The organism is Streptomyces sp. NPDC039465, assembly GCF_055639315.1.
In genome coordinates this window covers 168723-280249 of the sequence record NZ_JBVKAP010000008.1, presented here as the reverse complement: position 1 = coordinate 280249, position 111527 = coordinate 168723, and the positions used below count along the sequence as shown (strand labels likewise).

The window sequence follows — 111527 nt, the reverse complement described above, 5'->3', positions numbered from 1 at the left end:
CACGGCGTGGTACCAGACGCTCGCCCCCGCGGCCATCGTCACGTCACCGAGGACGACGGACGTGGGTGCGGTGAACGCGTCCGGGTCGATCTTCGGTTGCTTGCCGCCCACCCCACCGACCAACGCACGCTCTGCCATCGCTCTGCTCCTTCGAGGATTGTCACCGCTTCGTCGCGCCGTACGAACGGTAAGCGACGGACCTGGCCGCCGGGATCCGGGGGTGGGGTGAACATCACAGCTCACCGCAGTGATCGCGCCAGGCGCCGCGGACTACCGTGTGCGGGTGCCCAAGAACAGAAACACGTTCTCGTCTCTGACCGCCTGGCGGCGCCGCGCCGTGGCCCGTGCCGTCCAGGGCACGTGGCGCTGGGCTCAGCAGGCGGGCGCCGTCACCGCCGAGCAGCCGGGGCGGCTGCGGTTTCGCCGGCTGGGGTCGGGCACGCGGCTCGCCTTCCCTCAGGGCACCGTCTTCGGTGAGCAGTGGATCGAGGTGGGGGACCACTGCATCGTCGCAGAGCAGGTGACGCTCACCGCCGGGATGATGCCGGATCTCGACCTCGGCCCGGATCCCGTGCTGACGCTCGGCAACGGCGTGGTGCTGGGCCGGGGCAGCCATGTCATCGCGGACGCGCGCGTGACCATCGGCAACGACTGCTTCTTCGGTCCGTACGTCTATGTGACGTCGACGAACCACAGTTATGACGACCCGGATGAGCCGGTGGGCCGGCAGTGGCCGCGTTCGGCGCCGGTGGAGATAGGGCCGGGCTGCTGGATCGGCACCAACGCCGTGATCCTGCCCGGCGCCCGGCTCGGCCGGAACGTGGTCGTGGCGGCGGGCGCCGTCGTACGGGGAGAGGTGCCCGACCACGCGGTCGTGGCGGGTGCCCCCGCGCGCGTGGTGCGCCGCTGGGACCGGGAGCGGGGCTGGCAGCCGCCGTTGCGTACGCCCGCTCCCGTGCCGATACCGGACGGGATCACCCCCGGGCAGCTCGCGGCGCTCGCCGAACTGGAGACCCAGGAAGGCTGATCAGCCGGAGGCGAGCAGCACCGTGCCGACCAGTGCGAGCCCCGCGCCCGCGGCCTGGAGGGTGCGCAGCTTCTCCTTGAGCACCCCGCGCGCGGCCAGGGCCGTGACGACCGGGTAGAGGTTGGCGAGGACGGCGGCGACGGTGACGGGGCCGATCTGGGCGGCGATGGAGTACGTGCCGTTGGCGGCGACGTCCGCGAGGCCGACGAAGGCCAGTGCGGGGAGCGCGGCCCAGACGGCCCGCATGCCGCCCTCCTGGGGGAGGGCGGGGGCGCCGCGGCGGACGGAGACGTACAGCGTGGCGCCGCCCACGACGACGTTGGTGACGCGCTGGACGAACAGGGCGAGGAAGAGGCCGGTCAGTGTCGTGGAGGCCTCGGCGATGAGGGCGAGGACGGCGCCGAACCCGAAGGCCGCGACGAGGGTCATGACGATCGCCTGGCGCTGTACGGGCGCGCCGCGCAGTTCCGGTCCGCCGGCGAGGACGATGCCGACGATCGCGACGGCGATGCCGCCGTACTGGAGCAGGCCCGGCCGCTCGCCCAGGAGCAGGCCGACGGAGACCGGTACGAGCACGCCGACGGAGCCGAGCGGGGCGACCACGCCCATCGGGCCGAGCGCGAGTGCCTTGTAGAAGCAGAGCATCGCGGCCGGGCCGACCGCGCCCGCCGCCACCGCGTACCAGAGCTGGGGTCCGGCTTCGCTCCAGCCACCGGTGGCGATCACGAGGGCGCCGAGGACCACGACGGCGATGGTCTGGGAGGCGACGACGACGGTCAGTGCGGGCATACGGCGTGTCAGCAGTCCGCCGCCGAAGTCGGCCAGCCCCCACAGGAGGCTGGTGGCGAGGGCGAACAGTGCTGTCATGGGATGCCTCGCAGTACAGTGCGGTGGACGGTGGAGTGCACCACACCGTAGTGCAGTATCCTAAACTCTGTCATCCAAAATATTGGACGGAATGTGTCGGATCTCGACCAGCTCACCCAGTCGCTCGCCCGCAACCTCAAACGGTGGCGCAACGAACGCGGCTTCACCCTGGACGCGCTCGCCGCCCGCGCCGGCGTCAGCCGCGGCATGATCATCCAGATCGAGCAGGCCCGTACCAACCCCAGCGTCGGCACCACCGTGAAGCTCGCCGACGCGCTCGGCGTCTCGATCACCACGCTGCTCGACCACGAGCAGGGGCCGCAGGTCAAGCTCGTCCCCGCCGACCAGGCCGTCCGTATGTGGTCCACCCCGGCCGGCAGCCACACCACCCTCCTCGCCGGCACCGACGCCCGCGGCCCGCTGGAGCTGTGGTCGTGGCGGCTGATGCCGGGCGAGGCCAGCGCCTCTGACCCGCACCCCGAGGGCACCATGGAACTCCTCCATGTCACCGCCGGGATCCTGACGCTCGACATCGACGGCGAGGAACACCAGGTCCCGGCCGGCAGCTCCGCGGTCTTCGAGGCCAACGTCCCCCACGCCTACCGCAACAAGGGCACCGAGACCGTCGAGATGACCATGGCGGTCTCCGTCCCGCCCGCCCGCTGAGACGGGGCCGCCCGCCCATCTCGGCGGCTGTTAGCGTGCCGCCATGCGTGCACCCATCGGCTCCTTCGACGACGCCCGCCCCGCCCCCGACTGCCTGGACCTGCTCACCGCGCCCGTCGCCACCGCCGTCCGCGGTCGGCAGGGCACCGTCCCGGCCGACCAACTCCTTTACGTGGACACCGACCCGGCCATCGCCGACACCGCCGTCTTCGCCGAGCACCACGGCAGGGAACTGCTCGACACGTCGGCCAACTGCGTCGTCGTCGCGGCCAAGCGGGCCGGTGAGACGACGCTGGCAGCCTGCGTCGTCCTGTCCAGGGCGCGGGTGGACGTCAACGGCGTCGTGCGCAGACAACTCGGCGCCCGCAAGGTCAGCTTCGCCTCCATGGACACGGCCACCGGCGAGACCGGGATGGAGTACGGCGGGATCACCCCCGTCGGACTGCCCGCCGACTGGCCGCTCCTCGTGGACGCGGCCGTCGTCGACACCGAATGGGTCCTCATCGGCAGCGGCCGCCGCCGGGGCAAGCTCATCGTGCCCGGCAAGCTCTTCGCCGAGCTGCCCGGCGCGGTCGTCCTCGACGGCCTCGGGATCGGCTGAGGCCGCCGGGGACGCGGGCGCGGGCGGGCCGAGCGGCTAAGGCCGGTCGGCGGCCGCGCCCGTCACGGTCGTCAACTCCCGCTCGGTGAGCGGCGGGGTGTCCAGCGGCGGCCTCCTGGGCCCGCGCAGCACCCCGAGGACGATGTCCGGCTTCACCAGCGAGGTCACCGGGGCGGACAAGGTGATGACGTCGAAGAACGCCTTGGTGATCCGCGGACGCCCGGTGGCCGTGAGCAGCAGCCGGTCCACGTAGTGACGCAGCGCCTTGGCGGCGATGCCGGGCTGCTTGCCGACGGCGCCCGGATAGAGGATGTCCTGTCCGGTGGCCAGGTCCCAGGCCGTGGCGACCGGCCGTGCCACCGCCCGCTGCACGCGCTGCGCCAGGCCCGGAGCCGCCGGACCGTGGACGGAGACGTTCTCCCGCAGCGCCACCGCGCCCTGCGCGGCCACCGAAAGACCGTGCCCGTACACGGGGTTGTACGTGGCGACGGCGTCGCCGAGCGCCACGAACCCCTCCGGCCACTCCCGTACCTTCTCGAAGAACCGGCGGCGGTTGACCGTGCTGCGGGAGACCGCCACATCGGTCAGCGGCTCGGCGTGCGCGATCAGTTCGCCCACCACGGGGTGACGGACGGACCGGGCGAAGGCCTCGAACTCGTCGACGGCGCCGCTCGGCTGGCCGCCCCGGGTGCCCGAGAGCGTGACCTGCCAGCGGCGCCCCTCGATCGGCACGATCGTCGTCGTCCGCCCCGGCCGCGGCTCACGCGCGTCCGACTGCACATTGACCACGGGATAGTCCTCGGCGCCCTCGGGGGCACGGAAGATCCGGCTCGCGTACACCAGCCCGGAGTCGACCTCCTCCTCGTGCACCCGCGGCACCCCGAGCGCGGCGAGCCAGGCCGGCGCCCGCGACCCCCGGCCCGAGGCGTCCACCACGAGATCCGCTTCCAGGACCCGCTCGGCCCCCTCGGCGTCACGGACCCGTACGCCGGTGACGCGCGTGGAATCGCCCTCCAGGCAGAGCAGTTCGGTGCGCTCCAGGACGGTCACGCCGGGCAGCGCCACGACCTCCTCGCGGACCACCCAGTCCAGCAGATCGCGACTACAGGCGATCATGAACTGCATCTCGGGCCAGCGCCGGATCCAGCCCTGTGCCTGCATCGACACCAGACCGGTCGGCAGCGGGACGCGGCGCGCTCCGGCGGCCAGCCAGCGGTCGGTCACCCCGGGCAGCAGGTCCTCGATCGCCCGGGCCCCGCCCGACCACAGGACATGGACGTGCCGGGCCTGGGGGAGGCCCTTGCGCGGCTCCGGACCGGCGGGCAGTACATCACGCTCGACGACAGTGATCGTGTCGGCGCGGTCGCGCAGCGCCGCGACGGCCAGCATGCCCGCCATGCCGCCGCCGATGACGACGGCATGCCGCCGGTCCGCCCCGTGGCGGGGCGTCGCCCGCCGCGGTTGGTGCGTCCGGCGCGCTCTATCGGGTTCGCTCATGGAATTGGCTCTCCTGCCTGGCCGCGAGCCCTCGGGCTGCCGCGACAACGGGTGACTGACGCATGGCGAGGGACATCCGCACCAGATCGCGTGGGCCCTCGGACGGCTCGAACGCGGACGCCGATCCCTCGGCCGAGCATATGATCTTGCCTTCCGGGTCCGCCGCCCGGGCCCGTACCGCGGCCGTCACCATCGCCGCGTCCGCCTCCGCCTGTGCCTGCGCCGGATCGGATCCGGCCCGTAGCGCGGCCTCGTAGGCATCGTCCCGTACCCGTGCGTCGAAGTACGGATAGAGGATCAGCATCCCGTCGTGGATGTCGGACTCCCGCTGGGTGACCCGCAGTTCACCCGACGACCACCAGAACAGCCGCACCCCGCGCGCGTGCGGCGGCGCGACCGCCGCCAGCTCGTCCCACAGCGGCTCCAGACGACGGTAGGTCACCCGTGCGGACCACGCGTCCGCCATCCGCTGGCAGGCCAGTGGCAGACAGAACCCCACCGCGCTGACCTGCGCCCCGGCCGAGGCGAGGACCGGGGCGACGGAGCTGCTCAGCTCGTCCCAGTCGTGCCCCGCCCAACGGGCGAACACCGCCGAGAACTTGGTCACCAGATAGGCGATGTTGAACAGGTAGCCGATCACGATGATCACCAGGCCGGTCCGCAGCCAGCCACGGACCCGCAGCGACCACCGCCAGCACAGGATCGTCATCGCGAACCCCGCCACCGTGAGCGCCGCGAGGTAGAGCAGGATCATCTCGCGGATGTACGGCGTGGAGCAGTAGTACGTGTCGAGGTCCCGCAGCCGCTCCACGGGCGCGTCCCCGAGGGCGAACAGCACCCACAGCGCCACGATCACCACGCTGTACCCGGCGATCCAGCGGCGGGAGATCCGCCGGGTCACCTCCGGCGGGCCGCCGCGCCAGTTGACGATGAGCACCAGACAGGACGCGGAGAACGCGCTCAGCAGCGCGTACACCAGCGGCGCCGAGAAGTTGGGGATTCCCGTCAGCCGGTTGACCTCATGGATCGTGGGCGGCGCGGCGAAGAAGAACACCATTCCGGCGAGCGCGAGCAGCGCGCACACCGACCGCAGCAGCGGATCGCGCCAGGCACGGGTCAGCGCGGGCAGCTTGAAGCCCAGCGCGATCGCCATGACGGCGGCCGGAGCGTAGTAGACCGTACCGTCCATCCCTCAGCCCCGGGGCCCTCGATATCCCAGGGACGCCTCGATCCGGCCGGCCAGTCCGTTCTCCCGTGCGGGGCCGCGCAGCGTCGACCCGGTCAGCCAGGCGCGGCACTTGCTCGCCAGCATCAGACCGAAGCTCTCCGCCTCGTTCTCCTCGGCCTGGTCGAACTGCGTACGCGCCGCGACCTGCCGTACCGCAGCCGTGAGATCGGCGTCGTCCGAGAGGACCCGGGAGGCGACCGCCGCTCCCTCGACGTGGTGACTGCAGTGACCCGCGTTCATATGCCATAACTCATGGCCCAGGATGACCAGTTGGTGGTCGGGCGCGGTGCGCTCCTCGATCACCACGAGATCCTGGTCGGCCATGTCGAGCCACAGGCCGCTGGCGGTCGCCGGCGGAAAGGCGGCCATGCGGTACTGGACCGGACGGCCCCGGCGCCTGCTCATGCCGTCGCACAGCGCCTGGTAGAGATCGGACGGCGCGGCCGGCGCCGCAAGAGTGAGCCCCGCGACCAGTTCGTCGCGCAGCCGCCGCATTTCCTTGCCCCTGCCCACAGTTCTCCCCCGGCTCACGACTCGGGCCGCTTGACGCTCTCCAGGAGCATGTCCAGCCACTCCGTCACCTTGTCCCGGTGCTGGTCGGTGGGCAGTTGCGCGGCCCGCCAGGCGATGCCACGCACGCCGTGGTCCTGCAGCAGCCGCTCCAGCCGGTCCGTCTCCCGGCCGGCCTCGCCGGGCAGCGCCGGGGCCTTCGCGCGGTCGAGTTCGGTGAGCCGCTGGAGGAGTTCCTGCTCGGTCCGCTGGAGGGCGCCCGCCAGCGCCTCGGGATCCTCGGCCGTCAGGAAGCCGGCATGGACCCGGAAGAAGCGCTGGATGGCGTCGCAGTGCTCCATGGTGGGGCGCCGGTCACCGTTGATGAGGGCCCCGGCCTGCTGCCGCGACATGCCCGCCCCGTCGGCTATCTCCTGCTGGGTGTAGCGGCGGCCGTTGGGCTTGAGCCGGGTCCGGCGCAGCAGATCGAAGCGCTGCAGGAAGCGTGTCTGAAGGTCCGGTTCCCCGGCCGGCCGGCCCGCCAGCAGCGCCCGTACGACGTCCGCGGGCACGCCCGACGCCTCGGAGAGGCGGGCGATGTCGAAGACCTCGGCCGTGGGGGCGGAGAGTTTGCCGGCCAGTTCGGTGACACGGGCGACGGTCGCGGCGAGGCGGTCCGTCGCGGTCGGGGCCGACACCGGGAAGCCGTCCGTCACCACTAGCTCTCCTCGTGTCCTGCGCAGCGGGCTCTCCGGAGGCTAACGCCCGACAGCGGCTACCGGCCAGACCTTGCCACAGCTGTGGCATTTTCCGCCGTTCAATGAGCGGTGAACGGCTGGAAATGCCACAATAGTTGACGCGCTTGCAGTGCGCGTAGCACCATCGCCACGCGGTGTGAGCGTGGCGAAAGCGTGCCACCGCGCGGCCGCCGAAGCACGAAGGAAGAGGGTCGGGAAGGGTGACATCTGCATGACGCGAGATGCGGCGGCCGGACGTCCGGCCCGCACCCGGCCGGCCCATCTGACGCTGGCCACGGGGCCCGGCTCCGGGCACCGGAGCGACCGCGCACGGGACGCCAAGGGCCCGCGCGACGACGAATACCTCCGCGACTACGGCGCCTTGATGGACGCCGTCACCCATCCCTCCGTTCTCTTCGACCATCGATGGGACGTCGTCCTCACCAACCCGGCCTACGACGCCCTCTTCCGTGGCATCGGCCCGCACCCCACCGCCATGCCCGGCGACAACGTCCTGCGCTTCGTCCTCTTCCACCCCGACGCGGACACCGTCCTGCCCGAGCGGGAGACCTCCTGGTGCCTGCCGATGCTGGCGCAGTTCGCCACGCAGGTCGAGACCCACGGGCAGGACCGCGGACTGCAGGCCATCCGGCGCGACATCGCCGACGACCCGATCATGGACGCCGCCTACCAGCAGGGCCTGCCGCACTGGATCGAGGCCGTGGGCCCCGAGACCGTCTCCCGGGACGGGGCCGTACGACCGCTGCGCCACCCCGACCCGCGCTGGGGCCGGACGCACTGCCGGGTCGTCGACGAGACCTCCCACACCCTGCGTGACATGGGGTACACCCGGATGACGCTGGTGCTGCGCCGCTCGGGCGCGGGCGCCACCGCCGACGGCGACCGGCGCCACGATCGGCGGCCCGACCGGCGCTCCGGGGGCGCGACGATCACTCAGCTGCGGGCCGCCCCGTACCGGTAACCGGTACGGAGCCGAGCCCTCCTGCCCCACGGCCCGCCCCGGCCTCAGCCGAGCCGCGGGATCTCGATCGCGGGGCAGCGGTCCATGACCATGTCGACACCGGCCTCACGCGTGCGCGCGTACGCCTCCTCGTCGATCACGCCCAGCTGGAACCAGACGGCCTTCGCGCCGATCGCGACGGCCTCGTCGGCGACGGCTCCGGCCAGGTGGCTGTTGACGAAGACGTCCACCACGTCCACCGGGAAGGGGATGTCGGCGAGGGACGCGTACCCCTGCTCGCCGTGGACCGTCTCGGCCTTCGGGTGCACCGGCACGATCCGCTTGCCGTAGCGCTGCAGCACCGCCGCCACGCCGTAGGCGGCGCGGGAGCGGTTCGAGGAGAGGCCCACCACGGCCCAGGTGTCCCCGCCGCGGGTGAGGATCTTGCGGACGGTCTCGTCGGTGCCGGCGGTCATGTCCGCCGCGGTGTCCGCCGTGGTGTCCGCCGCCGTGTCCCTCGTCACGTCCCTCTCGATGGCCACGCCGTACCTCCCGCTGCTCGTCAGTCCGTTCGCCCATGCCAACGAACGCCCGCACCGGAGGATTCCCGCCCCGGCCGGCCTGCTGCGTAGGGTGGCGGGATGCAGGAGCAGTACCGGACCATCGCCCGCGCGGGCGTGCACGAGAGCGAGATCAACCGATCCCGCTTCATCTGCGCGCTCGCGCCCGTCGCCACCGAACACGAGGCGCAGGACTTCGTCGCCCGCGTGCGCAAGGAGCACCCGACGGCCACGCACAACTGCTACGCGTACGTCGTCGGGGCCGACGCCGCCGTGCAGAAGGCCAGCGACGACGGCGAGCCGGGCGGTACCGCGGGCGTCCCCATGCTCCAGATGCTGATGCGGCGAGAAGTCCGTTATGTCGCGGCTGTCGTCACCCGCTACTACGGCGGCGTCAAGCTCGGCGCCGGCGGGCTCATCAGGGCCTACGGCGGAGTCGTCGGCGAAGCCCTCGACGAGCTCGGCACCCTCACCCGCCACCGCTACCGGCTCGCCACCGTCACCGTCGACCACCAGCGCGCCGGAAAGCTGGAGAACGACCTGCGGGCGACCGGCCGCTCCGTGCGCGAGGTCCGCTACGCGGACGGAGTGACCATCGAGATCGGCCTGCCCGACGCCGACGTCGACGCCTTCCGGGCCTGGCTGGCGGATGCGACGGCGGGCACCGCCGGGCTCGAACTCGGCGGCGAGGCGTACGGGGATGGCTGAGGCGGGGATGGCTCGGCCCGGGGTGCCTGGGCCCGGGATGCCGGAGGCCGGGAGGCCTGGGCCTGAGGTGCCTGGGCCTGAGGTGCCGGAGCGTGGGGCCCGGCGGCGGGTCCGCGCGGCGGCGGTCACGAAGAACGCCGAAGCCGCCCGGGATGTCACACCCCGCCACTACCCTCAGGGATCATGAGATTCCTGCACACGTCGGACTGGCACCTGGGACGGTCGTTCCACCGGGTCGGCCTGCTCGACGCCCAGCGCGCGTTCCTCGACCACCTGGTGGCGACGGTGCGTGAGCGCGACGTGGACGCGGTGCTGGTGGCAGGCGACGTCTACGACCGGGCCGTGCCCCCGCTGCCCGCCGTGGAACTCTTCGACACGGCGCTGCACCGGCTCGCCGACGCCGGCGTACCCACCGTGATGATCTCCGGAAACCACGACTCCGCACGCCGGCTCGGCGTCGGCGCCCGGCTCATCGAGCGGGCCGGCATCCATCTGCGCACCGACCCCGCCGGCGCCGGCACCCCCGTCCTGCTCACCGACGCCCACGGCGAGGTGGCCTGCTACGGCCTGCCCTACCTGGAACCCACCCTCGTACGGGAGGAGTTCGGCGCCCCCAAGGCCGGACACGAGGCCGTCCTCGGCGCCGCCATGGACCGGGTCCGCGCCGACCTCGCCACCCGCGCGCCGGGCACCCGCTCCGTCGTCCTCGCCCACGCCTTCGTCGCGGGCGGCGAACCGAGCGACAGCGAACGCGACATCACCGTCGGCGGCGTCGCCGCCGTCCCCGCGGGCATCTTCGACGGCGTCGACTACGTCGCCCTCGGGCATCTGCACGGCTGCCAGACCGTGAGCGAGCGCGTGCGCTACTCCGGCTCCCCGCTCGCCTACTCCTTCTCCGAGACCACCCACCGCAAGACCATGTGGCTCGTCGACCTCGACGCCGACGGAACGGTCACGGCGGAGCGGATCGACTGTCCGGTGCCCCGGCCGCTCGCCCGCATCCGCGGCCACCTCGCGGACCTGCTCGCCGACCCCGCGCTCGTACGCCACGAGGACGCCTGGGTGGAGGCGACCCTCACCGACGCCGTACGGCCCGTCGAGCCCATGGCCCGCCTCACCGCCCGCTTCCCGCACACCCTCAGCCTCGTCTTCGAACCCGAGCGCACCACCGAGGACCCCGAGGCCTCCTACGCGCAGCGGCTGCGCGACCGCACCGACCAGCAGGTCGCGGAGGACTTCGTGGCCCATGTACGGGGCGGGGCGGGCCCCGACGACGCCGAGCGGGCCGTGCTGCGGGCCGCCTTCGACGACGTACGGGTGGACGCGGCCGAGCGCGAGGTGACGGCCGGATGAGGCTCCACCGCCTGAGCGTCACCGGCTTCGGCCCCTTCGGCACCACCCAGGAGATCGATTTCGACGCGCTCTCCTCCGCCGGGCTCTTCCTCCTCCACGGCCCCACCGGAGCCGGGAAGACCTCCGTCCTCGACGCCGTCTGCTACGCCCTGTACGGCGCGGTGCCCGGCGCCCGCCAGACCCCCGGCACGTCCCTGCGCAGCGACCACACCCCCACCGGTACGCCCACCGAGGTCGTCCTCGAACTGACCGTGGGTGAGCGGCGCCTGGAGATCACCCGGCGGCCGGCCCAGCCACGCCCCAAGAAGAAGGGCACCGGCTTCACCACCGAGAAGGCCCAGAGCTGGCTGCGCGAGTACGACGCCCCGAGCGCCGCGTGGAAGCCGCTCAGCCGCTCCCACCAGGAGATCGGCGAGGAGATCACCCAGCTCATGGGGATGAGCCGGGAGCAGTTCTGCCAGGTGGTGCTCCTGCCGCAGGGCGACTTCGCGCGGTTCCTGCGGGCCGACGCGGAGGCCCGCGGCAAGCTCCTCGGACGCCTCTTCGACACCCGGCGGTTCGCCGCCGTCGAGGAGCGCCTCGCCGAGCTGCGGCGCGCGGCGGAGCAGCGGGTCAAGGACGGCGACGAACGGCTCCTCGCCCTCGCGCACCGCATGGCGCAGGCGGCGGCCCCCACGGCCGCCGCCGGCGTCGAGGAGCGGCCCGGTGAGCCGGGTCTCGCCGACGCCGTCCTGCGATGGGCGGCGCTCGCCCGCTCCGACGCACGCGAAGCCCTCGACATCGCCGGGTCGGCACTGACCGCGGCGGAGCACCGCCAGACCGCCGCGCGGCACGCGCTGGACGCCGAGCGGGAGCTCGCCGCGCTCCAGCAGCGGCACGCCGACGCCCGGCGCCGCGCCGACGAACTGGAGCGGCGGCGGGCCGAACGCGACGGCTGGCAGGCCCGCCTCGACCGCTCCCGCAAGGCCGAACGCGTCGCCCCCGCGCTCGCCCTGCGCGACGAGGCCGTCCGCGCCCACGACACGGCGAGCGCCGCCCACGCCCGTATCCGGGCCGCGCTGCCGCCCGGCCTCGCCGACGCGGGCGCCGAACAGCTCTCCGCGCGCGAAAGCCGCCTCCGGCAGGACCTCGGCGCCCTCGACGCCGCCCGCCGGGACGAGGTGCGCCACGCCAGGATCACCGCTGAGCGGGCGGACCTGGAACGCCAGGCCCAGGCCGACGAGGAGACCCTCCAGGAGGCGGCCGGCTGGCTGGCCCACTGGGACGCCACCCGCGGCGCCCTCCAGCAGCGCATCGCCGACGCCCAGGAGGCCGCGACCCGCGCCGAGCACCTCGCCGGCCGCCTCGAACCAGCCCGCCGCCGCCTCTCCGCCGCCCGCCGCCGCGACGCCCTCGCGGCGGACGTACGAGCCGCCGAATCCGACCTGACCGCCGCCCGCGAACGCGCCCTCGACGCGCACGAGGCCTGGCTCGACCTCAAGTCCCGCCGCCTGCGCGGCATCGCGGCGGAACTCGCCGCGGGGCTGGTCTCCGGCGAGTCCTGCGCCGTCTGCGGCTCCCAGGACCACCCGGCCCCCGCCCGCGCCGACGCCGACCATGTCGACAAGGCGACGGAGGACGCGGCCTACGAGACCCACACCCGCGCCTCCGCCGCGAAATCGACCGCCGCAGCCACCCTCGCGGCGGCCCGCGAGGCCCTCGGCGCGGCGCGAGCGGAAGTGAGGGCGGGCCTGGACGCGCCGACGGGCGGTGCGGTGACCGCCGCCGCGGGTGCGGCGGCCGACGCCGGCGACCTGGGCGCGTCGGCGCAGGGCTCCCCGACCGGAGCCGGGGGCGACCCGGTCGCGGAGGACGAGCCCACCGTCGGGGCGCTCGCGGAGGCCGTGGCTCAGCTTGAGGCGGCGCATGGAGTCGCGCGGGCCGCCGCCGGGGGGAGGCACGAAGCCGAGCAGGAGCTCGCGCGGGCCGAGAGGGAGTACGAGGAGCGGATCGAGGCACGGCAGCAGGCCGAGCTGCGGGTGTCCGCGCGGACCTCGCGGTGGGAGACGCTCGACCAGGAGCAGGCCTCCCTGGAACAGGAGTTGGCCAAGGCCCGGGGCGAGGCCGAAAGCGTCGCCGAGCGGGCCGCGCTGCTCGAGGAGGAGATCGCGCGGCTCGACGGCGCCGCCGAGGCCGTACGGGCCGTCGAGGCCACGGCGCTGCGGCTCAAGGAGGCCGACGACCGGCTCGCCGACGCCGCCTTCCGGGCCGGGTTCGACACGCCAGCCGACGCCGCGGCCGCGCTGCTCGACGACGCCGGACACCGCGACCTCCAGCACCGGCTCGACGCCTTCCAGGCGGAGGCCGCAGCCGTCGCCGACCGGCTCGCCGAGCCGGAGACCCGGGCCGCTGCCGAGCGCCCGCCCGCCACGCCGGACACCACGCAGGCCGTCCTCGCCGAGGCGGAGCGGGCGGTGCGGGACGCGGACGCCGCGCTGGGGTCCGTACGCGAGCGGTGCGCCGCGCTCGCTCGGCTCTCCCGGCAGGCGGAGGACGAGGTCCGCGCCCTCGGCCCGCTGCGGGAGGAGTACGACCGCGTCGCCCGGCTCGCCGCCCTGACGGCCGGCACCTCCGCCGAGAACGAGCGCCGGATGCGCCTGGAGTCGTACGTCCTCGCCGCCCGCCTGGAGCAGGTCGCGGCGGCCGCCACCGCCCGTCTGCGGCGTATGTCCGCGGGCCGCTACACCCTCGTCCACTCCGACGCCCGCACCGGCGGCAAGCGCGCCGGCCTCGGGCTGCATGTCGTCGACGCCTGGACGGGTGTCGAGCGGGACACCGCGACCCTCTCCGGCGGGGAGACCTTCTTCGCCTCGCTCGCGCTGGCCCTCGGCCTCGCCGACGTCGTCACCGACGAGGCGGGCGGCGTGCGCCTGGACACCCTCTTCATCGACGAGGGCTTCGGCAGCCTGGACGACCAGACGCTCGACGAGGTCCTCGACGTCCTGGACTCCCTCCGGGAACGGGACCGCAGCGTCGGCATCGTCAGCCACGTACCCGATCTGCGCCGCCGGATCCCCGCGCAGCTGGAGGTGGTGAAGGAACGGCACGGTTCGACGGTCCGGCTCCGTTCCTCACCGGTCGGCGGCTGACCGCGTAAGGCCCTTAGGGCCCGTATTGGGGAGGCGTCAGCGGCCGATGGGGCGGCGCGGCAGCGGCGACGAGTAGACGACGCTCGTCGTCACCGACCCGAGCGTGCCGATCTTCCCGGAGATCTCCTCCAGGTGCTTCATCGACCGCGTCGCGACCTTGATCACGAAGCAGTCGTCGCCGGTCACGTGGTGCGCCTCCAGCACCTCGGGTGTCGTGTCGAGCAGATCGTGGAACGGCTTGTAGTTGCCGTTCGGATAACGCAGGCGTACGAATGCCAGGATCGGCAGGCCCAGCCGCTCCTGGTCGACCACAGCGGTGTACCCGGAGATCACCCCGGTCTCCTCCAGCCGCCGTACCCGCTCGGTGACGGCGCTGGCCGACATGGACACCGTCCGCGCGAGCTCGGCGAAGCTGGCCCTGCCCTGCTGCTGGAGGGCCTCGAGGATCCGCCAGTCCGTGGCGTCGGGTGTATATCCGCTCATGAGGGAGAGATAGCAGGCCGGTCCGCGGATGATCAAGGGAGGTCCGGGGACCGGACCTACGGGGCCCGGTGGCTCACCGGTCGGCTCGCGGCGCCGAGCAGCGCGCCCAGCAGCGCGGTCCGCGGCGGGGCCGGGTCGACGCCCGCAGGCAGCCCGCTGACCTGCCCGTCGCCCACCTCGACGACGCGCCAGCGACCGTCCTCGTGCAGGGCGAGATCGGTGGTGACGAACCGGCAGCCGAGGACGCGCACGGCCGCGGCTACCTCGCCGAGCGCGGGGGAGGGGAGGTGGCCGGGGGTGTCGGGGTGCGCGGTCACGAGGACCGGTTCGCCGTCCACCCACCACACGCGCGCCTCGCCGCCCGCGACGAACCGTTCGTACTCCCGTACCACCAGCCCACCGGCGAGCGTGTCCTCCTGGAGCTCCAGGAAACGGCGCGCCACCGCCGCGAACCGGGCCCGGTCCTCTGCCCGGGGCACGTAACAGGCCTCGTCCCACTCGTGCTTGCGGGACTTCACATAGTCCTTGACGATCACCGGTCCGGCTCCGAGCCGGGCCGCCAGGGCGGCCAGCTCCTCGTCGGACACGGCCGCTCCGGCCGTCAGGGGCAGCCAGACGCTGCGCGGGGTGAGCCGCTCGAACACGCCGTACCAGCCGGGCAGTTCATGCGCCCGCCGGTACGCCGCGCCGCTGCTGAGCAGCGCGCACCCGTGCGTGGCGAGCGCCCGCTCGGCCTGCTCGTACCATACGGAGTCGACCATCCAGCCCCGGTACCAGTACGGCCCCGAGTCCCGGGGCACGCGCGCGAGGGCGCCGTCCAGGTCCCCGGCGGCCAGGGCGTCATGGTCCACGAGTGCGACGGTCCCGCCCGCGGCACGGACGGCCGCCGCCTCGTCCCGGAAGACGGGATCGGCCCGGACCGCGCGCAGCGGATCCGCCGGGAACAGGACCCCGACCCCGACCGCGACGGACCGGCCCGCCACGGCCGCGGATCCGTCCGTCACGCCCCGAGCCGTCGCCGCAACATCCCTCACAGCCGCGAGAGTTCGTCGACCAGGTCGTCCAGACCCAGCGGGCCCTGCGACAGGGCCGCCATGTGCCACGCCTTGGCGTCGAAGGCGTCGCCGTGGGCGGCCTTGGCGTTCTCCCGGCCGAGCAGCCAGGCCCGCTCGCCCAGTTTGTAGCCGATGGCCTGCGCCGGCATCGAGAGGTAGCGGGTCATCTCGCTCTCCACGAAGGCCGGCGGGCGGCTGCTGTGCCGCTGGAAGAACTCCTGTGCCAGCTCGGGCGTCCACCGCTCGCCCGGGTGGAACGGCGAGTCCGCCGGAATCTCCAGCTCCAGATGCATGCCGATGTCGACGATGACCCGGCAGGCCCGCATCATCTGTCCGTCGAGGTAGCCCAGGCGCCGCTCCGCGTCCGGCAGGAAGCCCAGTTCGTCCATGAGCCGCTCCGCGTAGAGCGCCCAGCCCTCCGCGTTGGCGGAGACGCCGCCGATGGTCGCCTGGTAGCGGGAGAGTTGGTCGGCGACGTGCACCCACTGCGCGATCTGGAGGTGGTGGCCCGGCACACCTTCGTGGTACCAGGTCGACACCAGGTCGTAGACGGGGAACCGGGTCTCGCCGTCGACCGGCAGCCAGGTCCGGCCGGGGCGGGAGAAATCCTCGGACGGGCCGGTGTAGTACGGCGCGGCCGCGCCGCCGGGCGGGGCGATCCGGGACTCCACCTTCCGTACCCGCTCGGCGAGTTCGAAGTGGGTGCCGTCGAGCGCCTCGATCGCCTCGTCCATCAGGTTCTGCAGCCAGACGCGGACCTCTTCGACGCCCTCGATGTGGGTGCCGTGCACATCGAGGTGGGCGAGCGCCTCCCAGGGGCCCGCGCCCGGCAGGATCTTCTCGGCCTCGGTCTTCATCTCGCCCAGCAGCCGGTGGTATTCGGACCAGCCGTACGCGTACGCCTCGTCGAGGTCGAAGTCGGTGCCGTTGAAATACCGCGTCCAACGCTGGTACCGCTCGCGGCCCACCGTGTCCGGGGCGTCCTTGACCGCCGGCGCGTACACGTCCCGCATCCAGTCCCGCAGCTCCGCCACGGCCCGGGTCGCGCCACGGGCCGCCGTGTCCAGCTCGACCCGCAGCTCGGCGGGGCCGCCCGCGGCGAACTCCTCGAACCAGCCGCGCCCCGTCGTCCCCTCCCCGCCCGCCCACTCCGTGAGCTGGCCGATGAAGGTGGCCGTGGCGCGCGGGCCGCCGAGCAGCTTGCGCTCCAGGCCGAGGGCGAGGGAGGCGCGGTAGCCCTCCAGCGCGGCGGGGACCGCGCGCAGCCGCTCGGCGACGGCCGCCCAGTCCTCGTCCGTTTCCGTCGGCATCACGGTGAACACGATCCGGACACTGTGCGCGGGGGAGCGCATGTTGCTCACCGCGCACAGCGCCTCGTCGGCCTCGTGCACGGCCAGTTCCGCCATGAGGCGCTCACGCAGCAGCCGGCCGCAGCGCCGTTCGGCGTCGCTGTCGGCCCCCGGCCGTGTCTCCGCCTTGTCGAGGCGGGCGAGGGTCTCCCGGGCGAGTTCGGCCAGCGCCTCCTGGCCGGCCGGGGTGAAGTCGGGGAGCAGACCTGCGCTCTTCTGGACTCCCAGGTAGGTACCGGTGATCGGGTCGAGCTCGATGAGTGCGTCGACATAGGCGTCGGCGACCTGGCGGGGCAGGAGCAGCGGGGTGCTGGAAAGCTCTGGCATGGGTCTCATCCTCGTACCTCCGATGCCTCCGCGTCACCCTCAGTCGATCTCATACGGCTGACAAGTGAGCGCCCGCGCGGGGCGGGTGTGAAGGCCCCTCGCGCCGGGCCGGGAGGACCGGCGGGGCGCCCGCGGAGCCCCTCGACGGGGCCGGTGCGACCGGCCCGTAGGCGTCGTCGCAGGTCGGCCCGGTCCGGACCTGGCGGCCCCGACGGGAGGGCGGTGGGCGGGTACGGGACCGGGGCGCGCGGAGGGCGGAAATGGCGGTGCGGCCCGCATGAGCGGACCGATCAGTTCGCGCCGGTCCGGGCGGACCCGTCCCCGACGGCACCGGCCACAGGCGCGGCCGAGTTTGGCCGGATTCCGACGGGTCGCCGTGGCCGGACCCACCGGCTGAGGTGCCGTTGCCTGCCCGCCGTCCCGCAGGTGACGTCCATGACGGGCGTTCCTGCCGCATGCCTCCGGCGGGTGGCCCGAAACCCGTCCCCGGGGTGATGGCGGGCCGGCGCGCGCAGGCGGAGCCGCGTACGCCGGAACCGGCCATCAGTGGTCCGCGCGGTGGAACTCCTCGTAGGGGAGGCGCGAGGGCACGGGGGTGGCGTCCAGCCGGGCGGTGATCACCAGCGTGCCCTCCTCGATCTGGTAGTCGAGGGGGAGGTTCAGCGCGCGCATGGCGGCGACCATGCCGGTGTTGGAGGCCTGGGTGACGGCGTAGACGCTGCCGCAGCCGGCCTCGACGGCCAGGGACACCAGCCGGCCGAGGAGTTCGGAGCCGATGCCCCGGCGCTGCCAGTCGTCCTCGACGAGCAGGGCGACCTCGGTCTCGTCGCCGTCCCAGAGCAGATGGCCGAGGGCGACGAGCCGCCCGGAGGCCGTCTGGACGGCGAGGGTGCGGCCGTAGCGCGGGCTGAGCAGATGGTTCAGATAGCGGTCGGCGTCGGCGACCGGGCCGTGGTAGCGCAGGCCGAGGGTGCGCTCGGAGCAGCGCTCGTGCATGGCGACGGCGGCGGCCAGGTCGGACTGGTCGGCGCGGCGGACCGTGATCTCGTTGCCCTCGGGGAGGGTGAGGACGTCCTGGCTGCGCGGGACGCGCGGGCCGAGACGGGCGTCGAGCTCGACCAGCGCCCGGGCGCGGGCGAACTCGGTCGGGGTGAACGGCAGATAGGGGCGCTCGATGGTGATCACGCCGCCGTTCGGGTCGCGCAGGCGGATCACCGTCTCCTCCAGCACCCCTTCGACCGGGGCGCTCTCACCGGTCGGACGGCCGGAGAGTGAGACGGCGGGGCGGGAGCGGATGGTGCAGCGGCCCAGCAACTGACGCAGGGCCAGGGGTAGTTCCGCCGCGTCGAGGGCGGTGCGGGTGGCCAGGCCGAGCAGTCGGGTCGGGGTGTCCACGAGGTCGTGGGCGTCGGCCCGCTCGATCCAGGTGGAGCTGCCGCCGGCCGCGGCGATCTCCCGGGTGAGCTGGGTAGCCTGCAGGGTCGTTGGTGCCCGCAGGAGGAACTCGTCGACCGTGCCCTCGGAGAGCGGGTGCGTCTGGAGGGTGAGAATGTCGACCTGGTGGCGGGCCAGGGCGATGCACAACGAGGCGAGGCTGCCCGGCTCGTCACGGACGGTGGTCCGCATCCGCCACAGGGCGGTCTCGGCGGCCGTCCGGTCCGCGGCCGGCCGGCCGGTCCCGGAGCGTACCGGCAGCGGCGTCGTGCCGCTGCCGGTATCACCGGCGGGGGGCGCATGGCTGTGGCGCCGTGCCCACCACGTGTGGAACGTGGCTGTGCCGATCAGGGCGATCGCCGAGAAGACCAGCAGGTAGGGGCCGTCGGGGCCGTGGACGACGGTCTTGGCGATGGTGTCGGCGACGACCACGGCGGTGAACAGAGCAGCCAGTTCGATGAGGTCCCGCCGCCAGTGGTGGGGGCGGCGGGCACTCTTCGCGGAGGTCACATCAGTCATGGATTCACTGTGACCCAGCGGTGTTGCGTGATCACGAACGATATGTGACTGATGGGTTAAGTGGCGATCTGGCCGCTTAATGACTGATTTACGACGGTTCGCTGGTGGGCCGTTCGACCTCCCGCGCCAGGGCGGCTCGCAGCCGCTTTGCCTGGACGACCAGTTGAGACCCGCCGCCCCTGCCTGCCGGTCCGTCGAGCCCCGGTATCGCTCCGACCGCCCCGCACCGCTCGACGCAGTCGGCGGCGACGGCCAGCACCTCCCCGAGCCCTCGCGGCACCGACTCCCGCGCGAGGAGTCCGGGCAGGGCCGCGGCCAGGACGGACCACATCGTGGCATACGCGCCCGTGGCCGCCGCCGTCCGTACCGAGTCGGCCAGCCGGTTGACCTTCACCGTACCGAGTCCGACCAACTCGGCAATGTCGCCGCCGAGCCGCGCCGCGTCCAACTCGCCCCGCGCCGCGAGCACCAGCAGCGCGTCCACGGCGACCAGCCGGTCCTCCGCGTGCCGGGCGCCGAGCCCGGTGGCGAGCGCCAGGTGCAGTGCGGGCCCCGCCTCGCCGCCGCTCTCGACCAGCAGCGGCAGACTCCACGTACCGCCCCGGTGGTCCTGGTCCGCGCAGGCGGTGACCGCCCTCAGCAGCCACACCGCGACACTCTCCCGGTCATGGGGGAGGATCGCCGTCCACTGCCCGTCCCCCGTCCACCAGTGGGAGCAGTACGCGGAAGTGGTGTGCGGGCGGCCGAGGAAGTGGAAGGGGCGCGGGAAGTCCCGCTGGAGGGCGAGGCGTTCCTTGGTCTCCATGACGATCCGCGGCACACCCGGGTAGTGCCACATCCACTGCGGCGAGGTCCGCTCGACCGGCTCGGCCACCCGGCGCAGCGCGGGTGGGGCGGGTTCGTCGACCGCCAGCCAGGAGGCGAGCCGCTCGCCGGCCGGGGTGCCGACGCGGCCGGCCGCGGCGGCCGCCTCGGGCTGACCGCGCCGTACGCGCAGCAGCGCCTGGGCGAAGTCGACCGGCGCGGGCTCCAGTCCGAGGTCGCGGTAGACCGCCAACCGGTCCACCAGCTCCTGGGCCTCCAGGGCGCCGGTGTGCCACGTCGGGGTGGCCAGCAGGAACGGCGGCGGTGTGGTCACGGCCAGCAGGGCCGCCTCGCGGGCCCGCGCGGCCGGGACCTGGGCCAGCGCCGTGTGCGCGCAGTCCGGTGTCGGGGTGCGCTGCGGCGAGAACTCCTTCTCCAGGGCCTTGCGCCGGATCGTCCCCACCAGTGCGGCCACCACCGTCGCGACCGGCGACAGATGGCCGGGGTCGGGGCTGTTGTAGGTGTACCACCATTCGTTCTCGACCAGCGGCCGGAGCTCCCGGACCAGGCCCTCGCGGTCCTGATGCGCCTGACGGACGAGGTCGTCGAGGGTCCGCTCCACATGGGTGACGTCCGACGCGTCGCCCTGCCGGGAGTGCAGCGACACGACCACCGCCTCCAGCAGCTCCGCGCGCGTGGCGGCCGGCGGAGCCAGCCGCGTCCGCTCCGGTACGGGCGGCAGCAGCTCCTCGTACGGGCCGTCGTCCCGCGCGTCCGCCGTTCCCGCCCCGAAGACGGCAACCGCCGCCTCCCGGTGCACCGGGCTCAGCAGGGCCGCCGCACCGGCCAGTTCGGCCCGAAGCTCCGCGTCCACCGCCGGCAGAAACGTGCCGACCAGCTTCAGCGCCCGCTCCTGCACGGCCGTGTCCTCGTGCCCGAACGCCTCGGCGATCACCGGCAGCAGCTCGGCCGCGGTCGCCTGGTCCCGCCGCAGCACCTTGCCGAGGAGGACCAACTGCGCCCGGACGAGCTTCTTCTCCGTACGGAAAAGCACCGACGCCGACATGTCCGCGAGCGACCGCGCCGGCAGCTCGCCCGACTCGGCCAGCCGCGCCAGCACCCCCTGGGCGTGGCCCGCCACGGTCGACGGGCCGTCGGCCGCCATGCCGATCCAGTCGGCCGTACGGTCCCGCTCCTCCGACGCGGTCAGCGCGAGGCGCCGCAGCAGCACCAGGAAGAACTTCAGATCGCCGGGCTTGCCACCCCTCAGCAGCCTGGCCACCACCGCGTCCACCAGCAGCGACCGCTCGACCAGTCCCTCCTCGGAGAGCGCGACGAGGACGGCGGGCCACCCGCCCGGCTCGTCCAGCGCCGCCGACCAGGCGAGCTGACCGGCGAGCTCGGCCGTCTCGAAGAGCCGGGGAACCAGGACAGGGGTCTGCGGGTCGGCCCGCAGCTCCGTGAGCAGTCCCGCGCGCCGGATCGCCCGCACCCAGCCGTGCACATAGCCGTCCGTGGTCGGCACCGCGCAGCCGGAGAGGTCCACCAGCGTGCGGATGAAGGCGTAGTCCTGGTCGGCCGTGGACGTACGGGCCGCCAGCCGGTGTGCCACATCGCCGAGCCAGGCCCGGTCACGGTCGGCGAGCACCTCCCTCAGGAGGTCCGTCGGGAGGCTGTCCCAGCGGCGCAGATCCCGCGCGCCGATCCAGGCGGCGGCGGCCGCGGCGCCCGTGTGGCAGCCGGCCCCGGCGACGAGCAGGGCGCGCTGGAGCTTGGTGCGCTCCTGCCAGCGGTCCCACTCCCAGCCGCGCATCTCCACGCGCAGCTCCTTGAGCCGGGCCAGCGCCGTCTTGCGCCCGGCCGCGTCCAGCGCCTTCAGCAGACCGGGAAGGTCCTCGTGGAGTCCCTCGCGGACGGCGGTCATCAGCTCGTCGACCGGCGAGGCGGCCGCGACGGACTCGGTGTGGGTGAGGGTCGTCATCGGGCACCGCCCGCGACCAGCGCGCCGCGCCGCACCATCCGTACCGCCAAGGCGTGTTTGCACGGTCCTCGCCGGCCGCGGTAGTCGGCCCACCACTGGCAGGTGCAGCTCAGCGCCCCGCCCGACTCCCGTACCTGATAGCGCCGTTCCCCGGAGGCGACGCTCGCGAGCTGACCGTCCAGGGTCACCGCCCCCTCCGCGGCGAGGGCGCGGGCCGCCACCAGCCGGGGGTTGTGCCGCTCCGCGCGGTCCGCGTCGTACGGCAGCTCACGGTGGAAGTAGGCGGCGTCGGCCACGTCGTAGCCGACCCGGCCCGCCGTGCCGAGCCGGGTGAGCGCGGCGCGCACCCGGTCCACGGGAAGACCGGCCTGCTCACCCAGATCCGCGAGATCGATCCGCGGCTCCCAGGCGAGGAGCACCGACACCAGCTCGGCGTCCTGCGCCGCCTCCTCCGTGGCCAGCGCCTCCAGGACACCGCCCTCGCCGGAGAAGCCCCGGGAGGCGTCGGGTGAGAGCGTCAGCGTCAGCCGCATGCCCGGCAGCGTCACCTCCCAGGCGCTCGCGGTCGCCGCCCCGTCGGGCACCGGGCCGTACACCCGCAGCGCGGTCGCGTGCCGCAGCACCCGCTGGAGCGCGATCAGCCGGTCAGGGCCCGGCAGGCAGACGGCGCCCGGCACAGGCCGGGTGGTCGGCCGCAGCGTCCGGCCGGCCGGCACGACCCACATCGGTCCGCGCCCGGTGCCGGCCGTCCTGGGCAGGGAGCGCAGGAAGCGGACCGCCTCGGCGGCGGACAGCTCGGCCCGCAGGTCGAAACCGGCGGAGGCGACCTGCGCCTCGGCGAAACCGCGCAGCCAGCGGTCGGGCAGCGGGACCTTCTTCTCCACGACCGGCCCGTCCAGGGTGGTCACCGCCAACTCCTCAGGACCCACCCGCAGATGCAGCGGGTCGTCGCCCGCCATCCGCGAAAGTGCCTCGCGCAGAGGGTTGTTCACATCCACGTTGGTGGTGCCGTGCCCGGTCTCCGCGCCGTCGAGGCCCTCGCTCAGGACGTCCAGCCGGGCGTAGACACCGCCGCAGCCGGAGAACGACTCGAAGCGCAGCCGGTCGCCGTTGCCGGTCACCACCGGGTCCAGCGACGCGGGCCGCTGCCGCTGGTAGTAGCGGGCGGCCGCCACGTCCGCGACCGCGAGCAGCCCGCGCGCCGCGATCTGCGGGGATGTCACGAACCCGGAGAAGAAGCGCGGATGGGCCTCGGCGCCGGTGGGGGTGAGACCCCCGGAGGTCTCGAGCCCGAGCAGCCTGCCGGACTGCGTGGACTCCAGTGCGGACATGCGGGAATAGGCGAGTGCCTGTACGGATCGCGTCATGGAAAAGACGGTAGGACCCACCACTGACAATCGGCCTCGGCCCAGCCGCGGACCGGCACCGACCCGGCTCCGGAGCGGTGCCGGTCCCCGTTCCAGGTTCTCTCTCAGGCCCCGGCGATGGCCCGCAGCGCCGCCAGATGGCGTGCATAGACCTCCCGGCCGCCGTCCGTCAGACGCAGCCAGGTCCGCGGACGCCGCCCGACCCGGCCCTTGTCCACCGCGACCAGGCCCGCCTCCTCCAGCGCGGCGACCTGCTTGGAGAGCACCGAGTCGGAGACCTCCACCAGGTCACGTACGAACGCGAACTCCGCCTTGCCCAGCGGCGCGAGGGCCGCCACGACCGACAGCCGTACCGGCGAGGTCAGCAGCGGCTCCAGCGCGTGGCGCGGATGGCTGCCCGGCTTCGCGTCCGTCATGCGCCCTGCCGCCTCTCCAGCCACGCCCCCACCGCCAGCGGCAGCGTGCAGACCACCGCCGCGACCGCGGTGAACCCGGCGCTGTCCGGGAAGGCGGTGAACCCGAGCCCCAGCGCGGCGGCGTAGAGCACCCCCCACACCGCGACGGTGACGGTGTGCCGCACACCGAACCGGCGCCGGACCGACCGCTGCCGGGCCGCGTACACACTCAGCCCCGCGACGGCGGCGACGTACAGGCCGAGGGCGGCGGGCATGATCCATGTGTCGTGCAGCAGCAGCACGGCCGGGACGAGCACCAGCTGCGCGGCCGCGAAGAGGGCCAGATAGCGCAGGTACCAGTCGCTGCGCCGCCGGGCGGCCTTCTCCACGCGCAGACTGCGGCCCAACGCCTCGGTGGCATCAACGAATTCGGACATGGTTCCCCCTGACCTCGACGGCAACTACTTTCCACTATGGCAAGTGATTGCCGTCAAGGCAACAAGGAGGCCGGTGTCGATCGAGCGCCTACTGCCCGACGCGCCCGGGCTGAAGCACCTTGCTGAACAGGACAGTTCCGCCCTCGGCCCGCAGACGCACCGTCAACTCACCACTCCCGCCCTCGATATCGACCTCGCCGAAGTACTGCGGCGACTCCATCGGCGAGAGGTTCGCCCGCTCCGGCGCCCGTACGAACACCCGGTCCGGGCCGAACGTGGAGTCCAGCGCGTTGGCAGGGAAACCGCCCGCCGCCAGCGGCCCGGAGACGAACTCCCAGAACGGCGCGAAGTCCTTGAAGGCCGCCCGCTCCGGTGCGTAGTGCTGCGCCGAGGTGTAGTGCACATCGGCCGTCAGCCACAGAGTGCCGGTGATCCGACGGTGCTTGATGAACCGGAGCAGTTCGGCGATCTGCAGCTCGCGCCCGAGCGGGGCCCCGGGGTCGCCCTGTGCGATCGCCTCGAAATTCGCTGAACCGTCCAGCACCACGAGCCCCAGCGGCATGTCGGCCGCCAGGACCTTCCACACCGCGCGCGACCTGGCCAGCTCCCGCTTGAGCCAGGCGAGCTGCTCCACGCCGAGAATGCCGGTGGTGTCGTCGGCCTGCCGTCCGGGCGAGTTGGCGTTGCGGTACGAGCGCATGTCGAGAACGAAGACGTCGAGCAGCGGGCCGTAGCGCACCACCCGGTGCATCCGGCCCTCCGCCCCGCGCGCGTGGAGGGTCGACACGGGGAAGTACTCGCGGAACGCGCGCATCGCGCGGGCCGCGAGCACGTCCACGTTCTTCTCGGTGTAGCGGGCGTCGTCCAGGATCTGACCCGGGTACCAGTTGTTGCGCACCTCGTGGTCGTCCCACTGCGCGATCGTCGGCACCTGCGCGTTGAACGCCCGGACGTTGTGGTCCAGCAGGTTGTACCGGAAGTTGCCGCGGTACTCCGCGAGGGTCTCGGCGACCTTCGACTTCTCCTCGGTCGTGACATTGCGCCAGACACGGCCGTCGGGCAGGGTCACGCTCGGCTGGATCGGCCCGTCCGCGTAGACGGTGTCGCCGCTGCACAGGAAGAAGTCCGGGTCCAGGCGCCGCATCTCCTCGTACGCCCGCATGCCGCCGACGTCCGGGTTGATGCCCCAGCCCTGCCCCGCCACGTCTCCCGACCACAGGAACCGCACGCCCGCGCGGCGCCGTGCCGGAGCCGTACGGAACGTCCCGTGGACCGGCTCCCCGGTGCGCCGCGGATCGTCCGGGTCGGCCAGGGTGACCCGGTAGTGGATCTGCTCGCCGGGCGGCAGTCCGCAGACGGGCGTCGTGCCCGTGAAGTCGGTGTCCGGACCGAGCAGTGGACCGTACCAGCGCCGGGCGCCCCGGAACGACTCGCTCGCCGCGGTCTCCACCACCATCCGGGCCGGACGGTCGGAACGCACCCACACCAGCCCCGCCGACGACGTGACGTCGCCGGTCTGGACGCCCCAGGCGGCGCCGGGCCGCCCAGACAGGGCGAGGGCGGGAGCGGTGGAGCCCAGGGAGACGGCGCCTCCCAGGGAGAGTGCCGCGGACGCGGCGAGCGAGCCGCGCAGGACGGTGCGGCGGTCGGGCGACGGACTCGGCCGGCGGTACGACATCGATGCGCCTCCAGAAGAGTTCGGTTCGGTGAGGAAGAGGGGGCGGTGTCTGCCCCGCCATGCCTAATCGCCGGTGACGGCGCGCACACCAACCCCACATGAACAACCGGCCCCACGAGCGCAGGAACACACCCGTCCTCGGCCGGAAGGACCAGGACCCATGACCGATCGACACAAGATCGACACCCCACCTAGGGTCCCTACGGAAGCGGCGCACCACACGGTGCCCACAAGACGCGCCACACGCACCACAGGGGGACCCCCGATGCCCATCGGCGGCCAGTCACACGTCCGGATCGCCCGGCCCTCACGCGACCTCGGCGTCGCGGAACGGTTTTGGAAGGACGGCCTCGGCCTGAGCGTCCTGTGGCGGGACGCGGGGACCGACGAGCCCGGCCACCACGCCCTGCTCATGCTGGGCTGGCCCGACGCATCCTGGCACCTCGAACTCGTCCACGACGCCACCGTCGAACCCCGCCCCACCGTGGAGGACCTGCTCGTCGTCTACCTCGACGAGCCTGTACCCGACGAGCTCGTCGCCCGTCTCGAGGCCCACGGCGGCACACGCGTGGCCTCGCCGAACCCGTACTGGAACGAGTGGGGCGTCACCGTCCAGGACCCGGACGGCTACCGCCTCGTCCTCTGCGTCCGCGACTGGTCCAACTCCGCCTGACCTCACCCGCGCAGGGCGTCCGCCAGCAGCCGGACGCCCCGCGCGATCTCGGACGGCGCCAGATGCGCGTACCCGAGCACCAGCCGTACACCGCCGTCCTCGGGGGTCCGCGTGCCGTACGTGTCCAGCGTCCGCAGCGCCACACCGGCCGCCGCCGCCCGCTCCACCACCCGCGCCACCGAGCCGTAGGCCTGCGGCACGCGCGCGATGATGTGCAGTCCGGCCGCTATGCCGCTGACCTCCGTCCCAGGCAGCCGCTCCGCCAGCGCCGCCACCAGCGCGTCCCGCCGCTCCCGGTAGGCGCGCTGGCAGCGGCGCAGCTGACGGTCGTAGCCGCCGCGCGCCACGAGGTCGTGCAGCACGGCCTGGTCGAGGGCGGGATTGCCGAGGTCCATGGTCCGCTTGCGTTCCACGACCTCCTCGGCCAGCCGCTCCGGTACGAGCAGCCAGCCCAGGCGCAGTCCCGGCGCCAGCGACTTGCTCACCGAACCGGTGTAGGCGACCCGCTCCGGATCCAGCCCCTGGAGCGCGCCGACCGGCGCCCGGTCGTAGCGGAAGTCCCCGTCGTAGTCGTCCTCCACGACCAGGCCGTCCACCGAACGGGCCCACCGCAGGAGTTCGGCGCGACGCCGAGCCGAGTAGCCGATACCGGACGGGAACTGATGCGAGGGCGTGGTCACCACCGCCCGGACCCCGGACTCCGTCAGCGGCCCCGGCAGCAGGCCCTCGTCGTCCAGCCGCAGCCACACCGTCTCCATGCCCGTCGCCGCGAACAGCGCCGTGTGCTCGGGACTGCCAGGGTCCTCCACACCGATCGACCGCACCCCGCGCGCGTGGAGCACGAATCCGAGCAGGGTCATCGCCTGCGCCACCCCCGAACAGACCACCAGCCGCGCCGGATCGGCCACCACCCCACGTCGCCGCGCCAGCAGCGAGGCCAGCTCCGCGCGCAGCTCGGGCAGGCCGCGCGGATCGGGATAGCCGAGCGCGCGGTGCGGCAGCCGGGACAGCACCGCCTTGTGCGCGGCGGTCCAGGCGGCGCGCGGGAACAGCGAGAGGTCGGGTGTCCCGGGGCGGAAGTCCACCTGGAAGCCGGGCTCCTGCGGCGCCCGCTCCGGGGCCCCGTGCGCGGCCGCCCGCACCTCCTCGCCCACCCACGTGCCCGCGCCCCGGCCGCTGCGCAGATACCCCTCGGCGACCAGCTGCTCGTACGCCTCGGTGACCAGGCCCCGCGAGACCCCCAGGTCCGCCGCCAGCTCCCGGCTGGCCGGCAGGCGCGTCCCGGCCGCCAGCCGGCCCGAGCGCACCGCCTCGCGCAGCGCCTCCTGAAGGGCGCGGCCGCGCCGCCGGGCCGGCGCGGCGGCCGTCGGCAGCAGCAGCTCCCAGGCGGGGCCCGCGCCCCGCTCCGGCCCGTCCCCGAGTGGCGGATTGGTCCCCGATGGCGTCATGGAAGTGGACCTTAATCACGGCCGCGGCGCTCCCTAGCGTCGGCCCCATGAACGTGAACTCCCTGCGCGGGACACTGATGGTGACCTTCGCCTATGTCCTCGTCGGCGCCTCCTTCACCGCCAACAGCGTGCTCGGCGACTACCCCTACGCGGGCGGTCAGGCGCTGCGCTACGGCGCCGCCTGTCTGTTCCTGCTCCCCCTGGCGGGCCGTGGGGCGCTCGCTCCGCTGCGCGCCCTGACGGCCCGCCAGTGGCTGCGGCTCGCCGTCCTCGCCGGTGTCGGCATGGTCGGCTTCAACCTCTCCATCCTGCTGGCCGAGCGGAGCGCCGAGCCGGCCGTCCCCGGCGTCTTCGTCGGCTGCGCGCCCGTCGTGGTGGCCGTTCTCGCCCCGCTGCTCGACGGCCGCCGCCCCAGCCGTCCGGTCCTCTACGGCGCCCTGTTCGTCGCCGCCGGCGCCTTCACCGTCCAGGGCTGGGGCCGGACGGACCTGTCCGGCATGCTCTGGTCGCTGGGCGCGCTTGCCGGGGAGGTCGGCTTCACGGTGCTCGCCGTGCCCGTCCTGGCTCCTCTGGGGCCGCGGCTGCTCACCGTGGTGGTGTGCGGCATCGGAGCCGTCGAGTCGGCCGTCCTCGGGCTGATCCTGGACGGCCGGGGATTCCTGCGGGTCCCGACCGGGGCCGAGGCCGCCGCCCTGGTCTGGCAGGCGGCGGTGGTCACCGTGGTCGGCTTCGTCCTGTACTACACCGGCATGCGGCGCATCGGCGTCGAACGGGCCGTACTGCTCTCCGGGATGATCCCGGTCGCGGCCGCGCTGACCGCTCCGCTGGTTGGCACGGGCACCTACGGGGCCGCTCAGGCGGTCGGCAGCGCCCTGGTGGGCGCGGGGGCCGCGCTCGGCTCCGGAGTGGTCGGGAAGCGGTCAGCGGCTGCCGTCCAGGATGACCCGGGAGACGAGGGCGGGATCGTCGTTCATCGGCACGTGCCCGCAGCCGGGGAGCCTGACGAGCCGGGCGGCGGGGATGACGTGCTTGGCGCGGATCCCCTGGCGGCGCAGCAGCAGCCGGTCCCGGGTGCCCCAGGCGACGGTCACCGGAAGCCCGGGGACGTCGTCGGTGAACCGCACGCTCCCGCCGGTGGCGAGCGTCTCGTGGAAACCGGTGGCTTCGCGCAGCGCGAGCGTCTCGGCGACGACGGCCTCCGGTGACCGCCGCCCGGGCCGTGCGTAGATCGTGCTGGTCATGACCGTACGGCCGGCCACGCTGCGGGAGAGCCGCTCGATCATCGGCAGCGGCATCGACTCGGCGGCCGAGCGCATCGCCCGCAGCGTGCCGAAGGCGTACCGCCGCTCACCCTCCGACCAGAAACCGGCCGGGGAGAGCGCCGTCACCGACCGGACGAGCTTCGTGCGGCCCAGCTCCAGGGCGAGCAGCCCGCCCAGCGAATTGCCCGCCACATGGGGCTGTTCGATGCCCAGCTCCTCGCAGAACCGGGCCAGGACCGGTACGACCGTTCCGAGGTCGTACGGCAGACCGCCGGGCAGCCCGGGTGAGGCGCCGAACCCGGGGAGATCGATGGCCACGACATCGCGCTCGGCAGCCAGCACCGGGAGCACGGGCTCCCAGGCCTGCCAGTGGTGGCCGATCCCGTGGAGCAGCAGCAAGGGCTCTCCTGTGCCCCTGCGTTCATAGGTCACCGAGACCGTGTGGGGTCCCTCGGGAGATTCGACCGTGAACGAGACCTCTGCGGACATGCGGCTGCTCCCTGTCGTGTTGGACGCCCCGTCAGCAACAATTACCCTTGAGTAGCTTGCAGTTCAAGGGTCCTGGCCGCCGCGCCACGATGTCGTGGCCCCAGGGCGCGGATTTCGCCTGGACAGTCCCCATCCCTTGGGATGGGATGGGGGAGTGATGACGACCGACTCCGACTCCGTGACCGGCCTTTTCGAGAACCACCGGCCCATGCTCACCGGCGTGGCCTATCGCATGCTCGGCCGGGTGGCCGACGCCGAGGACGTCGTCCAGGAGGCCTGGCTGCGCTGGGCGGCCGCCGACCGCACCGAAGTGCGCGAGCCGCGCGCCTATCTCGTACGGATCACCACCCGGCTCGCCATCGACCGGCTCCGTCAGGCCCAGGCCCGCCGCGAGTCGTACGTCGGCCCCTGGCTGCCGGAACCGATCGTCACCGACTTCGGCCCGGCCGCCCCCGACACGGCCGAGCGCGCCATGCTCGCCGACTCCGTCTCCCTCGCCGTCCTCGTCGTCCTCGAATCCCTCTCTCCGCTGGAGCGGGCGGTCTTCGTGCTGCGCGAGGCCTTCGGCTTCCCCTTCGGGGAGATCGCCACCGCCCTGGACCGCTCCGAGGCCGCCGTACGGCAGCTCGCCGCCCGCGCCCGCCGCCACGTCGACGAGGGCAAGCCCCGCTACGACGTGGACCCGGCCGAGCGGCGCGACGTCACCGAACGCTTCCTCGCCGCCGCCACCGGAGGCGACATCGGCGCCCTGATGGAACTGCTCGCCCCGGACGTCCGGCTGGTCGGCGACAGCGGCGGCAAGGCCAAGGCGCCGCTGCGGGTCATGGAGAGCGCCGACAAGGTCGGCCGGTTCCTGTACGCCGTCACCCAGGACGGCGCGGGCGTGTTCGAGGTGCGGATCGCCGAGGTCAACGGACTGCCCGCGGTGCTCCTGTTCAAGGACGGCGCCCCGGACGGCGTCCTGCAGCTGGAGGTGCGGGACGGACGCGTCCAGACCGTCAACATCATGCGCAATCCGGACAAGCTGCACGGTCTGGCCGCCGCGTAAGCGCGCCGCCGTTCCGGAGCCCGCCCCGCGTCCCTTTTGGGCGCGGGGCGCATTGCTGCGCACGCCTCACACCCGCGCGAACGTCCTGTGAACGATCACCCTCCGCGGGTCACTTCGTCCGGTATCGGACGCAGGATTGGTCTTGACCAAGGGGGTGTGCGGTCTTATGGTCGCAGGGTTAGTGCAGGAACCTTTAATAAACAAGGGCGCGGAAAACCGCCGGAGACACGGCGATTGCGGAGGATCAGGGTGGGGACCACGCAGCTGGAATCGGTGCCGGAGCCGAAGTACTGGCACCTCAAGACCGTGATCAGTGAGGCACTCGACTCCGACTTCGCGGTGGGCGAGATCCTGCCCAACGAGCGGGAGCTCGCCGCCCGGTTCGGCGTCGCCCGCGCCACGCTCCGCCAGGCGCTGGAGCAGCTCGAACTCGAAGGGCGCCTGCAGCGCCGCCGCGGCGTCGGCACGACCGTGGCCCCGCCCCGAATGGGCGTCGACGTCTCCACCACCCAGCACCAGTGGCCGGGCACGGGCGAGGAGTCCTGGCAGTCCGTGGACTGCGCCGCCGCCACCCCGCCCGCCGCGGTCGCGCGCCTCCTGGACGCCGACACCGACGAGACCGTGCACGTCGTGCGCCGGCTGCGGGTCTCGGGCGGTCAGCCCGTCGCCGCCGAACTGCTCTACGTACCGGCCTCGTCCGTGCCCGAACTGTCCGGCATCGAGAACCCCTCCGGCCCCGCCCGCGCCCGCGCCGTCCTGCGCGAGCTCCAGCGCCGGGCGCTGGACGGCCAGGACCGCGCCGTCGAGCTCGGCTCGGCCCGCGCCGACGACGCCAAGGAACTCGACCGTCTGCCCGGCGCCCCCGTGCTGGTCGTCACGACCCGCTACCTCTCCGAAGGCCGTACGGCCGCGGTCTCCGTGGCCACCTACCGGGCCGACACCTGCCGGCTGACCTTCGGCGACTCAGGCGACCTGGTCATGGCCTCCTGAACCACGGCAGCCTCGGCGACCACGGGTTCTTCGGCGGCCACCGGGCCCACGGCGACCACCGGTTCCTCGGCGGCCACCGGGCCCACGGCGACCACCGGTTCCACAGAGACCACCGGTTCCTCGGCGACCACCGTCGCCACCGGGGCTACCGGCGCCTCGGCAACCACCGGCCCAACGGCCGCCGCCGACCACCGCCCCACCCCACGGCCCGTCGCTCAGCGGCGGGCCGTCACCGTCGTCTCCACGGCGAACAGCTGGCCCTCGACATGGTCCAGCGCCAGCCGCAGCGCGCCCGTGCCGACCGCGGCCTCGCCCAGCATGGACAGGGCCACCCGCGGCGGTCGCAGGCAGAAGCGCGCCAGTTCGTCGCGGAGCGGCTGCAGGACGCCGTCCAGACCCGCCGCCCAGCCGCCGACCACCACCAGCTCCGGATCGAGCGCGAGCACCAGCGCCGCCACGTCGTGCACCAGCCGCTGGATGAACCGCTCCACCGCCGCTCCGGCCCGCGCGTCGCCCTGGCGGGCCAGGGCGAAGACCTCCGCCACCGCCTGCTCGTCCAGCGGATGCAGCGGCTCGTCCGTCGTGGACAGCAGCGTCTCCGGGGTCACCTCCCGGCCGAGCAGATGGAGCGCGCCGATCTCCCCGGCCGCGCCGCCGAAGCCCCTGTGCAGCCGCCCGCCGATCAGCGAGCCCGCGCCCGGACTCAGCCCGGCCAGGACGAAGACGATGTCGTCGGAGTCCGTGGCCGCGCCCTTCCAGTGCTCGGCGACCGCCGCCGCGTTGGCGTCGTTCTCCACCAGCACCGGGCAGCGGAACGACCGGCGCAGCCGCTCGCCCAGCGCGAGCCCTGTCCAGCCGGGCAGCGCGGTGCCGAGCCGTACGGTCCCGTCCGCCTCGACGATGCCGGGCGTGCCTACCCCCACCGCGCGCAGGTTGCCGCGGGCCACCCCGGCGCGCCGCAGCACATCGGCGACGACCGTGCGGACCCGCTCCAGACGTTCGTCCGCCGACGCCGTTTCCGAGACCTCGCGGGCCCCGGCCCCGATGATCCGCCCGTCGAGGCCCGAGAGCAGCGCCGAGACCCGGTGCGGCCCGATCTCGATGCCGAGCAGATGACCCGCCTCGGCCCGGAACCGGAACCTCCGCGCGGGCCGTCCCTGACGGCGGGCCTCGCCCTCCTCGGGCGGCGCCTCGACCACGAGTCCGCCCTCGATGAGCCCCTCGACCACTCCCTCGACCGTGGGCCGCGACAGACCCGTGATCCGGGTCAGGTCCGTGAGGGTGGGGGAGTCCGCGCCCCGCAGGGCGTGGAGTACCACCGCGGAATTGATCCGCCGCAACAGCGACGGGTCTCCGCCGGTCAGCCGCCCCACTGTGTCCTCCCAGGTCGAGCGCGTGTCAGCCGGATGGTACTCAATGGCCGGGAGCGCGGCGAGCGCCGCCCGGGGCCGGTGGGCACCCCCTGCCCGGCCGGCCGTCCCGCCCGGTCGCCTGACGGATCACCAACTGTCAGTGGGGGCCGCTTTACTGGATCCATCAGCACGGAAAGGACGGGTACGAACCCATGACCACCCCCGAGCACCTGGCCACCATCGAGCTGTTGCGCACCCGACCGTTCCCCGAGACGTCCACCACCACCGACCTGGGCTCCGGCGGCCCCGGCCATCACATAGGGGAGCTCGCCACCAGCGAGGACTTCTGGGAGGACGACGGCACCCGCCGTTTAGCGGTCGAGGAGCAGTACGAGGCGGAGCGGGATGCGCTCACCGTCGTCCTCGGCGAGTGCTGGGGGCCGCCGCAGATCTTCAGCCTCTGGTCCGTGCTGGCCCGGAGCATGGACGGCGAGGACATACCGGAGCCCTGGGGCGTCCTCAGCAACCACACACCCGATCTGCATCTGTGGCGGGTGGACGGGCTGTGGGTGGGCCTGGGCGTCTCCCAGTGGGACAAGGAACTGCCGTTCCAGCTCCTGGCCGTGGTGACCCAGGTCGACCCGCCCTAGACGTCCCGCTGGACGTCCGGCTCGACGTCCGGCTGGACGTCCAGCGGGACCTCGCGACCGGGACGGCCCCTGCCCTCCCCGCTCAGGGCGTGCGGCTCGCCTCGCGCAGCCGGGCGAACTCGTCCGCCATCGTCTGCGTCGTCCAGTGGGCGTTGAGCCCGCTGGGGTTGGGCAGCGCCCAGATCCGGGTCTCCCCGATCGTCCGTTCCTGCGGACCGATCCGGGCCTTGCGCTCCCCGAACGCCGTGCGGTACGCGGTCACGCCCACGACCGCCAGCCACCTCGGCCGCAGCCGCTCGACCTTCGCGACGAGGATCCGCCCGCCCTCGCGGTACTCCTCGTCCGTCAGCTCGTCGGCCCGCGCGGACGCGCGCGCCACGACGTTGGTGATGCCGAGGCCGTAGTCGAGCAGTTCCTCCTGCTCGCACGGCCGCAGCTGACGCGGAGTGAAGCCGGACAGGTGCAGCACCGGCCAGAAGCGGTTACCGGGGCGGGCGAAGTGATGGCCCGTCGCCGCCGACATCAGACCGGGGTTGATGCCGCAGAACAGCACGGACAGGCCGCCCGCCACCACGTCGGGTACGACGCGGTCACGAGCGGCCTCGAGGTCCGCGGCGGTCGGGCGCGGGGGGCGGGTCAGAGGATCGACCCCGGCGTGTACGCGGCCGCCTCCGGGTGCTGCTTGGCAATCTCCTCGATCCGGGAGACCACGACGGCGACCTGGTCGGCCGCGGCGCCCGTGAAGGACAGCTTGTCCGCCATCAGCGCGTCGAGCTGCGCCCGGTCCAGCGGGATCCGCTCGTCGGCGGCCAGCTTGTCCAGCAGTTCATTGCGCTCGGCACCCTGCTCGCGCATGGCGAGCGCCGAGGCGACGGCGTGCTCCTTGATGGCCTCGTGGGCGACCTCGCGGCCGACCCCGGCGCGCACGGCGCCCATGAGGACCTTCGTGGTGGCGAGGAACGGCAGGTAGCGGTCGAGCTCACGGGCGACGACCGCCGGGAACGCGCCGAACTCGTCGAGGACCGTCAGGAAGGTCTCCAGCAGGCCGTCGAACGCGAAGAACGCGTCCGGCAGGGCCACGCGCCGTACCACCGAGCAGGAGACGTCGCCCTCGTTCCACTGGTCGCCCGCCAGCTCGCCGGTCATCGAGGCGTAGCCGCGCAGGATGACCATGAGGCCGTTGACGCGCTCGCAGGAGCGGGTGTTCATCTTGTGCGGCATGGCGGACGAGCCGACCTGGCCGGGCTTGAAGCCCTCCGTGACCAGCTCGTGGCCGGCCATCAGGCGGACCGTCTTCGCCAGCGACGACGGCGCGGCGGCGAGCTGCACCAGCGTGGTCACCACGTCGTAGTCGAGGGAGCGGGGGTAGACCTGGCCGACCGAGGTGAAGGCGTGCGCGAAGCCGAGGTGTCCGGCGATGCGCTGCTCCAGATCGGCCAGCTTGCCGGCGTCGCCGCCGAGCAGGTCCAGCATGTCCTGGGCGGTGCCGACCGGGCCCTTGATGCCGCGCAGCGGGTAGCGCGACAGCAGGTCCTCCAGGCGCGCGTACGCGGCCAGCAGCTCGTCGGCGCCGGTCGCGAACCGCTTGCCGAGAGTGGTGGCCTGCGCGGCGACATTGTGCGAGCGGCCGGCCATGACCAGCTCGGCGTACTCGGCGGAGAGCTTGCCCAGACGCGCGAGGACGGCGACCGTACGGTCCCGCATCAGCTCCAGGGAGAGCCGGATCTGCAGCTGCTCGACGTTCTCGGTCAGGTCACGGGAGGTCATGCCCTTGTGGACGTGCTCATGGCCCGCGAGCGCGTTGAACTCCTCGATGCGCGCCTTCACGTCGTGCCGCGTGACCTTCTCGCGCTCGGCGATCGAGGCCAGGTCGACCGTGTCGAGGACGCGCTCGTAATCGGCGAGGGCCGCGTCCGGCACCTCGATCCCGAGGTCCTTCTGGGCACGCAGCACGGCGAGCCACAGTTGGCGCTCGAGCTTCACCTTCTGCTCGGGGGACCAGAGGACGGCGAGCTCCGCGGAGGCGTAGCGGCCGGCCAGGACGTTGGGGATGCGGGGCTTCGCAGCAACTGTCACGTGACCAGATTCTACTGTCGGTTTCTGCAGGCCAGCGCCACGGTCCGGTTTGGTGCTTACTACGAGAGCGGTCGTGTGCGGCGTGCGCTCCCAGAGCGGTCGCGCGTCCTCGGCCGGCCGCTCCTCGTACGGAAGCAGTTCCAGCCGCTTCGCCGGGCGTCCGTCGCCGGACGAGCGGCCCGTCAGGCGGCGCCCGATCCACGGCCCCAGGTGCTGCCTGGCGAACCGTACATCGTCCACGCGCCGGGTCATCCACCCGGCCGGGACGGCCGGGGGCAGCGTGGCGCGCCAGTCGTGCTCGGGGGCCAGGCCGAGCGTCTGCCACACGGCCTCGGCCACCCGGCGGTGCCCCTCGCCGGTCAGATGCAGCCGGTCCGCGTCCCACAGCCGCGGATCGCCGAGCGCGGTGGCGCCGTACAGGTCCACCACGGCCGCCCCGTGCCGGGACGCCAGCTCGTCGACGAAGGAGAACAGCTCCTCCATGCGCGGCCGGAAACGCTCCATCACCGGCCCGCGCCGGCCGGGGCTGCGCATCAGGACCAGCCGCTCGCACGACGGCGCGAGCTTCTCCACGGCCTCCTCCAGGAGGCCGCGCACCCGCCCCATGTCGCACTTCGGTCGCAGGGTGTCGTTGAGGCCGCCGACGAGGGTCACCACATCCGCCCCCATGGACGCCGCGCGGTCCACCTGCTCGTCGACGATCTGGCCGATGAGCTTGCCGCGTACGGCGAGGTTGGCGTAGCGGAAGCCGGGGGTACGGGCCGCGAGCCGTCCGGCGAGCAGGTCCGCCCAGCCGCGGTAGGACCCGTCGGGCAGCAGGTCCGACATGCCTTCGGTGAAGCTGTCCCCGACGGCGACCAGACTGGTGTATGTGGCATTCGTCTCCATGGCGGAGCCGATCATACCGCGCGGTATGGAGCCGCCCGCCGGTTCCGGAGGGCGGCTCCGGTCGCCTTACGCGGCGGGGCGGCCGACCAGCTCGCGCAGGACGTCCTCCATCGTGACCAGGCCGGCGAGGCGGCCGTCGCCCTCCTCGTCGATGACGGCGGCCAGGTGCGTACGGCTGCGCCGCATCGCCGTCAGGACGTCGTCCAGCGGTGTCGAGGCCCGCACGCGGGCGATCGGCCGCAGCGCCGAGACCGGGAACGGCAGCTCGCGGGGCGTCACGTCCAGGGCGTCCTTCACATGGAGGTAGCCGAGGATCCGGCGGTCGTCGTCGACGACCGGGAAGCGGGAGAAGCCCGACTCGGCGGAGAGCCGCTCCAGCTCCTCCGGCGTGGTGTCCACGCGCGCGTGGACCACCTTCGCCACGGGCATCACCACGTCCCGTACCGGCCGTCGGCCCAGCTCCAGGGCGTCGTGCAGCCGCTCGGTGGCACGGTCGTCGAGCAGGCCGGCGTCCCCCGCGTCCGTCACCATCCGGGCGAGCTCGTCGTCCGAGAACGTCGCCGACACCTCGTCCCTCGTCTCCACCCTGAGCAGCTTGAGCAGCAGGTTGGCGAAGGCGTTGATCGTGAAGATCACCGGGCGCAGCGCGCGGGCGAGCGCCACCAGCGGCGGGCCCAGCAGCAGCGCCGTGCGGGTCGGCTCGGCCAGCGCGATGTTCTTGGGGACCATCTCGCCGAGCAGCATGTGCAGATAGGTCGCGAGGGCCAGCGCGATCACGAACGAGATCGGATGGACCAGACCGTGCGGCACACCGACGGCGTCGAAGACCGGCTCCAGCAGATGCGCGATGGCCGGCTCGGCGACGATGCCGAGCACCAGGGTGCACAGCGTGATGCCGAGCTGCGCCGCCGCGAGCAGGGCGGAGACGTGTTCAAGGCCCCAGATGACGCTGCGGGCGCGCCGGTCGCCGGACTCCGCGTGGGGTTCGATCTGGCTGCGCCGGACCGAGATCATGGCGAACTCGGCGCCGACGAAGAAGGCGTTGACGACCAGCGTCAGAAAGCCGATCAGAAGCTGGATCGCGGTCATCGGCGGGCCCCCTTGGATCCCTCGGTCCCCTCGCGGTGGGGCGGCGGGGCGTGCAGCAGTACCCGGGCGGCGCGGCGGCCGGACGCGTCCACCACGTCCAAGAGCCAGCCGGTCAGCTCGACGCGGTCCCCGACCTGCGGGATGCGCCCGAGCTCGGTGGCGACGAGCCCGGCGAGGGTCTCGTACGGCCCGTCCGGCACCCGCAGGCCGATGGCGGCCAGCTGGTCCGTTCGGGCGGCGCCGTCCGCCGACCACAGGGCACGGCCGTCCGGGCCCTTGCCCGCGGGGGCGAGGTCGGGGGTCTCGTGCGGGTCGTGCTCGTCGCGGACCTCGCCGACGACCTCCTCGACGATGTCCTCCAGGGTGACGACACCGGCCGTGCCGCCGTACTCGTCGATGACGACGGCCATGGTCCGCCGGCCCGAGAGCCGGTCCAGGAGCCGGTCCACGGTCAGGGTCTCGGGCACGAGCAGCGGCTCGCGCAGCAGCTCGGAGACGCGCTTGAGGCGCCGCTCGTCGGCCGGTATCGCCAGCACGTCCTTGATGTGGGCGGTGCCGACGACGGTGTCCAGGCTGCCCCGGTAGACGGGGAAGCGGGACAGGCCGGTGGCGCGGGTGGCGTTGGCGACGTCCTCGGCGGTGGCCGACACCTCGAGCGCGGTGACCTGCACGCGGGGCGTCATCACGTTCTCCGCGGTCAGCTCGGCGAGGTTCAGGGTCCGTACGAACAGTTCGGCCGTGTCGGCCGCCAGCGCGCCCTCCTTGGCGGAGTGCCGGGCCAGCGCCACCAGCTCCTGCGGGCTGCGGGCGGACGCCAGCTCCTCTGCGGGCTGGAGCCCGAGCCGGTGCACGATCCGGTTCGCGGTGTTGTTGAGGTGGCTGATCAGCGGCTTGAAGGCGGCGGTGAAGATCCGCTGCGGTGTGGCCACCACCTTGGCGACGGCCAGCGGCGAGGAGATCGCCCAGTTCTTCGGGACCAGCTCGCCGACGACCATCAGCACCACGGTCGACAGGGCCGTACCGATGACCAGCGCCACCGACGAGGCGACCGAGGGGGAGAGCCCGACGGCCTCGACCGGGCCGCGGATGAGCTTGGCGATCGAGGACTCGGCGAGCATGCCGACGACCAGGTTGGTGACGGTGATGCCGAGCTGTGCGCCGGACAGCTGGAAGGTGAGGGACCGTACGGCCTTGAGGGCGCCGGCGGCCCCGCGCTCACCCCGCTCGACGGCCCGTTCGAGCTCGCTGCGCTCGACCGTCGTGAGGGAGAACTCGGCCGCGACGAAGGCACCGCAGGCAAGGGAGAGCAGTACCGCCACGGCGAGCAGAAGCACTTCGGTCATCGGTTCACCTCCGTCCCATGATCCGTCAGGGGGAGGAGGGGTGCGCGATGTCGGGTACTGGGAGGCTCGCCCATGGGCGGACGCTCACACCTTTCGAAGAGAGAAATTGGTTCACCCATGGTAAAGGATGGGCAAAGGGGGGTGCGGGGGTGGGCAGGGGCGGGTCGGCCGGTGTGCGGCATCGCCCCTCCGCCATCCCACCACCGGCCGGCCCCGCCCGTCGAAACCGTTTCGCCCTGCGGACAGGCCGCCTAGCGCCCGCCGCCCTCCCTGGCCCGCCGCTCGCGCTCCCGTACCTCGGCGACGACCGGTCCGAAGGCCTCCATCGCCGGATCGAGGACCGTGAAGTAGGTGAAGCCGTACCGCTCGCGCTGCCCGAGCAGCTGGTCGGCGATCTCCTCGACGGTGCCCACGGCCACCACCGGCAACTCCAGCACCTGCGCCTCGGTCAGCTGCGGCACGTACGGCAACAGCTCCTTGACGGCCCCGGCCCGGTCGTCGGTGACCTGGACGATCTGGAGCAGCAGATTCAGCTCGGCGGGGGCGGCCCGGCCGGCGGCGAAGCGGTGGTATGCGGCTACCCGCTCGTCCAGCTCGGCCGGGGAGCAGAGGGTGAACACACCGTCCTGCTGCCGGCCGCCCGCGAACGCGGCGATGTCGGCGTGCTCCGCCGCCAGCCGCAGCACCCGGTCGCCGTTGCCGCCGATCAGCAGCGGCGGCCGGTGCTCCTCCCCGGCCAGGAGCGCGGTCAGCTCCTCCACCGTCCGGCGCAGCCGATCGACCCGCCGGCCCGGCGGCAGGAACTCGATCCCGGCCCGCTCGTGCTCCTCCCGCACATAGCCGGTGCCGAGCCCTATCTCCAGCCGGCCCTCGGTCAGCGCGGCGGTGGTCGCGATCTCCCGGGCCAGCAGCGCCGGATTCCAGAACGCCGCGTTCAGTACGAACGTGCCGACCCGTGGGCGCCGGGTGGCCGCCGCCGCGGCCACCAGCGCCGGGAACGGCGCGGGCATCCCCAGATGGTCCGGCACGTTGATGACGTCGAAGCCCAGCTCCTCGGCTCGCTCGCACCGGGCGCACCACTCCCCGCCCCCGGCGGGCGTGACCATGTTCACTCCGAACCGTAACGGCCTGTCCATGACGTCCATGAACCCTCCTCCGATCGGGAGTTGTCCACACTAGCGTTTCGGCGCTAGCTTGGAAGGGTGGCGAAGACACAGTTGAACGTGCGCGTGGACGAGACCACCGCCGAAGCCGCCCGCAGGCGGGCGCAGCAGCGCGGTGTGAGCGTCAACCGCTATATCGAGGAGCTCGTCCAGCAGGACGCGGGCGAGGCGGGCCGGGCCTTCGTGGAGGCCGCGGCCGATTTCATGAAGCAGTACGAGGCGGTGTTCGCCGAGGAGTTCGCCGAGAGCCGCCTCGGCTCCGGCCCGGACGCGCGGTGACGGCGGCCGCGGCCGTATGACGCTCTCCATCGACCTCGCCTGGCTGCTCATGGTCGCCGAGCATCAGATCCCCGGCGACCCCCAGGTCAACGACTGGGGCGCGCTCGTCGCCGCCGTGGGCCGGCACGAGGCGGAGATCTTCGGCATCCCCGTCTACGACGATCCGTACGCGCGCGGCGCCGCCCTGCTGCAACTGCTCCTGCACGTACCGGCGCTTGAGCACTCCAACGCGATGTTCGCCTGCGCCGTCGCCTACGGCTATCTCGTCGCCTCCGGCCTGAACGTGGTCACCTCGCCCGAGCGGGTCCGCGACCTCGCCCGGCTGGTGAAGGACGGCAGGGCGGACGTGCGGTCCATCGCCGGCGAGCTGCGCCGGTGGAGCCGCTGACCCTCACCCCCGCGCCGGCTCCGGGGGACGGCGGGCCACCCCGAGGACACAGGACGACGTGGGCGTGGGCGGGCCGTTCTCCGGGACGCGGAGCGCGCGGTAGGAGGTGACCTCGAACCCGGCCGCTCCGATCGCGGCCAGCGGATCACGGGCCGTGTGGCAGCCGCCGAACAGCAGCGGCCACACCGTGCGGTCCAGAGCCCGCTGGGTGGTCGCCATCGCCCGTCCCGGCGCCACTCCATGCTCGAAGAACCGCAGCTCACCGCCGGGCTTGAGGACCCGCCACATCTCTCTCAGCGCGCGTGGCAGATCCCGGACGGTGCACAGCACCAGCGAGGCGACCACCGCGTCGAAGGCCTCGCTCTTCACGGGCATCGCCTCGGCCGCACCCGGCACCACGTCGACCGGGACCTCCGCGCGCAGCGCCGCGTCGACGGCCAACTGCCGCAGATGGCGCTCCGGTTCGAGGGCGACCACCTCGGAGACGGTGGCGGGGTAGTGGGCGAAGTTCAGGCCGTTGCCCGCGCCGACCTCGATGACCCGGCCGCCGAGCCCGGCCAGCAACTCCTCACGCAGGGCCGCGACCCCGGCCTTGCTGTCGGCGGCCACGCTGAAGCGGGCGTAGAAACGGGCGAACAGGGGGTGGTGGACGGCGTCCCGGGGGACCTCGCTACGGCGCGACGGCATCGTGAGCCTCCTCCGACGGCGGATACGGTCATTCTCCCCCCGCACGTCCCGGAATCAGCGCACGAAACAGAACTCGTTGCCCTCGGGATCCCGCAGCACCTGGAAGTCGCCGTACGGATCGGTGACGATCCCGCCGACCCGTACAGCCCCCAGCCGCACAGCCTCCTCAGCCGCCTCGTCCACCCCGCCCGTCTCCAGGTCCAGATGGAGGCGGTTCTTGACCGCCTTCCCCTCCGGCACCTTCTGGAAGGCGATCCGGACGAACCCGGGCGGCTCCACGTACGACCAGTCGCCGCCGCGGTCCACCGGCTCCCCGCCGAGGAGGGCGGCCCAGAACCGCACCAGAGCCGCCGGATCGGCGCAGTCGAAGACGATCTCGCCGACCTTTGCTCGCATGATCACCAGCGTACGTCCGACCCCGCGACCCGGCCCCTTCTCAGACCCCCGCCGCGGCCCGGAACGCCACCGCGTCCCAGGCGCCGCCCAGCTCCGGCGCCAGCCAATCCCCGGCCCGGGCCCGGAAATCGGCCGGTGACAGCGCCCCCGAGCCTGCCGGCACGGCCCCCAGCAGCGGAGCTCCGGCCGCCTCCGGCAGGTCGGCCAGATTGCAGCGGGCCGCGAGGTCCGGCTCGTCCGGCCAGCTGCCGACCACCACACCCAGCTGGGTCAGCCCCCGGGCGCGCAGCGCCTCGGCGGTCAGCGCGGTGGAGTTCAGCGTGCCGAGCCCGGCCGGCGCGACCACCAGGACCGGCGCGCCGAGCAGCCGCGCCGCGTCGGCGAGGGTGCCCTCCTCCTCGTCGAACCGTACGAGCAGCCCGCCCGCGCCCTCCACCAGCACCAGATCGTGCTCGGCGGCCAGCTTCTCGGCCGCCGAGGCGACCTCCCGCGGGGAGACGGGCGCCATGGCGGCGCGCCGGGCGGCCGTCGCGGGCGCCAACGGCTCGGGGAACCGCGCCAGTTCGAGGGAGGTCCGGGCCCCGGAGAGCCGGACCGCCTCGTCCGCGTCCCCGCGCTCGCCCGGAGCGAGGCCGGTCTGCGCGGGCTTCAGCACGGCCACCGACCGGCCGCGCGCGGCCGCCACGGCGGCCACGGCCGCGGTGACGACGGTCTTGCCGATCTCGGTTCCGGTGCCGCTGACGACGATGACGCTCATGGTCCTGTTTCCTTCCGGGGGCGGCCGCCCGCCCGTCCTTCCTACGGCCGGCCGAGGGCCGGCCCGTTTCTCAGCCCGCCGCAGCGGCGGCGCACACCCCGGCGCAGATCCGCGCCAGGTCCTCGTCACTGGTCACATACGGCGGCATCGTGTAGATCAGATCGCGGAAGGGCCGCACCCACACGCCCGCGCGCACCGCCGCGGCGGTCGCCGCGGCCATGTCCACCGGGTGATCGAGCTGGACGACACCGATGGCGCCGAGCACCCGCACCTCACGGACCCCCGGCAACTCCTTCGCCGCCGCGAGACCGGTGTGCAGGCCCGCCTCGATGCGCTTGACCTCCGCCGCCCAGTCCTGCGACAGCAGCAGTTCGATCGAGGCGTCCGCCACCGCCGACGCCAGCGGATTGCCCATGAAGGTCGGCCCGTGCGCGAGCACCGGCACCTCACCCTGGGAGATGCCGTCGGCCACCCGCGCCGTGCACAGCGTCGCCGCCATCGACAGATAACCGCCGGTCAGCGCCTTGCCCAGGCACATCACATCGGGGGAGACGGCGGCCTGGTCCGCGGCGAAGAGCGTGCCGGTACGGCCGAAGCCGGTGGCGATCTCGTCGAAGATCAGCAGCACGCCGTGCTCGTCGCAGGCCTCCCGCAGCACCCGCAGATACTCCGGGGCGTGGAAGCGCATACCGCCCGCGCCCTGCACCACCGGCTCGACGATGACGGCCGCGAGCTCGTCCGCGTGCCGTCCGATCTCGGTGCGCAGCATCGCCGCGTACGACTCCTCATAGGCGGCCGGCGGCGCGTCCACGAAGACCTGCCGGGGCAGCACGCCCTGCCACAGCTCGTGCATACCGCCGTTGGGGTCGCACACCGCCATCGGCTGCCAGGTGTCGCCGTGGTAGCCGCCGCGCCAGGTCAGCAGCCGCTGCTTGGCCGGGCGGCCGATCGAGCGCCAGTACTGCAGGCACATCTTGACCGCGACCTCGACGGCGACCGAGCCGGAGTCGCTGAGGAAGACGTGGCGCAGCGGCTCCGGGGTGATCTCCACCAGCCGGGCGGCGAGCCTGACGGCGGGCTCATGGGTGAGCCCGCCGAACATCACATGGCTCATCCGGCCGAGCTGGTCCGTCACGGCCCCGTTGAGGACGGGGTGGTTGTAGCCGTGCACGGCCGACCACCAGGACGACATGCCGTCGATCAACTCGTCCTGTCCATGGACAGGTTCGGCGAGCTTCAGCCGTACGCCGGAGGCCGACTCCACGACCAGCGGCTCCGCACGGCCCGGCATGGGGCCGTACGGATGCCAGACATGGGCCCGGTCCAGGGCGAGCAGCTCGTCGTGGCCGAGGGAACGGTCACGCATTGGGGGCCAGGTCCGTTCCGGCGCCCCGGCGGCGGACCGCCACCAGGTCCGTACGGGCCTCCGGCACCTCGGCCGCGGCCGCGGGCTCGGCCGGACCGCTCGCCTCGGAGGAGCCGCACACCGAACCGGAGCCGCAGCCCCCGCCCGTGCCGCAGCCCTCGGCCTCCCGCTCCGCGTCCACGCGGTGCGCGGGCAGCGTCGGGGTGCCCGTGCCCTCCACCTCGAAGCCCGCGTCCGCGATCATGTCCAGGTCGGCCTGGCCGGCCTGGCCCTCGCTGGTGAGGTAGTCGCCCAGGAAGATCGAGTTGGCGATGTGCAGCGCCAGCGGCTGCATGGAGCGCAGGTGCACCTCACGGCCGCCGGCGATCCGGACCTCGACGTCGGGGCAGACGAACCGGACCATCGCGAGGATCCGCAGGCAGCGCTGCGGGCTGAGGTTCCACTCCTTGGCGAGCGGGGTGCCCTCGAAGGGGATGAGGAAGTTGACCGGCACCGAGTCCGAGCCCAGCTCGCGCAGCGCGTAGACGACGTCGACGAGGTCCTCGTCGCTCTCGCCCATGCCCGCGATCAGCCCGGAGCAGGCGGAGAGGCCCGCCGCGTGCGCCTTCTGTACGGTGTCCACCCGGTCCGCGTAGGTGTGGGTGGTCGTGATGTCCCCGTACGTCCCCTCGGACGTGTTGAGGTTGTGGTTGTACGCGTCGGCGCCGGCCTCCCGCAGCCGCTCCGCCTGGCCGTCGGAGAGCAGGCCGAGGCAGGCGCACACCTCGACGCCCTCGTTCTGCTCCTTGATGGCCTCGATGGTCTTGCCGACCCGGTCGACGTCCCGGTCGGTCGGGCCGCGGCCGCTGGCCACCAGGCAGACGCGCTTGGCGCCACCGGCGACACCCGCGGCGGCCGCCTTGGACGCCTCGTCCGGCTTCAGCCAGGTGTACTTGAGGATCTCGGCCTTGGAGCCCAGCCGCTGCGAGCAGTAGGAGCAGTCCTCGGGACACAGTCCGGACTTCAGGTTGACCAGGTAGTTGAGCTTCACCCGACGCCCGAACCACTGGCGGCGGACCTTCCCGGCCGCGGCCACCACATCGAGCAGATCGTCGTCGGAGGTCGCCAGTACGGCGAGCGCTTCTTCACGGGTCGGCAGCTCGCGCCGCAGCCCCTTCTCCACCAGCGTGTTCAGCAGGTCCATGAGAGCCGATCTTTTCCTACGGCGCACCCCCTGGCAAAGGAGGAACTCAACAACAGAGCCCGTTTGAGGTGTGTGTATCGCCACACTCTGACCTCGGCCCCGGCCGGTTAGGGTCTGTGCGCTGCCTACAAAAGGGATCCGCACATGTACGGGGACACGCACCGGACTCCATTCGACTGGACCGACGCCGAGGCGCGCCGCCGCGAGGAGGCCGGACTCGTCCGTGCGCTCCGTCCCCGGGCCGCCGATTCGGACCTCGTGGACCTCGCGGGCAACGACTACCTCGGGCTGACCCGCCGTCCGGAGATCACCGAGGCGGCCGCGGCGGCGGCCCGCCGCTGGGGCGCGGGCGCCACCGGCTCCCGTCTGGTGACCGGCTCCACCGAACTGCACGCCGCCCTGGAGCGGGAACTCGCCGACTTCTGCGGGTTCGAGGCCGCGCTGGTCTTCTCCTCCGGTTACGCGGCCAATCTCGCCGCGCTCACCGCGCTCAGCGGCCCGGGCGGCCTCATCGTCTCCGACGCCGGGAACCACGCGTCCATCGTGGACGGCTGCCGGCTCTCCCGCGCCGAGACCGCGGTGGTGCCGCACGCCGACCCGGAGGCCGTACGCAAGACGCTGGAGGCGCACCCGGACCGCCGAGCCCTGTGCGTGAGCGACTCGGTCTTCTCGGTGGACGGGGACGCGGCCCCGCTGGCGGCCCTCGCCGCCGCGTGCCGCGCGCACGGCGCCGCACTCCTCGTCGACGACGCCCATGGTCTCGGGGTTCTCGGGCAGGGCGGCCGGGGCGCTCTGCACGCGGCGGGGCTGGCCGGCGACGCGGACGTCGTCGCGACCGTCACCCTCTCCAAGTCGCTGGGCAGCCAGGGCGGAGCGATCCTCGGTCCGGCCCGGGTCATCGACCATCTCGTCAACGCCGCCCGTACGTTCATCTTCGACACCGGCCTCGCCCCGGCCGCGGTGGGCGCCGCGCTGGCGAGCCTGCGGCTGCTGCGGAGCGAACCGGAGCTGGGCGGCCGGGCCCGTACGGTCGCCGCCACGCTGCACCGGCTGCTCACGGAGGCCGGGCTGAGTGCCGTACGTCCGGACGCGGCCGTGGTGTCCGTGCGGGCGCCCTCGCCGCAGGCGGCGCTGGGCTGGGCGGCGGACTGCCGCGAACAGGGTCTTGCCGTCGGCTGCTTCCGTCCCCCGTCGGTACCGGACGGCATCTCCCGGCTGCGGCTGACCGCGCGCGCCGATCTCACGGACGAGCAGATCGGCGCGGCGGTCAGCACGATCCTGCGGACCGCTCCGTCAGAGCAGTGACCTGGTGAACGAGGTCCAGGCCGCCGCCGAGAAACGCAGCGGTGGCCTGGTGGTGTCCTTGGAGTCCCGTACCGCCAGGGCCGAGTCGTCGAGAAGGGCCGTCTCGACGCAGTTGTTCATCCCGACGCTGCGGCTGCTGCGCCGCCACTGTAAGCCGTCGGTCGAGGGGTTCTGCTGTCGTGCGAGGTAAGCAGACATCGGGGGGTGCCTCCCTACGCGCCGTCACTGATTCCGGCGATGAGTTCCAACGAATCGTCGGTCGAAAGGGCGTGCTCCTGCATGGCGCGGAACGCGGCGCTGTACGCGTCGAGGTCGTCATTCCGCTCCAGATAGAGGCTACTCGTCAAGTGGTCGAGAACGACAACGTCCAGATCAGAAATGTTCGGAAAGGAGAAGATAACGAAAGGCCCGGAGAGGCCGACGTACCCGCCCATGGTGAACGGCAGGACCTGCAACCGGACATGAGGCAGCGCGCCCCACTCCACCAACTTCCGCAACTGGGCCCGCATCACCCCAGGGCCGCCCACCTGTCGCCTTAGCACGGCCTCGTCCAGCACCGCGCTGAACTCCAGCGGGGGATCGGCCCGCAGCACCTCCTGCCGCGTCAGCCGCACCTCCACCAGCGAGTCGACCGTCGTCGCCGGCAGTCCGTCCAGCACCGACTGCGTGACCGCACGCGCGTACTCGGGCGTCTGCAACAGCCCCGGCACCACCGACGTCTCCAGCGTGCGCACCGTCCGGGCCTGCGATTCCAGGCTGATGAAGTCGCGGTACTGCGGCGGAATCACCCCACGATAGGCGTGCCACCACCCCGAGCCGCCGCCGTCCGCCGCCCCGGCCAGCGCCTCCAGCAGCGCACGCAGCCGCGGTTCGGCCACCCCGTAGGCATCGAGCAGCCGGGTCACATCGGCGGTGACCACCCCACTGGCACCCGTCTCGATCCGGCTCACCTTCGACTGGTGCCAGCCGACCAGGCCGGCCGCCTCGCCGCTGGTCAGCCCCGCGTCCAGACGGAGCCGGCGCAGCTCCTCGCCGAGCTTGCGCCGACGCACGGCGGGCCCATGGCGCATGCCCCGCATCACCGACTCCCTTCCGCGCGTGGCCAACGGGCCAGTGTGCCCGCCGGACACGGTCCCCGGTGGCAGAGTTCACCGCATCGAGCGACAGATATATGCATATCTTGGTGGATCGCCACCCAGGACAGCACCATCAGTGGCACTCTGGCGCGAAGCGCAAACCGCGGCCGACCTCACAGAACATCCGCTCCGTGTCGGAGTCCGGCCCCGGTGGGAAAGGGACAGCGTCGCCATGGCAGACCACCAGGAAGCAACCGTCACTCTGCCGAGCGATCCCGCCTCGGTCTCCGCCGCCCGCAGATACGTCGCCGAGGTGCTCTCCGCCTGGGGTCTTCCCGACGACGCCGAGGTCGCCGAGACCGTCCGGCTCATCGTCTCGGAACTGGCCACCAACGCCGTCCAGCACACCTTCGGACAGTCGCCCACCTTCACCGTCGACGTGCGCCTCGAACGCTACGAGGAGCTCCACATCGGCGTCACCGACAGCCATCCGCGCTGGCCCAAACGCCTGCCCGCCGCCGTCCAGCAGGACAACGGCCGGGGGATGGCCATCATCCGCTGGCTGATCGCCGAGTGCGGCGGCCGCCTCTTCGTGCTCCCCACCGCCGAAGGCGGCAAGACCGTACGCATCGCCGTCCCCTGGACCGTGGCCGCAGGACCCGAGCTGACCGGAACACCCGTCGCCTAGGCATCGCTCCTCGGGCACCGGCCGGAAGGGGGCGGCCCACCCCGGAGTGGGAGACCCGGCGTGGCCCACCCCTCTGGCGCTCTGTCAGTTCACGCGTCCGTACAGGACGCGGTTGGTCCAGATCCGGTCCAGCTTCACCCAGGAGCCCGTCTTGGGTGAGTGCCAGATCTTGCCGTGACCGGCGTAGATCCCCACGTGGTAGACGCCCCGCCACGAGTGGAAGAAGACCAGGTCTCCCTTGCGGCGGTGGGCGGCGGAGATGTGCCGGGTGCTGTTGTACTGGGCCTGGGCGGTGCGGGGCAGGGCCTTGCCGGCCTTCTTGTAGGAGTAGAGCGTGAGCCCCGAGCAGTCGAAGCGGTACGGGCCCGTCGCGCCGTACTGGTACGGCGAGCCCTTCTTGGACACGGCGACGCTCAGCGCCTTCGCGGCGTGGAATGACGCTGCCTGGGCCTCCGGGGCGGCTCCCGGGGCCAGCAGCGTGCCGCCGACGGCGGCGAGGGTGAGGGCGGAGACTGCTCCGGCGCGGGACAGCGGGAACGGGACATGAATCTGCGCGCTCATGCGCAACCCTTCGTCAGCCGCCTGTGAAGGATGACCTGTCGGGTTCGGGCTGGCGAAGTTGCCCGGCCGCTGACGCGGCTTCACCCCGAGGAACAGCCCCACTGTCCGGCCGTCCCGTCTTGCTCGGGTCCTCCACTCCTGCCGATCCACTCCTGTCGACCAGACATCCGGAGCGGCGGCAGGACTCGGCGTCCGCCCGGACCGCCCCGCCGTGGTGGCGGGGGCTTGTCGTCGTCAGGGATCTTGACGCACGGCTGGTCCGATTTCCGAGACGAGACGGCGATATGTGAGTCTCGTCACGACTGGTCCATTCGGGTGGACGAAGTCGCTTCCGCGTAACCTCCGACTGCTTTGATGAGCGTTGTACCAGCGGCGGAACATCCGGTTCGGCCAGATGTGTACTCGGGTTGTGCAACTCCTCCCGCGCAGCGGACGGCCTATCAGGTCCACCGAACAGGGGATCACGACTGGCTCTGGACAGAGTCCGCGTGTCTGTCAACTGGCGGGCATACGAGGTACGGCGACTCGCCCCGCCCGCCGCTCCCCGTCCAGCACCCGCAGGGCGCGCGCCAAAGTCTCCGCATGCACTTCGATCTCCCCGCGCGCGTGCATCAGGGTCAGTGCGTCGCGCAGGGCGGCCGCGCGCCCCACCAGGGCCTGAGCGGCCCGCAGTGCGCCATAGGTGTGCTCGGTACGCGCCGGATTGATCCGGCCGAGGAGATCCACCACCGCGAGATACGCGTCGATGAACTCCCCCTCCGCGCGCGTCAGCGCCGGCAGCGGCGGCAGTTCGGGAACCATCTCCGCTCAGCCGATCCGGCCCGCACCGCTCGCCCCGCGGCTGCTGATGACGTGGTCCACCAGTCCATACTCCTTGGCCCGCGCCGCGTCGAAGATGGAGACCCGCTCGATGTCGGCGTCGATCCGTTCGCGGCTCTGTCCGGTGTGGCGCGTGAGCATCCCGGCGAGCTGGTCCCGCAGCCGCAGCACCTCACGGGCCTGGATCTCCAGGTCGGACGGCTGGCCCTGGACCGGTTCACCCGTCGAGGGCTGCTCGACCACCACCCGCGCCCCGGGCAGCGCCAGCCGCTTGCCGGGCGCGCCGGCCGCGAGCAGCACGGTGGCCGTCGACGCGGCCTGTCCGAGGCAGGTGGTCTCCACGTCGCAGGTGACGACCTGCATCGTGTCGTAGATCGCGGACATGGCGCTGACCGGTCCGCCCGGTGAGTTGATGTACAGCGAGATGTCCCGGTCCGGGTCGGCGTACTCGAGGTGCAGGAGCTGCGCGATCACATCGTTGGCCGAGGCCTCGTCGATCGGGGTGCCCAGGAAGACGATCCGGTTCTCCAGGAGCTTGGAGTACGGGTCGAGAGTGCGGGTGCCGAAGCTGCCGCGCTCGGTGAACTCGGGAAGTACGTGACGAAGCTGCATGGGACGCCTCTTTCTGTAAAAAATGTACAGGACGTACAGGCCGTTATGATGGGAGCATGGCCTATGAGATTCCGGTGACGCAAGCGCGGGCAGAGCTCGCCGATCTGATCAACCGCGTCGTGTACGGCGGCGAGCGCGTGGTGGTGACCCGCCACGGCAAACCGCTCGTCGCCCTGGTCTCCGCCGCTGACCTGGAACGCCTGGAGAGCGCAGGGCAGGACACCGAGGAGCAGATGATCAGCTCCGTCTCCACCGTCCGCTCGCTGACGTCCGCTCCCGGCGAACAGGGCCGCTTCGGCCTCGCGGCCAAGCACCGCGATCCCGGTGGGCCCGTGTGACGACGGCCATGGGCGCGTCCTGATGGCCATGGACGCGCAAAGCGCCAGTTAACGAGCCGGAAAAACTTCCGCCCTAACGTGCAATGTCTGACCCTGTGGGCCGTCACAGCCGATCGAAGCCCTGTCCAAGATCGGTAGGGTCCGGCTGCGTCCAGGCCTCTCGCCTGGAGGACGAGTGTGAGGTGGAAGCGTGCAACTGACCCCGCATGAGCAGGAACGCCTGCTCATCCATGTGGCCGCGGACGTCGCCGAGAAGCGCAGGGTGCGCGGGGTGCGGCTGAATCATCCCGAGGCCGTGGCCTTGATCACCTCGCACATCCTGGAGGGCGCGCGGGACGGCCGTACCGTCGCCGAGCTCATGGTCTCCGGACGCAAGGTGCTCACCCGCGACGAGGTCATGACCGGGATCCCGGAGATGATCCACGACGTCCAGGTCGAGGCCACCTTCCCGGACGGCACCAAGCTCGTCACCGTCCACGACCCGATCGTGTGAGCGGGGAGCGCCGCCGATGATCCCCGGAGAGATCCTCTACGCCGACACCCCGGTGCCCCTCAACGCGGGCCGTCCGGTCACACGTGTCACTGTCCTCAACGCCGCCGACCGGCCCGTCCAGGTCGGCTCCCACTACCACTTCGCCGAGGCCAACCCCGGCCTCCGCTTCGACCGCGCCGCCGCCCGCGGCCTGCGGCTCCACATCGCGGCCGGCACCGCGGTGCGCTTCGAACCGGGCATCCCCGTCGACGTCGAACTCGTCCCCCTGGCCGGCCGCCGGATCGTGCCGGGGCTGCGCGGGGAGACCGGAGGGCCGCTCGATGCCTGAGCTGAACCGGGCCGTGTACGCGGATCTGTTCGGCCCCACCACCGGGGACCGGATCCGGCTCGCCGACACCGACCTGCTCGTCGAGATCGAGGAGGACCGCTGCGGCGGCCCCGGCCGCGCGGGCGACGAGGCGGTGTTCGGCGGCGGCAAGGTGATCCGCGAGTCGATGGGCCAGTCCCGCACCACCCGGGCCGAGGGCGCGCCGGACACCGTGATCACCGGCGCCGTGGTCCTTGACCACTGGGGTGTCGTCAAGGCCGACATCGGCATCCGGGACGGCCGGATCACCGCCCTCGGCAAGGCCGGCAACCCCGACACCATGGACGGGGTCCACCCCGGTCTGGTCATCGGCCCCGAGACCGAGGTCGTCGTCGGCAACGGCCGGATCCTCACCGCCGGCGGCATCGACACCCACATCCACTTCATCTCGCCGACCGTCGTCGACGAGGCCCTCGCCTCGGGCATCACCACCCTGGTCGGCGGCGGCACCGGACCCGCCGAAGGCACCAAGGCCACCACCATCACCCCCGGTCCCTGGCACCTCGCCCGAATGTTCGAGGCGCTGGAGGCGTACCCGGTCAACATCGGACTGCTCGGCAAGGGCAACACGATGTCCCGCGAGGCCATGCACTCCCAACTGCGCGGCGGCGCCCTCGGCTTCAAGATCCACGAGGACTGGGGGGCGACCCCGGCCGTCATCGACGCCTGCCTCGGCGTCTGCGACGAGACCGGTGCCCAGCTCGCCATCCACACCGACACCCTGAACGAGGCCGGGTTCGTCGGCGACACCCTCGCCGCGATCGGCGGCCGGACGATCCACGCGTACCACACCGAGGGCGCGGGCGGCGGGCACGCCCCGGACATCATCACCGTGGTCTCGGAGCCGTACGTACTGCCCAGCTCCACCAACCCAACCCGGCCGCACACCGTCAACACCATCGAGGAACACCTCGACATGCTGATGGTCTGCCACCACCTCAACCCCGCCGTCCCCGAGGACCTGGCCTTCGCCGAGTCCCGGATCCGGCCCTCCACGATCGCCGCCGAGGACCACCTCCACGACCTCGGAGCCATCTCCATCATCTCCTCCGACTCCCAGGCGATGGGGCGGGTGGGGGAGGTGATCCTGCGGACCTGGCAGACCGCGCATGTCATGAAGCGTCGGCGCGGCGCCCTGCCCGGCGACGGCCGCGCCGACAACCGCCGTGCGCGCCGCTACGTCGCCAAGTACACGATCAACCCGGCCGTCGCCCAGGGCCTGGACCACGAGGTCGGCTCCGTCGAGCCGGGGAAGCTCGCGGACCTGGTGCTGTGGGAGCCCGCCTTCTTCGGGGTGAAGCCGCTGGTCGTCCTCAAGGGCGGCCAGATCGCCTACGCGCAGATGGGCGACGCCAACGCCTCCATCCCCACCCCCCAGCCCGTACTGCCCCGGCCGATGTTCGGCGCGCTCGGCCGGGCCCCGGCCGCGAACTCCCTCAACTTCGTCTCGCACGCGGCGATCGAGGACGATCTGCCCGACCGGCTCGGCCTCGGCAAATCCTTCGTCCCGATCACGAGCACCCGCAGGGTCACCAAGGCCGACATGCGGGAGAACGACGCCCTGCCCCGGGTCGAGGTCGACGCCGACACGTTCACCGTGACCATCGACGGCACTCCCGTCGAGCCGGACCCGGCGGTCGAACTGCCCATGGCCCAGCGGTACTTCCTCTTCTGACGATGGCCGCGATGAGACGTTCCGCACTCCTCGTGCTCGCCGACGGGCGTTTCCCCGCCGGCGGGCACGCCCACTCCGGCGGCGCCGAGGCCGCCGTCAAGGCCGGCCGGATCACCGACGCCGCCGGCCTCGCCGCGTTCTGCCGGGGCCGTCTGCACACCACCGGCCTCACCTCGGCGGCCCTCGCCGCCGCGGCCGCGCTCGCACACGACCCGTTCGAGCTCGACGCGGCCGCCGACGCCCGCACGCCCTCGCCCGCCCTGCGCACCGCGGCCCGCAAGCTCGGCCGGCAGATGATGCGGGCGGCGCGGGCGACCTGGCCCTGTGCCGAACTCGACGCGCTGGCGGCCGCGTTCCCGCGCGGCGCCCATCAGCCCGTCGTCCTCGGCGTCGCCGCCCGGGCCGCGGGACTCGGCCCCGAGGACGCCGCGCACTGCGTCGTGTACGAGACGGTGTCCGGCCCCGCGTCGGCCGCCGTACGCCTCCTCAGCCTGGACCCGTTCGAGGCCACCGCCGTCCTCGCCCGGCTCGCGCCCGAGATGGACCAGGTCGCCGAGCGGGCCGCGTCCGCCGCCCGCGAAGGCGTCGACCACCTGCCCGCCGCCTCGGCGCCCCTGCTCGACATCACCGCCGAGCAGCATGCCGCCTGGCCCGTCCGCCTCTTCGCCTCCTAACCCACCAGGAGAACCATGCACCTCAGCGACTCCCACGACGGCCCGTCCGCCGTGTCCGCCGACGCCCACCGCCCCGACGGCACCCGCCGCGCGCTGCGCGTCGGCCTCGGCGGCCCCGTCGGCTCCGGCAAGACCGCCACCGTCGCCGCCCTCTGCCGCGCCCTGCGCGACCGGCTCTCCATCGCCGTCGTCACCAACGACATCTACACCCGCGAGGACGCCGAATTCCTGCTGCGCAACGCCGTCCTGCCGCCCGAGCGCATCCAGGCCGTGGAGACCGGCGCCTGCCCGCACACCGCCATCCGCGACGACATCTCCGCCAACCTCGAAGCCGTCGAGGACCTGGAGGACGCCGTCGGCCCGCTCGACCTCATCCTGGTCGAGTCCGGCGGCGACAACCTGACCGCCACCTTCTCCAAGGGCCTCGTCGACGCGCAGATCTTCGTCATCGACGTGGCCGGCGGCGACGACATCCCGCGCAAGGGCGGGCCCGGCGTCACCACCGCCGACCTGCTCGTCGTCAACAAGACCGACCTCGCGCCGTACGTCGGCTCCGACCTGGAGCGGATGGCCCGCGACGCCAAGGAACAGCGCGGCGACCTCCCCGTCGTCTTCACCTCCCTCACCGGCCCGGACGGCGTCGCCCCGGTCGCCGACTGGATCCGCGCACGCCTCGCCGACTGGGCCGCATGAGCCTGACCGCCACCGCCAGGATCGCCGCGGCCGAGGACGGGAGCCTGCCCGTCCTGGAGAGCGACGGGCCGCTCGCCCTGCGCCGCACCCGTACCACCGGCCCCGGCGCCCGAGTCACCGTCGTCGGGGCGATGAGCGCCCCTCTCGGCGGCGACCGGCTGGCCCTGGAGGCCGACGTACGGGACGGGGCGTGGCTCCTCGTCGACGCGGCCGCGGCCACCGTCGCCCTGCCGGGCCGCACCCCCGCGCCCGCCCACTACGACGTCCGCCTCACCGTCGGTGCGGACGCCGAACTGCACTGGCTGCCCGAGCAGCTCATCTCCGCGTACGGCTCCCAGCTGTACATGCGCACGACCGTCCAGCTCGCCGCCACCGCACGGCTCGTCCTGCGCGAGGAGCAGATCCTCGGACGGCACGGCGAGGAAACCGGGACGCTCACCACCCGGCTCACCGTCCACCGCTCCGGAGCGCCGCTGCTCGACCAGGAGCTCGGCTACGGGCCGGGCGCGCCAGGGGGCTGGGACGGCGGGGCGGTCCTCGGCGGGCACCGCGCCGTCGGGCAACTCCTGCTCGTCGACCCGGACATGATCGACAAACCCGCTGAACCCCGGCTTCTCGGCGAAACCGCCGTCCTCACCCCGCTCGCCGGCCCCGCCGTGCTCGTCACCGCCCTCGCCCCCGACGCGCGTCTGCTGAGGCGGATCCTGGACCGGGCGCTGGACGACCTCACCGGCTGACCGCTCAGCGAACTGCCCGTACCGGTTATGGGTTCGGTAAAGAAACGCCTGTCCTCCCTGGCCGTGGCTGCCCGTCAGACGAAAGGATCCCCCTCGGACTCGACCGAACAGCAGGGGGAGTATCTACGTGAGACGAACAGCAGCGCTCGGCACGGCCGGTGCCGTGGTGGCGGGCACGCTCTTCGCGGGCGCGATCGCGGCGCCCACCGCCGGCGCCGACAGCCGGCAGAGCGGGTCGTCAGAGGCGCGCGGCGTCAAGATCGCCGCGGAGCGCGCCGCCAAGAAGGGCATCGACTGGGCCGACTGCCCGGCCGACTGGGGCCTCGCCAAGCCGATCCAGTGCGGCTTCGTGACCGTGCCGCTCGACTACGCGCGGCCGAACGGCAAGCAGATATCCATAGCCGTCGACCGCATCGGCAACACCGGCACCGCGGCCGAGCGCCAGGGCGCCCTCATCTACAACCCCGGCGGCCCCGGCGGTTCGGGTCTGCGCTTCCCGGCCCGGGTCACCGGCAAGAACCCGCTCTGGGTCAACACCGCCAAGGCGTACGACTTCGTGGGCTTCGACCCGCGTGGTGTCGGCCGCTCGACCCCCATCTCCTGCGTCGACCCGCAGGAGTTCGTCAAGGCGCCCAAGCTCGACCCGGTCCCGGACAGCGAGGCCGACAAGCGCGCCCAGCGCAAGCTCGCCGCCGAGTACGCGGACGGCTGCGCCGAGCGCAGCGGCTGGATGCTGCCGCACATGACGACCCCGAACACCGCCCGCGACCTGGACGTCGTCCGCGCCGCCCTCGGCGAGAAGAAGCTCAACTTCCTCGGCGTCTCCTACGGCACCTACCTCGGCGCGGTCTACGCGACCCTCTTCCCGGGCCACGTCCGCCGCATGGTCGTCGACAGCGTCGTCAACCCGTCCCGCGAGAAGATCTGGTACCAGGCCAACCTCGACCAGGACGTCGCCTTCCAGATGCGCTGGAACGACTGGAAGGCGTGGGTCGCCAAGAACGACGCCACCTTCCACATCGGCGACACCCCCGAGAAGGTCGAGGCGCAGTGGCTGAAGCTGCGCGCCACCGCCAAGCAGAACCCCATCGGCGGTGTCGTCGGCCCGGCCGAGCTCATCGGCTTCTTCCAGGGCGCCCCCTACTACGACTCCTCCTGGGTGCCGGTCGCCCAGACCTGGAGCAAGTACCTCGCCGGTGACACCCAGGCCCTCGTCGACGCGGCGGGCCCGGACATGACCGACACCGCGGGCAACATCCGCGCGGAGAACGGCAACGCCGTCTACACCGCCGTCGAGTGCGCGGACGCCAAGTGGCCCACCAGCTGGAAGAAGTGGGACCGGGACAACACCCGCCTCCACCGCGACAACCCCTTCCTGACCTGGTCCAACGCCTGGATGAACCTGCCGTGCGCCACCTGGCCGGCCAAGCAGCACACCCCGGTCGACGTGAAGACCGGCAAGGGCCTGCCGCCGGTCCTCATCGTGCAGGCCGAGCGTGACGCCGCCACCCCGTACGAGGGCGCCGTCGAGCTGCACAAGCGCCTCAAGGGCTCGCGTCTGATCGTCGAGAAGGACGCCGGCTCGCACGGCGTCACCGGCGTCACCAACCCCTGCGTCAACCAGCGGGTGGACGCCTACCTGCTGACCGGCGCGGTGGACAGCGCCGATGTGACGTGCGCCCCGCACGCCACGCCCAAGCCGTAGCACGACGGCACGGGGGAGGGGCGGCCGGACACCACCGGCCGCCCCTCCTCGCCGCTCGGGCTCAGCCCCGCTCCGCCAGCCAGGCGTCCTCCGCGGCGTACGGGAACCACTCCTCCTCGTACTTCACCAGGTTGGGGAACACCTCCCGCCAGTCCCGTCCGGCGAGGGTTCCGGCGAGCCATTCCACCGTGGCGGGCAGCGCGTCCGCGTAGGTGGTGACGGGCCGGTACCCGAGCTCCCGCTCCGCGGCCGCCATGTCGTAGACGACCGGATGCACCCCGCTCCAGGGCGTCAGCCCGACCCCGCCGGGCGGCGGCGCGCCCTCCACCAGGACCGTCTCGCTCTTCACCCCGAGGGTCGCGTCGACCCCGGCGGAGATCTCCGCGACCGTCGGCACGTCCGGATCGCCCGCGTTGAGCACCCGGGCACCAGGCCGCTCGGCCGCCAACCGGATCAGCTCCGCGAGATTGCCGACATGGACCGGATGGAACCGGGACCGGCCGCCGTACGCCAGCACCCGCACCGGACGCCCCTCCAGCGCCCGTCGCACGAAGTACAGCTCCCGCGGCGAGCGGCAGTGCCGCCCATGGATCGCACCCGCCCGCAGCAGCGTCGTCGGCAGACGCTCGCCCAGCGCCAGCAACTCCCGCTCCAGCGCCACCTTCCGCGTCCCGTACGTCGACCCGCCCGGCTCGACCGTCGTCTGCGACTCCGGGATCGGCACCGGATAGCGCGGAAAGCCGTCCGGCTCGTCCTGCGTGTCGAAGCTGCGCCCCCGCTCGTCCCGGTACACCGCCCCGCTGGAGATCACCACCGCGGAACCGATCCGCCCGGCCAGCGCGCCCAGCTGCCGCGCGTGCCCGGCGCCGTACGCCACCGCGTCGACCAGCACGTCGCACCCGTCACCGACCAGCGTCGCGAGGGCGCCTTCCTCGTCCCGGTCGAGCGCCACCGCACGCACCCCGTCCGGCCAGCTCTCGTCCCGCCCTCCGCCGCGCGACGCGGCGGTCACCTCCCAGCCATCCGCGGCCAGCGCGGCCACCGCCGCCCGGCCGATCTGCCCTGTCGCTCCGACAACACACACGTTTCCCCTGGTCATGGCCGGGACGCTACGCCCGCCCCACCCCCGCGCCCAGACCGTTCAGCCGAGCGCGGATCCGCCGTCAGCGTCGCCGCCACGGGAACTTTCCGTTCTGCCGGGCCTGTTCGGCCTCGGCGGCCTTCACCTTCGCGGCGTAGTCGTCCACGTACTCCTGCCCGGACAGCGCCAGGATCTCGTACATGATCTCGTCCGTCACCGCGCGGACCACGGCCTTCTCGTGCTCCATCCCGGCGTACCGGGAGAAGTCCAGCGGCGCGCCGAACCGGATCGTGACCCGCTTGACCTTCGGCACCACCTTGCCCGGCGGCTGGATCTCGAACGTCCCCACCATCGCGCACGGAATCACCGGCACGCCCGCCGTCAGCGCCATCACCGCGACCCCGACCTTGCCCTTGTAGAGCCGGCCGTCGTGCGAACGGGTGCCCTCCGGGTAGATGCCCAGCAGCTCACCCCTGGCGAGCACCCCGAGCCCCTCCCGGATCGCCGCCCGGCCCGCCTCCTTGCCGGAGCGGTCCACCGGGATCTGCCCCGCGCTGCGGAAGAACGCGGCCGTCAGCCGGCCCTTGAGCCCCGGTCCGGTGAAGTACTCCTGCTTGGCAAGGAACGTGATCCTCCGCTTGAGTACGACCGGCATCAGGAAGTGGTCCGAGAAGGAGAGATGGTTCCCGGCGACGATCGCCGCGCCCTGCTCCGGGACGTGCTCCAGGCCCTCGATCCGGGGCCGGAACAGCAGCCGCAGCAGCGGCCCCAGAAGGACGTACTTGAGCAGCTGGTAGAACACGGGCGCCCCCTGACTCGGCCGGGCCGGTCAGGTCCGCCCCGGACGGCCACCGGCGCCCGGTCCCGTACCCGTATTCGTCGCCGCCACACCGACCGTGACCAGTGCGAGCACCACCAGGCCGAACCAGAGCCAGCCGTTGCTGCCGAGCGCCACCGTGTACGCGGTGGTCATCACCAGCACACAGATGGTGATCACACCCATGATCTTCGTGGAACCGGACATCACTGTCCTCCTCCGGACGCGGCCGTCGAGCCCATGGTGACTCCGCGACGGGGCCGCGCGCTACTGGCGGGACATCACCGGCCGCGCGCCTGGAGCGACGCGAGGTAGGCGTTGTACGCCTCCAGCTCCTTGTCGCCGTCCCGGTCGGCGGCCCGGTCCGCGCGCTTGGCGACCCGCTGCTCGGAGCGATACCACTGGTAGACCAGCGCGATCAGCACCAGCACCGACGGGATCTCACTGAACGCCCAGGCGATACCGCCCGCCGCGTTCTGGTCGGAGAGCGCGTCGATGCCGAGCGAGGCCGGCGGATTCTCGTACGCCTTGATCATCGGCTCGGTGGCCATCATCAGCGCGATACCGAAGAAGGCGTGGAACGGCATCCCGGCGAAGAGCTCCAGCATCCGCATCACGTACCCGGGACGGTGCGGGCCCGGGTCGACGCCCATGATCGGCCAGAAGAAGATCAGACCGACCATGAGGAAGTGCACCATCATCGCGATGTGTCCCGTCTTCGACCCCATCAGGAAGTCGAAGAGCGGTGTGAAGTAGAGCGCGTAAAGGCTCGCGATGAACATCGGGATGGTGAACGCCGGATGCGTGATGATCCGCAGGTAGCGGCTGTGCAGCAGCATCAGCAGCAGCTCACGCGGCCCCTTGGTGCCGCGGCCCGCCACCGGCAGCGCGCGCAGCGCCAGCGTCACCGGCGCGCCGAGCAGCAGCAGGATCGGCGAGACCATGCTGATGATCATGTGCTGCACCATGTGCACGCTGAACATGACCATGCCGTAGTCGTTGAGCTTGGTGCACATCACCAGCGCGATGCTCAGCACGCCGATCGCGAACGCGATCACCCGGCCCAGCGGCCAGGCGTCCCCGCGCCGCCGCAGCCGCGCCACGCCCAAGCCGTACAGACCGAGCCCCACGAGACAGGCGACCAGGAAGAACAGGTCCGGTGAGAACTCGAGCCCCCGCCCCAGCGTGAACGGCGGCAGGTCCATGTTCATGCCGTGCCCGCTGTGATCCATCTGTGTACTCCCGGGGGCGTCCTGATTCGTGCCAGTTGTCCGCACCAGACTAGAACCGCCCCCGGCCGTCGCTGCGGCCGGGGGCGGTTCGTTCACGATGCAACCGACGTCGCGGACGACGTCGGGGCCGACCTCACAGGACGCACTCGGCCTCGGCGTACCGCTCGGACGGCACGGTCTTCAGGGTCTCGACGGCCTCGGCGAGCGGCACCAGCGTGATGTCCGTGCCCCGCAGCGCGGTCATCATCCCGAAGGCGCCGTTGTGCGCCGCCTCGACGGCGTGCCAGCCGAACCGGGTCGCGAGGACACGGTCGTACGCGGTCGGGGTGCCGCCGCGCTGCACATGGCCGAGGATGACGGGCCGGGCCTCCTTGCCGAGGCGCTGCTCCAGCTCGATCGACAGCTGCCGGGCGACGCCGGCGAAGCGCTCGTGGCCGTAGATGTCCTTGCCGCCCTCGTCGAACTCCATCGACCCCGCGCGCGGCTTGGCGCCCTCGGCGACCACGACGATCGCGAACCGCTTGCCGGCCTCGAACCGCGCGCCGACCCGGGCGGTCAGCTCGTCGATGTCGAAGGGCCGCTCGGGCACGACGATCGCGTGGGCGCCGGCGGCCATGCCCGAGTGCAGCGCGATCCAGCCGGTGTGGCGGCCCATGACCTCGACGATCAGCACCCGCTGGTGGGACTCGGCGGTGGTCTTCAGCCGGTCCAGGGCCTCGGTGGCGACGCCGACGGCGGTGTCGAAGCCGAAGGTCACATCGGTCGAGGCGATGTCGTTGTCGATGGTCTTCGGCACGCCGACGATCGGCAGACCGGCCTCGGAGAGCAGATGGGCGGCCTTGAGGGTGCCCTCGCCGCCGATCGGGATGATCGCGTCCAGGCCGAGGTCGGCGACATGGCCCCTGGCCCGCTCGACACCGTCGCGCAGATGCGCGGGCTGGACCCGGGAGGAGCCCAGGATGGTGCCGCCACGGGCGAGGATGCCGGCCACCGCGTCCAGGTCGAGCTTGCGGTAGTCGCCCTCCAGGAGGCCCTTCCACCCGTCGTGGAAACCCACGACCTCGTCGCCGTGGTCGACGACCGCGCGGTGCACGACGGAACGGATGACGGCGTTCAGACCGGGGCAGTCGCCGCCGGAAGTGAGCACACCAATGCGCATAGCCCGAAATACCTTTGCAACGTGGGCCGACTCCCGGACCACGTCGTCCGGTTGGATCCCCGCCACCCTATCGGTGCCGGATGGCGGGGCCGAACCGTCTGTCCGACTACTGGACGACCTTCGTAGGAACGAACAGGACGTCCGTACGAGCCGGGTCGGGCGCCGGGTCAGGCAGGGGTGAGCGCGGCGTTGATCCGCTCGGTGCGCAGCGCCTCGTACCACCGGTCGTCGGTCGGCGGCAGTGCGTTCACATCGAGGGCCAGCTTGAGCAGCAGGTCCGCGATCTGCGGGTTGCGGGCCATGACGGGGCCGTGCATGTACGTGCCGAACACGGTGTCGTTGTACGCGCCCTCGGTGCCGTCGCCGGTGCCGTTGCCCTTGCCGATCACCGTACGGGCGAAGGGGCGGGCGGTCGGGCCGAGGTGGGTGATGCCCTGGTGGTTCTCGAACCCGGTGAGCTGGGGCAGGCCCAGGCGCGGGTCGATGTCCGCGAGGACGTCACCGACGCACCGCTCGCCCTCGCCGCGGGTGGAGATCACGTCGATCAGTCCGAGGCCCGGCTCGCGCTCGCCGAGGTCGTTGATGAACTCGTGGCCGAGGATCTGGTACCCGGCGCAGACCGAGAAGATGATCGCGCCGTTCTCGGCGGCGCGGCTCAGACCGCCGTCACGGCGCAACCGCTCGGCGGCGAGCCGCTGCGGCCGGTCCTCGCCGCCGCCGATCAGATAGATGTCGCCGGAGGTCGGCACCGGCTGGTCGCTGCGGACGTCGACGCGCTGGACGTCGAGGCCGCGCTGACGGGCCCGGCGCTCGACGACGAGGGCGTTGCCCTGGTCGCCGTAGGTGCTCAGCAGGTCGGGGTAGACCCAGACCAGACGCAGGCTGCTCTCACTCATGCTGCAAGTCCTCTTCGGGTCAGTTGCCGACGCGGCGGCGGACGTCCTGGAAGGCGGTGTAGTTGGCGATCAGCTCGATCTGGCCGGGCGGGGCGGACTGCACGGCCTCGTCGATGGAGTCGACGACCTGGAAGTCCAGGCCCGCGACCTCCAGGCGGACCGCCAGGTCCAGCTTGCGGTCACCGATGACGTAGATCGGGTGGCCGGCGAGCCGGGTGTAGTCGACGTCCCAGAGCCAGGAGGTGTCCGTGCCGTCGGCGCCGCGGGCGTTGACCGAGAGGATCACCGGCGTCGGCGGCGGGTCGATCAGGGAAAACGTTTCGAGCCAGCCCGCCGGGTTCTTGGCGAGCAGGAGCCGCAGCTCACGGCCCTGGAAGGAGACGACGTCGTAGCGCCCGGCGACGGCCTGCACCTGGTACATGCGCTCGAGGGCGACCTGCGGCGGCACCCCGAAGACCGCGGCGACCGCGGCGGAGGTGGCGGCGTTGGCCTTGTTGGCGCGGCCCGGCAGCTGGAGGTGGATCGGCCAGGCCGATCCGTGCGGGTCCAGGACGTGGTCGCCGCTGAGCACCCAGCTCGGGGAGGGGCGGCGGAAGCCGCACTCGCCGCAGAACCAGTCGTCGCCGGGGCGCTGCATCACACCACCGCAGGAGGGGCACGACCAGGCGTCGTCCTTCCACTCCTGGCCGGCGGCCACCCACACCACGTTCGGCGAGGAGGAGGCGGCCCACACGATCAGCGGGTCGTCGGCGTTGGCGATCACCACGGCCTTGGTGCCGTTGAGGCCCTCGCGCCACTTCTCGGCGAGCATCCGGGTCTCGGCGGCGCGGTCGAGCTGGTCGCGGGAGAGGTTGAGCAGCGCGATCGCCTTCGGCGTGACGTCCCGGGCGACCCCGGCGAGGTACTTCTCGTCGACCTCGATGACACCGAACTTGGCGTCCGAGCCGCCCGCGAGCGCGGACGTGATACCGGCGGGCATGTTGGCGCCGAGCGCGTTCGAGACGACCGGGCCGCTGGCGCGCAGCGCCTCGGCGATCAGCCGGGTGGTGGTGGTCTTGCCGTTGGTCGCCGACACCAGGACGACGTCCAGATGCTGGGCGAGCCGCCCCAGCAGGTCGGGGTCGAGCTTGAGCGCCACCCGGCCGCCGATCACGGATCCGCTGCCGCGTCCCGCGGCGCGCGACACCGCCGCCGCGGCCTTGCCCGCCGTCACGGCCAGCTTGGCGCGTGGCGACAGCGGCTCTGAATTGCCGGGGTGTCCAGCCATCGTCCTTGTTCCTCCTTGCGTCGGTCCGGGCTCAGCCTATCGAGATCAGGCCAGGGCCCCGAATCGCGGCACCACCGGGAAACTTCCAGGTCACGGCGGACCGTACGCTTGCCGCCATGCGAAACCGCCCGATCCCCGGCAGTTCCGGCCTTGTTCGAGCCATGAGTCTGCTCGGCGACCCGGTGCTGCACGCCCCCTGTGAGACCGTCACCGATTTCGGCCCGTCGCTCAAACGCCTGGTCGAGGACATGTTCGCGACGATGTATGCGGCGAACGGCGTCGGCCTCGCCGCCAATCAGGTGGGCGTGGGCCTGCGGGTCTTCGTCTTCGACTGCCCGGACGACGAGGACGTACGGCATCTGGGCCATGTGGTGAACCCGCGCCTGGTCGAGGCCGACGACGTCGTGGTCCGCGGCCCCGAGGGCTGCCTGTCCCTGCCGGGCATCGAGGCGGGCACCCCGCGCTTCGACCGCGCGGTCGTCGAGGGCGTGACGACGGACGGCGCCCCGGTCCGCATCGAGGGCACGGGCTTCTTCGCCCGCTGCCTCCAGCACGAATGCGACCACCTGGAGGGCACGGTCTACGTCGACCACCTCACCGGCTGGCGCCGCGCGAAGGCACTGCGAGCGGCGAGGAAGGCACCGTGGGCGAGGGGGCCGGGGTCGGCCGACCGGATGTGAGGCGCCGGGGCGCCTCTGGCGGGGCAGCGGCCCGAGCGCCCCGGGCAGCGGCCGAGGTGGGCCCTGCGGGGCCCGTTCCTCCGGCCGGGAGGGGGCGGCGCGGCGGCCCGGACCGGAGCGGCTGTTCGTGGCCCGCGGGCGGCGGCACGCGCTCGCCCGGGTGCCGGGGCGTCCGTCGGCGCGGCGGGATGTCGGGCTTGTAGCTCCGGCCTGGGGCGGCTTCGGGTAGTGGGGCGGGGCGGGCTTGGCGGCTCGTCGAGTCGTGCGTGGCCCGCGGGCGGAGGCCCGCGCTCGCCCGGGCGCCCGCCGGCGTGGCGGTCTGCCGGGCTCGTCGCTCCGGCCTGGGGCGGCTTCGGGTAGTGGGGGTTGCCGGGCGCAGCTCGCGCCGGGCGCGCCTCGCGGCGGTCAGAAGCCCGGGCCGTCCACGCGGTCGGTGGCCTCGGCGAGTCTGCCCCACAGGAGTTCCGCCAGGCCGCGGACCAATTCGGTGCGGGAGCAGGGGCGTTCGCCCAGCCACCAGTCGCCGGCCGCGTGCATCATGCCGACGATGCCGTGGCCCCACACCCGCGCCAGCGCCTCGCTGCCGGGGCCGAGGTCGATGCGCTCGGCGATGACCACGCCCAGCTCCTCGCCCATGCGCCGCAGGAGCGGCGCGGAGTGGCGGCCCACGTCGAAGCCGGGGCCGTCCTGCTGGGTCTCCTCCGCAGGGTGCATCAGGAAGCGGTACACCTGCGGGCGGGCCTCGATCGCGGCGAGGTACGTGTCGAGCGTCGCCTCGACGCGTTCGCGCCGGTCCGCGGGCGCGTCCAGCGCGGTGCGCAGCGCCGCGAGCAGGGCGTCGGTGTGGCGCTGGGCGAGCGCGCGGTAGAGGCCGCCCTTGTCGCCGAAGTGGCGGTAGAGGATCGGCTTGGTGATGCCCGCCTCCGCCGCGATCGCGTTCATCGAGGCCTTGGGGCCGTCCCGGAGCACCACGCGGTCCGCCGCTTCGAGCAGTTCCCGGCGCCGTTCCTGCGCCGATTTCTGCTGGTCGGTCCGGTGTGTGGTGTCCATAGCGTCTCTCCCCGCCCGTGCGAATTCCTGAGGCCTGCGCAACGTAACACCAAGGCGGCACCCGGTGCCGGTCGGGCCGATGCCGGTTGACATCTGCTACTTACCGGTAACAGACTGCGGTTACCGCAAGTAACGCACTGCTGGAGGGGACTATGGCCGAGTTCACGCTCGAACTCAACGACGACCAGAAGCAGGTCCGTGACTGGTTGCACGGATTCGCCGAGGACGTGATCCGCCCCGCCGCCGCGGAGTGGGACGAGCGTGAGGAGACCCCCTGGCCGGTCATCCAGGAAGCCGCCAAGGTCGGCATCTACTCCCTCGACTTCTATGCCCAGCAGTTCTTCGACCCCACGGGCCTCGGCATCCCGATGGCGATGGAGGAACTCTTCTGGGGCGACGCGGGCATCGCCCTGTCCATCGTCGGCACCGGCCTCGCCGCCGTCGGTGTTCTCGCCAACGGCACCGAGGAGCAGATCGGCACCTGGATCCCGCAGATGTACGGCGACGCCGACGACGTCAAGCTCGCCGCGTTCTGCTCCTCCGAGCCCGACGCCGGTTCCGACGTCGCCTCGATGCGGACCCGCGCCGTCTACGACGAGGCCAAGGACGAATGGGTCCTCAACGGCACCAAGACCTGGGCCACCAACGGCGGTATCGCCGACGTCCATGTCGTCGTCGCCGTCGTCGACCCCGAGCTCGGCTCCAGGGGCCACGCCTCCTTCATCGTCCCGCCGGGGACCCCCGGCCTGTCCCAGGGCCAGAAGTTCAAGAAGCACGGCATCCGGGCCTCGCACACCGCCGAGGTCGTCCTCGAGGACGTCCGCGTCCCTGGCCACTGCCTCCTCGGCGGCAAGGAGAAGCTCGACGAGCGCCTCGCCCGCGCCCGGGAGAAGGCGAAGGCGGGCGGCGACCGGGTGAAGAACGCCGCGATGGCCACCTTCGAGGCCTCCCGCCCGGCCGTCGGCGCGATGGCCGTCGGCACCGCCCGCGCCGCGTACGAGGTCGCCCTCGACTACGCCAGGACCCGCGAGCAGTTCGGCCGCCCGATCGTCGACAACCAGGGCGTCGCCTTCCAGCTCGCCGACATGCGCACCCAGATCGACGCCGCCCGCCTGCTGGTCTGGCGCGCCTCCTGGATGGCGACCGCAGGCAAGCCGTTCACCTCGGCCGAGGGCTCGATGTCCAAGCTGTACGCCAGCGAGGTCGCCAAGAAGGTCACGGCGCAGGCGATCCAGATCCTGGGCGGCAACGGCTACACACGCGAGTACCCGGTCGAGCGCATGCACCGCGACGCGGCGATTTACACCATCTTCGAAGGCACCAGCGAGATCCAGCGACTGGTCATCGCCCGCACCCTCTCGGGCATGCCGATCCGCTGACGGGCCGTACGGACCAGGGCAGTTGCCGACCGGAGTACGGAAGGAGGGGGAACCCCGCGGAGCCCTGCGGCGTTCCTCGCGATGTGGCTCTCGCTTCCCCCTCCCCGTCCTCGTCTCCCGTACGCTCCTCCCTGTCCCGTGCGCCCGCCTGGACGCCCTGCGGGCAGGACGCCCCGCCCGGCTCGGCGCGGGCCGGCTGCCGGGGGCGGCGTGTGGCGGGCGCGGAGAGCTGCCTGGCCCATCTGGAGCCCGCGGAGCGCCGTCGCCAGCTCCAGCGGCTCCGCCCGGGGGAGCCCCTGGACCTGCGGGGCACCGTCTTCACCGAGGAACTGCTGGAGGAGCTCCTCGACGCACTGACCGACCCGGAGACGGCTGCCCCGAGGCTGGGCGCCGCCCACTTCGAGGAGGCCATCTTCCAGGGCACGGCCTCCTTCGGCACGGTCACCTTCGGCGGGCCCGCGGACTTCCGCGGCGCCGTGTTCGAGGGAGACGCCGACTTCGCCCGCGCCGTCTTCGAGGACGAAGTCTCCTTCGGCTGGGCCGAGTTCCGGGCGGGAGCCGTCTTCCGGCACACCACCTTCGAGGACGGGGCGGGATTCGCGGAGGCGGACTTCTCCCGGTCCGCCGAGTTCCGCGCCGCACGCTTCGCGGCGCAGGCCTACTTCTCCGGGACTGTCTTCCATAAGGGCGCCGTCTTCGCCGAGGCGGCCTTCGAGGCCACCGCGATCCTCGGACCCCTCGTCTGCGGGGGGACACTCAGCCTCGTGCAGACCGTGTTCGGCGCGCCCGTCACCGTCGAGATCGCCGCCGACCGCATCGTGTGCCGCCGTACCCGCTTCGAGGCGACCGCCACCCTGCGCCTGCGCTACGCCCGTCTCGACCTCGGCGACGCCGTTCTCACCCAGCCCGTCGCCGTCCTCGGACTGCCGGGACCGCTCGGCCCCGCCCACCGGTCCCTCGACGAATCCCTGCTCAGCGGCGGCGACCCGGCGGTGAGCGTGACCACCGTCCGCGGGGTCGACTGCGCCCTGCTCTCGCTCATAGACGTCGACCTGAGCCAGTGCCATTTCGTCGGCGCCTTCCACCTCGACCAGCTGCGCCTGGAAGGCCGCTGGACCTTCTCCTACCCGCCCTCACACCGCTCCTGGCGCCGTGGCGTCCCCTTCCACTGGGCGCAGCGGCAGGTCCTGGAGGAGGAGCGGCTGTGGCGTGCCCTGCCGAGCCGGCCGGCCACCCTGCGCGCGGGCTGGGGCAGCCCGCCGCCCGATCCGAACGACGTGCCGGGACTCGCCAGTCTCACCGTCGTCTACCGCCAGCTCCGCAAGGCCCGCGAGGACGCCAAGGACGAACCCGGAGCGGCCGACTTCTACTACGGCGAGATGGAGATGCGCCGGCACAGCCACCGCAGCTGGACCTACATGGAACGCTGGCTGCTCCAGGCGTACTGGCTGCTCTCCGGATACGGACTGCGCGCCTCGCGGGCGCTCGGCTGGCTGGCGCTGGCCATGGTGACGACGATCCTGCTGATGATGGCGGTGGGACTGCCGCAGGAGTCACCGAAGCAGCGGGCCACCGGCACCGTCCCCGCCGGAGGCGGGACCGCCACCTTCGAGATCGACAAGAGCAAGCCCCGCAACCCGACCCACGACCGCTTCACGGCCGAACGCTTCGACAAGGCGCTCACCGTCACCCTCAACTCGGTGGTGTTCCGCTCCAGCGGCCAGGACCTGACGACCACCGGCGGCTATGTCGAAATGGTCTCCCGCATCACCGAACCGGTGCTCCTGGGCCTGGCCGTCCTCGCGATCCGCAGCCGGGTCAAGCGCTGAGCCCCCCGCACGCCAGGCGCCCGCAGGCCCTACGCCACGCAGAACTCGTTGCCCTCCGGGTCCTGGAGCACCACCCCGTAGTAGTCCATGTCCTCCGGGGCCATCACCCGCAGCACGCTCGCGCCCGCGTCGGTGAGCAGCGCGACCTTGCGGTCGACCCGCTCCCGGCGCGTGGCGAGCGGCACCTCCCGCCCGCCGCTCACCTTCAGGTCCAGATGCACCCGGTTCTTCACGGACTTGGGCTCGGGAACCTCCTGGAACCAGATCCGCGGGCCCGTCCCCGCCGGGTCCACGATCGACTCCGGGGTCTCGCCCACCCCCTCGGGCAGCTCCTCCTCGGGCACGCCCATGGCGGACCAGTACGCCCGCCAGGTGGCATGGCCGCCCGGCGCCGGCTCGGGCACATAGCCCAGCGCCGGCGCCCAGAACTCCACGAGCCTGCGCGGGTCGGCGCAGTCGATGGTCAGCTGAAGTGTCGTCTCCATGGACCGAGCGTCCCAGACGCCACTGACAACGCGCGGCCGGCGAACGGCCGGAGCGCGGCGGTCAGGCGCCCAGGAGGGCCTCGATCGCCGCGACGACCTCCGGCGCCTCGGGCTCCGTACGCGGCCGGAAGCGGGTCACCTCACCGGAGGGCGAGATGAGGAACTTCTCGAAGTTCCACTGCACGTCACCGGCCTCGCCGTCGGCGTCCGCGACCCGCGTCAGCTCCCCGTACAGCGGATGCCGGTCCGCGCCGTTCACCTCGGTCTTCTCCAGGAGCGGGAACGTCACTCCGTACGTCGCCGAGCAGAACGTCTGGATCTCGTCCGCACTGCCCGGCTCCTGCCCGGCGAACTGGTTGCACGGCACGCCGAGGACGGTGAAGCCGCGCTCCCCGTACTGCTGCTGCAGCCGCTCCAGGCCCGCGTACTGCGGGGTGAGACCGCACTTGGAGGCGACGTTGACCAGCAGGACCGCCTTGTCCTTGTAGTCGGACAGGGTGGTCGGCTCGCCGGTCAGGGTGCGCAGGGGGATGTCGTACAGGGTCATCGGGTCTCCTCGTCGATAAGGCGATCAGCAGCCTGGGTCAGCCTAGGCCAGGCTGCGGAACAGACCCTCCTGGACCACGGAGACCAGCAGCCGCCCCTCGCGGTCGTAGATCCTGCCCCGGGCGAGCCCCCGGCCGCCCGTCGCGATCGGCGACTCCTGGTCGTACAGGAACCATTCGTCCGCGCGGAAGGGCCGGTGGAACCACATCGCGTGGTCCAGGGAGGCCATGTCGAAGCCTCGCGGGCCCCAGAGCGGCTCGACGGGGATCCGTACCGCGTCGAGCAGGGTCATGTCGGAGGCGTACGTCAGCGCGCAGGTGTGCACCAGCGGGTCGTCGCCGAGCGGACCCACCGCCCGCATCCACACCGCGCTGCGCGGGTCCGCGTCCTTGACCTCGTCCTTCGTCCAGCGCAGCCGGTCCACATAGCGGATGTCGAACGGCTGGCGGCGGGCCATCCGCTCCAGCGCCTCGGGCAGCGCGCCCAGGTGGTCGCGGATCTCGTCCGCGAGCTTCGGCAGGGTCTCCGGGTCCGTCATGTGGCGCGGTGGCAGCTGGTGCTCGAAACCGGCCTCCTCCGGCAGGTGGAAGGAGGCGGTGAGGTTGAAGATCGTGCGGCCCTGCTGGATCGCGGTGACCCGGCGGGTGGTGAAGGAGCGGCCGTCCCGGACCCGCTCGACCTGGTAGACGATCGGGACACCGGGGCGCCCCGGCCGCAGGAAGTAGGCGTGCAGCGAGTGCACCGGCCGGTCGCCCTCGGTGGTGCGGCCGGCCGCCACCAGGGCCTGGCCGGCCACCTGCCCGCCGAAGACCCGCTGGAGTGACTCCTGCGGGCTGGCGCCACGGAAGATGTTCACCTCGATCTGCTCCAGATCGAGCAGATCCACGAGTCGTTCGGCGGGACTGGTCACACGTACTCCTCAGAGCTGGCCGACAGAGGTCACGCGGACCACGGCCCGCCCCTCCTCGTCGGAGGCCGCGAGATCCACCTCCGCGCTGATGCCCCAGTCATGGTCGCCGTTCGGGTCGGCGAACGTCTGCCGGACGCGCCACAGACCGTGCGCCGGGTCCTCCTCGATCGACAGCAGCTTGGGGCCGCGCGCGTCCGGCCCGGTGCCGAGGTCGTCGTACTCGTCCCAGTACGCGTCCATCGCCTCACCCCACGCCTCCTCGTCCCAGCCGGACTCGGCGTCCAGCTCGCCGAGCTGGGCGACCTGATCGAGGGCGGCGAGCTCGACCCGGCGGAACATGGCGTTGCGCACCAGCACCCGGAACGCGCGGGCGTTCGCGGTGACCGGCTTGACCTGGTCGGCCTTCTCCTGGGCCTCCTCGGCGGTCTCCAGCTCCGGATTGGCCAGCTGCTCCCACTCGTCGAGGAGGGAGGAGTCGACCTGGCGGACCATCTCGCCCAGCCAGGCGATCAGATCCTCCAGGTCCTCCGTCTTCAGATCGTCCGGGATGGTGTGGTCGAGGGCCTTGTAGGCGCCGGCGAGATAGCGGAGCACGATGCCCTCGGTGCGGGCCAGCTCGTACCAGGAGGTGAACTCCGTGAACGACAGCGCCCGTTCGTACATGTCACGGATGACGGACTTCGGCGAGACCGGGTGGTCGCCGACCCACGGGTGCGAGGTGCGGTAGGTGTTGTACGCGTGCCACAGCAGCTCTTCGAGCGGCTTGGGGTACGAGATGTCCTGGAGCCGCTCCATCCGCTCCTCGTACTCGATCCCGTCGGCCTTCATCTGTCCGACCGCCTCGCCGCGCGCCTTGTTCTGCTGGGCGGCGAGGATCTGGCGCGGGTCGTCGAGGGTCGACTCGACGACGGAGACCATGTCGAGCGCGTACGAGGGCGACTCGGGGTCGAGCAGGTCGAAGGCGGCCAGCGCGAAGGTCGACAGCGGCTGGTTGAGCGCGAAGTCCTGCTGGAGGTCGACGGTGAGCCGGATGGTGCGGCCCTCGGCGTCCGGGGTCTCCAGCTGCTCGACCACGCCGCCCGCCAGCAGCGAGCGGTAGATGGCGATGGCCCGCCGGATGTGCCGCAGCTGCTGCTTGCGCGGCTCGTGGTTGTCCTCCAGGAGCTTGCGCATCGCCTCGAAGGCGTTGCCCGGCCGGGCGATCACCGACAGCAGCATGATGTTGGTGACCTTGAACCGCGAGGTCAGCGGCTCGGGCTCGGAGGCGATCAGCTTCTCGAAGGTCGACTCGCTCCAGGCGACGAAACCCTCCGGGGCCTTCTTGCGGACCACCTTGCGGCGCTTCTTGGGATCGTCCCCGGCCTTGGCGAGCGCCTTCTCGTTCTCGATGACGTGCTCGGGCGCTTGGGCGACCACCAGACCGGCCGTGTCGAAGCCGGCCCGCCCCGCGCGCCCGGCGATCTGGTGGAACTCGCGGGCACGCAGCGTACGGACACGGTTGCCGTCGTACTTGGTGAGCGCCGTGAACAGAACCGTACGAATCGGGACGTTCACCCCGACGCCGAGGGTGTCGGTACCGCAGATCACCTTCAGCAGACCCGCCTGGGCGAGCTTCTCGACCAGCCGCCGGTACTTCGGCAGCATGCCCGCGTGGTGGACGCCGATGCCGTGCCGCACGAACCGCGAGAGGTTCTGACCGAACTTGGTGGTGAAGCGGAAGTTGCCGATCAGCTCGGCGATCTTGTCCTTCTCCTCGCGCGAGCACATGTTGATGCTCATCAGCGACTGCGCCCGCTCGACCGCCTGCGCCTGAGTGAAGTGGACGATGTAGACCGGCGCCTGCTTGGTCTCCAGGAGCTCGGTCAGCGTCTCGGTGATCGGCGTCATCTCGTACTCGTACGAGAGCGGCACCGGCCGGGTCGCCGAGCGGACCACCGAGGTGGGCCGGCCCGTGCGGCGGGTCAGATCCTTCTCGAACATGGAGACGTCGCCGAGCGTCGCCGACATCAGCACGAACTGTGCCTGCGGCAGCTCAAGGAGCGGGATCTGCCAGGCCCAGCCGCGGTCCGGCTCGGCGTAGAAGTGGAACTCGTCCATCACGACCTGGCCGATGTCGGCGTGCTTGCCGTCGCGCAGCGCGATCGAGGCGAGGACCTCGGCGGTGCAGCAGATCACCGGCGCGTCGGCGTTCACGGACGCGTCGCCGGTCAGCATGCCGACGTTCTCCGTACCGAAGAGCTTGCACAGGTCGAAGAACTTCTCCGACACCAGCGCCTTGATCGGCGCGGTGTAGAAGGTCACCTGGTCATTGGCGAGCGCGGTGAAGTGCGCACCCGCCGCGACCAGGCTCTTTCCCGATCCGGTGGGTGTGGACAAGATCACGTTCGCCCCGGAGACCACCTCGATCAGCGCCTCCTCCTGGGCGGGGTAGAGCGTGATGCCGCGCTCCTCGGCCCATGAGGAGAAAGCCTCGAAGAGGGCATCGGGGTCGGCATCCGGCGGCAGCTGATCGATAAGGGTCACGCCCCCATCTTGCCTGGATTCCGTCCGCAGGAGGGAACCGGCCGTCCTGGTCGAAGATCACGACAGATACCCTGTCCCGTCGACCGGCCGTCAACTGGGCGCCGGCGCGCGAGGAATGGGGCGGGAACGACCATGATGGGACCGGCGCACTCGTTGTCCGGGGCGGCGGCCTGGCTGGGCGTAGGGGCGGCCGCGGCCGCCGCGGGCCACCCGATGCCGTGGCCGGTACTCGTCGTCGGCGCGCTGATCTGCGCCGGCGCGGCCCTCGCCCCCGACCTCGACCACAAGTCGGCGACCATCTCGCGCGCCTTCGGACCCGTCTCCAAGGGCCTGTGCGAGATCGTCGACAAGCTGTCGTACGCCGTCTACAAGGCCACCCGCAGCACCGCGGACCCCCGCAGGTCCGGCGGCCACCGCACGCTCACCCACACCTGGGTCTGGGCCGTCCTGATCGGCGGCGGCGCCTCCGTCCTGGCGATCACCGGCGGCCGCTGGGCGGTTCTCGCGATCCTCTTCGTCCACCTGGTCCTGGCCGTGGAGGGCCTGCTGTGGCGGGCCGCCCGGATGTCCAGCGACATCCTCGTGTGGCTGCTCGGCGCCACCAGCGCCTGGATCCTCGCCGGCGTCCTCGACCAGCCCGGCAACGGCTCGGACTGGCTCTTCACCAGCCCCGGGCAGGAGTACCTCTGGCTGGGCCTGCCCATCGTGCTCGGCGCGCTCGTCCACGACATCGGCGACGCGCTGACCGTGTCCGGCTGCCCGATCCTGTGGCCCATCCCCGTCGGCCGCAAGCGCTGGTACCCGGTCGGGCCGCCGAAGGGCCTGCGGTTCCGCGCGGGCAGCTGGGTGGAGCTCAAGGTCCTCATGCCGGCCTTCATGCTCCTCGGCGGCGTCGGCGGCGCCTCGGCGCTCGGCTTCCTCTAGGGCGTGGCCGACGCGCGCCGTCTGGCGCGCCCGCACCCCCGCGGACATCATGGGCTGTTCCGGCGGATCGCCTGATCCGCCGTCAACTGCCCGATTCAATGGGGGGATTGGCGTGCACAGACACCACAGAAGACCCCGCCTCGCCGTGCTGGGCGCCCTGCTGGCCACGCTCGCGGTCACCACACCGGCCCACGCGGCCGCCGGGGGAGCGGCGGACACCGCGGGGGCGGCGGCCCGCTGCAAGCCGTCCATCACCAAGCTCCGCTCCCTGCCCGGACCCGGCGGGGACCCCGCACCGCCCTGGCTGCACGACACCCAGGTCAACGGCATCGGCCCGCTCGGACTCTCGGTCGGAGTCTCCCGCAAGCAGCCCGTCTACTGGCTGGGCACCCGCGTCCGCCGCGTCCCGCTGCCCGCCGGGTACACCGGCGGCAGCGTCGAGGCGGTCAACCGCTGGGGCCTCATGGTCGGCACCCTCTTCGACGGCGGCCGCACCCCCCGCGCCTTCAGTTACCTCCCCGGAGCGCGCGCGGTGACCCTCCTGGAGGGCGGCGGCTACGCCAAGGACGTCAACGACCGCGGCCGGATCGTGGGTATTCGCCCCGGCTGGCCGGAGCCGGACACCGGGGTCGAGTGGTCCGGCAGCCGGATCCGCCGCGAACTGCCGCTCCCCGCACACATCCGCGTCCGGGACGTCACCGGCATCAACAACGCCGGCCAGATCGTCGGCCACGGCGACGCGGTCCAGGACGACTCCGGCTACCAGCCCGCCCTGCTCTGGCCCGCGGCCACCACCGGCCTGCCCACCGAACTCCCGCCCATCTATCCGGGCGACACCTACAGCTTCTACGAGCCCCAGGAGATCGACGAACGCGGCCGGATCGCCGGCACGTTCACCTACAGCCGCGTCATGGAGACCCACGGCATCGCCTGGGCCCCGCCCTACGCCGAGATGTCCGCCGCCGGGAACCTGCCCGACCGCACCCAGGGCACCCTGGAGGACCTCAGCCCCACCACCGGCGTGAGCGTCGGCGTCGCCGCCGACTCGACCATCACCGGCCCCTGGCCGCCGGAGACCGCCCCGCCGACCCAGGCCCAGTACTGGCCCGGCCACGGCCCCATGCTGGCCCTGCCCCGCCTGTCGCCGACCGGTCACGCCGCCGCGTACACCGTCACCGACGACGACCGGGTCGGCGGCTCGGCCGTCGACGCCGACGGCCTGCACCCCGTCATCTGGAACTGCGCCTCGAAGCAGGCGTACCGGCCCGCCGCGCCGTAGCGGCGAGTCGAGGTGCTGCCCGGGGCGCACCCGCCCCGGGCGGTACCGTCAGCCGTGCCAGGACCGCCACAGCGCCGCGTACGCGCCGTCCGCCGCCACCAGCTCGTCATGGCTGCCCAGTTCACTGATCCGGCCGTCCTCGACGACCGCGATCACATCGGCGTCGTGGGCGGTGTGCAGCCGGTGCGCGATCGCCACGACCGTACGACCGTCCAGCACCCGCCCCAGCGAGCGCTCCAGATGGCGGGCCGCGCGCGGATCCAGCAGCGAGGTCGCCTCGTCCAGGACGAGCGTGTGCGGATCGGCGAGCACCAGCCGGGCAAGGGCGATCTGCTGCGCCTGCGCCGGGGTCAGCGACAGCCCGCCCGAGCCGACCTCGGTGTCGAGACCGTCCTCCAGCGCCCCCGCCCAGTCACTCGCGTCGACCGCGCCCAGGGCCGCCCACAGCTCGGCGTCCCCGGCCGTCGTCCGGGCCAGCAGCAGATTGTCCCGGAGGGACCCCACGAACACGTGGTGTTCCTGGTTGACCAAGGCCACGTGCTCGCGTACCCGCTCGGCCGGCATCTTCGCCAGCTCCGCCGAGCCGAGCGTGACCCGGCCGGTCCGCGGCGCGTAGATCCCCGCGAGCAACCGGCCCAGCGTCGATTTGCCCGCACCGGAGGGGCCGACCAGCGCGAGGCGGGTGCCGGGGGCGACGCTCATCGACACCTGGTGCAGCACGTCGACCCCTTCGCGGTAGCCGAAGCGCACGTCCCGCGCGCGTACCTGCCGTCCGTCGGGGCGTACCTCCGCGTCCCCCGCGTCCGGCTCGATGTCCCGTACGCCCACCAGCCGGGCCAGCGACACCTGGGCGACCTGGAGCTCGTCGTACCAGCGCAGGATGAGCCCGATCGGGTCGACCAGCATCTGGGCGAGCAGGGCGCCGGTCGTCAGCTGGCCCACGTCGAGCCAGCCGTGCAGGACGAACACGCCGCCGATCATCAGCACCGAGCCGAGGACCAGCACATGGGTGACGCTGACGATCGGGAAGAGCACGGACCGCAGGAAGAGCGTGTAACGCTCCCAGGCCGTCCACTCCTTGATCCGCCGCTCCGACAGGGCGATCCGGCGCGCGCCCAGGCGGTGCGCCTCGACCGTGCGGCCCGCGTCCACCGTCTCGGCGAGCGCGGCGGCGACCGCCGCGTAACCGGCGGCCTCCGAGCGGTAGGCCGCCCCGGCCCGCCGGAAGTACCAGCGGCAGCCCACGATCAGCAGCGGCGCCGCCACCAGGATCGCGAGCGCCAACGGCGGCGCGGTGACGGCGAGTCCGCCGATGAGCAGCCCGGCCCAGACCACGCCGATCGCCAGCTGCGGCACCGCCTCCCGCATCGCGTTGGCGAGCCGGTCGATGTCGGTGGTGATCCGGGAGAGCAGATCGCCGGTCCCGGCCCGCTCCAGCACGCCTGGCGGCAGGCTCACCGAGCGGACCAGGAAGTCCTCCCGGAGGTCGGCGAGCATCTCCTCGCCGAGCATCGCCCCGCGCAGCCGCATCAGCCGTACGAAGACGGCCTCCACCGCCAGCGCGACCACGAACAGGCCCACCGTCCACTCCAGCTGGAGTTCACGCGCCCCGTCCGCCAGTCGCTCCACCAGCGAACCGAGCAGATACGGTCCGGCCATCGAGGCGATCACCGCGACCGCGTTGACCGTGACGAGCAGGGTGAACGCCCGGCGGTGGCGGCGCAGCAGCTCGCCCACGTACGCCCGTACGGTCGCCGCCGTGCCGACCGGCAGGGCCGTCGCGGAGGTGGGGGCCGCCGGATCGTACTCCGGGGGTGCGACGCCAATCATGCCGTCTCCTCGATCTCTTCCCGTACGGACGGGATCGCTTCCCGCCCCAGGGGCCGGGTGTCGTCGTCGGGCTCGCGGGTGACCACCGCCCGGTAGCGGGGCTCGGTGACCAGCAGTTCGCGGTGCGTGCCCACCGCCACGGCCTGCCCCTCGTGCACCAGGACCACCCGGTCCGCGAGGTCGAGCAGCAGCGGCGAGGAGGCGAGGACGACCGTCGTCCGCCCCTCGCGCAGCCGCGCCACACCCGCCGCGACCCGCGACTCGGTGTGCGCGTCCACGGCCGACGTCGGCTCGTCCAGGACCAGCACCTCCGGATCGGTCACCAGCGAGCGGGCGAGCGCCAGACGCTGGCGCTGCCCGCCGGACAGGGACCGGCCGCGCTCGGTGATCCGGGTCCGCATCGGGTCGCCGTCCGTGTCCACGGACGCCTGCGCCAGCGCGTCCAGGACGTCCGCGCACTGCGCCGCCGCGAGGGCCTCCTCGGCGCGCACCGCACCGGACGACGGCACGTCGAGCAGCTCGGCGAGGGTGCCGGAGAGCAGCACCGGATCCTTGTCCTGGACGAGGACGGCGCCGCGGGCCGCGTCCAGCTCCAGTTCGTCCAGCGGCACCCCGCCGAGCAGCACGGAGGTGTGGTCCTCGGCCGGCTCCGCCGGATGGCCGCCGAGCCGCTCGGCGAGCCGCCCGGCCGCGTCCGGGTCGCCGCAGACGACGGCGGTGAGCCGCCCCGCCGGGGCGAGCACGCCGGTGACCGGGTCGTACAGATCGCCGCCGTCGGGGACCGCGGTCCCGCGAGCCGTCGACGTACGCTCCAGCGACAGCACCCGCGCGGCGCGCTTGGCCGAGGGCCGGGAGAAGGAGAAGGCCATCGCGATCTCCTCGAAGTGGCGCAACGGATAACGGGTGAGGGCCACCGCGCTGTAGACGGTGACCAGTTCACCGACCGAGATCCGGCCGTCCAGTGCGAGCCGAGCGCCGTACACCACCACCACGATCAGCAGCACACCCGGCAGGAGCACCTGAATCGCCGAGATCAGCGCCCACATCCGGGCGCTGCGCACGGCGGCCCGGCGCACCTCCTGGGAGGCGGCGCGGTAGCGGCCGAGGAACAGCTCTTCGCCGCCGATGCCGCGCAGCACCCGCAGTCCGGCCACCGTGTCGGAGGCCAGCTCGGTCGCCCGGCCCGCCTTCTCCCGCTGCACGTCGGCGCGGCGGGTGGCCCGCGGGAGCAGCGGCAGCACGGCGAGCGCGAGGACGGGCACGCCGACGGCGACCACGACCCCGAGCGCGGGCTGGTAGACCACCAGACCCACACAGACCAGGACCAGTGTGAGGGCGGCCGCGACGAACCGGGACAGCGCCTCCACGAACCAGCCGATCTTCTCCACGTCACCCGTCGACACGGCGACGACCTCGCCCGCGGCGACCCGCCGGGTCAGTACGGACCCCAGCTCGGCGGTCTTGCGCGCGAGGAGCTGCTGCACGCGCGCGGCGGCGGTGATCCAGTTGATGACGGCCGTGCGGTGCAGCATGGTGTCGCCGAGCGCGAGCGCCGCGCCCAGCAGGGCGATCAGGCCACCGGCGAGCGCGAGCCGCCCTCCGTCGCGGTCCACCACGGCCTGGACGGCGAAGCCGACACCGAGCGGCAGACCGGCGATGCCGAGGTGGTGCACCATCCCCCAGAGCAGGGACAGGATCTGTCCGCGGAGCTGGCCCATGCCGAGCCAGAGCAGGAAGCGCGTGCCCGAGCGGACGTCGGGCACCCCTGGGTCGGCATACGGAAGATCGCGAATCTGCATGACGCCCCAGGTCTTCGGAGGGTGGCTCAAACGGTGCAAGGTTCGCATTCGAGGCCATCCGTCGGCAATCGACTTTCCGGCGCCACCGCACAGAACGCGCCAAGATCCCCTTCCGCGGTCTGGTGCCCACCGCCCGTCCCGCGCTTCACTCCGGACCCATGAGACCTTCCAGGATCATGGGCATGATCAGCGGCCTGGCCCTCACCGCCGCCGCACTGCTCGGTGCGACCCCCGCCGCCGCAACCGAGACACCACCGAAGGAATTCGGCACCGACTGGCACGACCCGCTCACCGCCGCCCCGCCCGTCACCCGCCCCCACACCCGCTCCTGCGAAGTCACCGTCGCCGAGGCGCAGTTCCGCGACTTCACCCCGTACCGCGCCACCTACACGCCCCCCAAGGCGTGCCCCACCTCCTGGAGCAAGGTCGTGCTCCGGCTGGAGGGCACCGTCAAGGGACGTCAGTACGACCGCCTCGGCCACCTCGCCGTCGGCGGCGTGGAAATCCTCCGCACGTCCACCCCGCAGCCCTCACCCGACGGCATCGCCTGGACGGTCGAGAAGGACGTCACCCGCTACCGCGACACCCTGCGCCGCCCCCAGCCGGTGGAGATGCTCATCGGAAACGTCGTCAACGACACCTACACGGGCGTCATCGACGTCAAGGTGACGCTCACCTTCTACCCGGCCACCGGCCCCGCGAAGACGCCCGCCACCGTCCCCGACCGGGTCCTGCCGCTCGACTCGGCGACCCTCACCACCCCGCGCAACACCGAGCGGATCCTCGCCGAGGTCTACGCGACCGGCTCCGGCGGCGGCTGCGAGGAGTACTGGTACCTCACCACCCCGGACGCGGCGCCCTACTCCTGCAAGGCCACCGACGGCCCCTACCGCGAGGTGCGCATATCCGTCGACGGACGGCTCGCCGGGATCGCCGCGCCCTTCCCGACCGTCTGGACCGGCGGCTGGTCCAACCCCTTCCTCTGGTACGTGACGCCCGGCCCGCGCGCCTTCGACGTCCAGCCGGTCGTCTACGACCTGACGCCGTTCGCCGCGCTCCTCAACGACGGCCGCGCCCACCGCGTCGACGTCTCCGTCGCGGGAGTGCCCGCGGGCCAGACCGGCTGGAGCACCCCCACCAACATCCTGCTCTGGCAGGACGAAGGACGTGCCGTGGTCACCGGCGCCCTCACCCGCCACGAGGAGAGCGCCCCCGCCAACTCCTCGGTGTACACGGCCGGAAGCGAACACCGCCTGGACACCACCGGCGCCCACCGGCTCACCGTCGCCGGACACCTCGACACCTCGCACGGCCGGATCACCACCACCGTCAGCCGCGCCCTGAGCAACACCTCGGTCCACCGCTGGACGGACGGCGAGAGCCGGGACGCGCTCACCGCCACCTGGACCGACCGGGAGCGCATCACCACCGGCCGCACCACCACCCGCACCGACCGCACCTACACCATGGACGGCGAGACCACCCTCGGCGTAGGAGACCGGCTGCGCACGGTCCTGACCCTCGGCGACCGCGCCGACACCGTGACCGTACGCGGCGGCGAGCGGCTGTCCTGGTCGCGCCTCGATGACACGTACACGGGCGACGCCACGTACACCGCCAACGTCCCGCGCGACCAGCGCCACGCCGTCGGCACCACCTCCGAGCGCTACCGGCTGTACGGCTCCGGGGGCTGCTACGACCGGACCGTACGCACCGCACAGGGAACGCTGACCGAGGACCGCCGGCGCTGCTGAGCGGCGCGGCACGCGCGCGTGGCCCGGTCTTCGAGCGTCACACCGGGCCACGCGCGCGTAGTCAGGCCGGTTTCACCGAGTCCACCCCGGAGCGGGCCTTCTTCCACTCACCCCGGGTGAAGTCCGGGATCGCCTGCGGCGCGCCCTTCGCCTTGATGGAGGCATGGCTCAGCGGCACCGGCGCCGTCCAGGTCGCCGCGTCGTACACGTCGAAGTCCGGGACCAGCCCCAGCCGCATGCACTGCATCAGCCGGAACAGCATGATGTAGTCCATGCCGCCGTGGCCGCCGGGCGGGTTGGCGTGCTCCTTCCACAGCCAGTGGTCGAAGTCGGCGTACTTCGCGAAGTCGCCCCACTGGTGGCCCTTGTGGTCAGGCTCCAGATAGATCCGCGCCGGGTAGTCCTCGAAGACGCCCTTCGTACCGCCGAGCGTGTTGATCCTGCTGTACGGATGCGGGGTGGACACGTCGTGCTCCAGACGGATCACCCGCCCCTTGGCCGTCTGCACCAGGCTGATGGTCCGGTCGGCGCCGATGTAGGTCTCCTTCCAGCTGGGGTCGCCGGACGGCATCTGGGCGGCGCGGTACTCGGCGAGCCCGAGCGCGGGCGTACCGAAGCTGCTGATGGACACCACCCGGTCGCCGCGGTTGACGTCCATGTAGTTGGCGACCGGTCCGAAGCCGTGGTTGGGGTAGAGATCGCCCCGCAGCCGGGTGTGCCACAGCCGCCGCCAGGGCCCCTCGTAGTACGTCGGCGAGAACATCAGCTCCCGCAGATCGTGGTTGTACGCCCCCGCGCCGTGCAGCAGTTCACCGAACTTGCCCGCGTGCGCCATGCGCAGGACCCGCATCTCGTTCTTGCCGTAACAGCAGTTCTCCAGCTGCATGCAGTGGCGGCGGGTCCGCTCGGAGAGGTCGACCAGCGCCCACAGCTCGTCCAGGCGCATCGCGACGGGACACTCCACCCCGACGTGCTTGCCGCCCAGCATCGCCGCCTTCGCCATCTCGAAGTGGGTGTCCCAGGGGGTGGCCACATAGACGAAGTCGACGTCCCCGCGGCCGCAGAGGTTGGCGTAGTCGTCCGGGCCGTTGGCGTACACCGCCGGCGCGGGCTGTCCCGCCGCGGTGACCTTGGCCGCGGCCTGTTCCGTCTTCTCCCGGACCGGGTCGCAGACGGCGACGACCCGGACGCCGGGCAGGGCGAGAAAGAGGTCGATCATGGAGCCGCCGCGGTTGCCCAGGCCGATGATGCCGACCCGGACGGTGGAACGCCCCTCGAAGGGGACGCCGGCCATGGTCCGGCCCTGGCGCGCGGGGGCGGCGGCCTCGGGCGCCTCGTCCACCGCGGGTGCCGCTCCGGGCGCCGCGGCGCTCGCCTGGCCCGCGCCCAGGGCGCCCAGACCGAGACCGGCACCCGCCGCGCCGGCCGTGGTTCTGAGCACGGAACGCCGGCTGGGACCGCTGCCGGGTACTTCGTCGTTCATCGAACCTCCAGGAGCTGGTGAGCTGTCCATGTGCTGGTCCATGAATTCCGGTAAGGACCCTGGCCGTTGGGACTGCTGATGCGCAAGGGTGCCAATTGGACTCTTGAGATGAGCCGTTGGACTTGTCGCACGACGAAGGGCCCGGTCGCGACCTCCGCGACCGGGCCCTCCGCTTGCGGCGCTCCGTCAGGTACGCGTCGCCCACTCCAGGGCGAGCAGCGCCGACCGGTACGTCTGGCCCGTGGCCCGGTCCATGCCGATCTCGCACATCCGGTTCGCGGACAGATACGCGTCGAAGGAGCGGGCGGTCACCTCGGCGGCCTCAGGGGCCGTCGCGGCGGCGGTCAGCTCCGTGTGGAGCATGCCCCGGTCGCCCGCGAAGGCGCAGCAGCCCGCGTCGACGGGGACGACGACCTCGTCGGCGCAGGCCCTGGCGAGCGCCGTGAGCCGGTCCTCGTCGCCGAGCCGCCGCATCGAGCAGGTGGGGTGGACGACCGCCGAGCCGACCGTACGTACCACCGTGAGGTGGGGGAGCAGCTCGTCGGCCGCCCAGACGAGGGAGTCCAGGACGGTCAGGGCGCCGTGCAGCTCGCGGTTCTCGTCGGTGAGATGAGGCACCACGTCCTCGGCGAGACCGAGCGCGCAGGAGGAGGCGTCGACGACCAGGGGGAGCCGTCCGCCGGCCGTCCAGCCCCAGGCGGCCTCCACGATCCTGTTGGCCATCACCTCCGCGCCCGCCTCGTACCCCTTGGAGTGCCAGATCGTGGCGCAGCACGTACCGGCCACGTCCCGCGGGATCCACACCGGCTTGCCCGCGCGGTGCGAGAGCGCCACGACGGCCTCGGGCAGCGAGGGCGCCCGACGGCCGTCGGCCCCGCCCCCATCGGCCTTGTCCTCGTCGGATGGCCCCTCCCTCCCAGGGCTGCCGAAGATCCGGTTCACACAGGCCGGGTAGTAGACGGCGACCGCCCGGGACCGGCCCGTACGGGGCAGGGCCCGGGCCGCGCCGGGGAGTTCGGGGAGCCACCGCGGCACGAGATCGGGGCGTACGGCCCGGCGGGCGAGTGTCGTCGCCGCCCCGGTCAGCCGGTCCCCGGCCGCGTCGCCCACAGCCACCGCCAGCCGGGCCGCCGCCTCCACCGCGCGGAAGTGCCGCGCGGTGAGCGCCGCGATCCGCTCCTCGCGCGCGGAGTGCCGCCGATGGCGGAAATCCTTCATCAAGGCCCCCGTGTCGATCCCCACCGGACAGGCCAGCCGGCACATCGAGTCGCCCGCGCAGGTGTCCACCGCGTCGTAGCCGTACGAGGCGAGGAGGCCCGCCTCCACCCGGGAGCCTTCGGTCTGGCGCATCATCTCCCGGCGCAGCGCGATCCGCTGGCGCGGAGTCGTCGTCAGATCCCGGCTGGGGCAGGCCGGCTCGCAGAATCCGCACTCGATGCACGGGTCGGCCGCGGCCTCGATCCGGGGGATCGTCTTCAGGCCGCGCAGATGCGCCTGCGGATCACGGTCGAGGACGATCCGCGGGGCGAGCACCCCGTCGGGGTCGATGAGCCGCTTGAGCCGCCACATCAGCTCGGTGACCCGCTCACCCCACTCCAGCTCCAGGAACGGGGCGATGTTGCGGCCGGTGCCGTGCTCGGCCTTGAGCGAGCCGTCGAACCGCTCCACCGTCAGCCGGCAGAAGTCCGCCATGAAGGCGGCGTACCGCGCCACGTCGGACGGCTCGGCCGCGTCGAAGGTGAGCAGGAAGTGCAGATTGCCGTGGGCGGCGTGCCCCGCGACGGCCGCGTCGAAACCATGGCGGGCTTGAAGCGCCAGCAGCTCCTCGCAGGCCTCGGCGAGCCGCCCGGGCGGTACCGCGAAATCCTCGGTGATCAGGGTCGTACCGGCCGGGCGCGCACCGCCGACGGCGGTGACGAACGCCTTGCGGGCCTTCCAGTAGCCCCCGATCACCCGCGCATCGCGGGTGAAGGCGTTCGACACGGAGGCGACCGGGGCGACCAGTTCCAGACCGGCCAGGATCGCCTCGGCCTTCTCCTCGTGGGCGCGCAGCGCCGCTGCGTCCGGCGCCCGGAACTCGACGAGCAGCGCCGTCGTCGGGCCGGGCAGCTCCGCCCAGTCGGCGGGGACCCCCGCCACCGTCACCGAGGCGCGCAGTGTGTTGCCGTCCATCAGCTCCACGGCGATCGCCCCGGCCTCGGTGAAGAGGGGCACGGCCGCCGCGGCCGCCGAAAGGGAGGGGAAGAAGAGCAGCGCCGATGAGGCCGCGCGCTCCAGCGGCAGGGTGTCGAAGACGACCTCCGCGATGAAGCCGAAGGTGCCTTCGGAGCCCACCATCAGCCCCCGCAGGATCTCGACGGGCGTGCCGCCGTCGAGGAAGGCGTCCAGGCGGTAGCCGTTGGTGTTCTTGATCGTGTACTTGGCGCGGAGCCGGGCCGTGAGCGCGGCATCGGCCTCGATCTCCGCCTTCAGCGCCATCAGCCCCGCGCAGAGCGCGGGCTCGGCGCGCGCGAGCTCCTCGTCGGCGGCCGGGTCGCCGGTGTCGACGACCGTGCCGCTCGGCAGGACGAAGGTGAGCGAGGAGACGGTGCGGTACGAGTCACGGGTGGTGCCCGCGGTCATCCCCGAGGCGTTGTTGGCGACGACCCCGCCGACCGTACAGGCGGCGGCGCTGGCCGGATCGGGGCCGAGGACGCGGCCGTACGGGGCGAGCGCCGTGTTGGCCCGCAGGATCGTGGTGCCGGGGCGGATCCGCGCCCGGGCGCCGCCGTCGATGACCTCCACGCCCGCCCAGTGGCGGCGCACGTCCACCAGGATGTCCTCACCCTGGGCCTGGCCGTTGAGGCTGGTCCCGGCGGCCCGGAAGACGACCGCGCGGCCCTTGCCGTGCGCGTACGACAGCACCGCCGAGATGTCGTCGAGGTCCTCCGCGACCACCACGACCTTGGGCACGAAGCGGTAGGGGCTCGCGTCGGAGGCGTACCGGACCAGGTCGGAGATCCTGCCGAGCACCTTCTCGGGTCCGACCAGTGCGGAGAGTTCGGCGCGCAGGGGAGTGGGCGTGCCCTTGGCCTGAAGGTCCGGCACCCGGTCGGCGGAGGGCGTGCGGTCCCCGCCCGGGCGGAGAGCCTGCGGATTCGGCTCGAGCAGTGGCATGGCACGGTCCCCTCTGCGGCGTCCCTGGGCGGCTCCGCCGCCGGCCGCCCACGCCGGGCGGCTCAGCAGCCCCGCTCGGGCCCGGAGTCGACCAGAGCGGACAACAGACCGCCGAGCACCTCGCGCTGATCGGCGGTCAATGGAGCAAGGATGTCCTCTGCGGCCGCCCGACGCGCGCTCCGAAGCTGTCGCAGCGTGGCGCGTCCCTCGTCCGTGAGCTCGATCCGGATCACCCGGCGGTTGGTCGGATCAGGGGCCCGGCGGACCCGCCCGCCGGCCTCCAACGCGTCGACGAGACTGGTCACGGCACGGGGGACGACCTCCAGCCGCGCCGCGAGATCCGCCATCCGCGGCGGCTCGTCGTAGTGCGCGACCGTCCGCAGCAGCCGGGACTGGGCGGGGGTGATGCCGACCGGCTCCAGATGATGCTTCTGGATGCGGTGGAGCCGTCGGGTCAGCCGCAGGAGCTGCTCGGCCAGCAGGCCGTCGGCGTCGGGGGTGCTCATGCGGGAACCGGGGGTGCTCATGCGGGAACATTACCAGGACCAAACTCATTGTGCATATAGGTAACAGTGAGCTAGCCTCTCAATGTCGATCCGGGATCCGCCGCCTCGGTGCGGGCCTCCGGTCGCCCGTCCGCGCCCCGAGCGTTACGAAGGAGCCCATGCGCATCCACGCCGAGTCCACCTGGACGCCGCCGCCCCGGCAGCCCGACCAGCCGCCGGCCCAGCTGCGGCGTATCGTCCGGCTTTTCCGCCCCTACCGCGGCCGGCTGGCCGTCGTCGGCCTGCTCGTCGGCGCCTCCTCGCTGGTCTCGGTCGCCTCGCCGTTCCTGCTCAAGGAAATCCTCGACACGGCCATCCCCCAGGGCCGTACGGGACTGCTCACGCTGCTCGCCCTCGGCATGATCGCCACCGCGGTCGTGACCAGCGTCTTCGGCGTGCTGCAGACCCTGATCTCCACCACCGTCGGCCAGCGCGTCATGCACGACCTGCGCACGGCCGTCTACGCCCAGCTGCAGCGGATGCCGCTCGCCTTCTTCACCCGTACGCGCACCGGCGAGGTCCAGTCCCGGATCGCCAACGACATCGGCGGGATGCAGGCGACCGTGACGTCCACGGCCACCTCGCTCGTCTCCAACCTCACGGCCGTCGTCGCCACCGTCGTCGCCATGCTGGCGCTCGACTGGCGGCTCACGATCGTCTCTCTGGTCCTGCTGCCGGTCTTCGTGTGGATCAGCCGCCGCGTCGGCCGCGAACGCAAGAAGATCACCACCCAGCGGCAGAAACAGATGGCCGCCATGGCGGCGACCGTCACCGAGTCCCTCTCCGTCAGCGGCATCCTGCTCGGCCGCACGATGGGCCGTGCCGACTCCCTCACGAAGTCCTTCGCCGACGAGTCCGAGCGCCTCGTCGACCTCGAAGTGCGCGCCTCGATGGCCGGACGGTGGCGGATGTCGACCATCGGCATCGTGATGGCCGCCATGCCCGCACTGATCTACTGGGCCGCGGGCCTCGCGCTCCAGACCGGCGGGCCCTCGATCTCCCTGGGCACCCTGGTCGCCTTCGTCTCGCTCCAGCAGGGCCTGTTCCGCCCGGCCGTGAGCCTGCTCTCCACCGGAGTGCAGATCCAGACCTCCCTCGCGCTGTTCCAGCGGATCTTCGAGTATCTGGACCTCCCGGTGGACATCACCGAACCGGCCGAACCCACCCGGCTGGACAAGATCCGCGGCGAGATCCGCTTCGAGGACGTCGACTTCCACTACGACGCCAAGACCGGCCCCACCCTCGACGGCGTCGACCTGACCGTCCCCGCGGGCGGCTCGCTCGCGGTCGTCGGGCCGACCGGCTCGGGAAAGTCCACGCTCAGCTATCTGGTGCCCCGGCTGTACGACGTGACCGGAGGCCGGGTCACCCTCGACGGCGTCGACGTACGCGACCTCGACTTCGACACCCTGGCCCGCGCGGTCGGCGTCGTCTCCCAGGAGACCTACCTCTTCCACGCCTCCGTCGCCGACAACCTGCGCTTCGCCAAACCCGACGCCACGGACGAGGAGATCGAGGCCGCCGCGCGCGCCGCGCAGATCCACGACCACATCGCCACCCTGCCCGACGGGTACGACACCCTTGTCGGCGAGCGGGGTTACCGCTTCTCCGGAGGCGAGAAGCAGCGCCTGGCGATAGCCCGCACCATCCTCCGGGACCCGCCCGTACTCATCCTCGACGAGGCGACCAGCGCCCTCGACACCCGTACGGAACATGCCGTGCAGCAGGCCATCGACGCGCTCTCCGCAGGCCGCACGACCATCACGATCGCCCACCGGCTCTCCACCGTCCGCGACGCCGACCAGATCGTGGTCCTGGAGTCCGGCCGAATAGCCGAGCGGGGCACCCACGCCGAACTGCTCAACCGGGACGGGCGGTACGCCGCCCTGGTGCGCAGGGACGCGGAGCTGACGCCGACCGTCGCACCCTGAGCCGACGGGCGCATGCGACGGCGCCGCCGCCCCCCTGGGACGGGGGAGCGACGGCGCCGGAGAAATCAACCGTCAGACGAGCCAACCCACGAAGTGGACGACGCCGGCGAGCAGGTTGGTGATGAGGTTCATGTGGTGCGTTCTCCTTGTGCGATGCATATGTGGGACGGCGCAGTCGCGGTCTGCAGCCCATCGCTTGCGCACCGTAAGCATCATGCGTCGCAGGGGAGTCGGGCAACGAAATCCGGCACGACCACACGTTCAAGGGAACAACCGCTCGTGCGTTCGTGTGTTCGTCACGTTGCCAGGGTCGCCGCCCTGGTTCACTCCACGGGTACGGCGACGCCGTCCCGGTCCGGTGTGCGCTCCAGCAGGCGCCGGATCGCGGTCACGGCGGTCCGTCCCGCCCGGTTCGCGCCGATGGTCGAGGCCGACGGCCCGTACCCCACCAGATGGACCCGTTCGTCGCGGACCGCCTGTGTGCCGTCGACCCGTATGCCGCCGCCCGGCTCACGCAGCCGCAGCGGTGCCAGATGGTCGATGGCCGCGCGGAAACCGGTCGCCCAGAGGATCACGTCCACCTCCAGGGTCCGGCCGTCGTCCCAGGCCACACCCGTCGGAGTGATCCGGTCGAACATCGGCTGCCGGTCGAGGATGCCCCGCTCGCGAGCCGCGCGGATGGCGTCGTTGAGGGGCAGCCCGGTCACCGAGACCACACTCTGCGGCGGCAACCCCTGTCGTACGCGCTCCTCGACCAGGGCGACCGCCGCACGCCCCTCCACCTCGCCGAACGGTCCCTCTCGGTACACCGGCTCCCGCCGTGTCACCCAGGTCGTCTCCGCCGCCGTCTCCGCGATCTCCATCAGATGCTGCGTCCCGGACGCGCCGCCGCCCACCACCAGGACCCGCTGCCCCGCGAACTCCTGTGGCCCCGGATAGTTCACGGTGTGCAGCTGGCGCCCCCGGAAGGTCTCCTGACCGGGGTAGCGGGGCCAGAACGGCCGGTCCCAGGTGCCGGTGGCGTTGATCAGCGCCCGGGCCGCGTACGTCCCCTCCGACGACTCGACCAGCAGCCGCCCGCCCTCGCCCTCCCGGACCGCCCGCACAGCCACGGGCCGGTGGACCCGCAGCCCGAACCGCTGCTCGTACGCCGCGAAGTACGCACCGATCACCTCGGAGGACGGCCGGCTGCCGTCGGCACCGGTGAGCTCCATGCCGGGCAGTGCGTGCATGCCGTGGACCTTGCCGTACGTCAGCGAGGGCCAGCGGAACTGCCAGGCACCGCCGGGACGCGGCGCATGGTCCAGGACGACGAAGTCCCGGTCCGGCTCGAGCCCCGTACGCCGCAGGTGGTACGCGGCGGACAGCCCCGCCTGCCCGGCGCCGACGACCACCACGTCCACCTCGTGTACCCCGAAATCGTTCACGGTTCTACCAACCGGCGGAGGGGCCGGGATCTTCCCGCACCGTCGTGTCCCGGTCACCGGACGGGCCATGCGCGGGGGTGGACGGCAGGATGGGGCTCATGTCCGCTCACTTCAGCACCAGGATCCTCGACGTCACGACGGGCCGGACGGAGACGGTGACCGACCTGACCCACACCTGCGAACAGTTCCTCGCCGAGACCGCAGACGGCCGCGACGGCCTCCTCAACCTCTTCGTCCCCCACGCCACCGCCGGAATCGCCCTGATCGAGACCGGCGCGGGCAGCGACGACGACCTCATCACGGCCCTCCACCACATCCTCCCGGCGGACGACCGCTGGCAACACCGCCACGGCACCCCGGGCCACGGCCGCGACCACGTCCTCCCGGCCCTGGTCCCGCCACACGCGACGCTCCCGGTCGTGGGCGGCCGACTGGTACTGGGCACCTGGCAGTCGATCTGCCTGGTGGACACCAACAAGGACAACCCGGAACGCCAGGTGCGGCTGAGCTTCCTGGGCTGATCGAGCTAGACCGGGCCGGCTGCGCAGCGACCGCGAATCCGGCCTCTACGACACGCCCGACGACGCTCGGTGGTACCCGCGGGCGGTACAGCTCGACTGCTGTCCACAGACAGCCGGCGCCCGATCGGTGACCGCTCCGAAGGTCCGTGCCGGACATCCAGGAACGGCCCGCGCAGGCACCGGGCCCGCGCCGGTTCCGGGCTGGGGCGGTCTGCTCGGGTGTCAGACGGGCAGCGCGTGCAGTTTCTTGCCGTGCAGGGCGAACACGTGCTTCCCGTCCGTGGCCACCAGCCACGCGTGATAGTCACCGGTCTTGTCGTTGAACGTCCATCGCACGGCACCGGTCTTCGCGTCGATGGCTATCACACCACCCCGCTCGTCCAGGTCTGTGGCCGCGTACAGGACATCGCCCACCTTCACGTACTGCCGCGGCACCGTGAGATTCGCGTCGGCGAGCGCCGTCGACTGCCAGATCTCCTTGCCCGTACGGGGGTCGAGGGCACGCATCGTGCGGTCGCTGTCGACGATGTAGAGCACGTCGTCCAGGACGGCCGGCTCCTTGAAAGCGACGTAGCTCTCGGCGGTCTTCACCGACCACTTCGCCGAGCCGTCGGCCAGGCCGAAAGCCAGAAGTGTCGGACCCTGCGGAACGATCACCAGATTCTTGTACACGGCGAAGAAACCGTAGTTGGTCTTGGCGGTCTTGTGCGTCCACACCTGCTTGCCGGTGGCGGTGTCGCGCACCGTCAGGTTCTTCTTGAAGTCGGTGTACACGAGGTGGCGACCCTCGGCATGGGCGTGGATACCGTTCTGCTCGGTGCCGAAGTCGCGCTGTTCCTTCCACGCCACTCTGCCCGTACTGCTGTTCAGCGCGGCGATCACGTTGGTCTTGGACGAGCCGTCGGCCTCCTGGATCTCGGCGATGACGTACACCTGATCGTCGTCCGCCGCGATCGGTCTCGGCTGCCGGTACTCCTTGCCCAGGTGGCTGCGCCAGGTCTGCTTGCCCGAGGCCGGGTCGTAGCCGGTGACGGTGCCGTCGTATGTAGCGCTGGCCAGGTACAGCGTGCCGCTGCCGAGCAGCATCGGTGCCCCGGGGGTCGCGCCGTCCTCCAGCGACCACTGCTCCTTGCCCGACGCCGCGTCCAGTGCGACCAGTGGAGCACCGCTGGCGATCACCACACCGCCCGCGGCCACGAGCTCGGCGTTGTCGCCGTAGGTCTGGGCGGATGTCGTCTTCGTCCACAGCGGCTCAGGAGCCTGGCCGTCCTTACCGGCGCCGCCCCCGGCCGGCTTGTCCCCGCCGACCGGCTCGGACCCCCCGGAACCGCCGACATCGGAGCCGTCCTCGCGACAACCGGCCACACCCGCGGTCAGCACGGCCAGCGTGAGACCGCCGCCGGCCAGCCGTAGTGCATGCCGCCGGGAGAACCTGTCACCCGGCATGCCGTCTCGTCGCATGGTCATGTCGCCGTACCCCCGTGGAGTCGTCAGAGCAGAAAGGTGCATCGTCGGCGCCGCACGGACGTGCGACCCCGAGGTCGGGAACGCTATCCGTCACTGCACGACACAGGGGACGGCCGGGTCCCAACCGCGACAGCTTCGTGAACCAATCGGGACACCACACGGGAGCTGCGGCCTCAGCCGTCGTCAGCGCGCCCTGGTGCCACCCGGGCGTCCGTTCCCGCGCACGTTCGCTGATCCGACGCACGTCACCGCCGCGTTGCCCACGGCATCCTGCTGCCTCTCGGGGCAGTACATGGCCGGCGGCTGTGGCTGTGGCTCCGCTCCGGTACGTACGACGGGATCGTCGCCGCGGCCGTCGACCGACTCGGCCGCAACGTGGTCGACTGCCTCAACACCGGCTACAAGATGGGCGACGAGGGCAAGGTCCTCGTCACCTACGGGCCCGAGGGCGATGTAACGGTCAAAGGCGCTGCGCTTCTTGTGCCGGCCCCTGTCGAAGCGTGACGGCCCCGGCCCCGGGGCGGGGCCGGGGCCGGGGCCGACCTTGGCGACCCGTCCTCGCAACGGGACGCTGAGCGGTGCTTGAGCTGACGAGCCGACATCCGCACGGAAAGAGATACCGGTCGGGTTCCGATACGGCATCCAGGACGCAACACCCCTGGCTCAAATACCACGCGTCGAGGACCGAATCAATCTCTCCGCATACTTGGCGTGGCTGGTTATGATCCCTGCACACATCCCGCCGAAGCCGGATCGAGCGTTTCCCCCGTCGTCCCCACCCAGGACCGCGCGCTCGCTCGGCCGATGGGCCCGTCCCCATGCCTCCCCGCTCCCGAGGGCTGATGTCTCCCATAGAACCTCATGGCGCACCCGCGCGGTCGACGGCCCGTCGCCCGCGTACCGTGCGCCTGCGTACGCTGCTCATCTGGCTGGCGGTCGTCCCCACCCTGGCCATGGGCGCCCAGGTCGCCGTGATCGTCGGTGAGCTGCTCGAGCGGTCGCAGCACCTGCGTGCCGACGTGGCGGCCGGTGAGCGGTACGGCACCCCCCTGTACAGGCTCATGACCGATCTGCAGGCCGAGCGGAAGATGACCGCCGCCCGGTGGGGCGGCGCGTCCGTGTCCGAGAAGGAACTACGGGATGTGCGTGCGGCCACGGACCGGTCCGCGGCCGAGTTCCGCGCGCTCGTGCCCGCCGCTCACGACGGTCACGAACATGCGGACGACGACCACCTCCAGGGGGTGGTGAGCGGCCTCGGCGAGCTGGCCGCGCACCGCGAGCGCGCCGACGCCCACGGCGATGCCGCCTACAGCACGATCGCCTCCTACACCCGCGTGATCGACCGGATCATCAGCGTCTTCCAGGAGGCCTTCAGCCACGGCGAGGACGGTGAGCTGGCCCAGGAGAGCCGGCCGATGGTGGCCATGTACTCCGCCTCCGAGATGGTCGCCCGCGAGGATGCGATCATCGCCCTCGCCGGGCCCTCCAGGGAGCTCAGCGCCACCGGGTTCGCCGAGTTCACCAACGCCGTCGGAGCCCACCGGTACTTGTACGACACGTGGATCGTGCCGTATCTGCCGGCCGAGGAACGAGCGGCCTACGAGCGGGTGACGGGTTCGAAGGCCTGGAGCGTCAAGACCGCCGCCGAGGACGCCGTCGTCTCCGAGCACAAGGACATCGACTCCGGCGTGCGGCTGCCCCGCGAGGTCCGCGAGTGGCCGGCCGCGCACAAGGAGTTCGCCGCGGGCCTCACCGCGCTCAACGCCGAGCGTTCGCGGGCCGTGGTCGCCCGCGCCGACGCCAAGGCCGGCGAGCTCGAAGCCGAGGTCGCCTGGGTGATCGCGGGAAGCGGCGGAGCCCTGCTGATCGTCGTGCTCGTCGTCGTCTTCACCACCCGCTCAGTGCTGCGCCGCCTGCGTAGCCTTCACGAGCGCACGGTGACCGTCGCCGACGAGACGCTGCCGAAGGTCCTCGAACGACTGCAGCGCGGGCAGAGTGTGGCGGCCGACGCGCTGCCGACGGTCGGCGGAGAGCGGGACGAGGTGGGGCGTATCAGCGACGCGTTCGCCCGTGTCGTCGCCGTGTCCGTCGACGGGCACCGGCAGCTCGCGGCCGAGCGTCATGGCTTCGGTACGTTCGCCGCCGGCATCGCCACGCGCACGGGAAACCTCGTCAGCCGGCAGCTGAGCCTCACCGAAGACCTCCAGGACGCCTTCGGGCACAACGAGGCACTCCTGGCCCATCTGATGAAATCCGACCAGTTGACGGTGGGCATGCGGCGACAGATCGAGAACCTGCTCATCCTCGCCGACGGCGAGATCCCCGACCCGCACACCGACCCGATGCGCATCGCCGACCTGCTGCGTGAGGCGGCGGCGGAAGTCGAGGAGTTCCGGCGCATCGAGCGACAGGCCCTGGACGAGATCAGCGTCGAGCCGCGCGTGATCAGCCAGGTCAGCCACCTGCTGGCGGAACTGCTCGACAACGCCACCCGCTTCTCCCCGCCGAGGTCGAAGGTCGTCATCCGCGCCGAAGCCGTGGCGGACGGGCTGTCCGTCGAGATCGAGGACCGCGGTCCGCGCGTGTCCGCCGAGCGCTACGAGGAGATGAACGACCGCCTGCACTCGGCCCCGCCGTACTCCGTCCTGGCGGAGAACGCCCACCGGCTCGGACTTTTCGTCGTCGGCCACCTCGCCGACCAGCTGGGGGCCACGGTTACGCTGCGGCGCTCGGTCTTCGGAGGTACGTCGGCGGTGGTGATCCTGCCCCAGGACCTGCTGGTGAGGACGGAGCCGGAGCCGCGACCGGAGCCGGGGGGGATGCCGGATCCTGTACGGCCCTCCCTCCCCGAGACCGGCCGGGCCGAGCGCAAGCCGGAGCTGGTCCTGCACGTGGGCTCCGGTCTGCCGACCCGTCGGGCGACGCCGCACCAGGCGGCCGAGAGGCCTCACCCGGCGACCCCCGACGGCAGCTCGCGTCCGGCCCTCCCCGAGCGCGTCCCGCAGACCCACATCGCCCAGCAACTCCGCGCGCCCCGCGCACCCGAAGAGACCGTCGTACAGGACGAGGCGACCCCCGAAGAGGTCGCCGACGCCTGGGCGGACTACGAACACGGGACCCAGACGGTCGAAGAAGAACTCCGACGGGATGAGCCATGACGACGACACCCAACGACGTGATCTACAGCGTCCTGGACAACAACCTGAGCAGGATCGCCGGCATCCAGGGCGCCGTGCTCCTCTCCAACGACGGCATCATGCTCAGCGCCTACCTGCTCGAACGGGACCAGGCCGAGCGCATCGCCGCCGCCTCCTCCGGAGTCGCCGCCACCATGAAGGCGATCTCCCGAGAGGTCGGCGGCGGCCGGGTCATCCGCCAGCTGGTCGAGATGGACGAGAGCTACCTCTGCATCGTCGGCTGTGGCGAGGGCAGCACGCTCATCGTGGTGGCCTCCCGCAAGGCGCGCCTCGGCGAGCTGGGCGGCGAGGCCGTACGGACCGCGCAGGCCCTCGGCGAGTGGCTGGGCACGCCCGAGCGCGCCCAGGCGCCGAGCGCCTAATGCCGGACGACGAGCCGCGGCGCGGAAGCCGCCGCCGTACGCGGCTGTACGCCCTGACCGACGGACGTACAGCCGCGGCCCACACCGTCCTCACCATGGACACCACCGTCACGGCGGCGGCGCCCGCGGACGCCCACACCGGTCTGCCCACCGAGTGGCAGGCCGTCCTCGCCCTCTGCGCGCCGCCGAACGGGACGGCGGTCGCCGAGATCGCCGCCCGGACGGGGATCCGCCTCACCCCGATGACGCTTCTGCTCGGCGAACTCGCGGACCGTGGGCTGATCCACCACCGGCCGCCCCTGGAGGCGACCGCGACCACCAACGTCCACCTGCTCATGAGAATCAGGGACAACCTTGCCCGGATATGACACCCCCGCCGACGACACGGCCCCCGTCAAGATCCTCATCGCCGGAGGATTCGGCGTCGGCAAGACGACCCTGGTCGAGACGGTCTCGGAGATCGAGCCGCTGCGTACGGAGGAACGGCTGACGGCCGCGGGTGTCGGCGTCGACGACCTCGACGGCATCGAGTCGAAGACGGTCACCACGGTGGCGATGGACTTCGGCCGGATCACCCTCACCGACGCCGGAGTCGTCCTGTACCTGTTCGGAACACCGGGCCAGGAGCGCTTCTGGTTCATGTGGGACGACCTGCTGAACGGGGCGCTGGGGGCGGTCGTGCTGGTCGACACGCGGCGCCTGGACCGCAGCTTCCCGGCGGTCGACTTCTTCGAGAACCGGGGGCTTCCGTTCGTGGTCGGTGCGAACTGCTTCCACGGCGAACAGCCCTACACCGCCGAGGAGATCCGGGCAGCCCTGCACCTGCGCGACCCGAACACGCCCGTCCTCATGCTCGACGCCCGCTCCCGCGACGACGTCCGGGGCGTCCTGCTCTCGTTGCTCGACCTGCTGATCGCCCGGGCGGGCGAGGCGGAGCCCAGGCGTCAGGGAGCCGAGGTGTCTCCCTCGCTGGGCGTGTAGTCGGTGAAGGTGTCGCCGGCTGGGCCGCCGGCGAGCGAGTCGTTTCGGGGCCCACCGGCCAGGGCGTCGTCGCCAGGTCCGCCGCAAAGGACGTCGTGGCCGCCGCCGCCCTGGCCGAGCATCAGATCCGGCCCCGTCGTGCCGGTCACGTTCTGGCCGCCCCGGACACCTGCCGTCACGACGATCATGGCGGTCCCGGTGTCCTTGCCGTCGCTGACAGTGATGGTCAGACCGCGTTGCCCCTGATGTCCTCGACGTCAGCCGCCGCCGTCAGCCTGTGAGGTGAAGACAACGGCGCCAGCGCTGGGCGCGTGTTCGCAAGCCGGTTAGCTGGGGTTGTCCCAACGGAGGTTGGCGGACACGAACAAGGACAACCCGGAGCGCCAGGTTCGGTTGTCGTTCCTTGGATAGCGGTGCGTACCGCGGCGCTGTACGCGCGATACCGGGCCGGGCTCGGCTGTGTGCCGCGTACCGTTGAGAAGGTGGAAACCGCCCGCGAAACCGCCTTCCCGCTGCGGCGGCTGGTCGTTCTGCGGCACGCCAAGAGCGCATGGCCCGAGGGTGTGCCCGACCATGACCGCCCCCTCGGTCCGCGAGGTCTTCGCGACGCCCCGGCGGCCGGCCGCTGGCTGAGGGATGCCGACTGCCTGCCCGAACTCGTCCTGTGCTCCACCGCCCGCAGAGCGCAGTCGACCTGGGAGCTGGCCGCCGCCGAGATGCCCGGCACGCCGCCCGCACGCCACGAGCGGCGCGCCTACGCGGCGGACAGTCAGAGCCTTCTCACCCTCGTACGCGAAGTGCCGGACGACGTGAGGACGTTGCTGTTGATCGGGCACAACCCGGGCCTGCAGGAGCTGGTCCTGCTGCTGGCCGGCGAGGCGCTCGACGACACACTGCAGCGCGTGGAGGCCAAGTTCCCCACCTCGGCCATCGCCGTGCTGACGCGGCGCGGCGCATGGGCCGACTTCGCGCCCGGCACCGCGCTTCTGACCGACCTCGCGGTCCCGCGTGGGAAGCGGTGAGCCGGGTCGAAGGCAGGGGCGTTCAGGCCTGGCGCGAGGGGGCCACGCCGGGGTCGCCGCGCCGCAACGCGTCATGGGCGGCGAGCGCGGCGTGCAGCGTGACCAGGTCGGCGCCCCGGGACGCGTCAAGGCCGGTGAGATCCGTCGCCTTGCGCAGGCGGTAGTCCACCGTGTTCGGGTGGACCTGGAGCCGTGCCGCGGCCCCGCGCCGGTCGAGCCTGCAGGCGAGGAACGTGCGCAGGGTGGTGAGCAGTTCCGGGCGTGTGTCCAGCGGGTCGAGCAGCGCGGCGAGCCCTTCCCTGGCAGGGCTCGGACGGCTCAGCTGGTACTCGAGCAGCACATCGTCGAGCAGGTACAGCCCCGGCCCGTAGCCGGAAGCCTCGGCCACCTCACGTACCTCGCCCGCAAGCCGGGCGGCGTCCGCGACGCCCTCCGGTGGCGCGGCGGCCGCCGCAGCAAGCACCTCGGCGCCGCACATCCGGCCCAGTCCACGACCAGTTGGGACAGCCGGTCCCGGTCGGCGGGGCCGAAGTCGGCGGCCGGCGCCTTGTGCGGGATGAGGACCAGCCCTCCGCCACCTGACAGCACGGACAGCGGCACTCCCACTGTCTGGCGCTGCATCGCGCCGGCGTCCGTGCGAAACCCGAGTACGAGAACGTCAACTCGGTTCCCGACCTCGTCACGGCGGTGAACCGGATCAACCTCGGCTCCGCCGCCACGCCGACAGTCCCGGGGTTCATCGCCCAGGGCGACGCGGGCGTCCTGGAGGGCACCTTCAGCAACCACCGGGGGATCGGCACGGGCGACGGTGTCATGGGCGCCGGTGACGTGCGCGCGCTCGCGCGGCAGTACTGCGCCACCGGCAACTCCGACATCACGTACCGGCAGTACGAGCTGCTCAGCCACGTGGGCGTGCCCGTCGTCTGGGCCCCTCTCGCGATGGACTGGTTCGACGACCGCTTCGCGGGGCGGACGGCTCCGTCCGACTGCGGGCGCATCCCCGCAGGCAACTCGCTGGCACCGGAGGAGCCGACGCCGCTGTCCTGACCCGCGTGTGGTCCTGCCGCGCGGATCGCGTGGCAGGACCGGGTGAGGCAGCCGGACACCACGGCGCGCCGAGCGTCAGGCACGAGGTGCCGGGCGGTACGTCTGCCTCGCCCCCGAGGTCAGTCGGGCGGCGGGACGAGATCTCCGCGCAGTCGCCGGGTACGGAGCACCAGCTCCAGCTCGAAGCGGCGGTCCGGGTCGTCCAGGTCGTCGCCCCACAGCTCACGGAGCTGTCGCAGCCGGTAGCGCACGGTCTGTGGGTGGACCCCCAGTCGGGCGGCCACCTCCGGGGCACCCCCGCGCGTTTCCAGCCAGGCCAGCAGCGTCTCGGCGAGGCGGTGTGCGTGCGCCGGGCCACCGGACTCGTCCAGCTGCGCCAGTCTCCGCCGGGCAAGATCGTCGATCAACTCACTCGCGGGCAGCAGTACCAGGGCTTCGACGTGCTCGCCGCAGTGCAGCAGCCGCCCTCGCGGCAGCAGGCCCTGCTCGATCATCCCGACGGCGGCCTCGGCCCACCGCAGCGACGTGGTGGCCTCCGCCACGGGAACCGACGGGCCGATCGCGCCGGACCAGCCGGCGACCGCCCGGTCCAGCAACTCCGCGCGTCCGGGGGCGTCCGGGTCCGGCACGACGAGGCGTGGCCGCTCGCTCTCCATGTCGACCAGCACCTCCTCTCCCACTGCAGGGGCGACAGCCTCCGCGGCGGGGCGAAGCAGCACGGCCACCGCCACCTTCTCGGGCAGCTGCCAGCCCACGTCGACCGCGCGGTCGGCGAGAAAGGCCGACGGATCCGAGCGGTGCTCGGCGAGCAGGAGATCGACGAGCAGACGTTGCAGACGCAGCCGCTCGCCGGCCTGGCGGGCGATGGCTTCGGCGTAGCCGCGTACCGACTGGGCCACCATCACGTCGAGGTACTCGAAAGCGGACTCGGCGAGCTCGTACATGGCCGAGGACGGAATCTCGGCCTGCTGGCCGATCTCCGCCATGCGCCGCCAGGAAAGGCGCACGCCCAGCCGGTAGATCCCCTGCAGGGAGTCCAGGCTGCGCCCGTGAGCGACCTCGCCGCGCCCGAAGTCCCGGAACATCTCGGGAAGTTCGCTCGGCCGGTCCGAGCCCGTGGTCATCTGTTCCACGAAGAGCTCCAGCGCGTGCCGGATCGCCACCAGGGCCTTCGGCTCTCCGGACTCGTCGACGGTGAACACGAGGCCCGGGTACTCCCGCCGGATCGCGGCGAGGATGTCCTGTGCCAGCTCGGGGACCTGCTCCAGGGCCCGGTCGGCGAACTGCTGAATCCGTTCTTGTGGCACGTCGCGCCACGCTGACGAGGCTTCCAAACCACCGCTCCTGGATGTCCGTCTTCATGAGCTCGGTCAGCCGGGCCTTCACAGTCACAAACTAGCCCGCGCCGGGGTCAGGTGTGCTGGAGGGCCCTTGGGCGGGCGGGTCGGGGAATGTGACGAGCGGCACGTTCTGCTGCTCGGGTGCGGCGTCGAGAGCGGCGACGATTCCGAAGGCGGCGCCTGTGGCCAGAGCGGCGGCGGCGACGCAGGTCAGGAGGGCGGCGAGCAGTCTGGACATGAGGATGATCGGCCTCTCAGTCGATGAGGTCTGTCACCCAGCGCGCCGGCCCGGTCCGGCGCGGTCAGTATGAGAGGCGCATTGACAGGTGGTCAAGCTCCACCTAGCTTCGCCGTTCACAGCAGTGTTACTACCGGGTAAGTCGCTCGCCGCCCCGGACAGGCTGTGATCCGTGCGCGCGGCCCGTCCCGCACCGCCCTGAACTCCCGCATCTCGCGTCCGTATCGGAGTACCAGAATGCGTCGTTCAATATCACCTTTGTCCCTGATTCTGCTGGGTGCCGGTGTCTTTCTGCTGGTGCTCACCCAACTGCTCGCCTGGTACGTGGAGCCGCGCGCCAAACGCACGCCGACCGATACGGTCTCCACGACGGTCTTCGAAGGCCGGGGCAGCTACTTCGACACCGGGTCCGTTTCCACGGTGGACGACCAGACGATCACGATCACCCGCCGGGTGCTCGGGGATGTCGCCGCCGGTGAGCGCAGCGGAAACGCGATCTGGGACGTGTCGACCCAGATCGACACGCCGAAGACGCTGCCGCTGGCCGACCCGCGGAAATCCCTGCAGTGGACCACCGAACGCTGGGTGACCGACCGCCGGACGAACCTCCCGGTGCACTGCTGCGAGGAGAAGCCCGGGTTCGAGGGTGAGGCGTACCTGAAGTTCCCGTTCGATGTCGAGAAGCGTACGTACGCCTGGTGGGACAGCAGTCTGGGCGCCACGGTGCCGCTGGCGTTCGAAAAGGTCACCAGGATCGACGGGCATGAGGGCTACCGCTTCGTCGGTGCCGTCGAGGCCACCGCGACGGGCACCCGGCTGGTGCCCGGCGTGCTGGTGGGCAGTAAGAAGCCGGGACAGGTGCTGGCCGAGGAGTGGTACTCCAACGCGAGGATCGAGCTGACCGTGGACCCCCGAACGGGGCGGATCATGAACGCGCTGATCGCGCCGACGAAGACACTGCGGGCCCCTGGCTCGAAGAAGGACGCGGTCACCCTGCTGTCCAGCGAGCGGCTGGAGTTCACCGAGGCGACCCGGCGTGAGCAGGTGAAGCTGGCCTCGGAGGACAGTGGCCGGCTGGAGCTGCTCGGCGAGACCGCGCCCCTGGCGGGCGGGATCGCGGGAGGTCTGCTGGTCGCCGCAGGCGCGGTGCTGCTGATGCGGGGCCGCCGACAGCCGCAACACTCAGATGAGTGATGAAACAGGGCCTCTCGAACGGTTCGAACTTGTCACCGGCGTGAGTAGCCGGACGAATCGATGGAACGAACACTGACGTTACCCCGCAGTAAGACCAGTGTTTCCCGGTGGAACCGGCTCTCCCCCCAGGGTCTCCCGCCGTACTGGTGTCGGACAGGACGCCCTCACGTCCAGGTCCGGCACCGCAGCACCCGCTGTACCCGCAACCGCTGCACCCGCACCCCGCTGTATCCCGCACCCCGCTGTACGCGCACACCGAGCCAGCCCAGCGCTTCATCCCCGGAAGCCCGGCCGTCCCCCCACCCGCCTGCGTCCCGCAGCCCCCGAGTTGGAGCACCTTTATGCCCCAGCGCGCGTCCGCCTTGGCCTCCGGCCAGAAGGACTCCCTTCCCGCTCAAGCCCTTCCCGCTCAAGCCCTTCCCGCTCAAGCCCTCACCGGCAGCCCGCTCGCAGACTCGCCCGCCGCCGACCCGCACGTCGCATCCCCCCAGGCGTCTCTGCCGCGCCGGATCACCTTCCTCGCCCGCCGCGACGTGGCCAACCGTGCCGCCGGTGGCTCGGAACTGCTCATCGACCGGATCGCCGACGGTCTGACCGCCGGCGGCCACGAGGTCACGCTCGTATGCGGCGGCCCCGCCGCCGCACGCGACTACCGGGTGGTCTCGGCGGGAGGTGACGCAGGTCACTTCCTGCGCGCCAGGGCGACCTTCGCCCGCGAGGTCGGCGACTGCGACCTGCTGGTCGAGGTCTGCAACGGCATGCCGTACCTGGCGCCGCTGTGGCACCGCGGACCGACGTTGTGCCTGGTCAACCACGTGCACACCGATCTTTGGCAGATGCGCTACCCGGGCCCGGCGGCACGGCTCGGACGCAGGCTCGAGCATTGGGCGCTAGCAGGCACGCACAGAAACAACTTGATGGTGGCCGTCTCCGAGTCGACCGCCTCCGAGCTGCGCGGCATCGGCGTGGCCGCGGACCGCATCCGGATCGTCCACAACGGTGTCGAGGACCCCGGGTCGCCGCTGCCCGAGGCGAAGGAGCCGCTGTTCCTGGCCGTCGGCCGACTGGTCGAGTACAAGCGCATCGACCTGCTCCTCAGGCTGTGGGAGCGGGTCCGCCCCGTCACCGGCGGCCGACTCGTCATCGTGGGCGACGGCCCCGAACGGGAGCGGCTCGAAGCCATGGCCGGCCCCGCCGTGACGTTCGCCGGACGGGTGTCGGAGGCCGAGAAGCACCGGCTGATGTGCGAGGCGTGGCTCCTGCTGCACCCCTCCCTCGTCGAGGGCTGGGGCCTGGTCGTCACCGAGGCGGCCGCCCGGGGCACCCCCGCGATCGGTTTCGACATCCCCGGCCTGTGCGACTCCATCGAGGACGGGGAGACCGGGGTGCTCGCCCGGGGCGAGAGTTCGTTCGCCGCCGCGTGGTGCGCCCTGTCCCTCAGTACCGAACGGCGCGCGGTCATGGGACGTGCCGCCGCGCAGCGCGCCACACGCTTCCGCTGGAGCGCGACGGTCCGTCAGTTCCAGGAGGTCGCCGCCGAGGCCGCGGCCCGCGCCGCCCTCAAGGGACGCGGCAGGAGCGGCCATGGCTGAGATCGCCGAACGTGGATTCAAGGATCCGTCGCTGAGACGGTCGGCCGCCCTCTTCCGGGCGTTCATGCGCGAGCCCAGCGACCCCGAGCGGTGCTACACCCTGCTGGCCCGCGACTCGGTCGCACAGGTGGCACGTCATGTCGACCTGCCCGGCAAGATCGTCGTCGACGTCGGCGGCGGCAGCGGCCACTTCACCGAGGAGTTCCGCCGCCGTGGCGCGCAGAGCTACCTCTTCGAGCCCGACCTGCGGGAGCTGAGCGCCCGCGGGCCGGTCACCGAGGACGCGGTGCTCGCTGACGGCTATCTGCTGCCGCTCGCCGACGGGGCGGCGGACGTCTGTTTCTCGTCCAACGTGCTGGAGCACGTGTCGGACCCGCAGACCTTCATCAGCGAGATGGCACGGGTCACCCGCCCCGGCGGACTGATCTACCTGTCGTTCACCAACTGGCTCTCCCCCTGGGGAGGCCACGAGACCGCGCCGTGGCACTACCTCGGGGCCGACCGGGCCCGCGAACGCTACGAACGGCGCACCGGCCGCCAGGCCAAGCACACGCTCGGCGAGAACCTCTTCCCCGTCCACATCGGCCCCACCCTTCGGCACGTCCGCGGCCGCGACGACGTGCAGGTCGTCACGGCGCGCTCCCGTTACTGGCCGTTCCTCGCGAGCACGATCACCCGGGTGCCGGGACTCCGCGAGATCGCCACCTGGAATCTGCTGCTGATTCTCAGGCGAAGCCCATGAGCATGCGAAGCGAGGAACGGTCATGACCACCACGGTCCAGGCGCCCACCTGGGTGCCGCAGCCCGGCCCGACGCCGTCGCAGGCGTCCGGCGAACCGCGCGGACGACGCCTGCTGTTCGGCTTCTGGGCCGTCGTGCTGGTGTCGTTCCTCGCGGTGTCACCGGGGAAGATGACGTTCGAGACCAAACTCGGCGTCGCCCTCGACCCCTGGCGTTTCATCGGCGACCTCGGTTCGCTGTGGAACGGCAACGTGGGCCTCGGCGGCATAGCCAACCAGTACGTCGGCTACGCCTTCCCGGCACTGCCCTACTACGCGCTCATGGACCTCCTCCAGGTGCCCGTGTGGCTGGCCGAAAGGCTCTGGCTGTCGATCATCGTGACCGCCGCCTTCTGGGGCGCGCTCAGGCTCGCCGAACGGCTGAGCGTGGGGACGCCCGCGTCCCGTGTCCTCGGTGCCGTCGTCTACGCGCTGTGGCCCACCTTCACGATCGTCATCGGATCGACCTCCGCCGCCGCGCTGCCCGGTGCCCTGCTGCCCTGGGTACTTCTGCCGCTGACCTCCGCGAAGTCGAGCCCCCGTACGGCCGCCGCGCGCTCGGCCCTGCTGATCCCCCTCATGGGCGGCGTGAACGCGGCCTCGACACTGGCGGCGCTGCTGCCCGTAGGCCTGTACCTGCTCAGCCGCCCGCCCGGCCGGCGCCGGCGGGCGCTGCTCGGCTGGTGGATACCGGGCGTCGTCCTGGCCACCGTGTGGTGGGTGGTGCCGCTGCTCCTGCTCGGCATGTACGGCGAGAACTTCATGCCGTACGTGGAGCAGGCCGACACCACCACCGCCACCATGTCCGCGACCGAGTTGCTGCGCGGCGCCGGCAACTGGGTGGCCTATCTGAACTTCGGTGAGGCATGGCTGCCGGCCGGCTGGACCGTCGCGACCTCCGTCGTCACCGTTCTCGGTACGGCGTTCGCCGCGGCCCTCGGCCTTGCGGGCCTGGCCCGGCGGGACCTGCCGGAGCGCCGCTGGCTGATGCTGACCGTCCTGGCCGTCGTCCTGGTCGCGCTCGCCGGGTACGGCGGAGCCTTCGGCGGTCCGGTTCACGGTGTCGTCCAGGACTGGCTGGACGGGCCGCTGAAGCCGTTCCGCAACATCTACAAGTTCCAGCCGGGCCTTGCCCTCGCGCTCGCCCTCGGACTGGCCCATCTGACAGCCGTGCTGTCCGAGAGCCGGGGGTCTCGCGCACTGCGCGGTCGCCGCTGGGTACCCGCGACCGTGGCCGTGCTGGTCCTGCCGGGTCTGGCGCTGCCGTACGTCAACGGCTCGATCCTGCAGCCCGGGGCGTTCACCAAACTTCCCACCCACTGGGACGAGGCCGCCGACTGGCTCAAGGCCAACGCCCCGAACAGCCGGGCCCTGGTCGTACCGGCGACGGCACACGGCATCTACACCTGGGGATCCCCCATCGACCAGCCCTTCGACGTCCTGGCCGAGACCCCCTGGGCGCAGCGTGACTTCGTCCCCTTCGGTACTCCCGGCGCACGCCGTATGACGGACGCCGTCGAGCAGGCGCTGCTGTCGGGCTCCGAGGTTCCGGGCCTTCAGGCGTACCTGGCACGGGCCGGTATGCACGAGGTGGTCGTCCGCAACGACCTCGACCCCGACCAGATCGGCTACGTCCCGCCGCAGACGGTGAAGCGGACCCTGGAGTCGTCCGGCTACCGCAAGGTCACCGGGTTCGGCCCGCTGGTGACCGGCGGACGCATCGCCGCCGACACCCCGCTCCAGGTGCAGGGGCTCTACCCGCGACTCCAGGCCGTGGAGATCTACGAGCCGCGGGACCGCGACGCGCGGCCCGACAGGGTCGGTCTCTCGGCCGTGGCCGACACGGCCGTGATCAGTGGCGGACCCGAGGCGCTGCTCCAGCTGTCCGCCGATCCCTCGATGACCGAGCGGCCGGCCGTACTGGCCGGCGACAGGCTTCCCGAGGGCCTCGTCGCACCGGTGAAGGCGGTCGCGGACGGGCTGCGTCGAGCCGACACCCGGTTCGGTCTGGTCAACAACAACACCTCGTACACGTACACCGCGAACGAGCGCAATCACTCCGGCAGCCTGCAGAACCCAGGTGAGAAGCCCAAGCAGATCCTGCCGTCGGAGGGCACCGATCATCAGACGACGGCGATGCTGCGGGGCGCCGAGGCCGTGACGGCCTCCAGCAGTGGGAACTGGCTGTTCCACCTGCCGCAGTACGACCCGGTGAACGCCTTCGACGGCAACCCGGACACCGCGTGGGCCGAGGGCAGCCCGGGCGAGCCGGCCGGACAGTGGCTCAGGGTGGAGTTCTCCCGGCCGACCGCCGTCCCGGCCTCCATCCAGCTCACGCCCCTGCCGGGCGACTCGATGCGCGCGGCGCCCACCCGGGTGCGGATCGAGACCGATCGTGGTTCGGCCGACAGCCCCCTCCAGACGAACGGCCTGCCGCAGACCGTCAAGGCTCCTGCCGGCGAGGCCTCCTGGATGAAGATCACCATCGTCGCCGCGCAGCAGGCGCGCCCGGGCCTCTCCGGGGCCGGGTTCTCCGAGGTGTCGATCCCGGACGTGCAGGTGACGCGCATGCTGGCGCTGCCTGCCGACGCCGAGCGCACCGACGCGGTGGCGAGCGTGTACTCCCTCCACCGCGGCACCGACGCCGGCGGCCTGTCGCCCGTATCGGCCGAGGTGGGACTGCACCGGCGGTTCAGCACCGGGGAACCGGGCGAGTACGAGGTGTCGGCGCGAGCCGTCGCCGTGCCCGGAGCGGCGCTGGACGAACTGCTCGACCGTTCCGCCCCCGGGTCGAAGAACCGGGTGACGGCCAGGGTGGACTCCATCAGCCCCAACGGCGCACAACTCAGCGCCCGTAACCTGGTCGACGGTGATCTGACGACCGCGTGGATAGCGGGCGACCGGCCCGTGGTCCACTTGAGCTGGCCCAAGAAGAGGAAGATCGACGAGATCATCCTCGCGCCGGCGGGTGGGGTGTCCACCCGGCCCGAGCAGGTGATGATCAGCTCGCCGCACGGCGCCGCGGTGGCCGACGTCGACGAGAACGGACGGGTCCGCTTCCCGGCGATCGAGACGAACCGGCTGGACATCACCATCAGCAGGGTCGCCCCGCTCACCGTCCACAACCCGGTGGCGAACGCGCAGTTGCAGCTGCCGGTCGGGCTGAGCGAGGTGCACGTTCCCGCACTCGCCGACCTGCGGGTGCCGCGCCCGAAGCCGTCCGCGCGCTTCTCGCTGCCGTGCGGTCAGGGCCCGGACCTCGCCGTGGGCGGTGTCCTGCACAAGACGAAGGCCTCCGGACTCGTCCGGGACCTCACCGAGCGGCGCCCCGTCACCGTCGCCCTCTGCGCGGGGGAGGAGAAGGACGGCACGCTGGAACTTCCGCCCGGCGATCACGAGGTGGAGGCGGGTGACGCGGGCCCGCTGGCGATCACCGACGTCACGCTGACCCGGGGCACTCCGCAGGAACTGGCCGGAGCGGCGGGTCGCGAGGCCACCGTCACCCGGTGGACCGACGACAGCCGGACCGTCTCGGTGTCGGCCGGCTCCGGCGAGGCCACGTACCTGCGGACCTACGAGAACGCCAACGACGGCTGGAAGGCCACCCTGAACGGCACGGAGCTGGAGCCGGTACGCCTCGACGGCTGGCAGCAGGCGTGGGTGATCCCGGCCGGGGCGTCCGGCACGGTGACCATGGAGTTCGAGCCCTCCGGGCCGTACCGGACAGCCCTGATCGGCGGTGCGTTCGCGCTCGTTGCCCTGCTCGCCCTGGCCTTCGTGGGCCGCCGACGTCACGACGGTGGGACCGACGAGGAGCTGTCCGAACCGTCGCCCCCGGGGATGCTGCTCGGAACGCTGGCGCTGACCGCGGTCGTCGCGGTGGCGGCGGGGCCACTGGCCCTGATCGTGCCCGTACTCGCCGTGGCGGCACGGTTCCGGCCGGCCGTGCTGGTGCCGACCGCAGCGGCGGCGATGGCCGGAGCGGGCCTTGTCGCGGCCTTCGGCGCCGGAGAGCCGGTCGCCACTGGGGCGGGCGCGTTCAGCGGCTTGGCGCAGGTGCTCGCGCTGGTGGCCCTGTCCGCCGCGCTGGTGACGGCGGTACGGCCGACGTCGATGGCCGCCGGGCGTGGGCATGGCGACGGGCATGACGACGACGATTCCGATGCACCGGAAGTCGGACGGGTGGTCACGGCCAGGCCGCGCAGCATGGGCGACGGGCACCGTCCCGGGCCGCCCCTTCGGCCTGAAGGCGGTGGCCCCTCGTGAGCGAGCCGTGGACCGCGCCCGCTCCCGGCAGGGTCCGGATTCCCTTTCCGACCGTCGATGAGGTGTCGCGGCACTGCCTCAGTGACGACGAACCGGAGAGCGTACACATCGAGGTCCACCTGCCCGGACGGGTGGACCCGGCACGGCTGCGGGCCGCGTTCCGGCGGGCGCTGCTGACGCACCCCAGGGTGCTGATGCGGGAGGTGCCCGGCCGTCGGCACCGGCGGTCCTTCGCGTGGGAGCTGACCGGCGAACCGGACAGCGACCCGGTGAGCTTCGCGGGGCGGGGACCCGACGCGTTGGCCAGGGTCCGGGCCCGCGCGCTGAGCGCTTGCCCGCCGCTCACCCTGTCGCCGCCGATGCGCCTGGAAGTCGTAGAGGCCGACAGCGGGACCGTACTGCTGCTGACGATGCATCACACGGCTCTCGACGCGCCGTCGGGGCTGCGAGTGCTCGCCACGACCGCCGAACAGTACGGCGGCGTGGACGCCCTCCCGGTCACCAGGCGGGTCCGGCCGGGGCGCTCGGGTCCGGCTCCGAGCGCAACCGGCCGCACCGTACGTGCGCGCCCCGTACGCGTCGCACCGGACTCCCGCCCCGAGGCGGTACGTGCCCGCGCCGTGGGCAACGGCATGCTGCAGGCGGACCTGCCCGTTCCGCGACGTGTGGCGCGGACCGGAGGCCTCCCGCCCTGGACCGTCAACGACCAACTCCTGGTCGCCGCATCACTGATGGTGGGCCGCTGGAACGTCTCGCAGGGCCGGCCGGCCGGTCCGGTACGGATCACGATGCCCGTCGACGACCGGCCGCGCGGCACGGAGATGCCGATGGGCAACGGAACCCGGCTCGTCGAGGTGGCCATGACCTCCGAGGACCCGCGCGACAAGGACCTGCTGCTCGGTGAGCGGCCGGACCCGGCGGCCGTGGCCCGGTTGCTGCGCACCACTGCTCGGCGCACCCACGCGCTGAAGTCGGCCCAGGGCGCCCCCATGGGTGCCGGGGCGAGTCTGCTGACCGCACCGCTGCTCCCCGTCGGCATCCGGGGCGTGCTCACCCGTGGCGCACGGCGGGCGGCGGCGCCCTGGACGTCGACGGCACTGGTCACCAACATCGGACGCGTGCCGTACGCGCTGGACTTCGGCGACGCCGGCCGCGCGACGGCCGTGTGGTTCTCCGCACCGGCGCGGATGCCGCGCGGGCTGAGCCTGGCGGCGGCTTCCACCGGCGGGCGACTGCATGTGACGCTGCGCTGGTCGCGGGCGCTGCTCGGTGAGGCGGCCGGTGCGGACCTGGTGGGTTTGTTCGAGGAGTCGCTCTCGACTACGTCTCTCACCTCGACCGGGGCGCATGCTCCAGGGGCGGGGCCGGGAGCCGGAATCCGGAAGGTGGCCGCCACCGCCACGGACGCCGAGGCGTCTTCGGCCCGGGATCACGCACGCGGCCCGGGCGGGCCGTACCACCGCGACACACCGCGTCCGGACCCGACACCGGGTGGAGCCCGTTCCACCCAGGACAACCACAAGAGGCCGTCATGACCCTCTCCGCCAGCGGCTCCACAGGAACCGGGAAGTCGCCCGAGGCGGCGGTGACTTCCCCCGACCTGGCGCCGAGCCGGCCGGTTCCCGGCCTGCGGGACTTCTACGAGAACCCCACCGTTCCCGTCGCCTCCGGGGAAGCCCGTACGCTGCGCCAGGCCCGGATGCTGGCCGATGCGCTCGGCCCCGTCGGGCCCGGCCGCCCGGCCGCGACCGTGCTCGACGTCGGCTGCGGGGACGGCTCGGCGGGCGCGACCGCCGCCCGCGTCCTGGCCGGGCACCGCATCGTGGGGATCGACTGGTCGCAGGACGCGCTGCGCAGGGCGGCGCCGCGCCTGAGCCAGGTCGTCCGCGGCGAGCTGACCGGCAGTGGGCTGCCGTTCGCCTCCGGCAGTGCCGACGCCGTGCTGTTCAGCGAGGTCGTCGAGCACCTCGTCGACCCCGACAGTGCCCTCGACGAACTGCGCAGGGTGCTGCGACGCGGTGGGCATCTGATGCTCTCGACGCCGAACCTCGCCGCCTGGTACAACCGCGCTCTGCTGCTCGCCGGAGTCCAGCCGGTGTTCTCCGAGGTGAGTCTGCGCCGCATCCACGGCAGACCGGGCAGGGAGGTGGTGGGCCATCTGAGGCTGTACACGGCACGCGCGCTGCGCGAGTTCGTGGCGGCGTCCGGGTTCGAGGTGGTGGCGGTCGCCGGTGCGCCGTTCCACGGAGTGCCGCGCCCGCTCCGCCCGCTGGACCGCCTGGCCTGCGGGGTGCCGTCCCTCGCCTCAATCCTCCTCGTGCATGCGAGAAAGGTGTAGCCCGTGGTGTGGGGTGTGACCGCCGCGCTGGTGGCGAACGTCCTGTACAGCACCGGCTTCGTCCTGGAGAAGCGGGCGCTCGCCGGCATGCCGCCGCTGAGCGCCGCACAGCCGGGCCGGGCCCTGATCCTGTTGGCCCGCAGGCCCTTGTGGATCTGTGGGGCCATGGCACTGGCCCTGGGGTTCGCCGCGCAGCTGGCCGTCTACCGCACCCTGCCGATCGCCGCCGCCCAAGGCCTGTTCCTGTCCGGGCTTGTCCTCCTGCTGGTGCTCTCGTCGGTGGTGCTCGGTGAGCGCCCCTCCGGCCGTGAGCGACGCGCGGTGGCCGTCATCGGTCTGGCGCTGGTGATGGTGGTGGCCTCGCTGTACGGGACCAGCGAGGAGATCAGCCGCAGCGCGCCCACGGGCATCCTGCTGGCACTGTGCGTGCCGACCCTCGCGGCCGGGCTGCTGCTCTACTCGGCCGCGGAGCGGCGCGCCCGCCGGCGCCATCGGCAGCCGACCACAGGAGTGGCCTACGCGGTCGCGGTCGGTCTGATCTACGGCGTCAGCTCGCTCGCCATCAAGGGTGTCTCCGGCCATCTGGACACCTCGGACCTCCTGGGCTCCGTGCCCGCCCTGCTCGCCTCCCCGTACCCGTACCTCCTCCTGCTGACGGGGGTCAGCGGACTGGTGCTGTCGCAGACCGCGCTCCAGCGTTGCCGGGCCTCGCTGATCGTCCCGGTGTGCTCGACGGTGGCCTGCGTGTTCACCATCGTGAGCGGCACGATCGCGTTCGCCGAGCCGCTGCCCGAGGACTCGTTGCGGCTGTTACTGCGTCTCGGCGGCACCGTGCTCGCACTGACGGTCCTGCTCACCCTGCCACGACACGACGCGGACACCCCCACTTCCGAAGGAACCCGGCCATGAAGCCTGACAACCCGCTGCTGAAGATCCTCGCCTGCCCGCTCGACAAGGGGCCGCTGATCCTCGACGAGATCGGGGGCGCTCTCTACAACCCGCGCCTGCGCCGCCGCTATCCGATCGTCGACGGCATTCCGCAACTGCTCCCTTCCTCCGGAGTGCCGGACACCGAGGAAGAACCGGCCGCCGAGGAGGAACCGGCCGCCGAGGAGGAGCACGACGCGTCAGCCGGCCGGGACCGCGCTTAGGCCCCAACTGGCCGGTACGAGAAAGCTGATCCTGATCGGGGCGCTCCTTGCGAACCGGAGGTTCCCCTCGCACCGTCGAGTCCCTGGAGTCAGGGGATGGTGGTGACCCCGGCGGAGACTGAGCCGAGATCACGCGCAGCTACGCTGGGGTTGTCCTTGCGGAGGTTGGCGGACACGAACAAGGACAACCCTGAGCGCCAGGTCCGGCTGACGTTCCTGGGCTGACCGGTGCCCGTCGCCGTACATCCCAGGTATGTCGCCCACGGGTGGATGGCGGCAGCCGGGTCGGTCCGTAGCGTTCCTTCACGAGACCGACCTGCCCCCATGAGGCAGGGCACCGACGGAAGGACGTCAATGAGACGCGTACTGCTGGCCGGAGCGGCATTCGCCATGGCCTTGGCCGGCACGGGCGGCGCCGTTCCCGCTCATGCCGAAGCCGCTTATGCCGAAGCCGCGCCGTTACGGCCGGCGCACGTCGCGCCGACGTTGCCGGAGCCCACCGGAAAGCACCACACAGGCATGACCACCGTGCATCTGGTGGACGAGGACCGGGCCGATCCGTGGGTGCCGCAGGAGCGCCGCGAGTTGATGGTCTCGCTCTGGTATCCGGCCGCGAAGCCCTCCGGTACGCCCGCGCCGTACATGACGGCCGAAGAGTCCCGGCTGTACATGAAAGCCAACGGCGTGCCCGTGCCGCCGGACGTGTTGAGCACGGTGAGGACGCATGCGACCCTCGACGCCAAGCCGGTGAAGGCGCGCGGCGGACTTCCGCTGGTCGTCCTGTCACCGGGTTTCGGGATGCCGCGCGCCACCCTGACTGGGCTCGCCGAAGAGCTGGCCGGCCGCGGCTATGTCGTGGCCGGAATCGGACACAACTACGAGGCCGACGGCATCGCGTTCCCCGATGGACGAACGACCTCCTGCGTCGCCTGCGAGAACAGGGACTACCGCAAGGCGGGAGCCGTCCGCGCCGAGGACGTCTCGTTCGTCCTGGACGAACTCACCGGCAGGCACCCGGCGTGGAGGGGCGGCGCGCTGATCGACACCCGCCGCATCGCCATGGTCGGGCACTCGGCCGGCGGCTTCAGCACCATCCCGACCATGCTCTCGGACCCTCGGGTCAAGGCGG

Annotated in this window: 103 protein-coding genes, 2 pseudogenes and 1 riboswitch (2 of these 106 cut by a window edge); of the genes and pseudogenes, 47 read left to right on the top strand and 58 right to left on the bottom strand. The window is 72.3% G+C overall.

Annotation, left to right across the window (positions count from 1 at the left end; translation table 11 throughout):
* A protein-coding gene (locus tag ACZ7LT_RS26460; protein WP_471238584.1) for a gamma carbonic anhydrase family protein crosses the window boundary here: on the bottom strand, positions 1 to 138 show its beginning. It extends 387 nt beyond the left edge of the window; the window shows 138 of its 525 coding nt (coding positions 1–138); the start codon lies at positions 136 to 138; its stop codon lies off the left edge, out of view.
* 145 nt (positions 139 to 283) lie between these two features.
* On the opposite strand from ACZ7LT_RS26460, the gene ACZ7LT_RS26455 reads away from it, so the two are divergent.
* The gene (locus ACZ7LT_RS26455) at positions 284 to 1027 is read left to right on the top strand and encodes an acyltransferase (protein ID WP_471238583.1); all 744 of its coding nucleotides are present in this window, start codon (positions 284 to 286) and stop codon (positions 1025 to 1027) included.
* On the opposite strand, the gene ACZ7LT_RS26450 is transcribed toward ACZ7LT_RS26455, so the two are convergent.
* Positions 1028 to 1894: an EamA family transporter gene (locus ACZ7LT_RS26450; RefSeq protein WP_471238582.1), complete on the bottom strand. Its 867-nt coding sequence runs from the start codon at positions 1892 to 1894 to the stop codon at positions 1028 to 1030.
* 93 nt (positions 1895 to 1987) lie between these two features.
* Here ACZ7LT_RS26450 and ACZ7LT_RS26445 point away from each other — a divergent pair, with 93 nt between their 5' ends.
* Both ACZ7LT_RS26445 and ACZ7LT_RS26440 read left to right on the top strand, forming a co-directional pair.
* Positions 1988 to 2560, top strand: a complete 573-nt coding sequence (locus tag ACZ7LT_RS26445; protein WP_471238581.1) for a helix-turn-helix domain-containing protein — start codon at positions 1988 to 1990, stop codon at positions 2558 to 2560.
* Between the two features lie 43 nt (positions 2561 to 2603).
* Complete coding sequence (locus tag ACZ7LT_RS26440; RefSeq protein ID WP_471238580.1) at positions 2604 to 3161, top strand: YbaK/EbsC family protein; 558 nt, start codon at positions 2604 to 2606, stop codon at positions 3159 to 3161.
* A 36-nt stretch (positions 3162 to 3197) separates the two neighbouring features.
* Here ACZ7LT_RS26440 and ACZ7LT_RS26435 read toward each other — a convergent pair whose 3' ends face one another.
* Genes ACZ7LT_RS26435 through ACZ7LT_RS26420 form a run of 4 tightly spaced genes read right to left on the bottom strand, consistent with a single transcriptional unit; the run spans position 3198 to position 7091 of the window.
* Complete coding sequence (locus tag ACZ7LT_RS26435) at positions 3198 to 4658, bottom strand: FAD-dependent oxidoreductase (RefSeq protein WP_471238579.1); 1461 nt, start codon at positions 4656 to 4658, stop codon at positions 3198 to 3200.
* Entirely contained in the window at positions 4642 to 5847 is a 1206-nt protein-coding gene (locus tag ACZ7LT_RS26430) for an MAB_1171c family putative transporter (RefSeq protein WP_471238578.1), read from the bottom strand. The genes ACZ7LT_RS26435 and ACZ7LT_RS26430 overlap by 17 nt, the downstream gene beginning before the upstream one ends.
* A 3-nt stretch (positions 5848 to 5850) precedes the next feature.
* Positions 5851 to 6381, bottom strand: a complete 531-nt coding sequence (locus tag ACZ7LT_RS26425) for a toxin-antitoxin system, toxin component (RefSeq protein WP_471238657.1) — start codon at positions 6379 to 6381, stop codon at positions 5851 to 5853.
* Between the two features lie 32 nt (positions 6382 to 6413).
* Positions 6414 to 7091: a helix-turn-helix domain-containing protein gene (locus tag ACZ7LT_RS26420; protein WP_471238577.1), complete on the bottom strand. Its 678-nt coding sequence runs from the start codon at positions 7089 to 7091 to the stop codon at positions 6414 to 6416.
* 253 nt (positions 7092 to 7344) lie between these two features.
* Between ACZ7LT_RS26420 and ACZ7LT_RS26415 the strand changes: the two genes are divergently transcribed.
* Positions 7345 to 8094 carry an MmyB family transcriptional regulator gene (locus ACZ7LT_RS26415; protein WP_471238576.1) on the top strand — a complete coding sequence of 250 codons (750 nt, stop codon included), beginning with the start codon at positions 7345 to 7347 and terminating at the stop codon, positions 8092 to 8094.
* 44 nt (positions 8095 to 8138) lie between these two features.
* Here the strand turns inward: ACZ7LT_RS26415 and ACZ7LT_RS26410 are convergent, their stop codons facing one another.
* A complete protein-coding gene (locus ACZ7LT_RS26410) occupies positions 8139 to 8549 on the bottom strand; it encodes a CoA-binding protein (protein WP_471238656.1) in 411 nt (136 codons plus the stop codon).
* 165 nt (positions 8550 to 8714) lie between these two features.
* Between ACZ7LT_RS26410 and ACZ7LT_RS26405 the strand changes: the two genes are divergently transcribed.
* From ACZ7LT_RS26405 to ACZ7LT_RS26395, 3 genes are all read left to right on the top strand, one after another.
* Complete coding sequence (locus ACZ7LT_RS26405) at positions 8715 to 9341, top strand: YigZ family protein (protein WP_471238575.1); 627 nt, start codon at positions 8715 to 8717, stop codon at positions 9339 to 9341.
* Between the two features lie 183 nt (positions 9342 to 9524).
* Positions 9525 to 10694, top strand: a complete 1170-nt coding sequence (locus ACZ7LT_RS26400; RefSeq protein ID WP_471238574.1) for an exonuclease SbcCD subunit D — start codon at positions 9525 to 9527, stop codon at positions 10692 to 10694.
* A complete protein-coding gene (locus ACZ7LT_RS26395) occupies positions 10691 to 13822 on the top strand; it encodes an AAA family ATPase (protein WP_471238573.1) in 3132 nt (1043 codons plus the stop codon). Before ACZ7LT_RS26400 ends, ACZ7LT_RS26395 begins: the two co-directional genes overlap by 4 nt.
* A 36-nt stretch (positions 13823 to 13858) precedes the next feature.
* Here the strand turns inward: ACZ7LT_RS26395 and ACZ7LT_RS26390 are convergent, their stop codons facing one another.
* The 9 genes from ACZ7LT_RS26390 to ACZ7LT_RS26350 all read right to left on the bottom strand — a co-directional run bounded on the left by ACZ7LT_RS26390 (position 13859) and on the right by ACZ7LT_RS26350 (position 25651).
* Positions 13859 to 14305, bottom strand: coding sequence for an Lrp/AsnC family transcriptional regulator (locus ACZ7LT_RS26390; protein ID WP_471238572.1), 447 nt, complete (start codon positions 14303 to 14305; stop codon positions 13859 to 13861).
* A 56-nt stretch (positions 14306 to 14361) separates the two neighbouring features.
* On the bottom strand, positions 14362 to 15309 hold the full coding sequence (locus ACZ7LT_RS26385; protein ID WP_471238571.1) for an ATP-grasp domain-containing protein: 948 nt from the start codon (positions 15307 to 15309) through the stop codon (positions 14362 to 14364).
* A gap of 26 nt (positions 15310 to 15335) precedes the next feature.
* Positions 15336 to 17036, bottom strand: a complete 1701-nt coding sequence (locus ACZ7LT_RS26380) for a DUF885 domain-containing protein (RefSeq protein WP_471238570.1) — start codon at positions 17034 to 17036, stop codon at positions 15336 to 15338.
* A gap of 543 nt (positions 17037 to 17579) precedes the next feature.
* The gene (locus tag ACZ7LT_RS26375) at positions 17580 to 18989 is read right to left on the bottom strand and encodes a GNAT family N-acetyltransferase (RefSeq protein WP_471238569.1); all 1410 of its coding nucleotides are present in this window, start codon (positions 18987 to 18989) and stop codon (positions 17580 to 17582) included.
* An 88-nt stretch (positions 18990 to 19077) separates the two neighbouring features.
* On the bottom strand, positions 19078 to 21774 hold the full coding sequence (locus ACZ7LT_RS26370) for a DUF6493 family protein (RefSeq protein ID WP_471238568.1): 2697 nt from the start codon (positions 21772 to 21774) through the stop codon (positions 19078 to 19080).
* The gene (locus ACZ7LT_RS26365; protein ID WP_471238567.1) at positions 21771 to 23141 is read right to left on the bottom strand and encodes an SWIM zinc finger family protein; all 1371 of its coding nucleotides are present in this window, start codon (positions 23139 to 23141) and stop codon (positions 21771 to 21773) included. Before ACZ7LT_RS26365 ends, ACZ7LT_RS26370 begins: the two co-directional genes overlap by 4 nt.
* 104 nt (positions 23142 to 23245) lie before the next feature.
* Positions 23246 to 23557 (bottom strand): winged helix-turn-helix domain-containing protein, encoded by a 312-nt coding sequence (locus ACZ7LT_RS26360; protein WP_471238566.1) that lies wholly within the window; start codon positions 23555 to 23557, stop codon positions 23246 to 23248.
* Positions 23554 to 23973 (bottom strand): hypothetical protein, encoded by a 420-nt coding sequence (locus ACZ7LT_RS26355; RefSeq protein WP_471238565.1) that lies wholly within the window; start codon positions 23971 to 23973, stop codon positions 23554 to 23556. The genes ACZ7LT_RS26360 and ACZ7LT_RS26355 overlap by 4 nt, the downstream gene beginning before the upstream one ends.
* Positions 23974 to 24061: 88 nt before the next feature.
* The gene (locus ACZ7LT_RS26350) at positions 24062 to 25651 is read right to left on the bottom strand and encodes an alkaline phosphatase D family protein (RefSeq protein ID WP_471238564.1); all 1590 of its coding nucleotides are present in this window, start codon (positions 25649 to 25651) and stop codon (positions 24062 to 24064) included.
* Positions 25652 to 25916: 265 nt separating this feature from the next.
* Here ACZ7LT_RS26350 and ACZ7LT_RS26345 point away from each other — a divergent pair, with 265 nt between their 5' ends.
* A complete protein-coding gene (locus ACZ7LT_RS26345) occupies positions 25917 to 26324 on the top strand; it encodes a VOC family protein (protein WP_471238563.1) in 408 nt (135 codons plus the stop codon).
* Between the two features lie 2 nt (positions 26325 to 26326).
* On the opposite strand, the gene pdxR is transcribed toward ACZ7LT_RS26345, so the two are convergent.
* Complete coding sequence (gene pdxR / locus ACZ7LT_RS26340) at positions 26327 to 27772, bottom strand: MocR-like pyridoxine biosynthesis transcription factor PdxR (RefSeq protein WP_471238562.1); 1446 nt, start codon at positions 27770 to 27772, stop codon at positions 26327 to 26329.
* Between pdxR and ACZ7LT_RS26335 the strand changes: the two are divergent.
* Positions 27763 to 28224 (top strand): annotated as a pseudogene (locus tag ACZ7LT_RS26335) (EamA family transporter); the annotation flags it as partial. The gene pdxR and the pseudogene ACZ7LT_RS26335 sit on opposite strands and share 10 nt — an antisense overlap.
* Before the next feature lie 468 nt (positions 28225 to 28692).
* Here ACZ7LT_RS26335 and ACZ7LT_RS26330 read toward each other — a convergent pair.
* Complete coding sequence (locus ACZ7LT_RS26330; protein ID WP_471238561.1) at positions 28693 to 29523, bottom strand: alpha/beta fold hydrolase; 831 nt, start codon at positions 29521 to 29523, stop codon at positions 28693 to 28695.
* Positions 29524 to 29680: 157 nt separating this feature from the next.
* Between ACZ7LT_RS26330 and ACZ7LT_RS26325 the strand changes: the two genes are divergently transcribed.
* Both ACZ7LT_RS26325 and ACZ7LT_RS26320 read left to right on the top strand, forming a co-directional pair.
* Positions 29681 to 30571 (top strand): RNA polymerase sigma-70 factor, encoded by an 891-nt coding sequence (locus tag ACZ7LT_RS26325; protein WP_471238560.1) that lies wholly within the window; start codon positions 29681 to 29683, stop codon positions 30569 to 30571.
* A gap of 249 nt (positions 30572 to 30820) precedes the next feature.
* Positions 30821 to 31561: a GntR family transcriptional regulator gene (locus ACZ7LT_RS26320; protein ID WP_471238559.1), complete on the top strand. Its 741-nt coding sequence runs from the start codon at positions 30821 to 30823 to the stop codon at positions 31559 to 31561.
* Between the two features lie 215 nt (positions 31562 to 31776).
* Here ACZ7LT_RS26320 and ACZ7LT_RS26315 read toward each other — a convergent pair whose 3' ends face one another.
* A complete protein-coding gene (locus ACZ7LT_RS26315; RefSeq protein WP_471238558.1) occupies positions 31777 to 32934 on the bottom strand; it encodes an ROK family transcriptional regulator in 1158 nt (385 codons plus the stop codon).
* Between the two features lie 191 nt (positions 32935 to 33125).
* Between ACZ7LT_RS26315 and ACZ7LT_RS26310 the strand changes: the two genes are divergently transcribed.
* Positions 33126 to 33563 (top strand): hypothetical protein, encoded by a 438-nt coding sequence (locus ACZ7LT_RS26310; RefSeq protein ID WP_471238557.1) that lies wholly within the window; start codon positions 33126 to 33128, stop codon positions 33561 to 33563.
* A gap of 82 nt (positions 33564 to 33645) precedes the next feature.
* Here the strand turns inward: ACZ7LT_RS26310 and mug are convergent, their stop codons facing one another.
* The 6 genes and pseudogenes from mug to ACZ7LT_RS26280 form a co-directional block, all read right to left on the bottom strand.
* Entirely contained in the window at positions 33646 to 34137 is a 492-nt protein-coding gene (mug, locus tag ACZ7LT_RS26305) for a G/U mismatch-specific DNA glycosylase (protein ID WP_471238556.1), read from the bottom strand.
* Between the two features lie 62 nt (positions 34138 to 34199).
* A complete protein-coding gene (purB, locus tag ACZ7LT_RS26300) occupies positions 34200 to 35639 on the bottom strand; it encodes an adenylosuccinate lyase (protein WP_471238655.1) in 1440 nt (479 codons plus the stop codon).
* Between the two features lie 123 nt (positions 35640 to 35762).
* Positions 35763 to 36527, bottom strand: a pseudogene (locus ACZ7LT_RS26295) (SGNH/GDSL hydrolase family protein); the annotation flags it as partial.
* Positions 36528 to 36593: 66 nt separating this feature from the next.
* A complete protein-coding gene (locus ACZ7LT_RS26290; RefSeq protein ID WP_471238555.1) occupies positions 36594 to 37616 on the bottom strand; it encodes a hemolysin family protein in 1023 nt (340 codons plus the stop codon).
* Positions 37613 to 38959 carry a hemolysin family protein gene (locus ACZ7LT_RS26285; protein WP_471238554.1) on the bottom strand — a complete coding sequence of 449 codons (1347 nt, stop codon included), beginning with the start codon at positions 38957 to 38959 and terminating at the stop codon, positions 37613 to 37615. Before ACZ7LT_RS26285 ends, ACZ7LT_RS26290 begins: the two co-directional genes overlap by 4 nt.
* Positions 38960 to 39210: 251 nt before the next feature.
* Entirely contained in the window at positions 39211 to 40095 is an 885-nt protein-coding gene (locus ACZ7LT_RS26280) for a TIGR03621 family F420-dependent LLM class oxidoreductase (protein WP_471238654.1), read from the bottom strand.
* Positions 40096 to 40161: 66 nt separating this feature from the next.
* Here ACZ7LT_RS26280 and ACZ7LT_RS26275 point away from each other — a divergent pair, with 66 nt between their 5' ends.
* A complete protein-coding gene (locus ACZ7LT_RS26275; RefSeq protein ID WP_471238553.1) occupies positions 40162 to 40401 on the top strand; it encodes a toxin-antitoxin system HicB family antitoxin in 240 nt (79 codons plus the stop codon).
* Between the two features lie 16 nt (positions 40402 to 40417).
* On the top strand, positions 40418 to 40789 hold the full coding sequence (locus tag ACZ7LT_RS26270) for a fic family toxin-antitoxin system, toxin component (protein WP_471238552.1): 372 nt from the start codon (positions 40418 to 40420) through the stop codon (positions 40787 to 40789).
* Positions 40790 to 40792: 3 nt separating this feature from the next.
* Here the strand turns inward: ACZ7LT_RS26270 and ACZ7LT_RS26265 are convergent, their stop codons facing one another.
* From ACZ7LT_RS26265 to bioB, 5 genes are all read right to left on the bottom strand, one after another.
* Complete coding sequence (locus tag ACZ7LT_RS26265) at positions 40793 to 41476, bottom strand: class I SAM-dependent methyltransferase (protein WP_471238551.1); 684 nt, start codon at positions 41474 to 41476, stop codon at positions 40793 to 40795.
* Positions 41477 to 41530: 54 nt separating this feature from the next.
* Positions 41531 to 41872 carry a VOC family protein gene (locus ACZ7LT_RS26260; RefSeq protein ID WP_471238550.1) on the bottom strand — a complete coding sequence of 114 codons (342 nt, stop codon included), beginning with the start codon at positions 41870 to 41872 and terminating at the stop codon, positions 41531 to 41533.
* A 40-nt stretch (positions 41873 to 41912) separates the two neighbouring features.
* Entirely contained in the window at positions 41913 to 42629 is a 717-nt protein-coding gene (gene bioD, locus ACZ7LT_RS26255; RefSeq protein ID WP_471238549.1) for a dethiobiotin synthase, read from the bottom strand.
* 70 nt (positions 42630 to 42699) lie between these two features.
* Entirely contained in the window at positions 42700 to 43995 is a 1296-nt protein-coding gene (locus tag ACZ7LT_RS26250) for an adenosylmethionine--8-amino-7-oxononanoate transaminase (protein WP_471238548.1), read from the bottom strand.
* Positions 43988 to 45178 (bottom strand): biotin synthase BioB, encoded by a 1191-nt coding sequence (bioB, locus tag ACZ7LT_RS26245; protein ID WP_471238547.1) that lies wholly within the window; start codon positions 45176 to 45178, stop codon positions 43988 to 43990. Before bioB ends, ACZ7LT_RS26250 begins: the two co-directional genes overlap by 8 nt.
* A gap of 144 nt (positions 45179 to 45322) precedes the next feature.
* Between bioB and ACZ7LT_RS26240 the strand changes: the two genes are divergently transcribed.
* Entirely contained in the window at positions 45323 to 46483 is a 1161-nt protein-coding gene (locus ACZ7LT_RS26240; protein ID WP_471238546.1) for an 8-amino-7-oxononanoate synthase, read from the top strand.
* On the opposite strand, the gene ACZ7LT_RS26235 is transcribed toward ACZ7LT_RS26240, so the two are convergent.
* Together ACZ7LT_RS26235 and ACZ7LT_RS26230 are read right to left on the bottom strand one after the other, a co-directional pair.
* Complete coding sequence (locus ACZ7LT_RS26235) at positions 46472 to 46681, bottom strand: DUF397 domain-containing protein (protein ID WP_471238545.1); 210 nt, start codon at positions 46679 to 46681, stop codon at positions 46472 to 46474. The genes ACZ7LT_RS26240 and ACZ7LT_RS26235 overlap by 12 nt on opposite strands.
* A gap of 14 nt (positions 46682 to 46695) precedes the next feature.
* Positions 46696 to 47553, bottom strand: coding sequence for a helix-turn-helix domain-containing protein (locus ACZ7LT_RS26230; RefSeq protein ID WP_471238653.1), 858 nt, complete (start codon positions 47551 to 47553; stop codon positions 46696 to 46698).
* Between the two features lie 238 nt (positions 47554 to 47791).
* Between ACZ7LT_RS26230 and ACZ7LT_RS26225 the strand changes: the two genes are divergently transcribed.
* Positions 47792 to 48247: an ATP-binding protein gene (locus ACZ7LT_RS26225; RefSeq protein ID WP_471238544.1), complete on the top strand. Its 456-nt coding sequence runs from the start codon at positions 47792 to 47794 to the stop codon at positions 48245 to 48247.
* An 84-nt stretch (positions 48248 to 48331) separates the two neighbouring features.
* Here the strand turns inward: ACZ7LT_RS26225 and ACZ7LT_RS26220 are convergent, their stop codons facing one another.
* The 3 genes from ACZ7LT_RS26220 to ACZ7LT_RS26210 all read right to left on the bottom strand — a co-directional run bounded on the left by ACZ7LT_RS26220 (position 48332) and on the right by ACZ7LT_RS26210 (position 50239).
* On the bottom strand, positions 48332 to 48808 hold the full coding sequence (locus ACZ7LT_RS26220; protein ID WP_471238543.1) for a C40 family peptidase: 477 nt from the start codon (positions 48806 to 48808) through the stop codon (positions 48332 to 48334).
* 3 nt (positions 48809 to 48811) lie between these two features.
* A riboswitch (cyclic di-AMP (ydaO/yuaA leader) is annotated at positions 48812 to 48929 on the bottom strand.
* Between the two features lie 374 nt (positions 48930 to 49303).
* Entirely contained in the window at positions 49304 to 49609 is a 306-nt protein-coding gene (locus ACZ7LT_RS26215; protein WP_471238542.1) for a hypothetical protein, read from the bottom strand.
* Positions 49610 to 49615: 6 nt separating this feature from the next.
* Positions 49616 to 50239 carry an ATP-dependent Clp protease proteolytic subunit gene (locus tag ACZ7LT_RS26210; protein WP_471238541.1) on the bottom strand — a complete coding sequence of 208 codons (624 nt, stop codon included), beginning with the start codon at positions 50237 to 50239 and terminating at the stop codon, positions 49616 to 49618.
* 56 nt (positions 50240 to 50295) lie between these two features.
* Here ACZ7LT_RS26210 and ACZ7LT_RS26205 point away from each other — a divergent pair, with 56 nt between their 5' ends.
* The 8 genes from ACZ7LT_RS26205 (at position 50296) to ACZ7LT_RS26170 (ending at position 56921) form a co-directional block, all read left to right on the top strand.
* Positions 50296 to 50577 (top strand): type II toxin-antitoxin system Phd/YefM family antitoxin, encoded by a 282-nt coding sequence (locus ACZ7LT_RS26205; protein WP_471238540.1) that lies wholly within the window; start codon positions 50296 to 50298, stop codon positions 50575 to 50577.
* Between the two features lie 190 nt (positions 50578 to 50767).
* Positions 50768 to 51070 carry an urease subunit gamma gene (locus tag ACZ7LT_RS26200; protein ID WP_471238539.1) on the top strand — a complete coding sequence of 101 codons (303 nt, stop codon included), beginning with the start codon at positions 50768 to 50770 and terminating at the stop codon, positions 51068 to 51070.
* 16 nt (positions 51071 to 51086) lie between these two features.
* Positions 51087 to 51398: an urease subunit beta gene (locus ACZ7LT_RS26195; protein ID WP_471238538.1), complete on the top strand. Its 312-nt coding sequence runs from the start codon at positions 51087 to 51089 to the stop codon at positions 51396 to 51398.
* Positions 51391 to 53112 carry an urease subunit alpha gene (locus ACZ7LT_RS26190; RefSeq protein WP_471238537.1) on the top strand — a complete coding sequence of 574 codons (1722 nt, stop codon included), beginning with the start codon at positions 51391 to 51393 and terminating at the stop codon, positions 53110 to 53112. Before ACZ7LT_RS26195 ends, ACZ7LT_RS26190 begins: the two co-directional genes overlap by 8 nt.
* 11 nt (positions 53113 to 53123) lie before the next feature.
* Complete coding sequence (locus ACZ7LT_RS26185) at positions 53124 to 53786, top strand: urease accessory protein UreF (protein ID WP_471238536.1); 663 nt, start codon at positions 53124 to 53126, stop codon at positions 53784 to 53786.
* Between the two features lie 15 nt (positions 53787 to 53801).
* Positions 53802 to 54479, top strand: a complete 678-nt coding sequence (gene ureG / locus ACZ7LT_RS26180; protein WP_471238535.1) for an urease accessory protein UreG — start codon at positions 53802 to 53804, stop codon at positions 54477 to 54479.
* The gene (locus ACZ7LT_RS26175; RefSeq protein WP_471238534.1) at positions 54476 to 55216 is read left to right on the top strand and encodes an urease accessory protein UreD; all 741 of its coding nucleotides are present in this window, start codon (positions 54476 to 54478) and stop codon (positions 55214 to 55216) included. The genes ureG and ACZ7LT_RS26175 overlap by 4 nt, the downstream gene beginning before the upstream one ends.
* A gap of 127 nt (positions 55217 to 55343) precedes the next feature.
* Positions 55344 to 56921, top strand: a complete 1578-nt coding sequence (locus ACZ7LT_RS26170; protein ID WP_471238533.1) for an alpha/beta hydrolase — start codon at positions 55344 to 55346, stop codon at positions 56919 to 56921.
* A gap of 61 nt (positions 56922 to 56982) precedes the next feature.
* Here ACZ7LT_RS26170 and ACZ7LT_RS26165 read toward each other — a convergent pair whose 3' ends face one another.
* From ACZ7LT_RS26165 to ACZ7LT_RS26135, 7 genes are all read right to left on the bottom strand, one after another.
* Positions 56983 to 58020, bottom strand: a complete 1038-nt coding sequence (locus ACZ7LT_RS26165; protein WP_471238532.1) for an NAD-dependent epimerase/dehydratase family protein — start codon at positions 58018 to 58020, stop codon at positions 56983 to 56985.
* A 64-nt stretch (positions 58021 to 58084) separates the two neighbouring features.
* The gene (locus ACZ7LT_RS26160) at positions 58085 to 58804 is read right to left on the bottom strand and encodes a lysophospholipid acyltransferase family protein (protein ID WP_471238531.1); all 720 of its coding nucleotides are present in this window, start codon (positions 58802 to 58804) and stop codon (positions 58085 to 58087) included.
* Positions 58805 to 58831: 27 nt separating this feature from the next.
* Positions 58832 to 59026, bottom strand: coding sequence for a hypothetical protein (locus ACZ7LT_RS26155; RefSeq protein WP_471238530.1), 195 nt, complete (start codon positions 59024 to 59026; stop codon positions 58832 to 58834).
* Positions 59027 to 59100: 74 nt separating this feature from the next.
* A complete protein-coding gene (locus ACZ7LT_RS26150) occupies positions 59101 to 60051 on the bottom strand; it encodes a cytochrome c oxidase assembly protein (protein ID WP_471238529.1) in 951 nt (316 codons plus the stop codon).
* Between the two features lie 133 nt (positions 60052 to 60184).
* On the bottom strand, positions 60185 to 61210 hold the full coding sequence (locus ACZ7LT_RS26145) for a 6-phosphofructokinase (RefSeq protein WP_019884461.1): 1026 nt from the start codon (positions 61208 to 61210) through the stop codon (positions 60185 to 60187).
* A gap of 167 nt (positions 61211 to 61377) precedes the next feature.
* Positions 61378 to 62106: a type 1 glutamine amidotransferase gene (locus tag ACZ7LT_RS26140; RefSeq protein ID WP_471238528.1), complete on the bottom strand. Its 729-nt coding sequence runs from the start codon at positions 62104 to 62106 to the stop codon at positions 61378 to 61380.
* A gap of 19 nt (positions 62107 to 62125) precedes the next feature.
* Positions 62126 to 63373, bottom strand: coding sequence for a Mur ligase family protein (locus tag ACZ7LT_RS26135; protein WP_019884459.1), 1248 nt, complete (start codon positions 63371 to 63373; stop codon positions 62126 to 62128).
* Between the two features lie 116 nt (positions 63374 to 63489).
* On the opposite strand from ACZ7LT_RS26135, the gene def reads away from it, so the two are divergent.
* Positions 63490 to 64053, top strand: coding sequence for a peptide deformylase (gene def, locus ACZ7LT_RS26130; protein WP_471238527.1), 564 nt, complete (start codon positions 63490 to 63492; stop codon positions 64051 to 64053).
* Between the two features lie 405 nt (positions 64054 to 64458).
* Here the strand turns inward: def and ACZ7LT_RS26125 are convergent, their stop codons facing one another.
* Positions 64459 to 65103: a TetR/AcrR family transcriptional regulator gene (locus tag ACZ7LT_RS26125; RefSeq protein ID WP_471238526.1), complete on the bottom strand. Its 645-nt coding sequence runs from the start codon at positions 65101 to 65103 to the stop codon at positions 64459 to 64461.
* Between the two features lie 152 nt (positions 65104 to 65255).
* On the opposite strand from ACZ7LT_RS26125, the gene ACZ7LT_RS26120 reads away from it, so the two are divergent.
* Together ACZ7LT_RS26120 and ACZ7LT_RS26115 are read left to right on the top strand one after the other, a co-directional pair.
* Positions 65256 to 66482, top strand: coding sequence for an acyl-CoA dehydrogenase family protein (locus ACZ7LT_RS26120; RefSeq protein WP_471238525.1), 1227 nt, complete (start codon positions 65256 to 65258; stop codon positions 66480 to 66482).
* An 83-nt stretch (positions 66483 to 66565) separates the two neighbouring features.
* A complete protein-coding gene (locus ACZ7LT_RS26115; RefSeq protein WP_471238524.1) occupies positions 66566 to 68311 on the top strand; it encodes a pentapeptide repeat-containing protein in 1746 nt (581 codons plus the stop codon).
* A 29-nt stretch (positions 68312 to 68340) separates the two neighbouring features.
* On the opposite strand, the gene ACZ7LT_RS26110 is transcribed toward ACZ7LT_RS26115, so the two are convergent.
* The 4 genes from ACZ7LT_RS26110 to ACZ7LT_RS26095 all read right to left on the bottom strand — a co-directional run bounded on the left by ACZ7LT_RS26110 (position 68341) and on the right by ACZ7LT_RS26095 (position 72775).
* Positions 68341 to 68796: a VOC family protein gene (locus ACZ7LT_RS26110; RefSeq protein WP_471238523.1), complete on the bottom strand. Its 456-nt coding sequence runs from the start codon at positions 68794 to 68796 to the stop codon at positions 68341 to 68343.
* Between the two features lie 61 nt (positions 68797 to 68857).
* Positions 68858 to 69343 carry a glutathione peroxidase gene (locus tag ACZ7LT_RS26105; RefSeq protein WP_471238522.1) on the bottom strand — a complete coding sequence of 162 codons (486 nt, stop codon included), beginning with the start codon at positions 69341 to 69343 and terminating at the stop codon, positions 68858 to 68860.
* A gap of 42 nt (positions 69344 to 69385) precedes the next feature.
* Positions 69386 to 70252: an acyl-CoA thioesterase gene (locus ACZ7LT_RS26100; RefSeq protein WP_471238521.1), complete on the bottom strand. Its 867-nt coding sequence runs from the start codon at positions 70250 to 70252 to the stop codon at positions 69386 to 69388.
* Between the two features lie 9 nt (positions 70253 to 70261).
* Positions 70262 to 72775, bottom strand: coding sequence for a DEAD/DEAH box helicase (locus ACZ7LT_RS26095; RefSeq protein WP_471238520.1), 2514 nt, complete (start codon positions 72773 to 72775; stop codon positions 70262 to 70264).
* A gap of 132 nt (positions 72776 to 72907) precedes the next feature.
* Between ACZ7LT_RS26095 and ACZ7LT_RS26090 the strand changes: the two genes are divergently transcribed.
* Together ACZ7LT_RS26090 and ACZ7LT_RS26085 are read left to right on the top strand one after the other, a co-directional pair.
* Positions 72908 to 73699, top strand: coding sequence for a metal-dependent hydrolase (locus tag ACZ7LT_RS26090; protein WP_471238519.1), 792 nt, complete (start codon positions 72908 to 72910; stop codon positions 73697 to 73699).
* Positions 73700 to 73811: 112 nt separating this feature from the next.
* Entirely contained in the window at positions 73812 to 74978 is a 1167-nt protein-coding gene (locus ACZ7LT_RS26085) for a hypothetical protein (RefSeq protein WP_471238518.1), read from the top strand.
* 48 nt (positions 74979 to 75026) lie between these two features.
* On the opposite strand, the gene ACZ7LT_RS26080 is transcribed toward ACZ7LT_RS26085, so the two are convergent.
* Together ACZ7LT_RS26080 and ACZ7LT_RS26075 are read right to left on the bottom strand one after the other, a co-directional pair.
* Positions 75027 to 76808 carry an ABC transporter ATP-binding protein gene (locus ACZ7LT_RS26080; protein WP_471238517.1) on the bottom strand — a complete coding sequence of 594 codons (1782 nt, stop codon included), beginning with the start codon at positions 76806 to 76808 and terminating at the stop codon, positions 75027 to 75029.
* Positions 76805 to 78607, bottom strand: coding sequence for an ABC transporter transmembrane domain-containing protein (locus ACZ7LT_RS26075; protein ID WP_471238652.1), 1803 nt, complete (start codon positions 78605 to 78607; stop codon positions 76805 to 76807). The genes ACZ7LT_RS26080 and ACZ7LT_RS26075 overlap by 4 nt, the downstream gene beginning before the upstream one ends.
* Positions 78608 to 78765: 158 nt before the next feature.
* Here ACZ7LT_RS26075 and ACZ7LT_RS26070 point away from each other — a divergent pair, with 158 nt between their 5' ends.
* Positions 78766 to 80361 (top strand): peptide-N4-asparagine amidase, encoded by a 1596-nt coding sequence (locus ACZ7LT_RS26070; protein WP_471238516.1) that lies wholly within the window; start codon positions 78766 to 78768, stop codon positions 80359 to 80361.
* A gap of 61 nt (positions 80362 to 80422) precedes the next feature.
* Here ACZ7LT_RS26070 and ACZ7LT_RS26065 read toward each other — a convergent pair whose 3' ends face one another.
* From ACZ7LT_RS26065 to ACZ7LT_RS26055, 3 genes are all read right to left on the bottom strand, one after another.
* A complete protein-coding gene (locus tag ACZ7LT_RS26065; protein ID WP_471238515.1) occupies positions 80423 to 81874 on the bottom strand; it encodes a Gfo/Idh/MocA family protein in 1452 nt (483 codons plus the stop codon).
* 156 nt (positions 81875 to 82030) lie between these two features.
* Positions 82031 to 85000 (bottom strand): FAD-binding and (Fe-S)-binding domain-containing protein, encoded by a 2970-nt coding sequence (locus ACZ7LT_RS26060; protein WP_471238514.1) that lies wholly within the window; start codon positions 84998 to 85000, stop codon positions 82031 to 82033.
* Between the two features lie 62 nt (positions 85001 to 85062).
* Entirely contained in the window at positions 85063 to 85506 is a 444-nt protein-coding gene (locus ACZ7LT_RS26055) for a MarR family winged helix-turn-helix transcriptional regulator (protein WP_471238651.1), read from the bottom strand.
* A 158-nt stretch (positions 85507 to 85664) separates the two neighbouring features.
* Here ACZ7LT_RS26055 and ACZ7LT_RS26050 point away from each other — a divergent pair, with 158 nt between their 5' ends.
* Positions 85665 to 87476: an ABC transporter ATP-binding protein gene (locus ACZ7LT_RS26050; RefSeq protein WP_471238513.1), complete on the top strand. Its 1812-nt coding sequence runs from the start codon at positions 85665 to 85667 to the stop codon at positions 87474 to 87476.
* Positions 87477 to 87799: 323 nt separating this feature from the next.
* Here ACZ7LT_RS26050 and ACZ7LT_RS26045 read toward each other — a convergent pair whose 3' ends face one another.
* On the bottom strand, positions 87800 to 88903 hold the full coding sequence (locus ACZ7LT_RS26045; RefSeq protein ID WP_471238512.1) for an NAD(P)-binding domain-containing protein: 1104 nt from the start codon (positions 88901 to 88903) through the stop codon (positions 87800 to 87802).
* A 98-nt stretch (positions 88904 to 89001) separates the two neighbouring features.
* Between ACZ7LT_RS26045 and ACZ7LT_RS26040 the strand changes: the two genes are divergently transcribed.
* Positions 89002 to 89424 (top strand): secondary thiamine-phosphate synthase enzyme YjbQ, encoded by a 423-nt coding sequence (locus tag ACZ7LT_RS26040; protein WP_471238511.1) that lies wholly within the window; start codon positions 89002 to 89004, stop codon positions 89422 to 89424.
* Between the two features lie 222 nt (positions 89425 to 89646).
* On the opposite strand, the gene ACZ7LT_RS26035 is transcribed toward ACZ7LT_RS26040, so the two are convergent.
* Positions 89647 to 90891, bottom strand: a complete 1245-nt coding sequence (locus ACZ7LT_RS26035; protein WP_471238510.1) for an outer membrane protein assembly factor BamB family protein — start codon at positions 90889 to 90891, stop codon at positions 89647 to 89649.
* A gap of 902 nt (positions 90892 to 91793) precedes the next feature.
* Between ACZ7LT_RS26035 and ACZ7LT_RS26030 the strand changes: the two genes are divergently transcribed.
* Genes ACZ7LT_RS26030 through ACZ7LT_RS26015 form a run of 4 tightly spaced genes read left to right on the top strand, consistent with a single transcriptional unit; the run spans position 91794 to position 95431 of the window.
* On the top strand, positions 91794 to 94049 hold the full coding sequence (locus tag ACZ7LT_RS26030; RefSeq protein ID WP_471238509.1) for a sensor histidine kinase: 2256 nt from the start codon (positions 91794 to 91796) through the stop codon (positions 94047 to 94049).
* Positions 94046 to 94450, top strand: a complete 405-nt coding sequence (locus ACZ7LT_RS26025; RefSeq protein WP_471238508.1) for a roadblock/LC7 domain-containing protein — start codon at positions 94046 to 94048, stop codon at positions 94448 to 94450. Before ACZ7LT_RS26030 ends, ACZ7LT_RS26025 begins: the two co-directional genes overlap by 4 nt.
* Positions 94450 to 94818 carry a DUF742 domain-containing protein gene (locus tag ACZ7LT_RS26020; protein WP_471238507.1) on the top strand — a complete coding sequence of 123 codons (369 nt, stop codon included), beginning with the start codon at positions 94450 to 94452 and terminating at the stop codon, positions 94816 to 94818. The genes ACZ7LT_RS26025 and ACZ7LT_RS26020 overlap by 1 nt, the downstream gene beginning before the upstream one ends.
* On the top strand, positions 94805 to 95431 hold the full coding sequence (locus tag ACZ7LT_RS26015; protein WP_471238506.1) for a GTP-binding protein: 627 nt from the start codon (positions 94805 to 94807) through the stop codon (positions 95429 to 95431). The genes ACZ7LT_RS26020 and ACZ7LT_RS26015 overlap by 14 nt, the downstream gene beginning before the upstream one ends.
* Here ACZ7LT_RS26015 and ACZ7LT_RS26010 read toward each other — a convergent pair.
* On the bottom strand, positions 95395 to 95619 hold the full coding sequence (locus ACZ7LT_RS26010) for a hypothetical protein (protein WP_471238505.1): 225 nt from the start codon (positions 95617 to 95619) through the stop codon (positions 95395 to 95397). The two genes, ACZ7LT_RS26015 and ACZ7LT_RS26010, sit on opposite strands and share 37 nt — an antisense overlap.
* A 294-nt stretch (positions 95620 to 95913) precedes the next feature.
* On the opposite strand from ACZ7LT_RS26010, the gene ACZ7LT_RS26005 reads away from it, so the two are divergent.
* Entirely contained in the window at positions 95914 to 96453 is a 540-nt protein-coding gene (locus ACZ7LT_RS26005) for a SixA phosphatase family protein (RefSeq protein ID WP_471238504.1), read from the top strand.
* A gap of 22 nt (positions 96454 to 96475) precedes the next feature.
* On the opposite strand, the gene ACZ7LT_RS26000 is transcribed toward ACZ7LT_RS26005, so the two are convergent.
* Positions 96476 to 96931 carry a PucR family transcriptional regulator gene (locus ACZ7LT_RS26000; protein WP_471238503.1) on the bottom strand — a complete coding sequence of 152 codons (456 nt, stop codon included), beginning with the start codon at positions 96929 to 96931 and terminating at the stop codon, positions 96476 to 96478.
* 209 nt (positions 96932 to 97140) lie between these two features.
* Between ACZ7LT_RS26000 and ACZ7LT_RS25995 the strand changes: the two genes are divergently transcribed.
* A complete protein-coding gene (locus ACZ7LT_RS25995) occupies positions 97141 to 97500 on the top strand; it encodes a lipase family protein (RefSeq protein WP_471238502.1) in 360 nt (119 codons plus the stop codon).
* Between the two features lie 119 nt (positions 97501 to 97619).
* Here the strand turns inward: ACZ7LT_RS25995 and ACZ7LT_RS25990 are convergent, their stop codons facing one another.
* Together ACZ7LT_RS25990 and ACZ7LT_RS25985 are read right to left on the bottom strand one after the other, a co-directional pair.
* Positions 97620 to 98807 (bottom strand): PucR-like N-terminal domain-containing protein, encoded by a 1188-nt coding sequence (locus ACZ7LT_RS25990; RefSeq protein ID WP_471238501.1) that lies wholly within the window; start codon positions 98805 to 98807, stop codon positions 97620 to 97622.
* Between the two features lie 88 nt (positions 98808 to 98895).
* Positions 98896 to 99078: a hypothetical protein gene (locus tag ACZ7LT_RS25985; RefSeq protein ID WP_471238500.1), complete on the bottom strand. Its 183-nt coding sequence runs from the start codon at positions 99076 to 99078 to the stop codon at positions 98896 to 98898.
* A 237-nt stretch (positions 99079 to 99315) separates the two neighbouring features.
* Between ACZ7LT_RS25985 and pgfA the strand changes: the two genes are divergently transcribed.
* The 9 genes from pgfA to ACZ7LT_RS25940 form a co-directional block, all read left to right on the top strand.
* Complete coding sequence (gene pgfA, locus ACZ7LT_RS25980; protein WP_471238499.1) at positions 99316 to 100272, top strand: cell envelope lipid trafficking protein PgfA; 957 nt, start codon at positions 99316 to 99318, stop codon at positions 100270 to 100272.
* Between the two features lie 341 nt (positions 100273 to 100613).
* Entirely contained in the window at positions 100614 to 101864 is a 1251-nt protein-coding gene (locus ACZ7LT_RS25975; protein ID WP_471238498.1) for a glycosyltransferase family 4 protein, read from the top strand.
* Entirely contained in the window at positions 101857 to 102606 is a 750-nt protein-coding gene (locus ACZ7LT_RS25970; RefSeq protein WP_471238497.1) for a class I SAM-dependent methyltransferase, read from the top strand. The genes ACZ7LT_RS25975 and ACZ7LT_RS25970 overlap by 8 nt, the downstream gene beginning before the upstream one ends.
* A gap of 22 nt (positions 102607 to 102628) precedes the next feature.
* The gene (locus ACZ7LT_RS25965; protein ID WP_471238496.1) at positions 102629 to 106909 is read left to right on the top strand and encodes an alpha-(1->3)-arabinofuranosyltransferase domain-containing protein; all 4281 of its coding nucleotides are present in this window, start codon (positions 102629 to 102631) and stop codon (positions 106907 to 106909) included.
* A 62-nt stretch (positions 106910 to 106971) separates the two neighbouring features.
* A complete protein-coding gene (locus ACZ7LT_RS25960) occupies positions 106972 to 108444 on the top strand; it encodes a condensation protein (protein ID WP_471238495.1) in 1473 nt (490 codons plus the stop codon).
* Entirely contained in the window at positions 108441 to 109247 is an 807-nt protein-coding gene (locus tag ACZ7LT_RS25955; RefSeq protein WP_471238494.1) for a class I SAM-dependent methyltransferase, read from the top strand. The genes ACZ7LT_RS25960 and ACZ7LT_RS25955 overlap by 4 nt, the downstream gene beginning before the upstream one ends.
* 3 nt (positions 109248 to 109250) lie before the next feature.
* Entirely contained in the window at positions 109251 to 110156 is a 906-nt protein-coding gene (locus tag ACZ7LT_RS25950) for a DMT family transporter (RefSeq protein ID WP_019884410.1), read from the top strand.
* Complete coding sequence (locus tag ACZ7LT_RS25945) at positions 110153 to 110398, top strand: Trm112 family protein (RefSeq protein WP_471238493.1); 246 nt, start codon at positions 110153 to 110155, stop codon at positions 110396 to 110398. The genes ACZ7LT_RS25950 and ACZ7LT_RS25945 overlap by 4 nt, the downstream gene beginning before the upstream one ends.
* Positions 110399 to 110917: 519 nt before the next feature.
* On the top strand, positions 110918 to 111527 hold the 5' portion of the coding sequence (locus ACZ7LT_RS25940; protein WP_471238492.1) for an alpha/beta hydrolase family protein. It continues 368 nt past the right edge of the window; only the first 610 of its 978 coding nucleotides appear in the window; the start codon lies at positions 110918 to 110920; the stop codon falls past the right edge of the window.

Excerpts from the sequence above, each read along its gene's own strand:
- ACZ7LT_RS26290 (WP_471238555.1), bottom strand. The coding sequence starts at position 37,616 with ATGACCGCGATCCAGCTTCTGATCGGCTTTCTGACGCTGGTCGTCAAC.
- ACZ7LT_RS26040 (WP_471238511.1), top strand. The coding sequence starts at position 89,002 with ATGTCCGCTCACTTCAGCACCAGGATCCTCGACGTCACGACGGGCCGG.
- ACZ7LT_RS26450 (WP_471238582.1), bottom strand. The coding sequence starts at position 1,894 with ATGACAGCACTGTTCGCCCTCGCCACCAGCCTCCTGTGGGGGCTGGCC.
- ACZ7LT_RS26220 (WP_471238543.1), bottom strand. The coding sequence starts at position 48,808 with ATGAGCGCGCAGATTCATGTCCCGTTCCCGCTGTCCCGCGCCGGAGCA.
- ACZ7LT_RS26090 (WP_471238519.1), top strand. The coding sequence starts at position 72,908 with ATGATGGGACCGGCGCACTCGTTGTCCGGGGCGGCGGCCTGGCTGGGC.
- ACZ7LT_RS26270 (WP_471238552.1), top strand. The coding sequence starts at position 40,418 with ATGACGCTCTCCATCGACCTCGCCTGGCTGCTCATGGTCGCCGAGCAT.
- ACZ7LT_RS26415 (WP_471238576.1), top strand. The coding sequence starts at position 7,345 with ATGACGCGAGATGCGGCGGCCGGACGTCCGGCCCGCACCCGGCCGGCC.
- ACZ7LT_RS26080 (WP_471238517.1), bottom strand. The coding sequence starts at position 76,808 with ATGATTGGCGTCGCACCCCCGGAGTACGATCCGGCGGCCCCCACCTCC.
- ACZ7LT_RS26285 (WP_471238554.1), bottom strand. The coding sequence starts at position 38,959 with ATGACCGAAGTGCTTCTGCTCGCCGTGGCGGTACTGCTCTCCCTTGCC.
- ACZ7LT_RS25970 (WP_471238497.1), top strand. The coding sequence starts at position 101,857 with ATGGCTGAGATCGCCGAACGTGGATTCAAGGATCCGTCGCTGAGACGG.
- ACZ7LT_RS26230 (WP_471238653.1), bottom strand. The coding sequence starts at position 47,553 with ATGCGCCATGGGCCCGCCGTGCGTCGGCGCAAGCTCGGCGAGGAGCTG.
- ACZ7LT_RS26175 (WP_471238534.1), top strand. The coding sequence starts at position 54,476 with ATGAGCCTGACCGCCACCGCCAGGATCGCCGCGGCCGAGGACGGGAGC.
- bioB (WP_471238547.1), bottom strand. The coding sequence starts at position 45,178 with ATGGACCTGCTGAACACGCTGGTGGAGAAGGGGCTGCGGCGCGAGCTG.
- ACZ7LT_RS26430 (WP_471238578.1), bottom strand. The coding sequence starts at position 5,847 with ATGGACGGTACGGTCTACTACGCTCCGGCCGCCGTCATGGCGATCGCG.
- ACZ7LT_RS26205 (WP_471238540.1), top strand. The coding sequence starts at position 50,296 with ATGGCCTATGAGATTCCGGTGACGCAAGCGCGGGCAGAGCTCGCCGAT.
- ACZ7LT_RS26215 (WP_471238542.1), bottom strand. The coding sequence starts at position 49,609 with ATGGTTCCCGAACTGCCGCCGCTGCCGGCGCTGACGCGCGCGGAGGGG.
- ACZ7LT_RS26370 (WP_471238568.1), bottom strand. The coding sequence starts at position 21,774 with ATGACGACCCTCACCCACACCGAGTCCGTCGCGGCCGCCTCGCCGGTC.
- ACZ7LT_RS26405 (WP_471238575.1), top strand. The coding sequence starts at position 8,715 with ATGCAGGAGCAGTACCGGACCATCGCCCGCGCGGGCGTGCACGAGAGC.
- ACZ7LT_RS26110 (WP_471238523.1), bottom strand. The coding sequence starts at position 68,796 with ATGGAGACGACACTTCAGCTGACCATCGACTGCGCCGACCCGCGCAGG.
- ACZ7LT_RS26355 (WP_471238565.1), bottom strand. The coding sequence starts at position 23,973 with ATGTCCGAATTCGTTGATGCCACCGAGGCGTTGGGCCGCAGTCTGCGC.
- ACZ7LT_RS26345 (WP_471238563.1), top strand. The coding sequence starts at position 25,917 with ATGCCCATCGGCGGCCAGTCACACGTCCGGATCGCCCGGCCCTCACGC.
- ACZ7LT_RS26190 (WP_471238537.1), top strand. The coding sequence starts at position 51,391 with ATGCCTGAGCTGAACCGGGCCGTGTACGCGGATCTGTTCGGCCCCACC.
- ACZ7LT_RS26155 (WP_471238530.1), bottom strand. The coding sequence starts at position 59,026 with ATGTCCGGTTCCACGAAGATCATGGGTGTGATCACCATCTGTGTGCTG.
- ACZ7LT_RS26280 (WP_471238654.1), bottom strand. The coding sequence starts at position 40,095 with ATGGACAGGCCGTTACGGTTCGGAGTGAACATGGTCACGCCCGCCGGG.
- ACZ7LT_RS26020 (WP_471238507.1), top strand. The coding sequence starts at position 94,450 with ATGCCGGACGACGAGCCGCGGCGCGGAAGCCGCCGCCGTACGCGGCTG.
- ACZ7LT_RS26400 (WP_471238574.1), top strand. The coding sequence starts at position 9,525 with ATGAGATTCCTGCACACGTCGGACTGGCACCTGGGACGGTCGTTCCAC.
- ACZ7LT_RS26410 (WP_471238656.1), bottom strand. The coding sequence starts at position 8,549 with ATGACCGCCGGCACCGACGAGACCGTCCGCAAGATCCTCACCCGCGGC.
- ACZ7LT_RS26150 (WP_471238529.1), bottom strand. The coding sequence starts at position 60,051 with ATGGATCACAGCGGGCACGGCATGAACATGGACCTGCCGCCGTTCACG.
- ACZ7LT_RS26440 (WP_471238580.1), top strand. The coding sequence starts at position 2,604 with ATGCGTGCACCCATCGGCTCCTTCGACGACGCCCGCCCCGCCCCCGAC.
- ACZ7LT_RS26375 (WP_471238569.1), bottom strand. The coding sequence starts at position 18,989 with ATGACTGATGTGACCTCCGCGAAGAGTGCCCGCCGCCCCCACCACTGG.
- ACZ7LT_RS26260 (WP_471238550.1), bottom strand. The coding sequence starts at position 41,872 with ATGCGAGCAAAGGTCGGCGAGATCGTCTTCGACTGCGCCGATCCGGCG.
- ACZ7LT_RS26125 (WP_471238526.1), bottom strand. The coding sequence starts at position 65,103 with ATGGACACCACACACCGGACCGACCAGCAGAAATCGGCGCAGGAACGG.
- ACZ7LT_RS26025 (WP_471238508.1), top strand. The coding sequence starts at position 94,046 with ATGACGACGACACCCAACGACGTGATCTACAGCGTCCTGGACAACAAC.
- ACZ7LT_RS26395 (WP_471238573.1), top strand. The coding sequence starts at position 10,691 with ATGAGGCTCCACCGCCTGAGCGTCACCGGCTTCGGCCCCTTCGGCACC.
- ACZ7LT_RS25945 (WP_471238493.1), top strand. The coding sequence starts at position 110,153 with ATGAAGCCTGACAACCCGCTGCTGAAGATCCTCGCCTGCCCGCTCGAC.
- ACZ7LT_RS25975 (WP_471238498.1), top strand. The coding sequence starts at position 100,614 with ATGCCCCAGCGCGCGTCCGCCTTGGCCTCCGGCCAGAAGGACTCCCTT.
- ACZ7LT_RS26210 (WP_471238541.1), bottom strand. The coding sequence starts at position 50,239 with ATGCAGCTTCGTCACGTACTTCCCGAGTTCACCGAGCGCGGCAGCTTC.
- ACZ7LT_RS26425 (WP_471238657.1), bottom strand. The coding sequence starts at position 6,381 with ATGCGGCGGCTGCGCGACGAACTGGTCGCGGGGCTCACTCTTGCGGCG.
- pdxR (WP_471238562.1), bottom strand. The coding sequence starts at position 27,772 with ATGACGCCATCGGGGACCAATCCGCCACTCGGGGACGGGCCGGAGCGG.
- ACZ7LT_RS26360 (WP_471238566.1), bottom strand. The coding sequence starts at position 23,557 with ATGACGGACGCGAAGCCGGGCAGCCATCCGCGCCACGCGCTGGAGCCG.
- ACZ7LT_RS26165 (WP_471238532.1), bottom strand. The coding sequence starts at position 58,020 with ATGACCAGGGGAAACGTGTGTGTTGTCGGAGCGACAGGGCAGATCGGC.
- ACZ7LT_RS26310 (WP_471238557.1), top strand. The coding sequence starts at position 33,126 with ATGACCACCCCCGAGCACCTGGCCACCATCGAGCTGTTGCGCACCCGA.
- ACZ7LT_RS26185 (WP_471238536.1), top strand. The coding sequence starts at position 53,124 with ATGAGACGTTCCGCACTCCTCGTGCTCGCCGACGGGCGTTTCCCCGCC.
- ACZ7LT_RS26225 (WP_471238544.1), top strand. The coding sequence starts at position 47,792 with ATGGCAGACCACCAGGAAGCAACCGTCACTCTGCCGAGCGATCCCGCC.
- ACZ7LT_RS26330 (WP_471238561.1), bottom strand. The coding sequence starts at position 29,523 with ATGTCCGCAGAGGTCTCGTTCACGGTCGAATCTCCCGAGGGACCCCAC.
- ACZ7LT_RS26195 (WP_471238538.1), top strand. The coding sequence starts at position 51,087 with ATGATCCCCGGAGAGATCCTCTACGCCGACACCCCGGTGCCCCTCAAC.
- ACZ7LT_RS26350 (WP_471238564.1), bottom strand. The coding sequence starts at position 25,651 with ATGTCGTACCGCCGGCCGAGTCCGTCGCCCGACCGCCGCACCGTCCTG.
- ACZ7LT_RS26250 (WP_471238548.1), bottom strand. The coding sequence starts at position 43,995 with ATGCGTGACCGTTCCCTCGGCCACGACGAGCTGCTCGCCCTGGACCGG.
- ACZ7LT_RS26050 (WP_471238513.1), top strand. The coding sequence starts at position 85,665 with ATGCGCATCCACGCCGAGTCCACCTGGACGCCGCCGCCCCGGCAGCCC.
- ACZ7LT_RS26265 (WP_471238551.1), bottom strand. The coding sequence starts at position 41,476 with ATGCCGTCGCGCCGTAGCGAGGTCCCCCGGGACGCCGTCCACCACCCC.
- ACZ7LT_RS26325 (WP_471238560.1), top strand. The coding sequence starts at position 29,681 with ATGACGACCGACTCCGACTCCGTGACCGGCCTTTTCGAGAACCACCGG.
- ACZ7LT_RS26070 (WP_471238516.1), top strand. The coding sequence starts at position 78,766 with ATGAGACCTTCCAGGATCATGGGCATGATCAGCGGCCTGGCCCTCACC.
- ACZ7LT_RS26380 (WP_471238570.1), bottom strand. The coding sequence starts at position 17,036 with ATGCCAGAGCTTTCCAGCACCCCGCTGCTCCTGCCCCGCCAGGTCGCC.
- ACZ7LT_RS25985 (WP_471238500.1), bottom strand. The coding sequence starts at position 99,078 with ATGTCCAGACTGCTCGCCGCCCTCCTGACCTGCGTCGCCGCCGCCGCT.
- ACZ7LT_RS26105 (WP_471238522.1), bottom strand. The coding sequence starts at position 69,343 with ATGACCCTGTACGACATCCCCCTGCGCACCCTGACCGGCGAGCCGACC.
- ACZ7LT_RS26075 (WP_471238652.1), bottom strand. The coding sequence starts at position 78,607 with ATGCAGATTCGCGATCTTCCGTATGCCGACCCAGGGGTGCCCGACGTC.
- ACZ7LT_RS26060 (WP_471238514.1), bottom strand. The coding sequence starts at position 85,000 with ATGCCACTGCTCGAGCCGAATCCGCAGGCTCTCCGCCCGGGCGGGGAC.
- ACZ7LT_RS26135 (WP_019884459.1), bottom strand. The coding sequence starts at position 63,373 with ATGGCTGGACACCCCGGCAATTCAGAGCCGCTGTCGCCACGCGCCAAG.
- ACZ7LT_RS26235 (WP_471238545.1), bottom strand. The coding sequence starts at position 46,681 with ATGTCTGCTTACCTCGCACGACAGCAGAACCCCTCGACCGACGGCTTA.
- ACZ7LT_RS26140 (WP_471238528.1), bottom strand. The coding sequence starts at position 62,106 with ATGAGTGAGAGCAGCCTGCGTCTGGTCTGGGTCTACCCCGACCTGCTG.
- ACZ7LT_RS26035 (WP_471238510.1), bottom strand. The coding sequence starts at position 90,891 with ATGACCATGCGACGAGACGGCATGCCGGGTGACAGGTTCTCCCGGCGG.
- bioD (WP_471238549.1), bottom strand. The coding sequence starts at position 42,629 with ATGAGCGTCATCGTCGTCAGCGGCACCGGAACCGAGATCGGCAAGACC.
- ureG (WP_471238535.1), top strand. The coding sequence starts at position 53,802 with ATGCACCTCAGCGACTCCCACGACGGCCCGTCCGCCGTGTCCGCCGAC.
- ACZ7LT_RS26055 (WP_471238651.1), bottom strand. The coding sequence starts at position 85,506 with ATGAGCACCCCCGACGCCGACGGCCTGCTGGCCGAGCAGCTCCTGCGG.
- ACZ7LT_RS25965 (WP_471238496.1), top strand. The coding sequence starts at position 102,629 with ATGACCACCACGGTCCAGGCGCCCACCTGGGTGCCGCAGCCCGGCCCG.
- ACZ7LT_RS26010 (WP_471238505.1), bottom strand. The coding sequence starts at position 95,619 with ATGATCGTCGTGACGGCAGGTGTCCGGGGCGGCCAGAACGTGACCGGC.
- ACZ7LT_RS26000 (WP_471238503.1), bottom strand. The coding sequence starts at position 96,931 with ATGTGCGGCGCCGAGGTGCTTGCTGCGGCGGCCGCCGCGCCACCGGAG.
- ACZ7LT_RS26065 (WP_471238515.1), bottom strand. The coding sequence starts at position 81,874 with ATGGACAGCTCACCAGCTCCTGGAGGTTCGATGAACGACGAAGTACCC.
- ACZ7LT_RS26435 (WP_471238579.1), bottom strand. The coding sequence starts at position 4,658 with ATGAGCGAACCCGATAGAGCGCGCCGGACGCACCAACCGCGGCGGGCG.
- pgfA (WP_471238499.1), top strand. The coding sequence starts at position 99,316 with ATGCGTCGTTCAATATCACCTTTGTCCCTGATTCTGCTGGGTGCCGGT.
- ACZ7LT_RS25955 (WP_471238494.1), top strand. The coding sequence starts at position 108,441 with ATGACCCTCTCCGCCAGCGGCTCCACAGGAACCGGGAAGTCGCCCGAG.
- ACZ7LT_RS26240 (WP_471238546.1), top strand. The coding sequence starts at position 45,323 with ATGTACGGGGACACGCACCGGACTCCATTCGACTGGACCGACGCCGAG.
- ACZ7LT_RS26120 (WP_471238525.1), top strand. The coding sequence starts at position 65,256 with ATGGCCGAGTTCACGCTCGAACTCAACGACGACCAGAAGCAGGTCCGT.
- def (WP_471238527.1), top strand. The coding sequence starts at position 63,490 with ATGCGAAACCGCCCGATCCCCGGCAGTTCCGGCCTTGTTCGAGCCATG.
- ACZ7LT_RS26390 (WP_471238572.1), bottom strand. The coding sequence starts at position 14,305 with ATGAGCGGATATACACCCGACGCCACGGACTGGCGGATCCTCGAGGCC.
- ACZ7LT_RS26365 (WP_471238567.1), bottom strand. The coding sequence starts at position 23,141 with ATGACGCGATCCGTACAGGCACTCGCCTATTCCCGCATGTCCGCACTG.
- ACZ7LT_RS26145 (WP_019884461.1), bottom strand. The coding sequence starts at position 61,210 with ATGCGCATTGGTGTGCTCACTTCCGGCGGCGACTGCCCCGGTCTGAAC.